Genomic DNA, 112,034 nt, shown 5'->3' with positions numbered 1-112,034 from the left:
ACGGTCGTGGCCGAGGGCGTGACCGAGACCTTGACCGGGTCCTTCAGCAGCTCGCCCGCCAGCTTGCCGATCTCCGACGGCATGGTGGCCGAGAAGAACAGGTTCTGGCGCATGGCCGGGATGCGGCTGACGATCTGGCGGATCGGCTTGACGAAGCCGAGGTCCAGCATCTGGTCGGCCTCGTCGAGGACGAAGATCTCGGTGCAGGACAGGTCCAGCGTCTTCTGCTGCATGTGATCCAGCAGGCGGCCGGGGGTGGCCACCAGGACGTCGAGGCCGGCCTGGATGGCGCGCTCCTGCGGGCCGTATTTGACGCCGCCGAAGACGACCGCGACCTTGAAGCCGAGGTGGCGGCCATAGGTCTTGAAGCTCTCGGCGATCTGGCTGGCCAGTTCGCGGGTCGGCGACAGGATGAGGACGCGCGTGGTGCGCGGCTTGGGCGCAACGCGGTTGGCGGCCAGCCGGTGCAGGATCGGCAGGGCGAAGGCCGCGGTCTTGCCGGTGCCGGTCTGGGCGATGCCCAGCAAGTCCTTGCCGGCCATGACGTCGGGAATGGCCTGGACCTGGATCGGCGTGGGGATGGTGTAGCCTTCGGAGGCCAACGCCTGCAGCAGGGCGGGGTTGAGGCCGAAGGTGTCGAACGTCTTGCTCATGGGAGCCATGTCTTTCGCTTTGTGAAGCGATGCGCGGGTCCCGCGTCGCGCGTCGGGTCGAAAGGCGGAGCCTTTTGACCGCGCGGCCACGAGGGATGCGCACCGCCAGTCCGGCCTGCAGGGTTGCGAGGCCGGGTGGATCGGGCGCCGCCCCGCGTGTCCGGGCAGCGTGATGAACTTGAGGGCCGGCCGCTGCTACAGTCAGGTCTTCGTGTTCCGAAGACCCACACGCGCTGGAGCGCACCGGGGCATCGCAATTGTGCGACGCAGCGCAAATGGGCGCGAACTGCGGCCAAGTCAAGGCGCGGAGGTTAACCGCCGCCCAGCAGGCTGACCGCCAGATTCACCGTCAGGGCCACGATCACCGTGTTGAACAGAAAGGCGGTGACGCTGTGCACGGTCGTGGTGCGGCGCAGGGACTTGTCCGAAATCTGGATGTCGGCGGTCTGCTGGGCGACGCCGATAATGGTCGAGAAATGCAGGAAGTCCCAGTAGTCCGGGGCCTCGCCGCCCGGAAACACCAGTCCGCCCCGGTCCTTGCCCTTGCCGGCCGGCGCGTAGAATTGGTGGGCATAGTGGAAGGCGAAGATGACGTGCACGAAGGTCCATGACAGGGCCACGGTGGCCAAGGCAAGAACGGCGGCCGCGCCCGCTTCTTGCCGGTCGCCGGCGACGCTCACGGCCTCGCCTACGACCACGACGATGCTGGCCAGCGCCGCCAACAGCGCCAGCGGCAGCACCGCGCCGCCGGCTTCGTCGAGGGCCGCGGCCCGCCGGCGAATGTCGCCGGTCGATGGGGTCCGCGCCAGCTTGACGCCGGACTCGACCAGGAACAGGCCCACGCCTACGTCCCACCCCAGCGCCAGCCTTGACAGCCAACCGCCGTTGGTCGGCCAGGCGGCGCTGGACGCCGCGATCAGCAGGATGGCGATCAGAGGCCAGTGCAGGCGCAAGAGGGCGGTGATGTTCATCCGGCGATGTTGCGCCCACCGTGGAGGACGGCAAGCCCCATCGTCTTGTGCACCTGCGAAAACGCTCGACTTCCGCCGGGCCATCACGGAATGTTTCAGCCCCCATCGCAGGAACCGCCCATGCCCGTGACACCGCGCGCCGGTCTTCAAGTCGCCGACGAGCTGGCGGATTTTATCGACGTCGAGGCGCTCCCGGGGCTGGAGATCGAGCCCGACGCCTTCTGGACCGGCGTCGCGAACATCTTCGGGCGGTTCGCGCCGGAGAACCGGCGGTTGCTGGCGGTGCGCGATGATCTGCAGGCGCGGATCGACGCCTGGCACCGCGGGCGGCGCGGTGCGGCGCATGACGGCGCGGCCTCGGAGGCCTTTCTGCGCGAGATCGGTTATCTGGCCGAAGAACCGGCGCCCTTCGCCATCGGAACCCGCAACGTCGACGCCGAGGTTGCGACCCTGGCGGGGCCGCAGCTGGTGGTGCCGAGCCTGAACGCCCGTTTCGTGCTCAACGCCGCCAACGCCCGCTGGGGCAGTCTGTATGACGCGCTGTACGGCACGGACGCACTGGGCGACCTGCCGCCGCCGGGCCCCTTCAACCCCGCGCGCGGCGCGCGGGTGGTGGCGCGGGCCAAGGCCTTCCTCGACGAGGCGGTCCCTCTGGCCGAGGGGCGCTGGGCTGATCTCGGCGACCCGCACGGCGGCATCGCCATCCGCGACACCAGCCAGTACGTCGGCCGCACCGGGCGGTCGCGGCTGTTCCGCCATAACGGCCTGCACATCGAGGTGGTGTTCGACCGGGAGCATCCCATCGGCCGGGACGATCCCTCGGGGATCGCCGACGTGGTGCTGGATTCGGCGCTGTCAACCATTGTCGATCTGGAGGACTCCGTCGCTGCGGTGGACGCCGCCGACAAGGTCGCGGCCTACCGCAACTGGCTGGGCCTGATGCGCGGCCATCTGGTCGAGACCTTCGCCAAGGGTGGGCGGTCCGTGACTCGTGAACTGGCCCCCGACCGGGACTTCATCGCGCCGGACGGTTCGATCGTGACCCTGCCGGGCCGGTCGCTGCTGTTCGTGCGCAACGTGGGTCACCTGATGACCACGCCGGCGGTCCGGCTGGCGGATGGGTCCGGCGCGCCGGAAGGCATTCTGGACGCCATCGTCACCAGCCTCATCGGGATGCACGACCTCAAAGGTCTCGGGACTTTCCGTAACAGCCGCGCCGGCTCGATCTACATCGTGAAACCCAAGATGCACGGGCCGGAGGAGTGCGCCTTCACCGACGCCCTGTTCGACGCGGTCGAGGACCTGCTGGGGCTGGCGCGACACACGATCAAGGTCGGGGTGATGGATGAGGAGCGCCGCACCTCGGTCAATCTGGCCGCCTGCATCCATGCAGTGAAGGAGCGGATCGTCTTCATCAACACCGGCTTCCTCGACCGTACCGGCGACGAGATCCACAGCGCCATGCAGGCCGGTCCGGTGGTCCGGAAGGGCGACATCAAGTCGGCCGCCTGGATTGCAGCCTATGAGGCGCGCAATGTCGCCATCGGTTTGGCCTGCGGCCTGTCGGGCAAGGCCCAGATCGGCAAGGGCATGTGGGCCGCGCCAGACCGGATGGCCGACATGCTGGACCAGAAGGCGGCGCATCCGAAGACCGGCGCCAACACCGCCTGGACGCCCAGTCCAACGGCGGCGACCCTGCACGCGCTGCACTATCACCAGACCGACGTCTTCGCGCTGCGCGACGAAATCGCGGCGCGGCCGATCCCAGGCCTCGACGGTCTCTTGACCCCGCCGCTGGCGAACGGCGCGAACTGGTCGGGGGCCGAGGTCGCCGAGGAGCTCGACAACAACGCCCAAGGCCTGCTCGGCTATGTCGTGCGCTGGATCGATCAGGGCGTCGGCTGTTCCAAGGTGCCGGACATCCATGACGTCGGCCTGATGGAGGACCGCGCCACCCTGCGCATCTCGTCCCAGCACATGGCCAACTGGCTGCTGCACGGCGTCTGCACCGCCGAACAGGTGGATGCGGCGCTGCTGCGCATGGCGGCGAAGGTGGATGCCCAGAACGCCGCCGATCCGCTTTATCGGCCCATGGCTGTCGACCCCGCCGCCAGCCTCGCCCTTCAAGCCGCCCGAGCTCTGGTGTTCGACGGCGTCGCCCAGCCGAACGGCTATACCGAGCCGCTGCTGCATGCGTTCAGGCTAAGGGCGAAGGCATCAGGCAACAGTCGACACCGCGAAGTTCGCCCCTCTGTCGCCTGATGCCTCGACCTACTGTCCGCTGCCCGAGCGCCACAGGTTGTTGGTCAGGGGCTCCAGCAGATAGCCGAGGGCCGTCCGCTTGCGCAGCAGAACCACGACCTCGACCGGTGCGCCAGGGCGCAGGGTTTCGGCGCCGGGCCCCATCTTGGCCAGTTCGCTGGCGGGGACCACGATCTCGGCCCGGAAATAGCGGGCTCCGGTTTCCTGGACGGTGAAGCTGTCGGCGGAAATGCGGGTCACACGGCCATGGATGATGGGCGGATTGCGTTCGCGCAGGCCGGGGAACCGGACCTCCGTACTCTGCCCGATCCGGAGGTTATCGACGTCGTTGGGGGCGATCTGGGCGATGATGACCTGCGAGGCGTCGCGGGGGACGATCTCCATCAAGGTCTGACCGGGCTGGATCACGCCGCCCTGGGTGAAGATGGTCAGGCCGACGACCTCGCCCGAGACCGGCGCCCGCACCTCGTTGCGCGCGATCTGGGCCCGCAGCTCGACCATCCGGGGACGCAGCTCGTTCAGCTGGACGTCGATCAGGCGCAGCTGGTCGGCCACGTCCTCATTCATCTTGGTGGAGACCCCAGAGACCTGCAGTCTGGTCTCGCCGACCGCTTCCCGTGACCGGGCAATCTGCGCCCGCAAGGATCCCAGTTCCCCATCCAGCTGCGCCGCCGTCCGTTCGAGGGCCCGTACCCGCGTCAGGGGGGCATAACCCTTTTCGGCCAGGCTGCGCATGCCGGCCAGTTCTTCCTGGATCAGCCGCTGCTGCTCGATGTTGGCGACGATCTGACCCTCATAGCCGGCGATCTGCTCATTCAACTGGGCGACGCGTTGTCCCAGCACTCCGGTCTCGGTTGATCGACCGGTGCGACGTGCGCCGAACTGCTGCTGCTGAATGCGCAGTGACTCACGCGCCAGCACCTGATCCTCCGCCGGCAGATTGGCGAACTCGGCCGGTGTTGGAATACTGCGCAGTCTGTCGCGTTCGGCGATCAGCCGGGCCCGCTGGGCGAGGAGGGCATAGACCTGGCTGGCCACACCGCGTTCGGTGGCCTTGAGCTCGCCGCTGGACAGTTGAAGCAGGACCTGTCCGCGACGCACCGTGTCGCCCTCAGCCACCAGAAGGGCGCTGACGACGCCGCCTTCACGGTGCTGGACGGCCTGGCGGTTGCCGGAAATGGCGACCTGGCCCTGGGCATAGGCGCCGGCGTCCAGGGGAGCCAGCGCGGCCCATCCGAGGAAGATGACGAAGAACAGCACGATGATTGCGCCGCCGATCACCAATTCGCGGCGGGGATTGTCGAGCGTGACGGGCGGACCGGCCGCCGGCGGCACGGGGGCCTCGGGCGGGGGGTTCTGCGGGGCGACGACATCGGTCATTGGGTGCGCCGCGGATGGTTCTGGGCCGGCTGCGTCGACGGCTGGGGCTGGACCTGCCGCTGCTGCGGCTGGCCCGGCGGTTGCGGCGCCGGCTGGCCGGCCGGGGACGCCGGACGGCCGGCGGTGGCGCGCATCTTCTCCAGCACGTCCTCGCGCGGTCCCTCCAGCTGGATGACGCCGTCACGCATCATCAGCAACCGGTCCACCCGCGCCAGGACGCCGGCCCGGTGGGCGATGATGACCACGGCCGCGCCACGGGCGGCGGCGCCCACAATGGCCTGCATCAGGGCCGCCTCGCCCTCCTGGTCGAGGTTGGAATTGGGCTCGTCCAGCACCAGCAGGACCGGGTCGTTGTAAAGCGCGCGCGCCAGGGCCACGCGCTGCGCCTGCCCTGCCGAAAGGCCCTGACCATAGGGTCCCAGAACGGTGTCATAGCCGTTCGGCAAGCGCAGGATCAGTTCATGGGCGCCCGCGGCCACGGCCGCCTTCACCGCGTTCCGGTCGGCCGTTTCCTGATCCACGCCGATAGAGGTCGAGAACCGGGAGATATTGTCCTTGATCGAGCCGGCGAACAGGCTGGGAACCTGGGGCAGGTAGCCGATCCAGCGCGCCAGCTCATCGCCCTCGCGTGCCTCATACTCCGCGCCGTCCAGCCGCACGGCTCCGGCCTGGGGCTTCAGGGCTCCGGCGATGACGCGGGCGAGGGTGGTCTTGCCCGAGCCGCTTGAGCCGACGATGCCGAGGGTCTCGCCGGGCTTCAGCGAGAAGGCGACGCCGCGCAGCTGCGGGTTTTCGGTGTCGGGGAATTTCACCGATACGCCTTCGACCTGCAGCCGACCCTTGGGGTCGGGCAGGGTGGTGCGCTCGCGCTCCACCGAGGCGGTGCCGGCGAACAGCTCGGTCAGAGTCTTCCAGCTGGCCACGGCCTGGACCAGGCTGGGCCAGACACCGACCAGCAGTTCGATCGGGGCCACGGCGCGGCTGAGCAGCACCGAGGCGGCGATGATGGAGCCCGGGGTGATCTCGCTCTTCACCGCCAGCCAGGCGGCCAGCCCTAACGCCGCCGACTGCATCACCAGACGCAGGAATTTGATGGCCCCGGAATAGTGACCGCCGGTCAGCTGGGCGTCGGCCTGGGCGGCGGTGGCCAGCTGGCGCTGCTCGATCTGACGCGCGATCGAGGACTGGCGCATGCCGAGGGCGCGGACGACCTCGGCCTGGCTGGCGACGCCTTCCTGGGCGGCATAGGCGTGGTTCTGGGACTGGATGGCCTTGTTCAGACGCGGGCGGGTATCGCGTTCGTTCAACCAGGCGAGGGAGAACAGGATGATCCCTCCCACCAGGGTCAGCGCCCCGATGGCCGGGTGGAGCAGAAAGCAGCACAGCAGATAGATCGGGGTCCAGGGCGCGTCGAACAGGGCCAACATGCCCTGACCGCCGATGGCGCCCCGCACATTGTCGAACTCCCGCAGTGCCTGGGTGTTGGGCGATTTGGCCTGCAGGTCGACGACCCGGGCCAACACCTTGCCGGACAACAACCGGTCCAGCCGCAGCCCGGCCCGCAGCATCAGTCGCCCGCGCAGCCAGTCGAGTCCCGCCAGAGCCGCCAGGGCGAAGACCGCTACGGCGGTAATCAGCACAAGGGTGGTCAGCCCCCCCGTCGGCACGACACGGTCATAGACCTGCATCATGTAGAGGGTGGGGGTCAGGTACAGCAGGTTGACCAGGGCCGAGAACACGAAGGCCCAGACGAAATGGGTCTTGCACGCCTTCAGCGCCTCGGCGAGGGGCTCGGTGCCCGGCTTGCTGGGGAGCAGGTTCTTTAACACGGGTTCGGTGGGTTCCAGCGGGCTCGGGGCGTCAGTCTAACGGTTTGACGCGGTTACAGATAGGCGGAGCCGTTTCGACGGCCAATACAACGATTTGGGGATGGCGGTTCATCCCGCTTGCCAGCCTGCAATCTCCGCGCCACGGCTGCTGGACGCTCAACCTGTCAGAACCGTAACTTGCGAGGCGGCCTTCGAGGTGACAAGTCTCCTTGACTTCACGGAGGGGCCCCATGCTTACGATCGAAAACCTGACCCACGTCTACGGCAACGGAACACGGGCGCTGGACGATGTCAGTCTGAGCATTCCCAAGGGCATGTTCGGCTTGCTGGGGCCAAACGGGGCGGGAAAGTCGACGCTGATGCGCTCGATCGCCACCCTCCAGACGCCGACGTCGGGTTCCATCCGCTTCGGCGACATCGACGTGATCAAGGACCCCGAACAGCTGCGCCGCGTGCTCGGCTATCTGCCCCAGGATTTCGGCGTCTATCCGCGCGTCTCGGCCTACGACATGCTGGACCACATGGCGGTGCTGAAGGGCATCTCCAACGGCCGCGACCGCAAGGCGACGGTCGAGGCCCTGCTGCACCAGGTCAATCTGTGGCCCGTGCGCGGCAAGGCGCTGGCGGGCTTCTCCGGCGGCATGCGCCAGCGTTTCGGCATCGCCCAGGCCCTGATCGGCAATCCCGAACTGATCATCGTCGACGAGCCGACCGCCGGCCTCGACCCGGAGGAGCGCAACCGCTTCCTCAACCTGCTGGCCGAGGTCGGCGAGAACGTCGTCGTCATCCTGTCGACCCATATCGTTGAGGACGTGACCGACCTGTGCCCGCAAATGGCAGTGCTGGCGGGCGGCAAGATCCAGCTGGAGGGCTCGCCGATCGAACTGACCCACGCCCTCGAGGGCCGGGTGTGGCGCAAGACCATCGACAAGGCCGATCTGGCCGCCCAGCAGGCCAGCCGCAACATCATCTCGACCCGGTTGTTCGCAGGCCGAACGGTGATCCACGTCCTGTCCGACGCCAACCCCGGGGATGGCTTCGAGCGCGCGCCGGGCGGGCTGGAAGACGTCTATCTGGCGACCGTCAACGCCTCGCGCCGCGCGACCTGAGGGACGGATCATGTTCGCCAAGATCGCCAGTTTCGAATTCCGCTACCAGCTGCGCCAGCCGGCCTTCTGGGTCATCGCCATCGTCTTCGGCCTGCTGGCCTTCGGCAGCGTGGCCAGCCCTAATATCCAGATCGGCTCGGGCGGCAACGTTCTCAAGAACGCGCCGTTTTCGCTGACCGGCGCGCACATCATCTTCAACGTGTTCTTCATGCTGGCGACGACCGCGATCGTGGCCAATGTCGTGGCGCGGGATACCCAGACCGGCTTCGGGCCTATGATCCTGTCGACGCGGATCACCAAGGGGGCCTATCTTTACGGTCGCTTCTTCGGGGCCTTCGCGGCGGTGGCGCTCTGCTACCTCAGCATCGCCATCGGCACGTTGGTGGGCACCTTCATGCCTTGGGTCGATCCCGAGACCATCGGGCCGCTGCGGCTCGGCGACTACGCCTATGCCTATGGCGTGTTCGGTCTGACGGGACTCTTCCTGACGTCCGCCCTGTTCTTCATGCTGGCCACCGTCACCCGGTCGATGATGGCGACCTATATTGGTGTCGTTGGCGTGCTGATCGCCTATCTGGCCGCGGACGGGGTGTTGGGCTCGCGGCCCGAATTCGAGACCATGATGGCCTGGGCCGACCCGTTCGGCTCGCGCGCCTTCAGCCTGGTCACCAAATACTGGACGGCGACCGAGCGGAACACGCTGAACGCGCCGCTGGAAGGCGTTCTGCTGTGGAACCGGGTGATCTGGGTGGCTGCCGGCGCCCTGTTCCTGGCCGCGTCCTATGTGCTGTTCCAGCCGTCGCCGCGCGGGGCCAAGCTGAAGAAGCAGGAGCGGCTGAAGGCGCTGGTCGAGAAGGAGCCGGCCCCCATCGCGCCCCTCGGGACCCTGCCGCGCCCGACCTATGGCTTCGCGACCGGCCTGACCCAGCTGTGGTCGCGCGCTGTGTTCGAGACGGTGCTGGTGTTCAAGAGCCCGGCCTATGTGGTGCTGGTGCTGCTGGCCATGGCCTTCGCCGTGACCTTCCTGTTCTTCACCGGCGAAATTTACGGCGCGCCGATCCTGCTAGTGACCCGCGTGGTCATCACGGCCCTGTCGGGCACCTTCGGCTTCATCGCCATGGTGATGGCGATCTACTACGCTGGCGAACTGGTGTGGCGGGATCGGGACCGCAAGGTGCACGAGCTCATTGACGCCTCGTCCACACCGGACTGGACCTTCCTCGTTCCCAAGACTCTGGCCTTGGCGCTGGTGCTGATCTCGACGCTGCTGATCGGGGTCCTGGCCGGCGTGGTGACCCAGACGATCAAGGGTCATACCGACTACGAACTGGGCAAATACCTGCTGTGGTATGTGATTCCGCAGTCGCTGAGCTTCCTGCAGCTGGCCGTGCTGGCGATCTTCGTCCAGGCCCTGTCGCCGAACAAGTTTGTCGGCTGGGCGATCATGGTCGTCTATTTGATCTCGACGCTCGTCCTGTCGAACATCGGCTTCGACCACGTGCTGTATCAGTACGGCGGCGGCATTCCTGTGCCCCTGTCCGACATGAACGGCCGGGGGGATTTCGCCGGTTTCGCGGCTTGGCTGGAGGCCTACTGGACCGCCTTCGCCGTGGTCCTGCTGGTGCTGGCCTATGGCCTGTGGCGGCGGGGCACGGAGCAGCGGCTGTGGCCGCGGCTGAAGCGGCTGCCGCACCGGCTGATGGGGCCCGCCGGTCTGATCGGCGGCGCGGCCCTTGCGGCCTTCATCGGGCTGGGCGTCTTCATCTACATGAACACCAATGTCTGGAACGAGTACCGGACGCAGGAGGCGCGGGAAGCCGAACAGGCCGCCTATGAGAAGGCCCTGCTGCGCTACGAGACCACGCCCCAGCCTGCGGTGGCGCATGTGCGGCTGCTCATGGACCTGCGTCCGCATCAGCCGAAGCTGACCACGCGGGGATCCTATGTCCTCGTCAACAACACCCAGGCTCCACTGCCCGAGGTCCACCTGCGCTGGACCGACGATCTGGAGATGGTCGGCCTGACCGTCGAGGGCGCGGCCGTCGCCCGCGACTGGGAGAATTTCGAGTATCGCATCTATCGCTTCGCCACCCCGATGCAGCCGGGCGAGCGGCGCACCGTCACTTTCGAAACGGTGCTGGAGCAGCGCGGCTTCAAGGCCAACGGCAACACCACCCGGCTGGTCGACAACGGCAGCTTCGTGAACAACATGGAGTTCGCGCCCATGATCGGCATGGACCGTCAGGGCCTGCTCACCGACCGCGCCAAACGCCGCAAGGCGGGCCTGCCCGCCGAACTGCGCCCCGCCAAGCTGGAGGACGAATCCGCCCGCAGCCGCAACTATATCGGCGCTGACTGGGTCACGGCCGACATCACCGTCAGCACCGACGCCGACCAGACCGTGGTCGCGCCCGGACAGATGGTGTCCGATGTCGTCAACGGCGATCGCCGCACCAGCCGGTTCGTGACCGAGTCGCCGGTGCTGAACTTCTTCTCGGTGCAGTCGGCCCGCTATGAGCGGACGGCGCGGATGCACAATGGCGTCGAGATGGTTGTCTTCCACGACCCGGCCCACGACCGCAACGTGCCGCGCATGCTCGACGCACTCGCATCGTCGCTGGACTATTTCCAGGCCAATTTCAGCCCCTATCAGTTCGGGCAGGCGCGGATCGTGGAGTTCCCGTACGGCAGCTTCGCCCAGTCCTATCCAAACACCTTCGCCTGGGCCGAGGGCCTCGGCTTCATCGCCGACCTCAGCGACCCCAACAAGATCGACTACGTCACCTATGTCGGCGCCCACGAGTTCGGGCACCAGTGGTGGGCGCACCAGATCGTCGGTTCGAACCAGCAGGGGGCTACCGTCCTGTCCGAGACCCTGGCCCAGTACTCGGCGCTGATGGTCATGGAGAAGTTGTATGGCAAGGACCAGATTCGCCGCTTCCTGAAGCAGGAGCTGGACCGTTACCTGCGATCGCGCGGGACCGAGCGGCTGGAGGAGATGCCGCTGATGCGGGTCGAGAACCAGCAGTATATCCACTACCAGAAGGGCGGGCTGGTCATGTATCTGCTGCGCGACCAGATCGGCGAGGATGCGGTCAACCGCGCCCTGCGCCGGGTGCTGGCGCAATACGCCTTCCAGTCCGCGCCCTATCCGCGCTCGCTGGACCTGATCGCCGCCATCCGGGCCGAGGCCCCGGCCGACAAACAGGCCCTGATCACCGACTTGTTCGAGAAGATCACCCTGTACGACGTCAAGACGACCGGGGTGACGGCTACGCGCCGCGCCGACGGCCGCTGGGACGTCGCGGTCACGGTCGATGCCCGCAAGCTCTATGCGGACGGCGAGGGGGTTGAGACGGCGTCGCCGCTGAACGAGACCTTCGACGTCGGCCTCTTCACCGCCGAACCGGGGAAGGGCGCCTTTGACGAGGATGACGTGGTCCTGCTGGAACGCCGCCGGATCCGCTCGGGAGTGCAGACCCTGCGGTTCATCACTTCGCGCAGGCCGGCCTTCGCCGGGGTCGATCCCTACAACAAATGGATCGACCGCAACTCGGACGACAATGTGCGGGCGGTGGGGTAGCGAGGGCGGTCAGTTCGGCCTGGGCCGGATGACCTGGGCCGAGAAACGCTCCATCTCTTCGAACTGCGGGCTCATCTGCAGCAGGAGAAGGTCGAGCCCGGCGTCCTCATAGGCCTCAACCCGGTCGGCGATCCGTTCGGGGGTGCCGACCAGTTGCGGTCGCAGACCGCGATTGGAGACGGAGTATTCCTGGATCTTCAATTCCCGCTCCAGCTGGGTGCCGGAAAGCCATTGGTCAAAATTGGCAAAGCCGGGCGGCGGAGCGCCGGCCTCGAGGCCTGGGATGGTGGTGATCCGGGCCTGTTCGGCCAGAGCCTCGGCCTCGCTGTCGCGGACGATCGAATAGGCGGCCATGCCGTACTGCATCGGCGGCAGCCCCTCGCGTCCGCGCCGCTCGCGCATGTCGGCGATCTTGAGCTTGATGTGTTCGGGCGTGTCGCCGTGCATGACATAGGCGTCGCACTGGCGCGCGATCATGGTCTTGGCAGCGTCGCTCTCTCCACCGGCGTAGATCACCGGTCGGGGCCGTTTGATCGGCTTGGGCTCCACGATAGCCTCGTCGAGGGTGTAGTAGCGCCCCGAGAAGCTGAACTGCGGCTCGCGCCACAGGCCGTCCACGACCTGAAGCCACTCCGAGGTGCGGGCGTAGCGGTCGTCGTGCTCGTCAAACTGAAGGCCGTAGCTGGTCGCCTCCTTCGCCCACCACGAGGACACCACGTTCAACGCCAGCCGTCCGCCAGCGATGTTGTCGATGTTGGCGGCGGCCTTGGCGAACAGGGCCGGCTGATGGAAGTTCGGGCGCACCGCCACCATGAGTTCGATCGAACGGGTCACCGCCGCCAGCGCCGCCGCGGTCGACCAGGCGTCCAGCGCCGGGGCCTGCACGCCCTTGATGTCGTTCAGATTCAATTCAGCGATGAGGGTTAGGTCGTAGCCGATCTCTTCCGAGCGTCGGACAAGCCGCGACATCGATTCCCAGCCAGCCGCGCCGTCTTCTTCGGGCAGGTTTCGCAGCCAGCCGCCAAAGACCGGCGCCCAGTATCCATATCTCATGCGGCGGCCTTTGCGGGAGCGAACTGCCCGACCAGATAGTCGATCAGGTTTTCGTGGGGGTCAAAGCCGATCACTGTCACCGGATCGGCGACAAAGTTCGACAGAGCGTTGATGTCGTAGAATTTCACCGAACCGTCGCGGTCGTCGATCAGATACTCAACGCCGCCCACGTCGATCTGCGACGCCTGGGCGATTTGTTCGGCAGCGGCGATGACTTCAGCCGGCGGGGTGATCGCCTCGATCTGGATCGAGGCCTTGCCGGGCGCGATCATGCAGACATCGGCGAGGCAGAGGTCGAAGCCGCCGGTCTCGACGCTGCAGGCGTAGAGGAAGCGACCGTTCAGCGTCTCGACCCGGACGATCCGGCCGTCGCGCGGCGGAGCGTGCTCCTGCACGAGGGCGCAGCTGTTGATCCCCATCGACACCGAACCGGCGGCGACGGCGTCGGCCAGTTCCTCCGCCGTGTCGAAGCGCTGGATGCCGGCGCCGGAACCGCCGATGTCCGGCTTGACGAGAACGGGAAAGCGCAGGCCCTGCGCGGCCTTGGGCAGGTCAGCCGCACGATGCACCATCCGTGTTTCGGGCGCGCCGTAGCCGAGGCGGCGGATCAGGGAAATCTGCCGACCCTTTGAGGTGTCGACCTCCAGCGCGGCGCCGTTGACGACCCGGGCGCCCTGGCCTTCCCAGTGGTCGAACAGGGTGCGGGCGTAGAAGATCGGGTGCTCGGTCTCGCGCAGGAAGGCGGACATGCCGATGCGGTTGAAGATCAGCGGCGCCGGTGGGGTGCCGGGTCCGGCGTCGAAGACGTGGTCGCCGGCGTGGATTCGGGTCCAGTCAAGACCGCGGCGGTCGAGCGCGGCGAACAGCGGCTCGAACCAGGCGGGGTGCTCATAGAAGATCGCCAGGTCCGTCATACGCGCGCCTTCACCTTTGTGATCGAGGCTCCAGAGGGCGATCTCGACGTCGGTTCGATCTGGTGTCGCCGCAGCGGTCCGTCAAGGCCGCGGGCGCGGGCGGCCCGGACTTCACCGCGTCCCGAACAGCCGGTCCCCGGCATCTCCCAGCCCCGGCACGATGTAGCCGTGGTCGTTGAGGCCGTCGTCCACCGCCGCGACCCAGAGGGGCACGTCGGGGTGCCAGCCGCGCAGCCGCTCCAGACCCTCGGGCGAGGCGACGAGGCAGACGAAGCGGATATTGGTGACGCCGCGCTCCTTCAGCCGTTCGATGGCGGCGACGGCGGTGTTGCCGGTGGCCAGCATGGGGTCGATGACCACGCACAGCCGCTCGGCGACGTCGTCGGGCGCACGGAAATAGTATTCGACGGCGTCGTGCGTCACGGGCTCGCGATACAGGCCGATGTGGCCGACGCGGGCCGAGGGGACCAGTTCCAGCATCCCGTCCACAAGACCGAGGCCCGCGCGGAGAATGGGGACGAAGACCAGCTTCTTGCCGGCGATGCGCTGGCCGGTCGTGGGGCCGACGGGGGTCTCCACCGGATAGTCCTCCAGCGGCAGATCGCGGGTGACCTCGTAGCAGAGCAGGGTCGAAATCTCGCGCAGCAGCTGGCGGAAACGGGCGGTCGAGGTGTCCTTCGCCCGCATGATCGACAGCTTGTGGCGGACCAGCGGGTGGGCGACGACGGTGACGCCGTCCATCGAGAAGGCAGTCTTGGTTGGCATCAGAAAACGGTCCCGTCGGAGAGGATGGTCAGGGGCGGTCCGCCGCCGCCCTTACCAGTATCAGGTCGGCGCTCGGCGGCGGCGCGGCGGCCGGCGGCCCAGGTGCCGCCCTCCAGCACGCTGGCGAGGGGCATGGCCTCGGCGGTGACACCGAGTTCGGCCCGGACCAGCGGGGCGATCTGGTCGAGCAGGGCCACGGTCATGGCGCGCCAGCCGACGACGAGCGGATCGGACACCGGCCAAGGCTTGGCGAGGTCCGCCGGGTCCTTCAACGTCAGCACGCCCAGATCCATGAACAGGCCGCCGTTGCGGTATTCGGCCAGGCCGGTCAGGCCGTCCAGATCGGTCACCTCGACGCCCGCTGTCTGCAGCGGCTCGACCAGCGAATAGCTGAGCCACTGCGACAGTTTGTGGATCGGCATCAGGCCGTCGGTGGCGTCGCCGCGCTTGATCGCGGGATGCCTCCAGCAGTCGCCGAGGTCGACGCCGCCCAGCGTCAGCCGGTCGCGCCAGACCGGGCCGAGGGCTTCGAGCAGCACCTCAAGGATGACCGGGGCGGGCAGGCGGTCATGCTCGTCGGCACGATCGACCATGGCGTCGAACAGGCCGCCGGGACGGGGCTCGTCCTCGAGCGCGAACAGGTCGGGCTCGGCGAGGCAGGCCTGTCCCAGACGGCGCAGCAGGGCGGCGCGGCCCTCGAGCCCGACCAGCGGGTTCTTCGGCGTGACTTGGAAGCCGCCGGCCAGATCGGCGGCGGTCAGGAAGGTCAGGGCCACGGCGTCGACGCGCCACGGATCGTCCTCGGTGATGGAGAAGGCCCCGGCCTCGAACATCCTCAGCGAGGCGATGGCCAGCCCTTCCGAGCGGGTCAGGGTGCGGCCGGTGCGGGCGTCCTGATAGGACCAGTCAGGTCCCGCGCCGGCGTCGAGCAGGACGGAGACGATGGCGAGATCGAACTCGGTGCGGGCGCGCGAGGCGGGGTCGAGCCAGTCGCGGGCCTCCGCGACCGGCCCCCACAGATCGACGCCGTCGACGGCGAAATGCCGCCAGCGGGCGTGGAAGGGCACCGCCAGGGTCGGATACTGGTCGCGGATCACGGCGGCGACGTAGCGGGCCGTTTCCGGCAGCCGGTCGAGATCGACCGTCCAATGGTCGAGGCCTCCGGCGACGCCGATCGCCAACATCTCATGGGCCCGCTCGCGGACGGCGGCGGCGGATAGCAGGCTCTGGGCCTGCGCCGTTTCAGAACTGCTCAAGGTCGCGGCCCACCACGCGGGTCAGGTCCTCGGCCGAGGGCGGGGCGTCGGGGGTGAAATAGCCGGCCGCCTTCTTGGCCTCCATCTCCACCGAGGCATCGGGCGGGACGAGGTAGTCGGGGATCGGCACGCGCTCGCCGATCTCGATGCCGGATTCGGTCAGGGCGTCATGCTTCATGTTGGACATCGAAACGAAGCGGTCGATCTTCGTGATACCGAGCCAGTGCAGGATGTCGGGCATCAGCTGCTGGAAGCGGGCGTCCTGGACCCCGGCGACGCATTCGGTGCGCTCGAAATAGGTGGCCGCCTGGTCTCCGCCGGGCTGGCGCTTGCGGGCGTTGTAGACGAGGAATTTTGTGACCTCGCCGAGGGCCCGGCCTTCCTTGCGGTTATAGGCGATCAGGCCGGCGCCGCCGTCCTGGGCCTCGCGGATGCACTCCTCGATGCCGTGGGTCAGATAGGGGCGGCAAGTGCAGATGTCGGATCCGAACACGTCCGAGCCGTTGCACTCGTCATGGACGCGGCAGGTCAGGCGGCGGTTCGGGTCGGCGATCGCGGCCGGGTCGCCGAAGATGTAGAGGGTGATGCCCCCGATCGGCGGCAGGAAGACCTTGATGTCGGGCCGGGTGACGAGGTCGGCGTACATGCCGCCGGTCTGTTCGAACAGGGTCCGGCGCAGGGCGGTCTCAGTGACGCCGAAGCGTTCGGCGATCCCGGGCAGGTACCAGACCGGATCGATGGCGGCCTTGGTCACGGCGACGTCGCCGCTTTCATGGACGATCTGGCCGTCGGCCTTCAGCCGGCCCGCGGCGATGGCCTCGCCGATCTCGCCGAGTTGAAGGCGGGCGCGGGTGACCGCGATGGTGGGGCGGATGTCGACGCCGTCGCCAAGCTCGTTGGCGAAGTCTTCCGCGACACGGGCGCCCCAAGGGTCGAGCGAGACGATCTTCGAGGCGTCTGTCCACTGCGGGAACGGGCCCATGGGCGTGGTCGGCGAAGTGTTAGTCAGGTCGGGCCGGTTGTTGGCGGCCATGGCGCCCGAGGACACGGCCAGGGCGCGATAGACCGAATAGGCCCCGCCGTGGGCGCCGATGGCGTTGCGGTCGCCGCCGGAGTTGACCGTGCCGATGACGGGTCCGCGTGCCTTCGCGGTCGCCGCGCCCCATTCGATGGGGAAACGGCTGACGGTCCCGGCGCCGGGGTGGGAGTTGAGCCGGATGTGGCTCGGTCGGTTGGTCATGGATCCTCACTCGAACCGGCTTGTTGTTTTTCTTGCGCCGGACTCATCAGGACACACCTGTTGTGACTCGCTGTCCAGCCCTGTCGCACCTGCGTGTGTCATCGCGGCTTAAAGCGTGACCCCCTCCCGCCATCGTCATTCCGGGCGGAGCGCAGCGGAGACCCGGAACCCAGCGGCGCGCGAGAGCGCGAAGCTGTGGGGAGCGCGATATGTGGGAGTAGCGGCCCGTCGCGACTGCCGGTGTTTCGCCGCCGTCGCGGCGCCGCCCGGAATGACGATAGCAGAGGGGACAAAGAGTCGCTTGACTCCCTCACACAGTATGTCGCATACACTGTGCGTCACACACTATGTGAGATGCAGGGAAGCGGCATGAGCCTCGATCCGGACCTTTTTGAAAGCATGCGGCTGGAGCTGCGGCGTGGGTCGCTGGTGCTGGCGGTTCTCGCCTGTCTCAGGACCGAGCGGTATGGCTACACCCTGCGTCAGGCCCTGGCCGCCGACGGGCTCGAGATGGAGGAATCGACCCTCTATCCGCTGCTGCGCCGGCTGGAGAGCCAGGGGCTTCTGAACAGCGAATGGCGCGAGGAGGAGAAGCGAAAGAAGCGCTTCTACGTCCTGTCGCCCGGGGGCGTGTCGATGCTGGCCGCCCTGACCGGCGAATGGCGGGGCATCAACGCCTCGCTCGACAAGATTCTCTGAAATCTGGGCTGAAGGGGAAAAGCCATGGACCTGATTGATCGCTATCTGAACGCCGTCGCCGCGCAGCTGCCGCAGGACGAACGGGCCGACATCATCGCCGAACTGCGCGACCTGATCCTGAGCCGGTTCGAGGCCAAGGAAGAGGAACTGGGCCGCGCCCTGACCGAGGACGAGCAGGAAACCATACTGCGCGAGATCGGCCATCCGCTGGTCGTCGCCGCCCGCTATCGCAAGGGGCCGGACTCGCTGGTCGGGCCGGAGCTGTTTCCCTATTGGCTGTTCGGGGTGAAGGCCGGGCTGATGGTGCTGGGGGTGGTCTATGCCCTCACCCTGTTCATCCGGCTGATCGGCGGCGCGGACGATGCGGGGCAGGCCATCGCCCAGGCATTCCACGGCTTCTTCGGCGCGGGGCTGGTGTTGATCGGCGCAGCGACCCTGGCGGCGGCCATCTTCGAACATCAGGGCATTCGGCCGTCGTGGATGACCCAATGGCGGGTGAAGGATCTCGGCGCCTTCGGCATGGCCGATCCGGCGGCCTGGAAGGCCTCGATGACGGGCATGGAGCCGGCGAAGGCCGTCTGGACTCCCCGCGTCAAACCCTGGCCGGGGGGCGAGTATCTGTTCTCCTTCCTCGCGGTCGGCATGTTCGTGCTGTGGTGGATCGGGGTGCTGCACTTCCCCGGCCTGATGTCGATCGAACTGCGGGGTGAGGATGCGGTGGTCAGCGGGGCGCCGGTCTGGTCGATCCTGTTCGGGCCCATCCTGCTGTACGCTTTCGCCCAGATGGCTATCGACCTGGCCAGCCTGGTCCGCCCCTATGCGGTCCGGGCCCGCGCCGCGGCCCAGATCGTCGTCGCCGGCGCCGGCCTGTGGCTGACCTGGGCGATCTTCGAGGCCGGGCACTGGTTCACCCTGACGCGCGGCGAGGAGACGGCGCCGATCGCCGGCGACTGGATGATGCTGGACTTTGACACACTCCGGAACCTCGGCGACGGCGCGCGCGATCTGGTCGGGATCGCAAGCACCCTGTCAGTGATGCTGGTCTGGATGCTGGCTGTCTCGGCGCTCAGCCTGGCGTTCAAGATCATCGCCAACCTCGGGCGGCTGGCGCGGGCGTAGCATTCCTCCCCCAGCGAAGCGTCCGGGGGAGGAACTCCCATGTCCGAAAACCGCGAGACTTCCATGGCCGCAGCGATCATTCTGCGGTCATGGAAAATCCCGGTGAACTCGATCAGGAGGCCTGCTATCGCGCCGTGCTGACGCGCGATGCGCGCTTTGACGGGCGGTTCTTCGGCTGTGTGAAAACCACGGGCATCTACTGCCGTCCGGTCTGTCCGGCGCGGACGCCGAAGCGGGAGAATATGGTCTTCGTGGTCTCGGCCGCGGCGGCGGAGGAGGGGGGCTTCCGGGCCTGCCTGCGCTGCCGGCCCGAGACCGCGCCCGACATGGGCGCCTGGCGCGGCACTTCCAATACGGTCAGCCGGGCTCTGGCCCTGATCGAGGCGGGCGCGCTCGATGAAGGGGACGTCGACGCATTGGCAGGGCGTCTGGGCGTCGGCGAGCGGCATCTGCGCCGGCTGTTCCGCCAGCATCTGGGCGCGGCTCCGGTGAGCGTGGCGCAGACACGAAGGGTGCTGCTGGCCAAGGCCCTGATCCACCAGACCGACCTGTCCATGGCCCAGGTGTCGCTGGCCTCCGGCTTTGGCAGTGTGCGGCGCTTCAACGAGACCTTTCAGGCCCTGTACGGCCGGCCGCCCTCGGCGCTGCGACGGCGCGGCGAGCGGGTGCATGAGGGCGGGGTTCGCTTGAGCCTGTCCTACCGCACGCCCTATGACTGGGACGCCATGTTCGCGGCCTTGACGGCGCGTGGCGATGCGGTCGAGGGGCGGCGCTGGTCGCGGGGTCTGACCCGGGACGTAGACGGCGCCGAGGGCTCGGTCACCGTCGAACCCGCGCAGGTCGGGCGGGTCTCGGTCTGTGTCGAGGCCGATGACCTCAAGGCCCTTCCGGGCGTTCTGGCGCGGGTGCGGCGGGTGTTTGACCTGTCGGCCGACCCGGAAGCTATCGGGCGCGACCTGTCGGCCGATCGGGCGCTGAAGCCGCTGGTGGCGGCGCGGCCGGGGCTGCGGCTGCCGGGAAACTGGATCGACGACGGGGTCCCGGATCAAGTCCGGGACGCGCCGAACGACCGGTTGAACGATGAAACGCTCGCCGTCCGCGCCGAAGCCTGGCGTCCGTGGCGGGCCTATGGGGCGCTGCATCTCGCATTGGCGGGGATCAGCGGCGCGGACCTGAAGCAGAGGGAGAGCGACGATGCGAAGCGCGCAGCCTGAGACCCTGACCCTCGACCGGGTCGCCACGCCGGTGGGCGAGGTGCTGCTGGTCACCGATGGCCAGGGCGCCGTGCGGGCGCTGGACTTCGCCGACTATGAGCCCCGGATGACGCGGCTGCTGGCCCGTCATGCCCCGGGCGCGGTGGTCGTCGAAGGCCGGGCGCCAGAGGCGGTGCGGCGCGCGGTCGAGGCCTGGTTCGGCGGCGACCTGACCGCGCTGGACGGATTGACGGTCAAGACCGGCGGCACGGCCTTCCAGCGCACGGTCTGGGCGGCGCTGCGGGCCATTCCGGCGGGCGAAACCCGTAGCTACGGCCAGCTGGCGGCGGCGATCGGCTCGCCCCGGGCGGTGCGGGCCGCCGCTCTGGCCAACGGTCAGAATCCCGTCGCGGTCATCGTGCCGTGCCATCGCGTGATTGGGGCGAACGGGACGCTGACCGGCTATGCGGGCGGGCTGGAGCGCAAACGGTGGCTGTTGCGGCACGAGGGTGTTTCCCTCTTCTGACCCCTTGATTCTTCCGCCCATCCGCCTAGATTGTTCCCACATATGCTGAAAGTGAGCATAAGTCGGCGACGGTCAGATGGATCGGTCGCCGTTCTTCGGGTCCAGGAATTGCTCAAGTAGAGCAAAAGGGATGCCAAATGGCTGACGGCGCGTTCGGAATGTCAAAGGCACTGGCGCGGGAAACCGCCCCGGTGTGGGCCAAGGTCAAGGACCATGTCACCCCGATGGAATGGCCGGCGCAGGCCGCGCTGATCAGCGAAATCAATGCGCTGAAGAAGACGCGCGACGCGGTCATCCTGGCCCACAACTATATGACGCCCGAGATATTCCACGGGGTCGGCGACTATGTCGGCGACAGCCTGGGCCTGGCGAAAGAGGCCGCGCGGTCGAAGGCGAAGGTGATCGTCCAGGCCGGCGTGCATTTCATGGCGGAGACCTCGAAGATCCTGAGCCCTGACAAGACGGTGTTGATCCCCGACCTGCGCGCAGGATGCTCGCTGGCGGCCTCGATCACGGGCGCGGATGTGCGGCTGATCAAGCAGCGCTATCCGGGTCTGCCGGTGGTGACCTATGTAAACACCACCGCTGATGTGAAGGCCGAGACCGACATCTGCTGCACATCCGCGAACGCCGTGCAGGTGGTGGAATGGGCGGCGAAGGAATGGGGGGTCGACCGCGTCATCCTGATCCCCGACGAATTCCTGGCCCGCAACGTCGCAGCCCAGACCAGCGTCGGCATCATCGCCTGGAAGGGCCGTTGCGAGGTGCATGAGCGGTTCACGGCCGCCGACATCGCCGAGATGCGGCTGGCCTATCCGGGGGCGGAAATCCTCGCCCATCCGGAGTGCCCCGAGGATGTGCTGGCCGCCTCGGACTTCGCCGGCTCGACCGCCGCGATGATCGATCATGTGACCGCCCGCAAGCCGAAGCAGGTGGTGATGATCACCGAATGTTCGATGGCCTCGAACGTGGCCGGGGACCTGCCCGGGGTCCAGTTCATCGGGCCGTGCAACCTGTGCCCGTATATGCAACGGATCACGCTGGAGAACATCCGCGACTGTCTGCTTCACATGCGGTTCGAGGTGACCGTGCCCGAGGACATCGCCGAACGGGCGCGGCTGGCCGTGCAGCGGATGGTGGACCTGCCCCCGCCGGCGGTCCCGGCGCGCTACGACATGGTCAAGGCGCGGCATCATGTGGCGGTGGAGCTGATCTGATGCACTACGTCCCGCCCGTTCGCGCCGTGGCGACGATCGACAAGCGCAGCCTGCGGCTTCTCGCCCTGCTGGCCTTGTGGCTGCGGTGGGAAAAGGCCACCTCGTCGGGATGACAGACAGCAACACGCCTCGTCCCGGTCCCTGGGACGCCAAACCCCAACCGGCCGCCCCCGCGCGGGACGCGGCTGGGGCCGATCGGGGTCCGCCTCGCGCTGCCGAGCCCCCGCTGGACAAGGGTCAGCACCCGGTCTGGGCGGTGGTTTCGACCCTGCTGCTGGGCGGGCTGATCTGGTGGTGGAGCCAGAGCTGGATCATGGTCGTGGCCGTCCTGTTCGGCCTGCTGGTGCATGAGTATGGTCATGTGCTGGCGATGAACCGGCTCGGCATGGGCCCGGCCCGCATCTACATCATCCCCTTCCTCGGCGGGGTGGCGAAGAGCCAGAGACTGCCGAACAGCGAGTGGGACGGGGTGCTGGTGTCGCTGGCGGGGCCCGCATTCGGCATGCTGGCGGCCATCCCCTTCCTCGGCCTGTATATCGTCACGGGACAGGCCGAATGGCTGGTCGGCGTCCTGGCCATCGCCACCCTTAACCTGGTCAATCTGGCGCCCGCGCCGCCTCTGGACGGGTCCAAGGCCTTGGGGCCGGTGCTGGCGCGCGTTCACCCGATGCTGGAGCGGGTGGTGATCTTCCTCATTGGCGCGGTCGTGGTGCTCTGGGGCATCAGCAACGGCAGCTGGTTCTTCGCCGGCTTCCTGGCGTTGTCCCTGTACGCCCATCTGAAGCGCGGCGACTGGCGGCCGGACGGTCGCCCTCTGACGGCGCGTGAGTCGGGCTACAGCGTCGGTCTGTTTCTGGTGACCCTGGTGCTGTGCGGCGGCGTCGCGCTGGCGGCCCTGCTGCCCCTGACCGGCACGCTGGAGAACGCCCTGGCCATCGCTGGCCGCTATCTCGAGTTCGGGCGTTGAGCCGCATCGTCCATCATGATGGACCGTTGATCATCGGCGGGGGTCTGGCCGGTCTGTCGGCCGCGCTTGAGGCCGGGCCGCGCAAGGTGCTGGTGGTGACGCCCGCGCCACTGCTGGAGGCCTGTTCCTCGGCCTGGGCCCAGGGCGGCGTCGCCGCGGCCCTGTCTGCGGACGATGCGCCGGCCCTGCATGCGGCTGATACGGCGGCGGCCGGGGCCGGTCTGGTCGAGGCCGCGGCGACGGAGATTCTGACCGGAGACGGCCGCGCGACCGTCGAATGGCTGGCCTCGCTGGGCGCCCCGTTTGACCGCGACGCCGCGGGCGGTTTCGCCGTCAGTCTGGAAGCCGCCCATTCCCACGCCCGGGTGGCCCGGGTCGGCGGCGACGGAGCCGGGCGGGCGATCCTGTCGGCCCTGATCGCGGCAGTTCGCGCCGCCCCGCATATCGAGGCCTGGGAAGACGGGCGGCTGCGCGGCCTGATCCATGATGCGAGCGGTCGTGTGCGCGGCGCCCTGATCGAGCGCGGGGCCCCCGGTTCGCGGCGGATGGTCGAGGTGCTGGCCCCCGCCGTGGTGCTGGCCACAGGCGGCGCCGGCGGCCTGTTCGCCTGGACCACCACCCCCGCCGCCCTGCTGGGCGAGGGCATGGCGCTGGCCTACCGCGCCGGGGCGGAGATTCTCGACCCCGAATTCGTGCAATTCCACCCGACAGCCATCGACGTCGGCCTGGACCCCATGCCGCTGGCGACCGAGGCCTTGCGGGGCGAGGGCGCGAGGCTGATCGACCGCGACGGGCGGTTCCTGCTGGGCGAGGCGGAGAACGCCGACCTGCAGCCCCGCGATGTGGTGGCGCGGGCGGTGCATGCGGCGCGGGCTGAGGGACGCGGCGCGTTTCTGGATTGTCGCGGCGCGATCGGCGCGGCCTTCGCCGAGGAATTCCCGGCGGTGTTCGCCGCCTGCATGCGGGCCGGGTTGGACCCGCGCGAGACACCGATCCCGGTGGCCGCGGCGGCCCACTATCACATGGGCGGGATCGCCGCCGGACCGGACGGCCGCACGAGTTTGCCGGGCCTGTTCGCGGTCGGCGAATGCGCCGCCACCGGGGTGCACGGCGCCAACCGTCTGGCGTCCAACTCCCTGCTCGAGGCCGCGGCCTTCGGACGGCGTACGGGGCGGGCGGCTGCGCTTGAAACCCCGGGCGAGGGCGCAACCCTGCTGTCGCCTGTCGCCCCGGACCTGTCTCCGGACGCGCTGCAGACTCTGCGCGAGGCCATGAGCGAGGGCGCGGGCGTGGTGCGCGATGCGGCGGCCCTGACCCAGGCGCTGACCGTCATCGCGCGGCTGGAGGCCGGGACGCCGGGCGCCCTGCCGCTGGTCGCGGCGCGGTTGATCGCCGAGGCGGCGCTGGCGCGGCGCGAGAGCCGGGGCGGCCACTTCCGTAGCGACTACCCTGACGCGGCCTCCGTGGCGAGGCATACAAGGCTACAGATGCAATCTCAAGATGCAAAGTCTTTCGCAGAAGCGGAAAGGGCGGCATAGTGACGGTCGGAGCAACGCGATGACCTCGACCCCGCCCGGCATGGAGGAAGGCCCGGCCGCCTTCCGGTTCGATTTCGACCGGTTCGAACAGATGTTCGAACAAGGAATACTCAATCAGCTAGGCCCGCGTCTCGAACTGCTGGACGGAAGGATCGTCGAGATGGCTCCAGGGTCCGACGATCACAGCAAGACGAATGCCGACTTGGTCATCAGGCTCGGGATGAGGCTGATCGAGGCTGGACTCACAGCTGAGTTCGGTGTCCGGACCGACGGTACGCTGCGCATCGGCGACTACAACGCGCCGGAGCCGGACGTTTTCGTGGTTCGCAACTTTTCCGGCCGCAAATACGCCCAAGCGTCGGACGCCGTGCTGGTCGTCGAGGTCTCGATCTCGACGCGGGCGAAGGACCTGCGGATCAAGTCTCCGCTCTACGCCCGCGCCGGCATCCCCGAGTTCTGGATCGTCGAACCCGAGGCCCATATGATCCGGGTCTTCCGCGATCCACGTCCGGACGGCAGCTGGGGGGATACAAGGGTCGTGAGCGAAGGCGCCGTCTCCCCCCTGTTCTCGGATCAGGTGCGCGTCGATCTGGCGGAACTGTTCTGACTCCCATGCTCCCTGACATTCTGATTGAACCCGTGGTGCGCGCGGCGCTGGCCGAGGATCTGGGCCGGGCGGGCGACGTCACCAGCCGGGCCTGCATCCCCGAAGGCGCGCGGATGCGGGCGGTGTTCGCGGCGCGCAAGGCGGGGGTGCTGGCGGGCATCGACTGCGTGCGGCTGGCCGTGCTGGCGATGGACCCGAAGGCGTCGATCGATCTGAAGCTGCGCGACGGCGACGCCTTCGCGGCGGGAGCGGTTCTGGCCGAGGTCGAAGCGGACGCCCGCGCCTTCCTTGCGGCCGAGCGGACGGCGCTGAACCTGCTGGGGCGGCTGTGCGGGATCGCTACCCTGACGCGGGCCTATGTCGAGGCGGTCGCCGGCACGAAGGCGCGGATCGCCGACACGCGCAAGACCACCCCCGGCCTGCGCGCGCTGGAGAAGCATGCGGTGCTGTGCGGCGGCGGGGTCAATCACCGCTTCGGACTGGATGACGCCATCCTGATCAAGGACAACCATGTCGCCGTCTGCGGCGGCGTGGGCGAGGCCGTCCGACGGGCGCGTGCAGCCGTCGGCCACCTGATGAAGGTCGAGGTCGAAGTCGACGGGCTGGATCAGCTGGACGAGGCGCTGGCCGCCGCGCCGGACGTGATCATGCTGGACAATTTCACCCTGCCGATGCTGCGCGAGGCCGTGGCCCGCACGGCCGGGCGGATCACGCTGGAGGCCTCGGGCGGGGTCAATCTGGAGACGGTGCGCGGCATAGCGGAGACGGGCGTAGACGTGATCTCGGTCGGCGCCCTGACCCATTCGGCGCCGGCGCTGGACGTGGGACTGGACGCCACGCCTGGCTGACCAGCGAACGCCGTTTCGGAACAGGACGGCGATGCGGCGGGTTCAGGGAGTCACGGAAGGAGACTTCGATGACCCGCGCCCCCCGGATTCCCAAGGAGCAACGCAGCTACGCCGACAAGGGCGGGCAGGCGGTCGAGGACGCCGCCGACAGCGACCGGCGTGATCTCGAGACCGAAATTCAGACCGGGCAGCCGGGCGACTCGGACGTCAACCTCGACACCCAGGGCCGGTTCGGCAATCTGAAGCAGAATCTCACGAACCAGTGGAAGGTTCAGGACCGCTGATCCGGCACGCGGCCGCGCCGTCGGACTGAATCAGGCGATCGGAGCGGTCTGGACCGGCGCGTCGGCCGTGGAGACCGGCGTGGTCGTCACGGCGGCGGGAGCCGGCGCCGCGATCGCCGGGGCAGGCGCGCCGGCGTCAGTGTCAGCTTCCTGGGGGACCAGCATATTATAGGCGACCGCGCCCGCTTCGAGCATCGGACCCGTCGGGTCCAGGCTGGCCTGAATCAGTCGCGGGCTGTCCATCTCGCCCGACGGACGGGCGGCGTAGGAGAAGGCCCCGCGCGAGCCGGACCGGCCGCCGAAGCGATAGAACAGGTGGTCGCCGACCTGGCCGACGCGCACGAGCGAGTTGCGCCAGCCGGGCGAGACGCCGGTGGTGTGGAAATGGGTGGCGTTGCCCACCGCGCCGTAGACGGCGCCGGACAGGGCGCTGGAGGCGACCTCGCGGGCCCGGTCCCAGGCGGCGCGGTTGACCCGGCCGCGCATCGAACCGTCGCAGGTGAAGCTGAACTGGCAGCCGGTGCGGCGCCCCGCGCCCTGGAAGACCACGCCGCAGACACTCTTGGGGAAGGCCGGATGGCGCACGCGGTTCAGCACCACCTGCGTCACGGCGCGCATGCCGTCGCGGCCCTCGCCGCGGGCTTCGTAATAGGCGGCCTGGGTCAGGCAATCGAGATCGCGTGAGGCGTCAAGCGCGCTGCCGAGCCGGAAGGGCAGGGCCGCAACCGGGCCGGTCAGATTGACACGGCGCAGGTTGGCGTCCGCGGGTTGGCCGCGCAGCTGTTCCAGACGGGCGGTCAGGAGCTCGGCCTGACGGTCGCGCTGGGCGCCGCCGGCCACGGTATAGGGATCATGCCGACGGGCGATGGTCAGGGCGCTTTCGTCCAGACCGCCGGCGGCCGCCGCAAGCGCTTCCTCGGTGAAACCCGCCGCGGTCGCGCCTTCAATGCGTTCAGCCTGGGCCCGCACGGTCGTAGCCCTGGCCGCCGTACCGCCCAGCCAGGCGCAGCCGACCGCCAGACCCACCAATGCGCCGAACGCCGCCGCCGCCGATCCGGGCCGAATCCGGGCCGCACGATCAACAGGAGCGTTCACACGCGTTTGCGGGGCTTTCAGCAAGGGCTCAGTCCTGTACGGCAGGGCGCAATGCCGCCCCCGGGTAGTCTCGCAACCGGGCGACCCTCTCCAATCCCTGGAGATCGGCGTCGCGATCCGCTTGCGGTAGATCGATGGTCAGCGAATGGGCCAGCTATCGAGGACGCGCCTTAAGCCAGCCGTTTGTGGCGCCAATGTGGTTGATTCGCAAGATTGCTGTGCGGCGCAACATCGCGGGCATCGCCACAGGCATCGTGAAGTTAACAGGTCCGACCAATCGTATAGTCATGCCGAGTGAATGGCGTTGTTACTGTATTTCGCACCACAGGGACAACACGGACCGAGTGTCACAATCCATCTGGCGGATTGAAGGAGGACTGCACTATTGTCTTCCATACGGCCCTTAAATGGCCATTGACTTGCCACGGCGAGCCGGAACCGGCGGAAGCGGCCAGCGTTGAAGCTCCGCCATTTGAAGGATCACCACCATGAACCGCACCGCCATCACCCTCGCAGTCGCCTTGTCGGCGCTCACCGCCGCGGCCTGCGGCCAGACCGTCCAACAGAGGGCGGCGACCGGCGCCATCGCCGGCGCCGTCGTGGCCGGCCCGGTCGGCGCGGCGGTGGGCGGAGCCGCGGGCGCCGTGGTCGGCAAGGCCAATAACGAGCCTGACTGAGGCTTTTTTCGCATCATGGGTGCGGGGCGGCGCTCGAAGCCGCCTCGCGATCTTGATTTTCGCGCCCATATCGGGTTAGCGACGCGCCGGGCTGCGCTGCGAAAGCGCCCGCCGCGTTCCAGCGCATCCATAAACGATCAAGGACATCGACGCCCTCCGCATGAGAGATCTGAAACAGACCGGCTTCTCGGACCGCATTTCCACCCAGCAGGAAGCCAAGAAGGCCCTGCTCGCCCGGTTCAAGCCCAAGGCCGCCGCCCCCGACCCCGAATTCGACAAGCTGGCCGCCAAGCGCGCCGCCGAGAAGGAGGCGCTGCGCCAGCAGCACGAACTGGCCAAGGCCGAGCTGCGCCGTCAGAAAGCGGACCAGGAGGCTATCCGCGCCGAAGCCGCCCGGGTGGCCGAGGAAGAGTCGGAAGCCGAACGCCGCGGGGCCCGCAAGGAACGCAAGGCCCTGACCAAGGCCGAGCAGAAGGTGGCGCGCGACGCCCGTTACGCCGCCCGCAAGGCGCGCACACGCTGATTCCCCCAGACAGCGGCCGGATCGCCGGCCCTGGACTATTCGGCCGCTGAGACGATCCAGGCTGGCGGGGTGCCGCTCCGGGCGATGTCGGCGGCCGGATGGTTCATCACAAAGGGCACAACGGGGTCACAAAGGACACGACGGGACCGGGGATGCGTCCTGGCCCGTGCGTTCCTCCGCATGTCATCTGATCGCGGCGTTCGCCGCATTCATTGATCAAGGCTTTGGCGCGGCTCTGTCATCCTCTCAGAACCCGTCGTGTCCTTTGTGACCCCGTTGTGCCCTTTGTGATGAACCAGCTTGCTCTGGGGCGAGGGAGCAGAAGTCGCCTCAACTCAAATGAGGTTTGTCCTTAGTTGAGTTCGCCCAGGACCCGCGCCAGTTGCTCGCCCGAGTATGGCTTGCGCAGGAACGGCCAGGGCGCGTCGGCCAGGGCCGCGTCCACATCCTCGCCAGCATAGCCCGAAGTCAGCACCACCCGCATGTCGGGGTAGTCGCGTCCGCATTTACGCGCCAGTTCGATGCCGGTCATGCCGCCGGGCATGACCACGTCGCTCAGCATCATGTCGAATTTTTCGCGTTTCAACAGGTCCAGCGCCTGCGGCGCGGTCTCGACAGCGCGCACCTCGAGCCCCAGGCCTTCCAACAGCTCCAGCGCTACAACGGTGACGCTAACGTCGTCTTCGACCAGCAACAGGCGACGGCCTGCGGCCATCGGCGGGGCCGCTTCGGATCCGGCGTCGGCGGCGACACCGGCGGCCTCGTCCTGGGGCGGCAGAAACAGTTTGATCTCGGTTCCGAGGCCGACCGTGGATGAGATCTGGGCGGCCCCGCCGCTCTGGCGGGCGAAGCCATAGACCTGACTCAAGCCCAGTCCGGTCCCCTTTCCCACGGCCTTCGTGGTGAAGAAGGGCTCGAACACCCGGGCGACCACTTCGGGCGCCATGCCCACGCCGTTGTCGGAGACGGTGACGCAGACGTACTCCCCCGCCGCGAGGTCAGTGACCTGGCCCGCATCGACGGTGCAGGCCAGCGTCTGGACCGTGATCCGGCCCTTGTCGCCGACCGCGTCGCGGGCGTTGACGACCAGGTTCAGCAGGGCGGCCTCGAATTGCGAGGGATCGACGCTGACCCGCGCCCCGCCGCGCCGGAGCTTGAGTTTGAACTCCACCGCCTCGCCGACGGCCCGGCGCAGCAGGGGCTCGCTCTCGCGGATCTGGACGTTGAGATCGAGGGCTTCGGGCCGCAGGGCCTGACGGCGCGAGAAGGCCAGCAATTGATGGGTGAGACCTTCGCCGCGCCGCGCCGCCGCCAGCGCTGCTTCGCCCAGCTTCTGACGTTTGGCCGCGTCGTTGGGCGAGCGCAGCATGATGTCCAGAGCGCCGATCACCACCGTCAGCAGATTGTTGAAGTCGTGCGCCACGCCGCCGGTCAGACGGCCGACGGCCTCCATCCGCTGCGCGTGCATCAAGTCCGCCTCGGCCTTGGCCTTTTCCGCCAGCGCCTCACCGACCCGCTCCTCGAGCAGCTCGTTGATCCGCTTCAGATCCTCTTCGGCCCGCTTGGCCTCGGTGACGTCGCTGTTGGCGCCGACGTAGCCCTGGAAGACGCCGGCCGCGTCAAAGCGTGGAATGCCCTCGCAGCGAAGCCAGCGGGTGCCCAGCCGCGGATGCTGCACCAGCATCGTGTGCTGGTAGCGATCCCGTGCCTCCACGGTCTGCACGAACGTCTGGTGGTCACCCCCCCGGTCGAGGGTGGCCACAGTGTTGCGCCAGCTCGAGGCCAGATCATCGTCGCCGACATCGAAGAAGGTCTTGTAGCTGCGGTTGGCGAAGGCGAGATCGCCCTCCGGGTCGGTCATCCATATCTGCACGGGCGCACTGTTGGCGATGGTGCGGAACCGGGTCTCTGACTCGGCCAGCCGGTTCTCGGCCTCGACCCGGGCAGTGTCGTCGCGCAGAGTCAGCACCGCGCCGATCCGACTGCCGTCGGGATTGAAAACAGGCCGGGCGTTGCCGACGGCGAGGACTTCGGAGCCGTCGGGTCGGCAAATGCGCCAGCGCGCGTTCAGAACCGTCTCGCCGTTCATCACCGCGCGCGCCAGCGGCAGTTCGTGCGGCGGGTAGGGGCGGCCGTCTTCGGTGAACAGATGATAGGTCCCGGAATAGTCGTCGGGGCCGACGTCCAGACGCTCGACGCCGTGCAGCCGGACCGCCGCGTCATTGACGAAGGTGATCCGCCCGTCCGGGTCGGTCACGATGACGCCCTCCGCCAACTGGCCGAGGATGGCGTCGCGCTCGGCCGCGGCCGCGACCAGGTCGGCGGCGGTTTCGCGAATGTCGGTGACGTCGAAGGCCACGCCGACAAAGCCGATCACCTCGTTGTCGCCTCCCATCCGGGGCCGCGAGAACGACTTCAACCAGCGGTACTCGCCATCGTGGCGCAGATACCGGGCTTCCATGGAAAAGGGTCGGGCCGAGGCCTCTCCGGCCAGGGACTCCTGGAGGACGCGCTCGTGATCGTCGGGATGGATGACGGTCCGCCAGTCCGCCAGGCGCGCCTCTTCATAGGCGCCGCCGTTGTAGGCGACATAGGCCTGATTGACGAAGGCGCGGGTGCGATCCTGCTGGGTCACCCAGATCAGCACCGGGGCAGTATCGGCGATGGCGCGGAAGCGTTGCTCGCTCTCGCGTACCTCGGCCTCGGCGCGCGTGCGTTCGATCTCGGTCCAGGTCCGGTCGGCGACCTCTTGCAGCAGGGCGGTCTCCGTCGCGGTCCATTCGCGGACCCCGGAACTGTGGGCGTAGAGGAAGGCGCGCAAGCTGCCGCTGCGGATCACCGGCGCACGCATCAGGGCGCGGGTTTCCAGACGTTCGAAAACCTCCAACGCGTCGCGGGTGCGCGGATCCTGTTGCACATCGGCGATCTGGATCAACCGGCCTTCGGCCAGATCCGTGATAAGGTCGGCGCCGAGTTCCTCGAGACTGAATTCGCCTTGGGCGCTGACCACGCCGGCCGTCCAGTCGCGGGTCATGGAGACCAGGCCGCGTTCCTGATCGACTTCGCCATAGCCGACCCGGTCAGCGCCGAGTTCGAGGCCAAGGGCGCGTTCCACCTCCAGGATTACCGCGTCAGACGACGTCAGCTCGCGCAGGCGATCCGTCAGGGCCAGCAGGAAGGACTGCCGCCGCTCCTGCTTCTCGAGGGCGTCCAGGGCCTCGCGCGTCTCGGAGATGTCGAAGGCCATGCCGACATAGCCGAGGAACACGCCGTCGCTGTTGAAGCGGGGATTGACCGAAATCCGCATCCACCGCCAGCTGCCGCCGGCATGCTGGAATCGCGCGTCGAAACCGTAGGGCAGGCGCTGCGGCCGAGCCGCCGCCATGGCCGACTCGACCCCGGACTGATCCTCGGGATGGATGGCCTGCTTCCAGAGGTGACCAAGCATCTGGTCCGCGGGCCGCCCATAGTATTCGACCAGGGCGGCGTTCACGAACTCCACCTCGGCCTCCGCATTGGTCATCCAGACCGGGGAGGGGGCCGTGTCCGCCATCAGCTGGAAGCGGGCGTTGCTTTCGGCCAGGGCCGCCTGGGCCGCGCGCTGTTCGGTGATGTCGGTGTTGGTGCCGAACCAGCGCACGATCCGTCCGGCCTCGTCGCGCACGGGCATGGCGCGGGACAGGAACCAGCGCCATTCCCCGGCGCCGCTGCGCAGGGGAAAGATGTCCTCCCACGGTTCGCCGCTCTCGATCGCCTTTTTGAATCGCGCGGTGACCCCATCCACCATCGCTGGATCGTGCACGGCCTGCCACCCCCAGCCCGCCATCTGCTCTGGGGTGGTGCCGGTGTAGGCGTGCCAACGTTGATTGTACCAGTAGATCGCGCCGTCCGGCTCGGCCATCCAGGCGAGGTTGGGGATGTTGTCGGCGACCAGGCGAAACCGGGCTTCGTCCTCATCGTTCCGGTCGCCTTTCGGCGACGCCTCCGGCGGACGCGACAGCATACGGCCCCGCTGAGACACGGCGGCGCCTATGTTGAAAATCCGAAAAAAATCCCCGAACGCGCTCATAGACCCCCACTCGCGCGCACGCGACCTGAACGAACGTATTGGATCGGCTTGAGTTCCGACAAGCTTAACGATTGCAGTCAGCCCCGGCGGGCGGATTCGGCCTGGCGCATAAAAAGTCTCGAAAAGGACAGGGTCTTTCACACCGGGAAAGCGTTGAGACTTGACCGACCCGGGCTTTTCCGCCTGAAAAGCGCCCGGCTTGGCGCTTACTACTGCACAGTCGTCGGACAACGATGTCCCGGCTTGGGAGCTGATATTTGGCCAGGATCGACTGGACCACGAAGCTGAAGGAGATGCGCCGGCTGCTGGCCGCCGCACCCGTGGTTCTGGCCGCCTTCGGCGTGGCCATGGCCGCCAGCTCGACGCCGCGTCCCGAGATCGACCGTCGCGCCGAGGCCGTCCGCGCCCTGACCGGCGGCGACCTCAGCGCCCGCGGGTTCGCCGCCATCACCGGCCGAATGGACCCGTCACAGCTGGCCATCGCCCTGCGTCATGACCCCGGCGAACGCCGCGCGGCCCTGTACGGGCTGACTCCCGGCTGGGAGAGTCTGACCCTGGCAGGCCGACCGACGCTGGACTTCGGCGCCACGGGCCTCGACGCGATGAAGCTGAACGCCGCGACGCCGGACGCCTCCCAGTTTCTGCGCGTCGCCGCGCCCTTCGTCTTCAAGCCCGCCACGGCCGAGGACCGCCGCCGGGCGCTGCGCTGCCTGACCCAAGGCATCTATTACGAGGCCGCGCTTGAGCCCACCGAGGGCCAGGAAGCCGTGGCCCAGGTCATTTTGAACCGCGTGCGCGATCCCAACTACGCCAACAGCATCTGCGGCGTGGTGTTCGAGGGCGCCGAGCGCACCACCGGCTGTCAGTTCAGCTTTACCTGCGACGGCGCGCTGGCGCAGGCGCCGGTCGGCTGGGCCTGGAACCGCGCGAAGCTGGTCGCCGAACGCGCGCTGGCCGGGCACGTCTCGGCCCGCGTCGGCACCGCGACCCACTATCACGCCGACTATGTCCGCCCGTGGTGGGCGCCGACGCTGAACAAGCTGACCCAGATCGGGGCGCACATCTTCTATCGCTGGAAGGGCGTCTATGGAGAGCCGGCTGCCTTCCGCCGGCCCTACACCGGCCGCGAGCCGTTGATCGACGAGGCGCGCTTCTCACGTCCACGAATCCAGATCGCCCTGGCCGCGGACGCCGCCTTGCTCGCCCAGGCCGAGGCCGCGCTCGCCGGCGACCTCACCCTGCGCACCGTCGAGATCGACGGTCAGACGCGCGTCGTCGGCGTCGCCTCCCTGGGCGGCCGACGTCAGGCCTCCGCCGCCGAAATCGCCGCCATCAACCAGCGGATGGCGGCGTTCGAGGCTCCAACTACGCCCGCACCGGACGAGCCCATGCGCACGGCTCCGCCGGGGGTGACGCCGATGGCCGTCGAGGAAGTGGGCCGCCCGACCTCCTGACTGTGTTGTGTCGCAACGAATGCGCGGGCAAGACGTTCGTGCGGGGGGTTTTCGGGACGAAGCTGTTTCGGCCGACGCCAGTCCCGACCTTGACCAACAACCCGCCGCATCCACGCTTGTGTAGAAGGGCCGTTTGACCAATCCCGCTGAAAGCGATCCCGAGGCGATTGAAGCAGAGCGGCTCCGTGTGCTGCGGTCCTTCGACATTCTCGACACCGATCCCGAACAGGCGTTCGACGACGTCATGCTGCTGGCGGCGCGCATCTGCGACGCGCCGATCGGCATGGTCAGCCTGGCGGTCGGAGACCGGCAATGGTTCAAGGCCCGGGACGGCGTCGGCGTCCCGGAGATCGGTCCGGCCAGTTCCTTTTCCCGGTATGCGATGCGGCAGCCGGGCGTGACCTTGGTGCGCGACGCCAGCCTGGACCCGTTGTTCGCCGACCATCCTCTTGTGACCGGCCAGTCCGGCTTCCGCTTTTACGCCGGGGCGCCGCTGATCGACGACCAGGGGCTGGCGCTGGGAGTCCTGTGCGTCATCGACACCCGCCCACGCCCACAGGGGCTGGACGAAACCCAGCTGATGACGATGAATGTGCTGGCCCGGCAGGTCATGGCCCTGCTGGAGCGCCGCCGCGCCCTGCGCGAGCGCCGGCGGAGCGACGAGGCGGCCACCGCCGCCGTCGAGGCCGCGCGCCTGGTCACCGAGAAACTGGCCGAGAGCGACGCCCGCTTTCAGGCCATCGCCGACAGCATGCCGCAGATGGTCTGGTCATCGCGCCCGGACGGTCATCACGACTACTATAACGCCCGCTGGTACGCCTTCACCGGGGCGGCGGAAGGGTCGACCCTGGGCGACGCCTGGGGCGAGATGATCCACCCGGAGGATCAGGAGCGGGCGAGGACGGCCTGGCGAGCCTCACTGTCCACGGGCGAGCCTTATGAGGTGGAGTATCGCCTGCTGCACCACACGGGATCCTACGCCTGGACCCTGAGCCGGGCCATGCCGATCCGCAATGCGGATGGGGCGGTCACGCGCTGGTTCGGGACAGGGACCGACATCGCCGAGATGAAGCGGCTGGAGCAGGCCAAGGCCTTGCTGAGCCAGGAACTGAGCCACCGGATCAAGAACATCTTTGCAGTGATCTCGGCCCTGCTGGCCCTTTCGGCGCGGCAGTACCCCGAGGCCACGGCCTTTGCGCGGGCCGCCCGGACCCGGATCGCCGCGCTGGCGCGGGCCCATGAATTCGTGCGGCCGCATTCGGAATCCAGCCGCCCCAGCCTGGACGGCACGACCTTGCACGCCTTCCTGCGCGACCTGTTCCTGGCCTATGACGACGAGGCGGGGAACCCCCGCGTCGTCATCAGCGGCGATAACGCGGACTTTGACGATCAGGCCGCTACCCCGGTCGCCCTGCTGTTCCACGAACTGGCCACCAACGCGGCCAAATACGGTGCGTTGTCGGCGCCCGAGGGCCGGGTCGATCTGACCACCACGCAGCACGGCGACCGCTATGTGATGACCTGGCGGGAGCGGGGCGGCCCGCCGGTGACGGGGACGCCGGACCGATCCGGCTTCGGCTCATCCCTTCTCGCCCTGTCGGTCGAGGGGCAGCTGGGCGGCGTCCTTGAACAGACCTGGGCTTCCGAAGGATTGAAGGTCGTCGCCGACATTCCCGCCACGGCCCTGGCGCCGCGCCGCGCCGCGCGAGAATTGGCGTGAACCCCCATGCGCGCCTTGCGTTGAGCAGGCACAAGTCCGTAGTGAATCGAAACCAATGACCGCCCGTATCCTGATTATCGAAGACGAAGCCCTGGTGGCGATGGAGCTTCGCTTCGTGCTCGAAGACCTCGGTTACACCGTGGTCGGCACAGCGCCGGATGCGCGGACGGCCCTGACCCTGGCGTCGCGGGGCGGCATCGACCTGGCGCTGGTCGATATCCACCTGTCCGACGGCGCCACGGGCGTCGAACTCGGCCAGGAGCTGGGCGAGGCGCACCGGGTCACCGTCCTGTACATGACGGCCAACCCCGGCATGGTCAGCCATGGCGTTCCCGGCACCATGGGGGTGCTGACCAAGCCGACGGATGAGGGCTGCGTCCGCGAGGCCGTCGAATACGCCCTCCACCTGCGACGCGGCGAACCCGCGCCGGTGGTTCCGGATGGGCTGCAGATGTTCGGCTGAAGCCCGGCCTTACCAGACCCCGATCCTCTCCGCCGGCTTGTGCGAGATGGGGTTCTGGGCGCGGGCGTGATCTTCCTCGGCCAGAAAGCGAACGGCCTCAAGCGCAGCCATACAGCCCATGCCGGCGGCGGTGACGGCCTGGCGGTAGATATCGTCGGTGACGTCGCCGGCGGCCCAGACGCCCTCGATGGCCGTGGCCGTCGTGCCCGGCTTGACCACCAGATAGCCGCCTTGTTTGGTCTCCAGCTGGCCGGCGAACAGTTCCGATGACGGGGCGTGGCCGATGGCGATAAAGACGCCGTCGGCGGCCAGGTCGCGCGTCTCGCCCGTCCGCACGTTCCTCAGCCGCGCGCCGGTGACGTTGACACCGCCCAAGCTGTTGGTCTCGCCCAGGATCTCGTCGATCGCGTTGTTCCAGATCACCTCGACCTTGGGGTTGGAGAACAGCCGGTCCTGAAGGATGCGTTCGGCGCGGAACTCGTCGCGGCGGTGGACGACGGTGACCTTAGAAGCGAAATTCGTGAGGAACAGAGCCTCCTCGACCGCAGTGTTGCCGCCGCCGACGACGATGACGTCCTTGCCGCGATAGAAGAAGCCGTCGCAGGTGGCGCAGGCCGAGACGCCGAAGCCCTGGTATTTCGCCTCGCTCTCGATGCCCAGCCATTTGGCCTGGGCGCCGGTGGAGATGATCACCGTCTCGGCGAACATTTCGGTCCCTGAGTCCAGCGTCAGCTTGAAGGGGCGCTGGCCCAGATCAGCCTTGACCACGATGTCCTCGATGATCTCGGTGCCGACGTGGGCGGCCTGGGCGCGCATCTGCTCCATCAGCCAGGGGCCCTGGATGACGTCCGCGAAGCCGGGATAGTTCTCGACATCGGTGGTGATGGTCAGCTGGCCGCCCGGCTGGAGGCCGGCGATGACGACAGGGCTCAGCATGGCGCGCGCCGCATAGATGGCGGCGGTCCAGCCGGCGGGGCCGGAGCCGATGATGGCGACCCTCACCTGGCGAGGGGGGGCGGTTCGGGGAGTGCTCATGGGTTCTATTTAGGCGTTGATTCCTTCCGGCGCGATGCCACGTTCAACGGGATTCACAGGTCTGTCGGGAGGGGGACATGGCGGAACGCAGCTATCTGGGCGTCGGCATAGCGCTGGGGGTTGGGATCGGAACGGCCCTTGGCATCGCCATGGACAATCTGGCGCTGGGCATCGGCGTCGGCATCGCCATTGGCCTGGCGCTGGGCGTGGCCATTGATGCGGGCCAGCGGCGCAAGGGCGGCGACGGCTCAGGCTCCGACAGCGGCGCCAATGCCTCGAGCGACGGCGGGCGCGACAGGGAAGCGAATGACGAGTCGGACGGGGGGTCAGACGGCGGCGGCGGGGACTAGATGGGCGGCACGGTGATCACGCCGACCTGCTGGCCGTCCCGATAGACGGCGCCGGCGTCGTCGAAGGTCAATTCGTTCTCCAGGATGACGACCACATGGTCTCTGGGCGTGACGCGCCGGCTGAGCGGATGGCCGTCCGAATGAGTTCCGCCGCAAATGAAACGAGACCGGTCGATGTCCGGCGGGCAGGCGTGGAACTCGATCCCCCGGGGCGAGAAGCCGACGCCGTCCGAGGCCCAGATGCCGCTCTCGGGATTGTAGCGACCTTCGAAGACGACCCAGTAGTCCCAGCCTTCCGGATAGGACCAACCCTCCTGGGGAAGGGGAATCGCGCCCTTTCTGGCGGCGACGAGGAAGGGACGGCCGGCGGCCATCTGCTCCACCAGCGTCATAGGCCCGGTCCCTTGCGAATCCTGGGCCGGGGCGGGGGAGGCCGAAAGCGCCAGCAGGGCGGCTGCCGCGGTCAGGCGGGCGAAGTGGGTGGGCGAGGACATGCAATACTCCGGACAGACGCGGTATCGCTCAGTTGAGCCCGAATTTCTCGCGTCGGCCAGTGACTAAAGCCAACACCGCGCGAGCCGCCCGCTCGGTCTCCGCCAGCGGTTCGTAGGTCCAGCCCTCCAGCCTCCCGTCGAACGGCCGCGCCGCCCCCCGCTCGCGCAGATCGGCGTGCAGGCGCGCGAACTTGTCGCCCGCCTTCAGCGCGACCATCGGCAGGACATGGACTGGCTTGCCGGTCGAGGCGGCCTCGGCGGCCATGTTGGCGCTGTCTTCGGTGACCAGGATGTGGTCGGCGAATTTCAGGAAGGCGAAATAGGGATTTGGACCCTCGCCGTCCCAGATCAGGCCGGGAAGATGCTTCAGCCGGGCAGTGATGGCCGCTTGGGCCGCCTCGGGCGTGCGGCGGGAGAATGTGAGCATGAGCGAGCCGCCGACGGCCTCTACGGCATCCGCAATCCCGTCAGCCAACTCGTCGGCGTGCGCCTCCGGCAGGTCGAACGCGCGCGACCGTCCCCCGATCAGCACGGCGACGCGCGGACGGGGCAGGGGCTCCAGCCGCTCGGCGAAGGCTGCGGCTTCCTCGGCCAGTCGCTCGGCCGTCACCCGGTGCGGCGAGCCGGTGACCGACAGGACGTTGGGGGCGGCGACGCCGTCATGGGCCGGTGCGACGACCAGATCATAGGCGCCCATGTTCCAGCGCGGATCCTGGGTCTGGACCACGAAGGTCTTGCCGCCGGACCGTTCCCGCGCCCGGGCCGAGAGAGGCAGGGTGGCGCGGCCGGTGGCGATCCACAGGTCGGGCCAGGGCTCTCCGGCCGCCGGTTCGGTGGGATCGGACGACAGGTCCAGCATCCACGACGCTTTCAGCGCAGACGGCAGTTTGTCGAAGGCCGCGCGCCAGCGAACGTGTTTGAGGGTGACGCGGGACGAAAAAAGGCGCTGGACGGCTTCCGCCAGACCCAGCGCCTGATTTTCCATGCCGGTCCGGCCGTCAGAGACGACCCAGATCGAAAGCGGGGTCTGACCGGACCCTATTTCCACTCGACCTTGAGGATTTCGTAGGCCTTGACGCCGCCGGGGGTGTTGACCTCGACCGCGTCGCCGACCGCCTTGGAGATCATGGCGCGGGCGATGGGGGACGAAACGGAGATCTTGCCCGCCTTCACATCGGCCTCGTGCTCGCCGACGATCTGGTAGCGCGCCTCTTCCTCGGTGTCCTCGTCGACCACGGTGACGGTGGCGCCGAACATGACCTGGTCGCCGTTCAGCTTGGTCACGTCGATGACCTGGGCGCGGCTGATCTTGTCCTCGATGTCGGCGATCTGGCCTTCGATCCAGCCCTGACGCTCTTTCGCGGCATGATATTCCGCGTTTTCAGATAAATCGCCATGCTCGCGCGCTTCCGAGATGGCCGAGATCACGCTCGGCCGCTCCACGGACTTCAATTGCTTCAGCTGGTCGTCGAGGACACGGTAGCCCCCGGCCGTCATCGGCACTTTTTCCATATGTCGTGAGTTTCTTGCTTCGCCCTACTGAAGGTTTGGTGACGCCAGAGATCGCTGGGCGCTTGCGACCGGCCAAAGAGGTTAGGGCGCCAAGCCCCAAGGTTCAAGGGCAAAGGCGGTTTGCGAAGAATGCCGTTATGCGGCCCGGTTGCGCCTTCGCTCGCGAATCTCCTGGATGCTGCCCCACAATTTGACACGGCCGACGAGGCTCCAGGCCAACCAGGCGACGGCGGCGAGCCCCAAGGCCATGAACAGGCTGGACACCAGAAAGACACCCGCGGCCATGAAGGCGAGGATGAAGGCGACGGCGGCCACCAAGGCGGCGATGACTTGAACGGTTCTGGGGCGCATGGGTCGATTAACGTCCAATTCATCGGCGGGTTGCGGCCTGGACGGCGTCGGCGTTGGGATCCCCCCGACTGTGGCGCCGGCGCCAGCCTGCCCCCGGCCTTCAAGCGTAGCTGTAGGGCCCGCCCCGCTCAAGCGCCCGCTGATAGGCCGGTCGGGCGTGAATCCGTTGCAGGAAGGCCTTTAGCCGTGGCTTGTCGGCGCCGTAGCCCACCCGGCTGCCCGCCGCCTCGACCGGGAAGCTCATCATGATGTCGGCGGCCGAAAAGGCGTCCCCGGCGAACCATTCGGACTTGCCGAGTTCGGCTTCCCAGTAGCCGGTGTGGCTTGCGATCGAGGGGTCGATCATGGCCGCGTTCATACCCTTGCTGATGCCCTTGGCGACGCCACGCGCCAGGAACGGCACACGGCCCGGGATGGCGGTGAAGATCAGCTTCAGCAGCAGGGGCGTCATGGCCGAGCCCTCGGCATAGTGCAGCCAGTAGGTGACCCGCCGCGCCGCCGCCGTCCCCGCCGCAGGCCGAAGGCCGGACGCGGGATGGGTCTCCAGCAGATATTCGATGATGGCCCCGGTCTCGGCCATTCGCGCCTCGCCGTCGTCCAGCACCGGCGACTTGCCCAGCGGGTGAATGGCGCGCAGTTCGGGTGGGGCCAGCATGGTCTTGGCATCGCGCTGATAACGTTTCACCTCATAGGCGACGCCCAGCTCCTCCAGCAGCCAAAGCACGCGCTGGGAGCGGGAATCGTTGAGGTGATGGACAGTGATCATGGCGACGCCTGTGCTGGAGCGGCGTACCTAGGACGGATGACGCAACGTCGGTCCAGTGGATTCAGACGCGCCGGCCACTCCAGCGACGACGGGGGTGGGTGGCCCCTGCCGGCGGACCCGGTGGCGGCTTCGCGCCATGCCGCTGTTCCCAAAGCTGGAACGCCAGCGTGGCCAGCGCCAGCTTGCCGGCGTGGCGACCGGCCATGCGCCGTCCGCCCTTGCTGAGCAGCAGGCCGCCGATCAGGGTCGCGAGTTTGGGAATGGGCATCACGGCCTCCGGTTCACAGGGTGAAACGGACGGCGCCGGGAACGGTTCAGCCGCGCCGCACCCCTTCGGCATCAGCGCCTGCGCAGCCACGACCATGGCCTCAACACCGGTGACGACCGAGGGCTGGGGGTCGATGCGGTCGGAAATGATGTTGTGTTTGATGCCGCCGTGGAAGGCGCCGACGGTCACGACCGCCCCCTCCGGTCGCATCGTTCCGCCCCCGTTTTGAGGCGCGAACATCGGGCCGGCGGCGGCGGGCTGGCAACGGCGAATGCGGAGAGCCCGGCTGTTGAGTTCGGCGGCGGTTTGGCCGTAAGCCCATGCCATGACCATGCCCGAACCGCGCCTGACCTCCCTCGCCCACGGCGGCGGCTGCGGCTGCAAGCTGGCCCCGGCGGTGTTGCGCGACATCCTGAAGGGGATGCCCGCCGCCGCGCCCTTCGCGAACTTGATGGTCGGGATCGAGACCAGCGACGACGCGGCGGTCTGGCGGTTGAACGACCAGCAGGCCTTGGTGGCGACCACCGACTTCTTCATGCCGGTGGTCGACGACCCGTTCCATTTCGGACAAATCGCGGCCACCAACGCCCTGTCGGACGTCTACGCCATGGGCGGGACCCCGATCTTCGCCCTCGCCATCGTCGGCATGCCGGTGAATGTGCTGTCGACGAAGACGATCGGCCGGATTCTGGAGGGAGGGGCCTCGGTCTGCGCAGCGGCCGGGATTCCGGTCGCGGGCGGCCATTCGATCGACAGTGTCGAGCCGATCTATGGCCTCGTCGCCCTCGGACTCGTCCACCCCGACCACGTCCTGACCAATCGCGGCGCGCGGGCGGGCGACGTGTTGATCCTGACCAAGGCGCTGGGCGTCGGCGTATTGAGCGCGGCCTTCAAACAGGCGCGGCTGGACGCGGCGGGCTATGCCGCCTTGATCGCCTCGACGACGCAGCTGAATGCGGTGGGTGCGAAGCTGGCAGGCATGGCGGGTGTCCAGGCCGTCACCGATGTGACCGGCTTCGGCCTGCTGGGTCATGCGTTGGAGATGGCGCGCGGAGCGGGCCTGACGGTCGAGCTGACGGCGGCGCCGCCGCTGCTGGCCGAGGTCGAGGCCCTCGCTGTGGACGGCGTGCGCACCGGGGCCTCGGGCCGCAACTGGGCCAGCTATGGCGCGGGGATCGATCTGCCCGCCGGGATCGAGGACTGGCGGCGCGACCTGCTGACCGACCCCCAGACCTCGGGCGGCCTGCTGATCGCGGTCGCCGCCGATAAGGCGGAGGCGGTGCTGGCGCTGGTACGGGAGGCCGGGTTCAGCCGGGCCGCCGCCGTCGGGCGCGTGGTCGAGGGGCCGCCGCGGGTGCGCGTCGTCGCATGATCCGCTCCTCCGTCGATTTGTCGCCCGCCGCCCGCGACGGCTTCGACGCGATCATCGACGTACGCAGTCCGGCCGAGTTCGCGCTGGATCATTTGCCGGGCGCCATCAACCTGCCGGTGCTGGACAATGCCCAGCGCGCCGCAGTCGGGACCGAATATGTCCAGGGCTCCAAATTCCTCGCCCGGCGTACCGGCGCTGCGATGGTGGCGCGCAATATCGCGGCGCATCTGGACGGGGCGCTGGCGGACCGGACCGGCGGGTTCAGGCCGCTGGTCTATTGCTGGCGCGGCGGCCAGCGGTCGGGGGCCATGGTCGCGGTGATGGACCAGATCGGTTGGCCGGCGACGGTGCTGGACGGCGGCTATCAGACCTGGCGGAGGCAGGTGACGGCGGCCTTGTACGACACGCCGCTGCCGCACCGGCTGACCCTGCTGGACGGACCGACGGGGTCGGGCAAGACGGCGCTGCTGACGGCCCTGGCCGAACAGGGGGCGCAGGCGCTGGATCTCGAGGCGTTGGCGGCGCATCGCGGCTCGCTGTTCGGCGCCATGCCGGGCGGCCAGCCGTCGCAGAAGGCCTTCGAGTCCCGGCTGCACGACGCCCTGTCGCGGCTCGACCCCGCGCGCCCGGTCATCGCCGAGGCCGAGAGCAGCAAGATCGGCGGGCGCGTCCTGCCGCCCTCGCTGTGGGCCGCCATGTCGGCCGCGCCGGTGATCGAACTGGCCGTGCCGCTGGACCTTCGCATAGCCCATATCGTCGAACACTATACCGACATCGCCGCCGACCCGACCGCTCTGGACGAGGCGCTGATCCGCCTGCCGCGTCATCATGCCAGGGCCGCGATCACGGAATGGCGGGCGATGGGCGCGCGCGGAGACATCGCCGAACTGGCCGCGGAACTCATCAAGGCCCACTACGACCCGGCCTATCTTCGCACTGGCGAGACGCGCAACCGCGCCGTCCTGAAACGTCTGGCGGTGACCGATCTGACGCCCGCCGGACTGGCGGACACGGCGCGCGAGGTCATCGCCGCCCTCGACGCCCGCCCCCGCCCGGCCTAGCTTCGCCGCATGACCCAATCCCGCACCGCCGCCCTGTTCTCCTCGCTCAGCCTGCGCGTCCTGCTGGCCCTGGCCGCCGGCCTGATCGCCGGCGCGGCGGCGCAGATGTACGGTATTCCGGGCGGGACCGGCACGATCGCCCTGATCGAGGCGCTGGGTCAGCTGTGGCTCAACGCCCTGCGCATGACCATCATCCCGCTGGTCTTCGCCCTGCTGGTGACCGGCATCGCCTCCATCGCGGATGCAGCGGCCACAGGGCGGCTGGCGCTGAGGGCGGTGGTGGTCTTCGCCCTGTTGCTGGTCGGGGCGACGGTCTATGGCATCGCGGCGTCGCAGGGGCTGCACGCCCTGTGGCCGATCGATCCCGAGGGCGCGCGCCTGCTGCTGGCCGGAACCTCCGGCGATACGGCGGTGCGCGAGAGTGTCGGCGGCGGCGGGCTGGCGGCCTTCCTGACCAGCCTGGCCCCGTCCAATCCGATCCGTGCGGCGGCGGATGACGCGATCCTCGGCGTGGTCGTCTTCGCCATCGTCTTCGGCTTCGCCACGACCCGGCTGAGCGCCCGCCTGCGCCAGCCGTTGACCATCTTCTTCGAGGCCGTCGCCGAGACCATGATCGTCATCGTCCACTGGGTGCTGCGCGCCGCCCCGATCGGCGTCTTCGCCCTGTCGCTCGGCGTCGGCCTGCGCGCCGGCCTCGGCGCGGCGGGGGTGCTTGGCCACTATATCGCGCTGGTGGTGCTGGCCCTCGTCGGCCTGATCCTGCTCACCTACGTTGTCGCCGTCGTCTTCGGGCGGATCAGCCTCGGCCGCTTCGCCCGCGCCGTGGCTCCGGCCCAGGTCGTGGCCTTCTCGACCCAGTCGTCGCTGGCCTGTCTGCCGGTGATGGTCGAGCGTGCGCGCGACCGGCTGGGCGTTTCCGCCGCGACGGCGGGTCTGGTCCTGCCGCTGGCGGTCGCGGTGTTCCGCATCACCTCGACGGTCGCCAATCTGGCCGTCTGCATCTATGTCGCCCACCTGTACGGCATCCCCCTGACCCCCGGCGTGCTGTTCGCCGGCGGGGTGACGGCGTTGGCGATCAGCGTCGGCACTGTCGGCCTGCCGGGCCAGGTCAGCTTCTTCGCCTCCATCGCCCCCATCGCCCTCGTTATGGGCCTCCCGCTCGAGGTCCTGCCCCTGCTGCTGGCGGTCGAGGTCGTGCCTGACATCTTCCGCACCATCGGCAACGTCACCGCCGACCTCGCGGCGGCGCGGATCGTCGAGGGGCGGGAGGAGGCGGCGGAGACGGGAGCGGCTTAGAATGAAACCCTATAGTCATCCCGGCCGAAGCGAAGCGGAGAGCCGGGACGGCAGGCGCACATCTCTCGCGGTTCCGGGAAGCCTTGGCTTACCCGGAGCGAGGGTCGGGCACGGCAGGGGCAATCGGGGCCGTCGCCCGGCTCGGCCTACGGCCGCCCGCCCTCAGCTTGCCGCATCGGGCCGCGCCAATACACGGGATGACAACATGGCGCGTGCCTGACCCCCACTCATCGCACCGCCCGCAGGTGCACGACTTCGGCGCGGTCCGAGTCTGACAGGTCCAGGCGGGCCGCCTCGCGGTATTTTTCCCGCGCGGCGTCTGCCCGCCCTTGAGCCGCCAGCGCCTTGCCCCACGCCAGATGAAGGGCTCCCCAGCGCGGCGCGAAAGCAGCGGCGGCGCGGTATTTGCGGACGGCCCCTCTATGGTCGCCCTGAGCGGCCAGGGCGTCGCCCCAGAACTTCAGGGGGTCGGCCCAGCGTGGGCCCTTCTCATGGGCCTGCCGGAACAGGGCGATAGCTCCGGCCCCGTCGCCTCGCGCCAGCAGGGCCTGGCCGCGTTCGGCGTAGGCGAAGGGCAGGGACGGAGCCTGACGGATGGCCTCGGCGAACCAGCGGTCGGCGGAGCGGCGGTCGCCGGCGATCTCCGCGATCCGGGCGCGCTCGCGGACGCAGAGGTAGCAGTCCAGCGGCGTGGCGGCGATCAACGCCCGGGCCCCGACCAGGTCGCCCGAACGGGCGCGGGCATGGGCCAGCATCGGCCAGATCAGGGTCGACCGCCAGCCGGCGTCGCGCGGTGCGAACAGTTCAGGCGCGGCGGCGTCGAGCGCCTGGAGACGGGTCACGGCCTCGGGCCAGCGTTCCAGGTCGGAGGCCAAGGTCGCGAAGGACAGGGCGACGAGGTTTCTGTTGACGGTTCCCACGTCCAAAAGGACGCCGACGTCGTCCGAAAGTCCGAGGCGGCGCAGGAGGCGCAATCCCGTTGCGCCGTCGTGAGCCAGGATCAATCGACTGGCTCGGCTGATCCCATCGGCGCGGTGTTCCGATCTCGTGGGCGCGAGGGCTTGAGCCCTTTCGCTGGCCTTGGCCGAGTCGAGATAGGCCCCAGAAGCGGCGAGCGCATTGGCCTTGACGTTGAATGGGGTTCGTCGGCGAACGGCGGGGTTCAGGTCGCCCAGGTTGCGATCGATGTTTTCGGCCCATCGCTGCCGGATGGTCCAACCGATCTCGGCGTGGCCCAAGCTCTCCCGGCGGCTCGCCAGATTACCCTGCATGTAGGGATGCTCGGGATCGAGTTCGAGCCCGGCTTCGATGAAAGGGATGTTCTCCTGCGCCGTCGTCCACGGCTGTAGACCCAGGCCGTTGTAGGCCCAGGCGCGGTCCTCATTCGACATGCCGGTCGACAAGTCCATCAGAAGCGCCGTCTGTTGCGCGCGCCGGACTACGCGTTCCGGCCCGTCCGGCAGTCGAGCGATCAAGCCGCCCAGATAGACGGCGTAGCGATAGGGCTGGGTCTGCTCATAGACGCTCTCGGCGGCCCGACTCAGCAATCCGGTCAAGTCCTCGGCCGGGCCGGTCACAGGGGGGATGGGGTCGGCCCCCGTCCGCACCACCAGGGTCAGGCCGTCCGGCCCCTCGCTGACGCCGCCGGTCATGTAGGTCTCGCGACCCAGACGGCGCACCAGAAAGCGCCAGGCGTCGTCCAGCGAGACGCCGCCGGCCTCGACGCCGACGGCGATGTTGTCGCTCCAGTCGTTGCGGAAACTGGCCGGGGCCCGGCCCGACTCGGTAGCGGCGTCCAGCCGGGTCAGCTCGTCCTGCAACAGCGAGGCGACGGCCGTTCCGTCAAGGCCGCGTTCGGTCAGGGCGGGGGGCACCGTAAACGGCTGGATCACCAGGCCGTTGGCCCGGCTGGCGTTCCAGACGACCAGACCGGCGGAAAGCACGATCATGCCGACGAACGCCATGATCGCCAGTTCGCGCACCGCCTGGCGACGCGCCTGGGCGATCTGGGCGCGGATCAGATGGCGATGCTCGACCAGCACCTGTCGCGCGGGGCTGTCCGGCGACAGGTCGCGCGCCTCGGCCTCCATCGCGATCTCGATGGGGTCGGGCGTGGTGGGCGCAGGCGCGGCCTGGCGGCGACGGCGCGGTCGCGCGGCGGTTTCGTCACTCATGGTCCACACGGCTCCCCGAGATCGAACGACGGTCGCTCAATCCCGGCGGGAGGTCAAACCTTGACGGCGTAGTCCTGGATCGGCCGCACATCCAGTTCACCGGCCTTGATCGCGCCGATCGCCTGCGCGGCCGCCAAGGCGCCTGCGGTCGTCGTGTAATAGGGGATTTTCATCATCAGGGCCGTGCGGCGCAGGGAGAAGCTGTCGAGCAGCGCCTGTTTGCCCTCGGTGGTGTTGAAGACCAGCTGAACCTCGCCGTTCTTCATCGCGTCGACGATGTTGGGACGGCCCTCCAGCACCTTCTTGACGTGGCCGACGGCCAGACCCTGTTCGGTCAGATAGGTGTGCGTCCCCCCTGTGGCGAGGATGGAGAAGCCTTCGGCGATCAGGGTCTTCACCGCCTCGACGATGAAGGGCTTGTCGCCGTCCTTGACGCTGACGAAGGCGCAGCCCGTGATGGGCAGGGTGGTGCCGCCGCCGATCTGGGACTTGGCGAAGGCGCGGGCGAAGGCGGGAGCCATGTCGGCCTCGCCCTCGCGCTTCCAGTCCAGCCCCATGACCTCGCCGGTCGAGCGCATCTCGGGGCCCAGGATGGTGTCGACCCCGGCGAAGCGGGCGAACGGGAACACCGCCTCCTTGACCGCGATATGGTCGTACGGCTTGTCCTTGAGGCCGAAGGATTTCAGCGGCGCCCCGGCCATGACCTTGGCGGCGATCGCGGCGACGGGCTGGCCGATGGTCTTGGCCACGAAGGGCACGGTGCGGCTGGCGCGCGGGTTCACTTCCAGCACGAAGATGCGCGGCTCGGCGCTGTGCGGCTCCTCGATGGCGAACTGGACGTTCATCAGGCCGCGCACCTTCAGCGCCCGCGCCATGGCCTCGGTCTGGCGCTTCAGCTCGGCAACAATTTCCGCAGACAGGGAGAAGGGCGGCATGGAACAGGCGCTGTCGCCCGAGTGGACCCCGGCTTCCTCGATATGCTCCAGCACGCCCGCCACGAAGACCGTCTCGTCGTCGCACAGGGCGTCGACGTCGACCTCGGTGGCGCGGTTCAGATAGTGGTCGATCAGCACCGGATCGTCGCCCGACACCCGCATGGCCTCGCCGACATAGCGGTCCAGCTGTTCGCGGTCGTGGACGATGACCATGCCACGCCCGCCCAGCACGTATGAGGGGCGCAGCACGACCGGATAGCCGACCTCGTCCGCCTTCTGCGCGGCCTCCTCGGCCGAGCGGGCGAGGCCGTTGGGCGGCTGCATCAGGCCGATGTCGTGCAGCATGACCTGGAACCGCTCGCGGTCCTCGGCCAGGTCGATGGAGTCCAGCGACGTGCCCAGGATCGGCACCCCGTCCTCGTGCAGCGCATGGGCCAGCTTCAGCGGCGTCTGGCCGCCGAACTGGACGACGACGCCGATCAGGTTTCCGTTCGAACGCTCGACGTCGATCAGCTCCAGCACGTCCTCGGCCGTCAGCGGCTCGAAATACAGGCGGTCGGAGGTGTCGTAGTCGGTCGAGACGGTCTCGGGGTTGCAGTTGACCATGATGCTTTCGACACCGATGTCGGCGAAGGCGAAGGCCGCGTGACAGCAGCAGTAATCGAACTCGATGCCTTGCCCGATCCGGTTCGGTCCGCCGCCCAGGATGATGGCCTTCTTGCGGTCCGTCGGATTGGACTCGCACTGCGGGACCTGGCCGAGGGCGCCGGTCTCATAGGTCGAATACATATAGGCCGTGGCCGAGGCGAACTCGGCGGCGCAGGTGTCGATGCGCTTGAAGACGGGACGAACGTTGAGGGACCGGCGGGCCTTGCGGACATGGGCTTCGGTCGTGCCGGTGAGCTCGGCGAGGCGCGCGTCGGAGAAGCCCTTGGACTTCAACCGCCTGAACTCCGTGGCTGCCTCAGCGACTCCCTTCCCCTCGACGGGGAAGGGTTGGGGATGGGGTGCAGGCACGATGCCAGAAGCAGACGGCGCGGGCGGCGCTGTGGACGACGCCTTACGCTCCACATTGCCATGCGACGCGGCGCCACCCCCACCCAACCCTCCCCCGTCGAGGGGGAGGGCTTTGATGAGTTCGGCGCCGGGCAGTCCCTTCACGCGCAGGTGCCCTTCTTCCCGCACAATGTCGGCGATCTGGCGCAGGAACCAGGGCTCATAGGAACAGGCTGCATTCACCTCCTCCACCGACAACCCGTGCCGGAACGCCTGTGCGATCACCAGAATCCGGTCCGGCGTCGGCATCCCCAACGCCCGCACCACAGCGGCGCGCGCCGAGGCCTCGTCATCGACGTCGACGACGCCGTCGATCTCGATCTCGTTGAAGCCGGTCAGGCCGGTTTCGAGGCCGCGCAGGGCCTTCTGCATCGACTCCTGGAACGTCCGGCCGATGGCCATGACCTCGCCGACCGACTTCATCGAGGTCGACAGGGTCGCCTCGGCCCCGGGATATTTCTCGAAGGCGAAGCGCGGGATCTTGGTGACGACATAGTCGATGCTCGGCTCGAACGAGGCGGGCGTGACCATGGTGATGTCGTTGGTCAGTTCGTCCAGCGTGTACCCGACGGCCAGACGCGCCGCGACCTTGGCGATCGGGAAGCCCGTGGCCTTGGAGGCCAGCGCCGAGGACCGCGACACGCGCGGGTTCATCTCGATCACGACCATGCGGCCGTCCGCCGGGTTGATCGCCCACTGCACGTTCGATCCGCCGGTCTCGACGCCGATCTCGCGCAGGACGTTGATCGAGCCCGTGCGCATGCGCTGGTACTCCTTGTCGGTCAGCGTCAGGGCGGGGGCGACGGTGATGGAGTCGCCGGTATGCACCCCCATCGGGTCGATGTTCTCGATGGAGCAGATGATGATGCAGTTGTCCGCCTTGTCGCGGACCACCTCCATCTCATACTCCTTCCAGCCCAGGACACTCTCCTCGACCAGCACCTCGGTGGTCGGCGACAGGTCGAGGCCACGCTCGACGATCTCGTAGTATTCCTCGACATTATAGGCGATGCCGCCGCCGGTGCCGGCGAGGGTGAAGCTGGGCCGCACGATGGCTGGCAGGCCGACGAAGGCCAGCGCGTCGTCGGCTTCGTCGATGCGATGAACGGCCTTGGAGCGGGGCGATTCCAGACCCAGCTTGTCCATGGCGTCGCGGAATTTCTGGCGGTCCTCGGCCTTGTCGATAACCTCGGCCCTGGCCCCGATCATCTCGACGCCGTACTTCTTCAGCGCACCCGACGCGTCCAGCGCCAGGGCTGTGTTCAGCGCGGTCTGGCCACCCATGGTCGGCAGCAGGGCGTCGGGCCGCTCCCTGGCGATGATCCGCTCGACGAACTCCGGCGTGATCGGCTCGATATAGGTGGCGTCAGCCACCTCCGGGTCGGTCATGATCGTGGCCGGATTGGAATTGACCAGGATGACCCTGTATCCTTCGGCCTTCAGCGCCTTGCATGCCTGAACGCCGGAATAGTCGAACTCGCACGCCTGTCCGATCACGATCGGCCCGGCGCCGATGATCAGAATGGACTGGATGTCTGTGCGTTTGGGCATGGGTCTTTACTCAGTTCACCACGACCGCGCATTCCCAGCCGTCGTAGTCCAGCTGGAAGGCCGCGGCCCAGGATTGCATCATGGCCGAGACCGGTGAGAAGGAGGCCTCGTCCACGGCCATGGTCGTCTCAAGGATGGTGCAGTCGTCCTGCCCGCGGGTCAGGAACCCGGCCCGCCGCGACACCTCATTGAGGTCCTCGTGGTCCCCTCCGCCGTAGAAGTAGAACAGGGTGTGCCGCGGCGTGATTCCGCTGTCCCCATGCTCCGCCAGGGTCGCCCGGATCATGGCGTCGCGCTCGTCGTGCGGGACCTCATCGTCGGACACAGGGGCGGGCTCCTTGCGCGCGCGGCGCCGCGAACGGCTGTAACGCCGCGCGGGCCGGTCGGGTTGTCAGTTAAGCGGCCCGTCTAAAGACGCCGGCCCCGGCGGACAAGGTGATAATGCGCCGCCGCCCGGATTCGCCGTCCCGGACACGCGACGACCCCGTTGCGCGTCCAGGCTACCGAACACTCTCACATAAAAAGCGAACGCTGATATGTAACAAGAAGCCGCAGGGCTCGAACAACTGCTTGCCGCAATGCGTGCCGGAGACGGCACGGCAGTGGCAAAATTGCGTCCATAAGGTTGCAGTTCCGCCCCCACATAGACTAGGGATCGTCTCCTGCTAGCTAAACCGTTGGGGTAACCTTGATGTCCATCCGCACTCGTCTGCGTGACTCGTCCGCTCTTGCCGGTGGTCTGTTCGCCGTCCTTCTCATGGCTGCGCCAGCCTTCGCCCAAGAGGCCGAGCCGACCCCGCAGGACGAGGATGAGGAAGCCGTCGAACTCGGCGACGTCATCGTCACGGGTTCGCGGATTCCGCAAAACGAGTTCACCAGCCCCTCGCCGCTGCAGGTGCTGACGACCGAACGCGCCGAACAGCGCGGCCTCAGCGACACCGCCCAACTGCTGCAAAGCTCGACCCTGGCGGCGGGCTCGCCCCAGGTGAACTCCACCATCTCCAGCGCCTTCGTCACCGACGGCGGTCCCGGCGCGGCGACGATCTCGCTGCGTGGCCTCGGCGCCAACCGCACCCTGGTGCTGCTGAACGGCCGTCGCGCCGGTCCGGCCGGCACCCGCGGCGGCGTCTCGGCCTTTGACCTGAACGTCATTCCCCAATCGGCCATCAACCGCGTCGATGTGCTCAAGGACGGCGCTTCGTCCATTTATGGTTCGGACGCCGTGGCTGGCGTGGTGAACCTGATCAGCGAGCGCGGCCGCGACGGCGGTGAGATGTCGGCTTTCGCGAGCCTGCCGTTCGAGCAAGGCGGCGAGCAGTACAACGTCTCCGGGACCTTCGGCAGAACCTTCGATCGCGGCTATCTCAATTTCTCGGGCGACTACTACCGTCAGGACAAGCTCGCCGCCGGCGACCGCGATTATCTGGTCTGCCGCAATCAGTATGTGTTCGAACCCGGCACCCGCAATCGCGCCGACCGCATCGATCCCCGCACGGGCCAGCCTCAGTGCACGGACCTCGCCTTTGGTCAGGTCTATGTCTATGGGCCGGATTTCTCGGGCCGCCCCGGCCGATTCCAGTTCGACTATGACGGCAATCTGGGCGCCTACATTCCGACGCGCCCCACCAATCCGGTGATCAGCGCCCGATATCCGACCGCGCCCGCGGGCTTCTATCTCGTCAACTATGACATCCCCTCGCGGGCCGTGACCAATAACCGGTCCGACTTCGCGCTCGAGGAATCGATCATCCCCGAGACGACGCGCTATACCGTGTTCGGCGAGGGCGCCTATGAACTGGGCGGCGGGGTCGAGGTCTATGCCGAACTTCTGCTGAACCGCCGCGAGAGCCGCACCGACAGCTATCGTCAGTTCTGGAACTACACCTACACCAACGATTTCCTGGACTTCTACTATGGTCCGGGCGCGGGCGGCGATCCGCTCACCGGCTTCAGCGGTCTGAACATCCTCAGCGCCACGCCGGTCACCGACCACTTCGACCAGGAACAGACTGTCGACTACGCCCGTCTGGTGCTGGGCCTGCGCGGCGACATCGGCGGCGGCGGCTTGCTGGATGGTTGGAAATGGGACGTCTTCGGCCAGTACAGCCGCTCGGACGGTGAATACACCTCCGACGTCATCCTGCAAGACGCGGTCGATTCGACCAGCTTCAAGACGAGCTCCTGTGTCGGCACCAACCTGCCGGTCAGCGGCCGTCCTTGCATCGATGTGGACTTCACCCGTCCTGAGTTCCTGCGTGGAAACCTGACCCAGGCGGAACGCGATTTCCTGTTCGACACCGAGACGGGCAACACCATCTATGAGCAGACCTATCTGGAAGGCTCTCTTGCCGGGCAACTGTTCGAACTGCCCGCCGGTCCGCTGGGCGTGGCGGTCGGCTTCCATGTGCGGCGCGACGAAATCATCGACACCCCCGGCGCGGTCACCCTGGCCAACAACAGCTGGGGCCTGTCGGGCGCTGGCATCACCCAAGGTGAGGAAGAGACGAACGAGGTATACGCCGAACTGGCCGTGCCGTTGCTGGCCGACCTGCCCTACATCCAGCGCCTCGATCTGTCCCTGTCGGGCCGTTACACCAATACCAAGACCTCGGGCGACGCCTCGACCTACAAGGTCGGCCTCAACTGGGCCATCAGCGACGCGATCCGGGTTCGCGCCACGCACGGCACCTCGTTCCGCGCTCCCGCCTTGTTCGAACTGTATCTGGCCGACCAGACCAGTTTCGTCGGACAGCGTAACATCGATCCCTGCTTGAACCTGGATCAACGGGTCGCGGACGGCAGCCTTAGCACCACCGATCCGCTCTATGTCAACTGCCGCAATCCGGCGGGGCCGGGCGGCGGCGTTTCGGGCAATTTCACGGGTGGCTTGGTCAGCGCCACTGTCACTACCGGCGGCGGCCTGGGCGTTCTGGTGCCCGAAACGTCGAAGGCGACTGTCATCGGTGTGGTCCTGACGCCGCCGGACAGCAACATCAGCCTCGCGATCGACTATTTCGACATCGAGATCAACGACCAGGTCGACGTTCTGGGCTCCGCCGGTATCCTGCAGGCCTGTTATCTGTCAGAAAACTTCCCCTCGGATCCGATTTGCGCCCAGTTCGACCGCAATAGTACGACCAAGTCGATTGATCAGGTGCGCGATAGCTATCTGAACATCGCCCAGCAGAATAACCGTGGTTTGGACTTCACGGCGAGATGGTTCCACGACTTCGACTGGGGCATCCTGACGCTCGACTCGCAGACGACCTGGACGCTGGAAACGAACGAGGCGACGTTCGCAAACTTCGGCACTGACTTCCTGGGCGACGTCGGTCGTCCGGAACTGGTCGGCAACATCAACGCCAGCATCGACCGCGGTCCCTGGACGGCGTTCTGGGGCTTCGACTGGATCGGCAACCAGGACAACCGGCCCGATCGCATTCGCAACGGTCAATCGCTGTTCCAGGTCATCGACGGCCGGACAACCCAGATCAAGGCGGACGCCGAGTTCACCGGTTTCCACAGCGTGTCGCTCTCCTACAAATCGGAGGGCGGCGGCTGGGGCGGTGGCTGGACGCTCTCAGGCGGTGTCGCCAACCTGTTCGACGAACTGCCTCCGGCAGCATCTTCGACTGCCATCGGCACCCAGGGCAACTCGATCCTGTCGTCGCAGTATCAGGAGGCCTACTACGGCCGCCGCGGCTTCGTCCGCGTGAGCAGGTCGTTCTAGGATCTGACTTCCCGATCGGCGGGGGCGGTGGAGCGATCCGCCGCCCCTTCGTCGTTTTCAGCTACAGTATCGGGTGAGACGGCCGGGGTCGTTCGCACAGGGGAGGCCGCATGGCGACCATCAAGGGCCTGAAGGACACGCTGAACGACCAGGTGGCGCGTTTCGACCAGGCGCCGCTGACCCAGCCGGTCCTGGTCAACAGCGTGCCCAAGGGCGGAACCCATCTGTTGCGCAACATCCTGCGGATGTTCGTGCCGGTGGCGCAGCATCACGACCGGGACTTCGTACAGATTCCCAACATGCATCTGCATCTGGATGCCTTCAATCCGCGCGCGCCGATGCTGTCGTGCGGCCATCTGCTGTTCAGTGACCAGTCGCTGGCCAATGTGCGCCATGCGCGCCACATCCTGCTTGTCCGGGACCCCCATGACTGGGTCCTGGCCCGGGCGCGCTTTTTCGTGTCCGAGGAGTTCGAACAGGAGAACATCGCCCACCTGAAGACGGTCGGTCTGTATTCGGCCGAAGCAATCCTGAACATGATGATTTTCGGCATCCACCAGAAGTCGCCGGCCCTGATCGACATCTTCACCCACAACGCCGCTGCCTGGGTGGGGACGGGCGTCCATCTGGTCCGCTACGAGGACGCCGTGCGCGCGGTAAACGACATCGACGCGCTGGAGAGTGAGGCCTTCTTCGCCGCCCTGCTGGCCGCCGCCGGCATCGAACGGCCCGCGGACTGGCGCGAACGCGTCACAGTCGGAGCTGACCGCCGACAGAGCCGAACCGCGCGGGAGAATCTGAAGCTGCCCGAAGGACTGGAATTCCCGGCTTCCCTGCCGGAGGCGCAGCGCCGCCTGGTGGAGTTCCATGCGCCCGGCCTGCGCGCCTTGCTCGGCTACGCCTGACCGGCCCGCGCCGCAATCCATCCCGGTAATGCAGCGATGCTGTCCAGCGCGCCGAAGCGGGCGTGGTCTTCGGGGGCGTCGGCCAGTTCGTGAGCCCAGGTGATGGCGTAGGGGATGTGGACGGCGAAGGCTCCGGCCTCGAGGGCGGGCAGGACGTCTGACTTCATGGAGTTGCCGGCCATAACAGCCTCGTCCGCGCCCGTGCCGTGGCGGGCGAAGATGCGGTCATAGGTTCCGCGATCCTTTTCCGAGACGATCTCGATCGCCGAGAACAGGTCGCCGAGGCCGGAGGCGGCCAGCTTGCGTTCCTGATCCAGCAGATCGCCCTTGGTGATCAGGACGAGGCGATACCGCTCCGACAGGGCGGTCAGGGCCTCGTCGACGCCGGGCAGGGTCTCGACGGGATGGGCCAGCATCTCGCGGCCGGCGGCGAGGATCTCGCGCACCACCGAGGCCGGGGCCTCGCCGCCGGTGAGTTCCATCGCGGTCTCGATCATCGACAGGGTGAATCCCTTCACCCCGTAGCCGTAGAGCCGCAGGTTCCGCTTTTCGGTCTCGGCCAGCAGGCGCTCCAGGGTGGCGCGGTCGGCATGGTCGGCCAGCAGGGCCACGAACCGGTCGTGGGTCAGCCGGAAGATGGTCTCATTGTGCCAGAGGGTGTCGTCGGCATCGAGGCCGACCGTGGTGATGCTCATGCCGCGTCTTGGCCCATCCGGACCGGATGACGCAAGCCGTCAGTCAGCGGGCAGGTGCGCCGGATCGGGCAGGCCATGGTCAACGGCTTTTGACCATGTTCGTCAGCGAAGTGTTCGCCCCTTGGAGCGCGAACCTGATCGGGGGCTTGTTCGGACCGGCTCGAGGTAACGGTCATGAGTCGTATCGGGGGCGAAGCCCATCTGGCCCAGGGCTCCATGGACGCCGATGACGCGCAGGGTTCGCCGCGCGCGCCGCTTGGCGAGCGCCGGTCCTACGCCGCGCCCTATGAGAGCCTGACCTTCACCCTCGTCACCCGCGCCCGCCGCGAGCTGATCGTCACGCTGGCCGCCCAGCCGGTTTTCGATCTGAGCCGCTCGGTTCCGGTCAGCCGCCGTATCCGCCGCACGGTGCGCCACCGGGGCGGCGAGACGGCGCTGGCCGCGCTGGGACGTCGCACGCTGGAACCGATGGACCTGAAGCGGATCGATTTGCAGACGCTGACCCACGGCCTTGATCTCCTGCACCTTGGATCCGACGACAGCGCCGTCCTGCCGGCCTTCTGGCGCACCGTCGCGTCCAGTGGCGGGCGGTTCGCCTTGCTGTGCACCGAGCTTCAGCACCGGGCGGCCGCGCCCGGCGCCTTGTTGGTCGAGGTCATGGGCGGGCTGGAGCAGGCGCCGTCCGAGGCTGTCGGCGAAGCCCTCGCTCATTTTGAAACTGCGGCTTTGGGCGTCATCCTGCATATCGCGCCTGATGCGAGCGTGGTCCGGCGGCTGGCCGAAGTCCGGGCGCAATGCCTGGCCCTCGACTTTGCGGGCGTCTCCCACACGAGCTCGCTGGACTGGCAGGACGCCGTTGCGTTGATCGGCGCGGCGCGAGAGGCCTGCCCGCAGGTCATGCTGCTCAACCTGCGCCCCGATCGCGGTCTGGCTGCCCAGGCCGCCGGCGCAACCCATGCGGTGTTCGCCGGCATGGATGTGATCACGGTTTGAGACGGTTGACGACGCGCGCGAGGCGGGGCCTTGATCTACGCCATGCAGGCCACGCTTCCCGCTCATCTTTACGGCTGTCCCGACGCTTGGGCGCGCGAGCGATCGGCCGTATTCGGTCGCGCCTGGCTGTTCCTCGGCCATGAGGCGGAGGCCCCGGCGCCCGGCGACTGGATTGCCACTGATGTGGCTGGTCACCGGCTCCTGGCCGTGCGCGGCAAGGATGGGGCCTTGCGCGCCTTTCACAACGTCTGCCGCCATCGGGCCGGACCACTGGTCATGGGCGCGAGCGGGCATTGCGAGGGCGAACTGGTCTGCGCCTATCACGGCTGGCGTTATGCGCTGGACGGGCGGCTGAGGGCGGCGACCGGCTTCGGTGCGGCCGAGGGCTTCGATCCGCGGGAGTTTGGACTGCTGGCCCTGCGGTTGGAGACCTGGCGCGGGCTGGTTTTCGCCACGATGGATGCGGACGCCAAGCCCCTGGCCGATCATGTCGCGCCGCTGGAGGCCTTGCTGGCCGGACGAGGGCTGACCATCCCCGCGCCTGCGCTGCGCCGCTCCCACGATCTGGCCTGTGACTGGAAGACCTATGCCGAGAACTATCTCGAGGGCTACCATATAGGCTCGGTCCACCCCGTGCTGGCTGACGAGCTTGGCGCGGCCGAATACCGGGTGCGGGTCGAGGGCGATCTGGTCCTGCAGGAGGCGGTCGGGGTCAATGATGGGCCGCAGGCGGGGGTCTGGGGCTGGCTGTGGCCCAACCTGGGGATCAACGTCTATCGCGACGGGGCCATGATCGAGCGGATGACGCCGGTCGGACCCGGGCGGACGCGGCTGGACTATCTGTTCCTGAACGACGGCGGCGAGGCGGCGCTGGGCGAGACACTGTCCGCCTCGGATCGGCTGACCGCCGAGGACGCCGCCATCTGCGAGGCGGTGCAGCGCAACCTGTCGGCGGGCGCCTATGATCGCGGCGTGCTCAGTCCCAACCATGAGATCGCCCTGGCCTGGTTCCAGTCGCGGATCGCGGAGGTTCACCCATGACCGAGGTCATCGAAGACCGGCACAAGCTGGGCTGGGGTCTCGCGGCCCTCGTCGTGGCGGGCAACATGATCGGTTCGGGCGTCTATCTGCTGCCCGCCACCCTGGCGCCAGTCGGATCCTCCAGCGTGGTCGGCTGGGGCGTCGCCGGTCTGGGAGCCGTGACCCTGGCCCTGGTGTTTGCGGCCCTGGGCCGGTTGCAGCCGGACGCGGATGGCCTGTCAGGCTTCGCAGAGCGTGGGCTGGGGCGGTTCTTCGGCTTTCAGACAGCACTGGCCTTCTGGACCGCCTGCCTCGTCGGCAATGTCGCCATTGCGGTCGCGGCCACGGGCTACCTCGGCTTCTTCTTCCCCGTACTGAAGGAGCCGGTCGCCGCCACCTTCTGCAATCTGGGCCTGATCTGGCTGACGACCGGGGCCTATATCCTCGGGGCGCGGACGGCGTCGCGGTTTGCGGCCCTGGCCCTGGCCATCGGCCTGGTCCCCATAGTCATCGCCGTGGCCGCCGGCGTCTCGGCCTTCAGCGGCGAGACCTTCGCCGCCTCCTGGAGTCCGTCCGGAAACAGCCTTGCCGCCAGTGTGCCGGCCTCGTTGGCGGTGATTTTCTGGGCCTTTCTGGGAGTCGAAAGCGCGGCGGTGCTGTCGGCCCGCGTTCGGAACCCCGCTCGCGACGTCGGTCGCGCCTCCATCGCCGGCGTCCTGCTGGCCTCCGTCGTCTATGTCGCCGCCAGCATGGCGGTGTTCGGGGTGATTCCGGCCGGGGTTCTGGCCGAATCATCCAGCCCCTATGCCGATCTGACGGCGCGGGTGTTCGGGGCCTCGATCGGCGCGGCGGTCGCGGCCTGCGCCGTGATCAAGGCGGTCGGCACCCTGGGCGGCTGGGTCATGCTGGGCGGCGAGACGGCGCGCGCTGCGGCCCGCCACGGCTATCTGCCGTCCGGCTTCGGAGCCGGGGAGCACACGCCCATCGCCAATCCCCTGCTGGGCGGCGCGATCATGAGCGTGGTCGCGGTGATCTCCGGCCAGCCGACCCTGGGTGGTCAGTTCGGCATGCTGGTCGGCGTCACCTCGGTGCTGAGCCTGGTGGTCTATGGCCTGTGTTCGGCCTCGCTGTTCCGACTGGCGCGCTGGACGCGGGCGCGGTTCGTCGCGGCGCTGGGCCTGCTGTTCACCACCGCCGCCGTGGCGGCCGCGGCGCCGGGTTACATCCTGCCGACGGCGATCTTCTTTGTAGTGACTACGGGGGTCTGGTTCGCCTTCATGCGCCGGTCGCGGGGACCGGTTGACGCGGAGCCGACGCCTCTTTAGCAACGCCGCCGCCCATTCTTGTTTGGTGCGGGGTGCCGGGAATCGGTGATAGAGAGCGCGCCATGACTCAACTCCTCCCCGGCGTCACCGGCGTGCTCGCGCTCGCGGACGGAACCATCCTGCAGGGCATCGGCTGCGGCGCGACCGGCTCGGCCCTCGGCGAGGTGGTCTTCAACACCGCCATGACAGGGTATCAGGAAATCCTGACCGACCCGTCCTACATGAGCCAGATCCTGGCCTTCACCTTTCCCCATGTCGGCAACACGGGGACCAATGGCGAGGACGTCGAACAGATCGGCGGCGGCTCCGACACCTCGGCGCGGGGCGCCATCTTCCGCGACGCCCCGACCGACCCGGCCAACTGGCGCAGCGACAGCGATCTCGAGGGCTGGATGAAGCGGCGCGGCGTGGTCGGTCTGGCCGGGGTGGACACGCGGTCGCTGACGGCCCGAATCCGCGATATGGGCGCGCCTCATGCCGTGATCGCGCACGATCCCGACGGCGGGTTCGACCTCGAGGCCCTGATCGCCGAAGCCCGGGCCTGGACCGGTCTGGTCGGGCTGGATCTGGCGAAGGACGCCTCGACCCTGCAGTCGTTCGACTGGGACGAGGGACTGTGGGACTGGCCGGAGGGCCATCCCCGCGTGGATGCGGCCGACAAGTCCGTGGTCGTCATCGACTATGGGGTGAAGCGCAACATCCTGCGGGCGCTGGCCTCGACCGGCGCCAGGATCACCGTGGTCCCGGCCGATACGACGGCCGAGGCCGTTCTGGCGCGCAAGCCGGACGGCGTCGTGCTATCGAACGGACCGGGCGACCCGGCGGCGACCGGGGTCTATGCGGTGCCGGAAATCCGCAAACTGGTCGACAGCGGCACGCCCCTGTTCGGCATCTGCCTGGGCCACCAGATGCTGGCTCTCGCTCTCGGCGCGAAGACCGTCAAGATGGACCAGGGCCACCACGGGGCCAACCATCCGGTCAAGGACCTGACCACCGGCAAGGTCGAGATCGTGTCGATGAACCACGGCTTCACCGTCGATCGCGACAGCCTGCCCGACGCGGTCAGCGAAACCCATGTCAGCCTGTTCGACGGCACCAACTGCGGCATCGCGCTGAAGGACCGTCCGGTGTTCAGCGTTCAGCACCACCCCGAGGCCTCGCCGGGGCCGACGGACAGTCTGTATCTGTTCCAGCGGTTCGCGGATTCGATGAAGAGTTGAATGTGTTCGGGGACGTCCGCCGGGCGGGCGGATCTGACCTCGCCTGAATGGACCAAGCGCCCGGACTTGACTGAGCTTGCAGCTTTCGGCTTTTCCGTCGGCAGAACTGGAGTGAACGTGAAAAAGCGTGGCGTGCCCTCGGCCTATCTTGGCTGGCTGTCATCCATGATCGCCCCCGCCGCGGCGCCCGAAGACCAGACGTCGTCCGCCGTTGCCGTGGCCGGAGATCTCGTGCTGGGGGCGGCGACGGGTTATGGCGTCGCCGATATCGCGCCTTTCGTGCGCTCGTTGCGCGCCGTCTATCAGGGGGGCGCGGCTCTTGTGGTCGATGAAGCGTCTGCCTTGACCAGCTTTCTCGAGGCCCATGACATCAAAGCCGTTCCGGCGACCTCGTCGCCCGCCTGGTCGCCACATCCGGTGATGACGCGGTTCGCGGCTTTTGATCGAATACTGGCTCAACGCCCCGGTCCGGGGTCGGTGCTGATCACCGATGTTCGCGATGTCGTGTTCCAGTCCAGTCCGTTTGACCCGGCCCCGGGCGTCCTGGAATTGTTCGTCGAGTTCGAAGGCGGGCGGCTGGGTGACCACGCCTTCAACCGCAAACACCTGCGGGCCCTGGTCGGCGACGATCTGGCGGCGACAATGGCGCATCGGCCCTGCCTGTGCGTCGGCACGGTCATGGGGTCGCGCGCAGGAGTTTCGCGATTTTGCCGCACCATCCTGATGCTGGCGGCCATCCCTCGCTCTCACATTGGCGGCGCGTTTGGAGCGGACCAAGCAGCCTGCAATCTGGCTGCGCACCTTGGCCTGGTCGAGCACGAGGTGCGGGCGAACTACGGTCGCGTGGCTACGGTCGGCCTGACTCCTTCCGACACATTGACTGTCAGCGAGGGCGTGATCCTGAACCCCGACGGCAGCGCCAGCGCCATCGTCCACCAATACGATCGGCATCCCCATCTGATGGATGCGGTTCATGGGCTTTGGGGCGCCGGGCTGGAACGACGGGAACGTGTGCGTCCCACCACCTTCGACGACCGCGCCAAAAAACTGCGCAATTCCATGCTTCGACGTCTGCCCGAACTGCGCTAGAGCCTGATTCAGGAGCGAACCCACCGGGTCAAGGCAGCGGTGCGAAGCTCTTGGTCTCACGCAGGGCGCAGGCCTTTTTCACAGCCACCGGCGCGGCGTGCAGCCAGTAGTCGGCGTCTTCCAGCCGGTTGTTCCGCAGGCGCTCGGCGCCGCGCATCCGCCGCAGGGCCGCATTCTCGAGCAGGCGCGCGTGCAGGGCGCGGGGCGAGAGTTCAGGGATCGGAGGGGAACCGGGGACGGCGACGGTGTCGGGGCCTTGAGGCTCCACCGCCTGGCGGGCGATGGTCATGAACATCAATCTGTCTTTCACTCTCGAACAAGACGCGGTCTTCGCCACGGCTTCGTCTGACCACGCCCTTTTCCCCGGGCGGACCTGGTTAATCCACAGGTTTGTGGATAGTTCCCGATAGGCAAGAAAACTGTGTGCATATTCAGGCGGTTATGGCCGCGCTTTGGCCTTTCTGGTTAACGAAAGGTAAATGCGCCCAATCCGGTGTGTGGCGCGCTATAAGGTGCAGGTGCGCTTCGACGATCGTTTCCTTGAAGAACTGAAGGCCCGCCTTCGGCCGTCCGACATCATCGGACGGACGGTGAAGCTCAAGCGTCAGGGCCGCGAATTCGTCGGCCTGTCGCCCTTCACCAAGGAAAAGTCGCCATCCTTCTTCGTCAATGATGACAAGGGCTTCTTCCACGACTTCTCGTCGGGCAAGCACGGCGACGTCATCTCCTTCCTTCAGGAGACCGAGCGGCTGTCCTTCGTCGAGGCCGTCCAGCGGCTGGCGGGGGAGGCGGGCATGGCCTTGCCAGCCGAAGATCCGCAGGCGGCCGAGCGTGAGGCGAAGAAGCAGGGGCTGACGGACTGGTTGGACCTGGCCCAGAAATGGTTCGCCGCCAATCTTCGTCGTTCGCCCGGAAAGGCGGCGCGGGAGTATCTGGAAAAGCGGGGACTGCCGGAGGACCAGTGGGAACGGTTCGGCCTCGGCTATGCGCCCAACGACCGCGAGGGACTGAAGAACGCCCTGGTCCAGCGCGGAGCCCGGCCCGGCGATCTGGTCGAGGCGGGCATGCTGATCGCGCCAAATCCCGAGAATCCGGGGGGCGGCGGGCAACCCTATGACCGGTTCCGCGACCGGCTGATGTTCCCCATCCTCGACGCGCGCGGGCGGATCGTCAGCTTCGGCGGCCGGGCCATGAATCCGGACGACCGCGCCAAATATCTGAACGGCCCGGAGAGCCCGCTCTTCCACAAGGGCGCGACCCTGTACGGCCTGCCCGAGGCGCGGCGCATCCTGGGAGCCGAGTCGAAGAGCGATCAGGCCATCGTGGTGGTCGAGGGATACATGGACGTGATCGCATGCCACCGCGCCGGCATCCCCGCCGTCGCGCCCATGGGCACCGCCCTGACCGAGGAGCAGATGGAGCGGCTGTGGCGCGTCTCGCACGAGCCCGTGCTGTGCTTCGACGGCGACGCTGCGGGCCGTCGGGCCGCGTATCGCGCCATCGACCGGGCCCTGCCGCAGCTGAAGTCGGGCCGGTCCTTCCGCTTCGCCCTGCTGGAAGGCGGGCGGGACCCTGACGACATTCTGCGCGACAAGGGGGCGCCGGCGCTGCGCCAGGCCATGGCCGCGACCCGCCCTTTCGCCGAGGTCCTGTTCGGCAAGGAGGCGGAGGTCGAACCGCTGGACTCGCCCGAACGCCGCGCCGGCCTGAAGGGCCGCCTGCGGCAGGCCGCCTCGGCCATTCAGGACAAGGATCTGGCGGAGCAGTATCGTCGCGAACTGTTCGACCGCTTTGACGCCCTGTTCCCGGCCCGCCCTCGGGGGATGATCGGCAATCCACAAGCCAGCGCAGGCGGGCGCTGGCGTCCGGGCCCCCCGCCCAAGCTGGGTCAGACCGCGGAGGGCGCCCAGGCGATGCATTCGCTGAGCCGTTCCATCGAGCCAGTGGCCGCTGCACTGGCTCATGGCGCCATCGACGATCCGGAACGGATGGATGACCACCTTGAGGCGATTTCGGCCCACGGATTCGGGGACCCGTCCCTCGACGGTCTCGCCCAGGAGATGGTCCGCCTGCGGTTCTCTGGACAAGACCTTGACTCGGCGGCGTTGCGTCGCCATCTGGCGCAATCGGGTCATGATGCTTTAGTGCGCGAGGTCGAGAAGGCGGCGGCAAAGTCCGGCGCGCCTTTCCTGGCCGCAAATGCGCCCCTCGCCGAGGCAAGGGCCCGATGGTCGCAGGCGTTCGACGCGCTCACCCGCGTGGCGGCGCTGGAGGATGCACTGAGCTCGGCGGCAGGCATGCCGGGCCAGGATGAGGCGTTCCGCAGGCTGAAAGCCGAGCGGGATGCTTTGCGTCGCGCGATCAAAACCGGAGAAATCTGGGAAGGCAGCGCGGGTTCGTAACCAACGAACCTGCCACACGTTGTATTTCTGTGGACGGCCTGATCAGCCGCCCACCCGGAGAAGAGACTGTATGAGCGCCCAGACCGAGACGCAGGAAACCGAAGCCCAGAGCGACGGTCCGCTGCTCGACCTCACCGACGCCGGGGTAAAGAAATTTATCAAGCAGGCGAAAGCGCGGGGCTATGTGACGATGGAGGATCTGAACAAGGTCCTGCCGTCCGAAGAGGTGACCCCCGACGCGATCGAGGACACGCTGGCGATGCTGTCCGAGATGGGCGTCAACGTCGTCGAGGCTGAGGAAGACGCCGCCGAGACCACCGAGAAGGAGGGCGGCGAGGTCGTCGAACGCGCGGAGACCAGCGTCTCCGAGACCCCCGCCAAGGCCGCCTATGACCGCACCGATGACCCCGTGCGGATGTACCTGCGCGAGATGGGTTCGGTCGAGCTGCTGAGCCGCGAAGGCGAGATCGCCATCGCCAAGCGCATCGAGGCCGGCCGCGACGCCATGATCTCGGGCCTGTGCGAGAGCGCCCTGACCTTCGAGGCCATCATGGTCTGGCGCGACGAACTGGCCAACAATCGCATCCTGCTGCGCGAGGTCATCGATCTGGACGCCACCTATGGGGTGCTGAACCCGTCGTCCCTGCCGCACAACCAGCCGCCCGCGGGCGCGATCCCGGCCCCGGCCGAGGAGCCGGAAGAGGGCGCGGAGCCCAAGCCGGAAACGGACGATGAAGAGGACGAGGATTTCGACGACGGCGGCGGGATGTCGATCTCGGCGCTGGAAGCGGAGCTGCGCGACGGCGTCATGGAAGTGCTGGACGGGGTCGCCGGCGACTTCGGCTCGTTCCGCAAGCTGCAGGACAAGCTGGTCGAGAGCCGGCTGAAGGGCGAACAGCTCTCGACCAAGGACCAGAAAGCCTATGACACGCTGACGGCGGGCATCTCGGGCCGGCTGAAGACGATGAAGCTGAACAACCACCGCATCGAGGCGCTGGTCGAGCAGCTGTACGCCATCAACAAACGTCTTATGGGTCTGGAAGGCCGGCTGCTGCGCCTCGCCGACAGCTACGGCATCTCGCGCCCGGAATTCCTCAAGTCATACTTCGGCGCCGAGCTGGACCCGACCTGGGCCGACCGGGTCAAGGAAATGGGCGTCCGCTGGACCAAATTCAGCGACAATGAACAGGCCCAGATCGCCCAGATCCGCGGCGACGTCGCCGCCGTGGCCACCGAGGCCGGCCTGCCGATCGACGACTATCGCCGCATCGTCCAGACGGTGCAGAAGGGTGAGCGCGAGGCCCGTCAGGCCAAGAAGGAGATGGTCGAGGCCAATCTGCGCCTGGTCATCTCCATCGCCAAGAAATACACCAACCGCGGCCTGCAGTTCCTTGATCTCATTCAGGAAGGCAACATCGGCCTGATGAAGGCGGTCGACAAGTTCGAGTACCGCCGCGGCTACAAATTCAGCACCTATGCGACCTGGTGGATCCGTCAGGCGATCACCCGCTCGATCGCCGACCAGGCCCGCACGATCCGCATCCCGGTGCATATGATCGAGACGATCAACAAGATCGTCCGCACCAGCCGCCAGATGCTGCACGAGATCGGCCGCGAGCCGACCCCGGAAGAACTGGCCGAAAAACTGGCCATGCCGCTGGAGAAGGTCCGCAAGGTCCTGAAGATCGCCAAGGAGCCGATCAGCCTCGAAACGCCCATCGGCGACGAGGAGGACAGCCATCTGGGCGACTTCATCGAGGACAAGAACGCCATCCTGCCCATCGACGCGGCCATCCAGTCCAATCTGCGCGAGACCACCACCCGCGTGCTGGCGTCCCTGACCCCGCGCGAGGAGCGGGTCCTGCGCATGCGTTTCGGCATCGGCATGAACACGGATCACACGCTGGAAGAGGTCGGCCAGCAGTTCTCGGTCACCCGCGAACGCATCCGCCAGATCGAGGCCAAGGCTTTGAGGAAGCTGAAACACCCGAGCCGGAGCCGGAAGCTGCGGTCTTTCCTGGACAGCTGAGGCGAGGGATCAGGGACCACGGATCAGAAAGCCCTCCCCCTCGACGGGGGAGGGTTGGGTGGGGGTGCTCGCTCCGGTCCGGCCGAGGGAATCGCCGAGGGGCGGCGTCCGCGCCTCTCGCGCCCGCCCTTCGACACCCTGCCTCCACCCCCATCCCCGACCCTTCCCCGTCGAGGGGGAAGGGAGGCCCCCTGACGCCTCGCCGCCTGTTCCCGGCCGTCAAATTGACCAATCGGAACGACCGGACTGATCAGGTTCGCCAACCCTTACGACCGATTCTGACGCAGGAACCCGCCATGATGCGGGGCATGACAGAACGACGAGAGATCAAACAGAGGTCGCCGGCTGTCTGTCGCCGTCCACTGGCACGACGACGGCCGGCCCCTGCCGCTCGATGAGGTGCGGGCGATGTACTACCGGGTGTTCCGGCAGCAGATCCGGGCGAAGGCGGGACTGCCGGCGGTGGGGCCGGGGGTTGGGGGTGAGCGGTGAGGAAGGCCGCTGTGAGCGCGGTGAGCCATGAGTAGAACAATCTTTAATGCTAAGCGCTTATCCAAAGCCTAGATCGGCTTGGCGCTCCGGCCGGTCGCGCGACTTGGAAGATGGCATGCTTGACGAGTCCAGGAAAATGCTTGCGCAGGCTGTTTCCTCCGGAGTGCTCGACCTCGGGCCTGTGCCGACGCGCGGTCGCCGTAATACGGGGTGTTTGAGCGAGCTCAAATCGGCGCGGGTCGTCGCAGCCAAGCGAGCATTCACAACTCGCAGGGTGGATTTGGGCCTCGCGACTCAAATCGTAACCAGATGCGTTCCCCAAGCGGGCGATCTACTCCTTGCGAAGGTCGAAGCGGTTGGTCTTCACGCGCGACTTGAGTCTATCGAGGGCAGGCGTTGCCGGCTCTACCCTGACGACGAAATCATCGTTGCATACGGCGCGAGGTATGCCCCGGATCAGTTTGAAGCAGTGGTGCCGGACGACCTTGGTCCATGCGATCTGGCCGCCGGAGGCGGTATAGCCGGGCGTGTTGTCAGCTGGCACGATCGTACCTCCAAACCGACCCGTATCGTCCCCGTGGGCCTGTTCGCCGACGCCGAGGGCCGCATCATAAACCTGCGGCGCTTCGCGATCCCCGTTGAACAACGGCCGAGGCATACGCCGGTGGTGATTGCGATAGCAGGCACGTCGATGAATTCCGGAAAGACAACGACGGCGTCGTCGCTTGTTCACGGCCTGTCACGAGCAGGCCTTCGCGTCAGCGCCGCCAAGGTTACCGGCACCGGTTCGGGGGGAGATTTATGGTCCCTCGTGGACGCGGGGGCCGAAAAAGTCCTGGACTTTACAGATATGGGCTATGCGACAACAGCTAATCTGGAGCCTCTTGAAGTAGAGCATGTTGCACTCTCGATTATCAACACGCTTTCAAGCGACCTTGTTGATGTTATCATCATCGAAATCGCAGACGGGGTGCTGCAAAAAGAAACGGCGCAGCTGCTGTCATCCCCCCGGTTCAAGTCGCGACTGAATGGGATCGTGTTTGCCGCTGGGGACGCGATGGGCGCAGGCGCTGGTGTCCGCTGGCTTCGAGAGCGCGATCTTCCCATCATGGCTGTATCGGGCGTCGTAACCACGTCTCCGTTGGGGATTCGAGAAACAGAGGATGCCACCGGTTTGCCGGTGTTGGGAATCGCGAGTCTGATGGACCCTGTGCTGGCAGCCAAACTGTGCTTTAGCCTTCCCGAGGCCGCCGCATTGACAGCCGGATGATTTCTCTGTGGAACGGCGAGCGCAGCAGGCTCTTCGCCGCGCTGTTTGCGGCAGCTCTCGCGCAAGTGATTTCCGCTTCTGCTGCGGCGTGGTGTGTTCAGCACCTGTTCAACCGATTGATCGTGGCGACCACGGCTGTCACCAGCGGTACATATCAATGGGCGGCCGGGTTCGCGATAGCCGCTGTTCTGGGCTTTCTGCTGGAAGTTCTCCAGCGACGATTGGGAGAAGGTCTGGGCCTGAATTATACGGCGGAGGTCCGACTGGCTCTGTTCGATCACCATATGAAAGTGCCGGCCACGCGTCTGGCGGCGAGCGGGCACGGCGCTCTGCTTCTGCCCTTCGTCGGTGACCTTACCGCGATCAAGCAGTGGGTGAGCGATGGCCTCGCCCGCATCAGCGTCGCGGCGATCACGGTGACGGCGTTGATCGCGATAATCGGCAGCAAAAGTCCAGTCCTCGCGCTAGTCATTGCCGGGACGATGAGTGCAGGCGTCGCGGCGCTCATGTTTCTCGGACGGCCCCTGGACCATGCCGTGCGTGATCTGCGACGACGGCGCGGGGCTTTGGCCAGCTTTATCTCAGGTCGCTTGACCGGTGTGGCAACCATCCAGGCCATGGGGCGGTCAAACGCCGAGCGGAACAAGGTTCTCGCTCGCACTCAGGCATTGAACCGCGCGGCCATTGGGCGGGCGTGGGTAACCGGCGTGACGCGAGGCATTGCCCAGCTGACGGGGTCGTTGCTGATTCTGAGCACCCTCCTCGTCGGCATGATCGAAATTCAATCCGGAAGGGCGACCCCCGGCGCGGTCGTCGCGGCAATCGGACTGGTCGGATTGTTGGCGGGCTCGATGCGCGACGCAGGCCGCGCCATGGAGATTTGGTACCCGGCGCGCGCCTCGCGCGACCGCATCACGAGGGCACTGCGTCAACCGGTTCGACGGCGCGCCCGGAGCCAGTCGCGACCGTCGCCTGACGCGCATCTATCGATTGACGGCCTGAGCATCGCGGCCACGTTAAGAGACGTTTCTGCCCAGGCCTATCCCGGCGACGTGATACTGATTGAAGGCGCCATGGGGGCCGGCAAATCGACTCTATTGGGTTGCTTGGGTCAGTTATTCCCGCCGTCCGCAGGCCGGATCAGTTTTCTCGGAAACGATCTTGCGAGCCTGAGCCCCGGCAGGCTGCGCCGGACGATCGGGTTCGCAGGTATGGCGCTGCCTCTGCTAAGGGGCGGGCTCGTCATGAACTTGCGCTATCGGGACCCCAAGGCGAGCCTGGACAAAATTGCTCGACTGCTTTCACGCTGTGGGCTCGAGCCGTTCGTGGCGCGCCTTCCGAAGGGATTGGATACCCCCATCGGTGACGATGGCTCGAACCTGTCGCAGGGCGAGCGACAGGCGGTGCTTTTGGCACGAGCGCTTTTGGGATCGCCACCGATCCTCATCGTCGACTCTATCGACAGTCATCTCGACCCGTTGGTCGTGGAAAAGCTGGCGGGTACGTTTCGGCAATACAGCGGAATAGTCCTGATGGCCGTGTCTCGACCTGAGCTCGTCGCAGTCGCAACGCGGGTGTGGCGACTGGATGATGGGGCGCTCACCGAGACAGCCACCCGACCCTCCGCCGGGGTCGTTGATCTTTCGCAAGTCCGGGCGCCTGGCGACCAAAAAAGGACGAATTTTTGAACTATACGACTGTGCCGGAGCCAGGCGGACACGAGAAGTCTTTCCCGCTTTTACCGATCGGGCGATCGATATTCCGATCCCTTCAGGGAACGCCCGTGCGTGAATACTTCACCTACATTCCTCACAACGCGGAGGCGACTTCGCCCGTTGTCGTCCTCGTCCATGGCATCGCCCGCAATGCAGCCGAGCATATTCTTCGGTTTCAAACCCAAGCGGACCGCGCCGGTGCGATCCTCGTCGCGCCGCTATTCGTTAAAGAGGCTTTTGGGCAGTACCAGCAGGTCATCGACCAACGAACCGGCACAAGAGCCGACGAAGCACTGCTTGATATTCTCGACGCTGTAGCCGCCGCTACAGGCGCTTCGGTTGAGCGATTTTACCTGTTCGGCTTTTCGGGCGGCGCGCAGTTCGCCCACCGCTTCATGATGCTGCATCCGGAGCGTACCGCCGCCATCGCGATCGCAGCAGCCGGCTGGTACACCTTTCCCGATGCCGACCTGGCCTACCCCTATGGGATCGGAACCAGTCCGATTCCGTCGCGACCTTTTGATCCCGGTCGCTTTGGCTCCGTACCGCGCCACGTGCTGGTCGGTGAGCAAGATCTTTCGCGAGATGAATCGTTCCGCACAAACCGAAAGCTGGACCGCACGCAGGGAGCTACGCGTCTTGCGCGCGCGCGATCCTGGTTCGAAGCAATGGATCAGGCGACGCGGTCCAGCTGCGGCGAGGCTGGTCTGTCAAGGATGACTTTGCTGAAGGGTATTGGTCATTCCTTTACCGAAGCGGCACAACAAGAAGACCTCGCCAAGATTGTTTTTCGCGATTTTGGCCTCCTTTCGCCTGATGAGGACCACGACGAATGACCTCGATATTCCGCAGTAGTGCGCTCCGTCGGATTCTCCTCGGCGGACTCGGCGTGCTCATACCTTCAACTGCCTTGGCCGCTGATGAGGTCAAATGGGGCGTAGACGGCGTAACCTACAAGCCCAAAGGCGGGAATTTCGAGGTTACCCTCGGAGGGCGGCTACATCTGGACGCACTGTCGTACGAGGAAGATGGGGCCCAGTTCAACGACCTGGCCGTACGCCGCGCGCGACTGGAGGTTTCTGGACGGATCGGGGATGACGTTCGGTTCCGCGTGGACAGGGAGTTCGCTGGACAAGACGGCTGGCGCAACGTTTGGGTCTCCTACCGCCCCACCGATGATATCGAGATCAAGGGCGGCAACTTTATCGTGCCGTTCGCTATGGAAGACTTGCAGAGCTCGAACCGCACCTCCTTGATGGAGCGGTCGTTGGTGACAGCCCTGACGCCGGGCTTTGGCCTCGGCATCGGCGCACGGATTTCTCGTCGCCACTGGACTCTGGCGGGCGGCTATTTCGGCGATGCGCTAGGCCGCGATGAGGATGGGCGGGCGAACGAAAGAGGCAACGGCGTCGCGGCGCGAGTCACCGCCGCACCCATCGATCGAAGAGGAAATCTGGTTCATCTCGGCGCGGCGGTCGAGCGCAGATCATTCTCCGACGGCGATGAGACCAGCTTCCAATCAAACACCGGTTCTCCGCTGGCCCCCCGGCTGATCGGAACCGACAGGATTGCAGAACCTGACGAACTCACAAACGTCGGCGCCGAGTTTGCTGTGGCAAGAGGTCCGGTTCTTTTTCAAGGACAATACGTCTCCACGACGCTCTCCCGGAAAGTAGGCCCTACTCTCGGGTTTGATGGTTGGTATACGCAGGCCAGTTGGGTGGTGACCGGCGAGCGTTACGATTATTCACGCGGCGCAGGTATGGTATCGGGCGTGAACCTGCGGCGCGGGAGAGGTGCTGTTGAGGTGGTGGCGCGCTACAGTCGACTTGACCTGGATGATGCGGACGTCGCCCGTGGAGATGGCAGCGCCATCACGCTGGGAGCGAACTGGTACCTCAACGAGAACGTCCGGGTCATGATGAACTACACCGCGAGCAAGGCCACCGATGTAACAGGTCTTGCGGATCGCGAATCCGAGTTGATCGCCGGACGACTTCAGGTCAGTTTTTGACCAAAGTTGGTTCCGCGATGCGTTCCCCGGCGTCGAGGTAGTCGGCCGGGTCAAGGGGAAGGGTTTCCAGCGGGCTCATGGGCTCCCCCGCCGGCACTCGGCCCGGTCGTGGGAGAGGCGGTCAGGCCTCGTCGGTGCGGGCGGCCCGGCCCGCGCGGGTGGCCATGAGGTCGGCGAGGGCGGCGTAGTGGGCGGCGATCAGCTGGTTGGCCGCCTGCTCGCGCTGGCAGATCGCCTCGGCGGCGCGGCGGCGCCAGGCCTCGGCGCGTTCGCGCAGGGTTTTCTCGTCCATCGATCGTCTTCGCAAGCTGCACGGGCGGGGTCCCTCAGCTGTCAACGACGGAGCGTGGCCGTTTCATCCGGCGAGGCCGCGGATTATCGCCAGCCGGCGTCGCGGGCCTCGGTCTCGGCGGCGGCGTCGAGCGTGTCGCCGGCGAGGACGGCGTCGATCGCGGCCAGGACCGGGGCGGGGATGTCGGCGGCGGCGGTGCGGAGGTCTCCGGCGGGCGCGCTGAAGGGAGCCAGGGCCTGGAGGGTCCATTGGTCCGCCTCGCGGCAGGCCAGGCCGGCGACGTTCGCCTGACCTGACTGGAAGGTGCGGCACCAGCGGCCGTCGGCGTCGCGGAAGGTCAGGCCTACGGCCCGGCCTTCGGCATCCGCGCCGTCGGCGGTCAGGCGCGTATCAAGGACGCGGATCAGGCCGGCGTCGGCGAGGGCGCCGCTGCGGTCGACGGTGAAGCCGCTGTGGGCTTCGCCGCCGCCCAGCCAGCCGATCGACAGGCCGGCGACGAAACAGGCGGCGGCCAGACCCGCCCACAGGGGAGCGTGGCGCGGGGCGAAGGCGGCGCGCAGGCGCTTGATCAGGGGGCTGCCCGAGGCCGTCGCCGAGCTGCTCGCCGCGATCAGCCGGGCGAGGGCCTGATCGCGCGGATCGGGAGCGATCGGCACGGCCTCGCCGGCGAGGGTGCGCAGCTGGCGCAGGGCCTCGAGGCGGCCGGCCAGGGTGGGGTCGGAGGCGGCGGCGTCGTCGATGACGGCGCCGGCTTCGGGGGAGAGTTCGCCGTCGACGCGGCGCATCAGGGTCTCGTCGTCGTAGCGGATCATGCGCTCACTCCCTGCTCGGCCAGGGTCTGGATCAGGGTCTGACGGCCGCGCACGAGGCGGCTGGTCAGGGTGCCGGCGGGGACGCCCATGACCTCGGCGGCCTCGGCGTAGGACAGGCCGTCGATCAGCACCAGGGCCACGGCCAGACGCTGGTCGTCGGGCAGGGCCTGGATGGCGTCGCGCACGGCCAGGGCGTCGGCGCGCAAGTCTTCGCCGGCCATGGCGGCGTCGGCGATGTCGGGTGTGCGCTCGTCGGTCGGGGCGACCACGCGGGCCCAGCGCGCGTTTGATCGGGTCTGGTCGATGAAGATCCGCCTCATGATGGTGAAGGCCCAACTGTCCAGCCGGGTGCCCGGGCGAAAGCCGCCGCGTTTGGCCAGGGCGCGTTCGATGGTCTCCTGCACCAGATCGTGGGCGTCGGCGTCCGACCGCACGAGAACGCGCGCAAAACGGCGCAGCCTCGGCAGAAGCTCCACCAGCCCCGTCTGAAACTCATCCAAGCAGAAAACCTCGTCATGGGGATGGAACGTCCCGCCCCTATCGTTTCATCCCTTGTTGTGCATCGCCAAAGAGTTTGGAAAAAGAAGGACGTTGCCGGGAATGACGCCCATGTCGATACGGATGCTTTTATCGGCCCTTCTCGCGGCTGTGGCCATGGCTGTGTCCGCAGGACCCGCGGCCGCCCAGATCGGCCTGCCCGGCGGGATCGGCGGAGGTCTGCCGCAGACGCCGGGGTTGCCGGGCGGAACGCCGGGCCTGCCGGTCGATCCCGGGTCGCTGCAGGGCCTGGCGCGCGGGCGACTGGAGCGGGGGCTGGAAGTCCCGGCGCGGCTACAGGGGTTGATCCGACGGTCGGACGGGGCGCTGGAGGCCGATCCCGAGGGTTGGCCGGTGGTGCGCGGCGAGGTGGTGGCGGTCGACCTGTCGCCCGAGGGCCGGCGGCGCGCGCTGGACGCGGGGTTTGTGGTGGTGCGGGAAGAGCGTCTTACGGCGCTGGACATGACCACGGTGGTTCTGACGCCGCCGCGGGGGCTGTCGCTGGGCCGGGCGGTCGAGCGGCTGCGCGACCTCGATCCGGGCGGCAGCTACGCGTTCAACCATGTGCATGCGCCGGCGGGCGAGCTGGCGGAGGCCGGTGGCGCGCCGGCCCCGGCGGCCTTTCCTGCACCCCAGGGCGGCCGGGGGCGGATGGGGCTGATCGACACCGGCGTCGACGTGCGGCATCCGGCCGTGGCGGGCGCGCGGATCGTGCAGCGCGGCTTCGCGGGACCGGCGCGGGCGGCGCCGCACGGGACGGCGGTGGCTTCGCTGATGGTCGGACAGGCGGGGGCCTTTGCGGGCGCGGCGCCGGGCGGGGAGCTTTATGCCGCCGACGTCTATGGCGGTTCCGCCGCGGGCGGGTCGGCGACAGGTCTGGCGCAGGCGCTGGCCTGGATGGCCGAGAACGAGGTGCCGGTGGTCAATGTCAGTCTGGTGGGGCCGCGCAACGCCGTGGTCGAGGCGGCGGTGCGGCGCGCGGGAAGCCGGGGCATGCTGATCGTGGCGGCGGTCGGCAATGACGGGCCGTCGGCGCCACCGCTGTATCCGGCGGCCTATCCCGATGTGGTCGGGGTGACGGCGGTCAACGGACGCGGCCGGGTGCTGCCGGAGTCCGGGCGGGGACCGCAGGTCGACTTCGCCGCGCCGGGGGCCGATATGGCCGCCGCAGGTTCCGGGCAGGGCTATGTGAACGTACGCGGCTCGTCCTTCGCCGCGCCGCTGGTGGCGGGCCTGCTTTCCCAACGGTTGCAACGAACCGGCCGGAGTGGGGCGGAGGCCGCGCTTGGCGAGGTTTCCACCATGGCGGTCGACGCGGGCGCGCGCGGTCCGGACCCGATCTATGGCCGGGGCGTCGTGGCGATGGACCGCAGGGTCGCGCCCGATCAGGTCGGGGCCCGGGGACAGCTGAACCGATAAAATCGTCGCCGCCAGGGATGAATTCGCGGCGAGGGATCGTTGGATGGATCGAGGGCGCCGAACGCCCCGCGATATTCAAGGAGACATCCTCATGCGCAAGACCCTGATGCTGATCACCACCACGGCCTTCACCCTCGCCCTCGCGGGCGCCGCCAACGCCCAGGTGCTGGGCGGCGGTCTCGGTGGCGGATTGGGCGGCGGCTTGGGCGGACAGGTCGGCGGCCTGGGCGGCACGCTCGGCGGCTCCGCCAACGGTGGTCTGACCGGCTCGGTCGACGGCCGCTTCGCTACCGACGCCGTGGGTGAAACCGCCCGCCGGGCCGAACGTCTGGAAGAACGCGCCCAAGCTCGCGCCGCTCGTATTCAACAACGCGCTGACCGGGCGCGTGAGCGGGCTCTTGCGGCTGAACGGCGCGCCGAGGGCCGCGCCGCCGGAACCGCCCGCTCCGCCTATGGTAATGCCCGGGGCGCCGAGGCCTCGGCCTCAGGCGCCCTGAACGGAACCCTCAACGGCGCCGCCGGCGCCGGCCAAGGCGCCCTGTCGGGTGATCTGGGCGGCGGTTTCGCCGGCTCCGGCTCCGGCTCCGCCTCGGGTTCAGCCTCGCGCGACCGGGACGCCGCCCGTCCGCGTCGCTCGCGCCGGGTTGACGCTGACGCCAACGCCGACGCCAACGGTTCCGCTTCGGCCAACCGGAATGGCGCCTCGGTCCAGGCCGGCGCCGGCGCCGGCGCCCGGGCCGGAACCCGTCGCGACGACTGAGTCCGCTCCGGACCCTGAACAGCCTGCCCCGCCGGTTCGCGCCGGCGGGGCTTTTTCGCTCGCGACGGAGACCGATCAACGTTCCGCCAATGGACTTCCGACCCGGCGCGCGGCATCCTCGATCCGTCGCCCGCGAGGAAGACCGCCATGTTCAATCCCGGCTATCTGAAGCGCCGCCTGGGTCAGTACGCCGCTCTCTGGGTCGGCGGCTTTGTGCTGAGCGGCGCGGCCATTCTGGCCGGGTTGATGTTCGCCGACCTTATGGTCGCGATCGATTGGGTTCTACCGGTGCTGCTGGGCGGGGTAGCGCTGGGACTCGGCATCGGCGTGGTCCTGACCCTGTTGTCGGGCGAGACGGTCGGGACGAAACTGGCAGTGCTGCTGCTGGCCCTGTTGCTCGCCCTTCCGCTGCTGTGGGCGCCGGTTTCGGCGGCGGTGGCCATCGCCTTCTTCGCCGACCGCTCGATTGAATATTCGGAAAGCTACGCCGCCTTCCAGATCGGCATATCGCGGGTGCTGTTCCCGATCAGTCAGGCGCTGGGCGACGGCGACCTGTTCGGCTGGGTCTGGACCGCGTTCCAGTGGGTCTCGACCGTGGTCGGCTTCTTCTCGGCGGTGGCGAAGATCTGGCCGGCGATCCGGCGGCTGTTGGGTCCGGAGCCGGTGACCGAGGGCTAACCTCGCATCAGGCGAGGATGTCGAGCAGGCTTGCGTACATGTGGTCGGCGGTTTTCAGGACCGCGATATTGGCCTTGAACGCCGTCCCGGCGGTCATGCGTTCGACGGTCTCACCGGCCAGATCGGCGAGCGGATCACGAGCCGTGCGGGCGGCGCTGGCGGCGAAACGGTCGGTGGCTCCGGCGATACCGGCGGCGGCGATGGCGATGGCCTGCATGGGGCGTCTCCCGGCGATGCAACCGCACTATCGACCGCCGCCCTTACCGGTTGGCTGATGGAAAGGGTGAACGGCGGCGGCTTGACCGCGGGGCCAGGCGGGCAGAGGCTGGGGACATGACCAACCAGCCTGCCCCCGGCGAACGCTATCAGTCGTTCAGCGCCTTCTATCCCTACTATATCCACGAGCACTCCAACCGGACGTGCCGCCGTATTCACGTGATCGGCTCGGCGCTGGTCATCGGGGTGATGGGGCTGGCGCTGGCGACGCGGAACGGCTGGTGGCTGCTGGCCATGCCGCTGGTCGGCTATGGCTTCGCCTGGGTCGGCCATTTCTTCTTCGAGAAGAATCGCCCGGCCACCTTCCAGTATCCGCTGTGGAGCCTGATGGGCGACTGGCGCATGTTCTTCGAAACGGTCAGCGGCCAGCGGAAATTCTAGCGCGATCCGGCGCTGGCGGGGAGCGAGGCCATCTGAACCGACTGGCTGGGCAGGCGATCCCACGACGGCGGGCAGCCGTCAAAGCGGCCGGCGTCGACGAGGGTCAGGCGGCGCTGGTTGAAGGGCATGGCCGGGGACATCGAGCCGCGGCCGTGGCCGGTGTAGAGGTCGATCTTCTGACCCTTGATCGCGCCGCCGGTGTCGGAGGCGTACCAGTAGCCGTCATGCACCGAGCCGTCGGTCATCCGCATGCCGACCGTCTCGGGGATGAACAGGCGGGTGCGGCGCGGGATGTAGCGGGGATCGGTGGCGATGGTGCGCATGGCGATCGGCCGGCAACCCAGGCTGTCATTGCCCGTCGCCCCGCCGCCGCCCGCATGGTAGAGGTTGACGCGCGCGGTCCAGCGGGGGTCCGCCGCCATCAAGGTCTGCTGTTCGGGGCTGAGCGCGCTCGCGCCGCTGTCTGTGGAACCTTCCTCGACCGGGATGGTTGATTCGACGCCCCAGCCCGCGCTCGTCGCGGCCTGATAGGACACCGGATCGCCCGTTGCCTGAACCTGGGCGGGAAGGGCCATCGCCAACACAATGGCGAACGCAGCGGCTTTGCCGAGCATGTTGCGGACTCACGGAAACGCCGGCCCCATACGCGTCCGGTGACCGGCTTGTCTTTCCCAAATATGGCGAAAACCAGTCATTCATGCTGCGGTGCGACCTCATGTCCGCCTTTCCGGTGGATAAGCGAGCCTTGTGATGGTCAAGCCGAATCTCGTTTGGCCAACGCGACCAAACCTGTAAGCTGTATTCGCAGATCAGAAACACTTTGCTGAGGTCAGATGCTTACTGTCTATGGCGATATTCGTTCCGGTAACTGTTTGAAGGTCAAGTGGTTGCTGGACCGGCTCGGGCGTGATTATCGCTGGGTCGAAACAGATGTCATGTCCGGCGTGACGCGCAACGCGGACTTTCTGGCCCGGAATCCCGCCGGTCAGGTGCCCGCCGTCGTGCTGGAAGACGGCCGGGTGTTGGCCCAGTCCAATGCGATCATCGGGTATTTCGGCGAGGGGACGGCTTTCGTGCCGACCGATCCGTACGACCGCGCCCGGATGTACGAATGGCTGTTCTGGGAACAGTACAGTCACGAACCATACATCGCCGTGGTGCGGTTCCAGCGGCTGTTGGGCGGCAAGCGGGCGGACGAGATCGAGCCCCGGCTGATGGAGCGCGGCCACGCGGCGCTGGCGCGGATGGAGACGGCGCTGAGCGGGGCGGACTGGCTGGCCGGGGACGGGCCGACGCTCGCTGATCTGGCGCTGGTCGCCTACACAAGGGTGGCGCACGAGGGGGATTTTGACCTGTCCGCCTATCCGGCAATCCAGAGGTGGATCGCGCGAGTGGAGGCGGCGTTCGCGATATAGAACCCCTCTCCCACAGGGAGAGGGGCAGGGGTGAGGGGTTTCGGTGTCTGGGAGAGGGTTTCCGACGGGGTCGCTTGAGGGTAGGTCAGATCGGAAGTCCGTAGCCGGAGTCTCCGCCATGAAACGTATCGCCGTCGCCCTCGCCGCCCTGACGCTGGGAGCCGCCGTTCTGGCCACACCCGCGACCGTCTCCGCCTGGGGCAATACCGGCCACCGGTTGATCGGCATGGCCGCCGTTCGGGGACTGCCCGGGGAGATGCCCGCCTTCCTGCGCACGCCCGGCGCTGTGGCTGAGGTCGGGGAGCTGTCGCGCGAGCCGGACCGCACCAAGGGCGGCGGCCAACCCCACGACCGCGAACGCGACACAGCCCATTTCGTCGACATGATCGAGAACGGCCGGATCGTGAACGACCAGGGGCTGTCGATCGACGCCCTGCCGCAGTTGAAGTCGGAGTATGACGCGGCGCTGGCGACGGCGGGGATCAAGGTCGATGACGCCGGCTACCTGCCCTACGCGATCATGGACGGCTATCAGCAGCTGGTGCGCGACTTCGCTATTTGGCGGGTGCTGAACGCCGCCGAGGCGCGCGAGCGCGATCCCGGCAAGCGGGCCTGGTACCGTGAGGATCGCATCCGCCGCGAGGCCCTGATCCTGCGCGATATGGGCTATCTGGGCCACTATGTCGGCGACGGATCGCAGCCGCACCACACCACCATCCACTACAACGGCTGGAACCGCGACACGCCGAACCCGCAAGGGTTCACCACCTCGCGCCAGACCCACGGAGCCTTCGAGGGCGCATTCGCGGCGCGCGTGGCCCGGCTGGATGCCGTCGAGGCGGCGATGGCGGCGCCGGCGCTGGACGGCTTCGATCTGCGCCTGCGGGTGCCGGCCTATCTGAAGACGACGCTGGCCGAGGTGACGCCCTTCTATGTGCTGGAGAAGGCCGGCGGCTTCACGGACAGCGACGCACGCGGCGGAGCGTTCGTGACGGCGCGGCTGGCCGCGGGGGCGTCGGAACTGCGCGACCTGTTTGTGCTGGCGTGGCGGGATTCGGCGGACGACTCGATCGGCTGGCCGGCGGTCAAGGTCAACGAGGTCGAGGCCGGGACCGTCGATCCGTGGCTGGCCATGTACGGCGAGGACTGATTTCGGCGCGGGTGAATAGTGCTAGTGAGCGAAGATGTGAGCCGTTGGGACGGCCGCCAGCGCGAACCTGCTCACCCCTTGCTCACCAGCACCCCTCGTTCACCTGACTGCGCCCGATGTCCGACCTGACCCCGCCCATCGTCATCCTCGACAAGTCGCAGATGGCTGAGAACATCGGCGCGGTGGCGCGGGTGATGGCCAATTTCGGCCTGTCGGAACTGAGGCTCGTCGCGCCGCGCGACGGCTGGCCGCAGGAGCGGGCCTGGGCCACGGCCTCCGGCGCCGACTGGGTGCTGGAGGGGATCCGGGTGTTCGACAGCGTCGCCGGGGCCGTCGCCGATCTGAACACCGTCTTCGCCACCACGGCCCGGCCGCGTGAGACGCGCCAGCCGGTGCGAACGCCGCGCGAGGCGGCGCGGGTGCTGTATGACGACCGCGCCTCGGGTCTGGGTGTCGGCCTGCTGTTCGGCGGCGAGCGGGCGGGGCTGGAGACCTCGGATATCGCCCTGTGCCAGGGCATTGTCACCATACCCATCGATCCGCGCCACCAGTCGCTCAATCTGGCCCAGGCCGTGGCGATCAACGCCTATGAGTGGCGGACGCTGGTGCTGGACGCCCCGCCGCCCAATTTCCGCGAAGGCGAGCCGCCGGCGTCCGGAGCGCTGATGCTGGGCATGTACGAGCATCTGGAGACGGAGCTGGACGCCGCCGGCTTCTTCCATCCGCCGGAGAAATTCCGCTCCATGAGCCAGAACTTGCGGGTGATGCTGGGACGGGCGGCGTTCACGGCGCAGGAGGTGGCGACCTTCCGGGGGGTGATCACCGCGCTGTCGAAGGGGCGGGGCCGGGTGCTGGCGCGGTTGGCGGCGAAGAAGGCGAGCGGATGATTGACGACGGCGCGGCGATGTTCAGAGAGTTGTGCGTGGATCTGGGTTTCTGTTCGCTGGGCGTGGACGGTGAAGATCGGGTCCTGGCGCAACTTCCTTCGGGCGCCGAACAGGCCGCACGAGCGGTGTTCGCCGCAGAAGGGTTGGACTTCGACACCTACGAACGGGAAAGCGTGAAAACGGCCGTTCGCGAATGCATCGCGCGACATCTGGAGGACAGATCATGAAAACCCGCGCCGCCGTCGCCTTCGAGGCCAAACGTCCGCTGGAGATCGTCGAGGTCGATCTGGAGGGGCCGCGCGCCGGGGAGGTGCTGGTCGAGATCAAGGCGACCGGCATCTGCCACACCGACGCCTATACGCTGGACGGGCTCGACAGCGAGGGCGTCTTCCCCTCGATCCTGGGCCATGAAGGCGCGGGCGTGGTGGTCGAGGTCGGCCCGGGGGTGACGAGCGTCGCGGTCGGGGACCATGTGATCCCGCTGTACACGCCGGAATGCCGGCAATGTAAAAGCTGCCTCAGTCGCAAGACCAATCTGTGCACCGCGATCCGGACGACGCAGGGCAAGGGCGTCATGCCCGACGGAACCTCAAGGTTCAGCTACAAGGGGCTGGCGATCGCCCACTATATGGGCTGTTCGACCTTCTCGAATTTCACGGTGCTGCCCGAGATCGCGCTGGCGAAAATCCGCAAGGACGCGCCGTTCGCGAGCGCCTGCTACGTCGGCTGCGGCGTGACCACGGGGGTGGGGGCGGTGGTCAATACGGCCAAGGTGGAGCCGGGGGCCAACTGCGTGGTGTTCGGGCTCGGCGGGATCGGGCTGAATGTCATTCAGGGGCTGAAGATGGTCGGGGCCGACATGATCGTCGGGGTCGACATCAACCATACCAAGGAAGAGTGGGGCCGGCGGTTCGGCATGACCCATTTTGTCGATCCTTCGAAGCACACGGACGTAGTGGCCCATCTGGTCGAGCTGACCGGGGGCGGGGCCGACTACACCTTCGACTGCACCGGCAACACCACGGTCATGCGTCAGGCGCTGGAAGCCTGTCACCGGGGCTGGGGCGAGAGCATCGTCATCGGCGTGGCCGAGGCGGGCAAGGAGATCGCGACGCGGCCGTTCCAGTTGGTCACCGGCCGGGTCTGGCGCGGCTCGGCCTTCGGCGGCGCGCGGGGGCGGACGGACACGCCCAAGGTCGTCGACTGGTACATGGACGGCAAGATCGAGATCGACCCGATGATCACCCATACCCTGCCGCTGGAGCGAATCAACGAGGCGTTTGATCTGATGCACGCGGGGGAGAGCATCCGCAGCGTGGTGGTGTTCTGAGGCGCTGATGAACCAGACGGCGAAGGTTACGGGGCTCAACCATCTGACGTTCGCGGTCGGCGACCTCAAGCGTTCCGTCACCTTCTACCGTGACGTTCTGGGCTGCGAGTTGGGGGCGATCTGGGCGACCGGGGCCTATCTGGAAGCGGGGAGCCTGTGGATCTGTCTTTCGCTGGACGCCGAGGTCCGCCGCGCGCCGACTGCGGACTATACGCATGCGGCCTTCAGTGTGGAGGCGGACGCCTTCGAGGTGCTGTCGGCGCGGCTGCGGGCGACGGCGGTGATCTGGAAGGAGAACCGCAGCGAGGGCGCGTCGCTATATTTCCTCGACCCCGATGGGCACCGACTGGAACTCCACGTCGGCGATCTCGAGACACGGCTGCTGCACTATCGCGAGCGGCCCGGGTTGGGGGTGACTGTCAGTTAGTTGCCAAACGAAACGGTGTCGTTTAGCCTCGATGGACACAAAGAGGGAAGCCATGTTCACCCACATCACCGTCGGCGCGAACGACATCGAGGCGTCGCGCAAATTCTATGATGCGGCGCTGGGCGCGCTCGGACACGAGCCGGGCAGCGGTCCGGACGCCAAGGGCCGGTACTGGTGGCGCACACGCATGGGGGCCTTTGCGGTCGGCAAGCCGATCGACGGCGAGCCGGCCTGCCACGCCAACGGCGGCACCATCGGTTTCGCGGCGAAGGACGGCGACGCTGTGGAGGCCTTCTACAAGGCCGGGGTCGAGGCCGGCGGCGTGGCCATCGAGGATCCGCCCGGTATCCGCGACGGCGCCTTCGGCAAGCTGCACCTCGCCTATCTGCGCGACCCGTCCGGCAACAAGGTCTGCGCCCTGCATCGGGTGGGGTGATCCGGCCCGAAAGGACCACCCTCCCGCCGCTGCGCGGCGGGTCCCTCCCTCTCCCTCCGGGAGAGGGTTCAAGGAAGGCGGCGATGGAAACCACCAAACAGCATCAGGTCCACGGCGGAACCTTGCGCTACCTCCGCCACGACAGCACGACCACCGGCACGCCGATGACCCTGTCGGTCTTTGTCCCGGGGGGCGTAGGCCCGTTTCCGGTGTTGATCTGGCTGTCGGGCCTGACCTGCACAGAGGACAATTTCACCACCAAGGCCGGGGCCTATGCGGCGGCGGCCGAGCATGGGGTGATCATCGTCGCGCCCGACACCTCGCCGCGCGGGGAGGGCGTCGCCGATGATCCAGCCTATGATCTGGGACAGGGGGCGGGCTTCTATGTCGATGCGACGCAAGGCCCGTGGGTCCCGCACTTCCGCATGGAGACCTATGTGGTCGAGGAGCTGATCGCCCTGATAGACGGCGAATTTCCGACCACGAAGGCGCGGTCGATCAGCGGCCATTCGATGGGCGGGCATGGGGCGCTGACCCTCGCCCTGCGGCATCCTCACCTGTTCCGCAGCGTCTCGGCCTTTGCGCCGATCGCCTCGCCGACGCGGTGTCCGTGGGGGGAGAAGGCCTTCACCGCCTATCTCGGCCCGGACCGGACGGCGTGGGACGCCCATGACGCGGCCCGACTGATCGAGAGCGGCGTTGGGGCGGGCTGCTACGACGACATGCTGATCGACCAGGGCGACGCCGATCCCTTCTTAACGGAGCAGTTGAAGCCCGAACTGCTGGTCGCGGCCGGCACGGCGGCGGGGCAGAAGATCACCCTGCGGATGCAGCCCGGCTATGACCATTCGTATTTCTTCATGGCCAGTTTCATCGCCGATCATGTGGCCTTCCACGCCAAAAGGCTTAAGGCCTGATCGCATGACCGACGCCGACCATGCCGAGATATTCGCTGCCCTGTGCCGGGAGGTCGGCTTCTGCCTGCATCCCAAGGGCGAGAAGCGGGTTCTGGAGGCCCTGCCGAACGGGCTGGATGCGGCGGTTCGGGCGGTGTTCGACGCCGAGGGTGTGGATTTCGCTTCGGCCACGGGCGATCTGCGGCGGGCCGTGCGCGACTGTCTGAAGGCCAATCTGCCCATTCCTCCCCTGCAGGGGGAGGGGGACCGCCGGAAGGGTGGTGGAGGGGGCTGACCACATCCGCCGGTGTACCGGGCCCGCCCCCTCCACCGCTTCGCGGTCCCCCTCCCCCAACGGGGGAGGAATGGAACGAAATCGGCGCGCCCCGCTTGGGTTGGGCGAACGGGCGCCTAGATACAGGCGGACCGATACGATCGAAGGAGCCGTCCGATGGCCTTTACGCTTCCGCCCCTGCCCTATGCCCACGACGCGCTGGAGCCGGCCATCGACAAGGCGACGATGAGCTTCCACCACGGCAAGCACCATCAGGCCTATGTCGACAATCTGAACAAGGCGGTCGACGCCGACCCGGCCCTGCGCGGCAAATCCATGGAGGAGATGTTCGCGACGATATCGACCCTGCCGAAGGCGGTGCGAAACAACGCCGGCGGACACTGGAACCACAGCCTGTTCTGGAAGCTGATGGCGCCGGCGAGCAAGACTGGCCGGCCGTCGCCCGAACTGGCCGCCGCCATCGATCGCGATCTGGACGGGATGGAAAAGTTCAAAGAGGCGTTCAACACGGCCGGCGCCGGCCAGTTCGGCTCGGGCTGGGCCTGGCTGATCGTTCAGGACGGCAAACTGAAGGTTACGTCGACGCCGAACCAGGACAATCCGCTGATGGACGTGGCCGAGGACAAGGGCGCCGTGGTGCTGGCCGCCGACGTCTGGGAGCACGCCTATTATCTGAAATACCAGAACCGCCGGGCCGACTATCTGAAGGCCTTCTGGACGGTGGTGAACTGGAACAAGGTCAATGAGCTGTTCGCGGCCGCGAGCTGATCGCGGAATCTGCGTCCGCCGCTCTGGCGCGAGGGATGCGGCGTCCTATCTGAAGCGCGGCCGTATTGGACCGGAGAGCCGCTGATGAATGTCCACGCCCGTCTCGTCGCCGCCGCCCTGATCCTGGCTTCGATCGGGGCCTGTTCCCCGGAGGCCGAGAAGGCCGGGGTCCCCACCCCGCCCGCAGGTGCGAGGGCCGAGAATCCGGACATCCACGCCTTCCGCATCGGCGCGCTCGAGGCGGTGGCGCTCAAGGACGGCGATATCCTCCTCGCCAACAAGACCGGGGAGAGCCCCTGGGCGGACACGGCAGGCGCCCGCGCGGCGCTGACCGCCGCCGGCCAGTCCGGCGATTCCATCACCCTGTCCGTGCAGCCGCTGCTGGTCAGGGACGGCGAGCGGCTGGTTCTGATCGACACCGGGGCGGGCGGCCGAATGGGCACCCAGAACAGGCTTGTCGCCTCGCTGCGCGCGGCCGGAGTCGATCCGACCCGGATCACCGACGTGCTGATCTCGCACGCCCATGGCGACCATGTCGGAGGACTGGTCGGGTCCGATGGCTCGCTGACCTTCCCCCGGGCCGTGGTCCACATCAGCGCGCCGGAGTGGGACTATATGAAAGCCGGGGCCGCGCAGGCCGGGGAGACGGCCCTGCTGACCGCCGTGACCCCCCGGGTCCGGCCCTTCGCGCCCGGAGCCCAGGTGACGCCGTCGATCAAGGCCGTGGCGCTGGACGGCCACACGCCGGGCAACACGGGGTATGAGATCACATCGGGGACGGATCGCCTGCTCTATATCGGCGACGCCCTGCACAGCTCGGTGATTTCGGTGCAGCGGCCTGAATGGGTCAATGTCTGGGACAGCGACAGCGCCGCGGGGGTCGCTACCCGTGAGGGTCTACTGGAGCGCGGGGCCGCCGAAAGCCGGCGGGTCTATGCCGTCCACTTCCCCTTCCCGGGTCTCGGCCGGTTCCAACGCCGGGACGACGGTTTCGTCTGGGTGCCGGAAACCCCCGCCCAGCCTTGACGGATGGGTCCGGCCCCGTCATAAGCGCGCCCTTCACGTCGTCGGGCTTGCCCGTCTGCGCGAACCACTACGGACGATGCGTGGACCGCCGTTGAGATCGTTCCTTCATCTGGGAAGGAACCGGGCCGCATCATGAAGAGAGATACGAATGTCCAAGCGCCATAGCGCCAAGTACAAACTCGACCGGGTCATGGGTGAAAACCTGTGGGGTCGCGCCAAGTCCCCCGTCAACAAACGCTCGTACGGCCCCGGCCAGCACGGCCAGCGCCGCAAGCAGAAGGTTTCTGACTTCGGCCTGCAGCTGAAGGCCAAGCAGAAACTGAAGGGCTACTACGGCAACATCACCGAGAAGCAGTTCTCGGCGACGTACGAAGAAGCCTCGCGCCGCAAGGGCAACAGCTCGGAGAACCTGATCGGCCTGCTGGAGTCCCGCCTCGACGCCCTGGTCTATCGCGCCAAATTCACGCCGACCGTCTGGTCCGCCCGTCAGTTCGTCAGCCACGGCCACGTCACCGTCAACGGCAAGAAGGTCGACATCGCGTCGTACCGTCTGAAGGTCGGCGACGTCGTCGAGGTCAAGGAAAAGTCCCGCAACATGGCGCTGGTGCTCGAAGCCCAGCAGTCGTCGGAACGCGACATCCCGGACTATATCGAAATCGGCGACCGCGGCTTCTCGGTCCGCTTCGTCCGCGTGCCGGAACTGGCCGACGTGCCGTTCCCGGTGAAGATGGAGCCGAACCTGGTCGTGGAATACTATTCTTCGTAAGGGCGCTATCGTTCGCGACGCGGTCGCTCGCTGCTTGAGCGCGGAATGCGAGATTTCAGAGAGGCCCCGGAGAAATCCGGGGCCTTTTCGTTGTTCGGAACCCTCCGCCCTGCTTTCGTCATTCCGGGCGGACCCCGGCGAAAGCCGGGGGGAGACCCGGAACCCAGCGGCGCCGCGACGGCGGCGAAACACGGTCAGTGGCAAGCAAGGGCGGGCTGCTGGCCCCGAAATGCGCACGCGACAGGTTCGCGCTCTGGCGCGCCGCTGGGTTCCGGGTCTGCGGCTCGCTGCGCTCACCTCCGCCCGGAATGACGAACGAATAGATCAAGAACTGACCCGGCCTTCCCTTGCGGGGCGAACACGCGCATTTTGCCGGCTGTTCAGGGTTCGGCGCGGGAGGCCGGAGGGATGAAACGGATCGTCACGCTGGCCGCTACGGCGGCCCTGATCGCGGCTCTGCCGGGTTGCAGCGCCATGCAGCAGATGGCGGGCCGGTTCCGGACGCCGCCGGCCGACCTGCCCGGCCAGATCGAACCCGTCCATGCCGCGGCCATCGCCCACGACGAGGCCGTATTCTGGGTCACCTCGAACGGCTGCACGGCCAAGGAAGACATCACCCCGGTGGTTCGGTCGTCGAGCGACGGACCGATCATCACCCTGCGCCGGATCAAGGAAGACCGCTGTCGCGAGACCTTGCCCGAGGGGACCGAGGTGCGCTGGTCGTTCGAGGAACTGGGGCTGGCTCCCGGATCACGCCTCTCGGTCGATAGTCCGTACCAGCTGCCGCCGGCCTGAGGCTCAGCGCCGCTCGAACGCAGGCAGCATGTCCGCCGGGATGCGGTGCGGCCGCAGGGTCGTGGCATCGACCAGCACCCATTCGGACACGCCCTGGGCGCAGACGCGGCCTTCGCCGTCCTCGATGCGGACATGGCGGTTGAAGCGCGGTCCCTGGGGATCGCCGACCCAGGTGCGGGCCACCACGCCCGGGGCGTCGGGCGGCAGGGGGCGGAAATAGTCGACCTCGTGCCGGGTGGCGACCCAGGACCAGCGGGCCCGGGTCGCATCGTCGAACCGGGCGTTCCAGTGGGCCGTGCCGGCGTCCTGCAGCCAGCCGACATAGACGACGTTGTTGACGTGGCCGTTGTCGTCGATGTGCTCGGGGCGGACCTCGAGCGGGACAACGAAGATCTCGCGGTCGATGCGGGGTTCGAGGACCGCGCGCGCCATCAGGCCTCGGCTTGCTCGCCCAGGGACACGCCCTTTTCGGCCATCAGGGCCTGAAGCTCGCCGGCGTTGAACATCTCGCGCACGATGTCGGAGCCCCCGACGAATTCGCCCTTCACATAGAGCTGGGGAATGGTCGGCCAGTCGCTGAAGGTCTTGACGCCCTCGCGCAGGGCTTCGTCCTGCAGCACGTCCACACCGATGAAATCCGCGCCGATATGGTCGAGGATCTGCACCGCCAGCGAGGAGAAGCCGCAACGCGGCGCGTCGGGCGAGCCCTTCATGAACAGGACCACCGCGTGATCCTTCAACGTGTCGGCGATGAAGGCGTGGACGGGGTCGGCTTGAGCTTGATCGGTCACGGACGCTGGCCTTTCAGTGAAGGGCGTCAGGTATGGACCGCGGGGCGGGGGGTCAAGGGCGGACACCATTCCTCCCCCGATGGGGAGGAATGAGACCAGTCAGGCCGCCCTGGCGCCCGCGACCCGGGCCATCTCGATCTGGGCGGCCAGGCCGGGCGGCATGTCGCGGTCCGGCACCTGGGACAGGGTGTTGAGCCGTTCGATGTCGCTGGCCTCGATCATCACACTGGACACCGCCGGGTCGGTCAGGGCGTAGGCCAGACAGATGGCCTCGGCCGACCAGTTGTTGGTGCGGTGCAGGAAGGCGAAAGTGCCGGCATGGGCCAGCGGCCCTTCTGCCGGCTTGGGTCCGCCGCCGAAGCCGAACAGTCCCTTCTTCGGCATATGCACGGTCGCGGCCTTTTTAGCCGTGTTCAGGCTGTCGGGGAAATAGCCATAGACGAAGATGGCCATGTCGGCCTCGCGCGCGGCGCGCAGGCGCGAGCGGACCTGCCAGTGGATGTTGACGTGGAAGGGCGTGGCCAGGACGTCGAAGGCGCCCGTCGAGACATAGGTGTCCATCACCTCGCCGTCGCCCGAGATGCCCAGCAGCCGCACCCGCTCGGTGGCGCGCAGGGCCTTGAGGGCGTTGAGCGTGGACTGCGGCAGTTCGTGATCGCCGGGCTCGTCGAGGATGGCGAGGTCGAAATAGCCGAGGCCGGAGGCATGCAGGGCCTTGTCGATCGCCGAGGTGATGCCCTCGGCTGAGAAGTCGCGGTCCGAGCCGCGGCGGCCGTCCCCGGCGCCCAGGGTCAGGGATACCTGGACCAGCTTGCGGTCGACGTGTGTCAACGCCTGTCCCAACACCTCGGCCAGAACGGGGTCGGCGGTCTCCAGGCGGTAGGAGTTGATGCCGGCTTCCAGCGCCGAATAGATCAGTTCACGGCCGGCCTCCGGGCCGCCGCCGATGTCGCGGGCGCCGAGGCTGAGGGTCAGGCAGGAGACGGCTTGTCCGGTCAGGCCAAAAGGACGGTAGCGCATGGTTCAGTCTCCCGCCGGGCTTGAGGTTTCGAGCGCCAGCGCGTGCAGTTCGCCGCCCATCTTGCCCTTGAGGGCGGCATAGACGAGCTGGTGCTGGCGCACGCGCGGCAGGCCCGCGAAGGCCGCGGACACGATGCGCGCGCGATAGTGGTCGCCGTCGCCGGCCAGATCGTCGATGACGATCTCGGCGTCGGGAAAGGCTTCGGTCAGATGGCCGCGAAGCGTTTCGACGGGCATGGGCATGGAAGGCGCGGTCTCCGGACTCGCCGGAGATGATGGCGCGTAAACCTTAATGCGGGACTACGGCGCGGCGCTTTCCGGGCGGAGTGCGGCTGCTGGAAGGTTCATCACAAAGGGCACAACGGGGTCACAAAGGACACGACGGGACCGGGGATGCTTCCGGGCCCGTGTCTTCCTCCGCGTGTCTTGAGATCGCGGCGTACGCCGCATTGATTCAGGGCCCCGGCGTGGATCCCGAGTCTTCTCACAGCGTCGATGGCGGGTTCGGCTCTATCATCCTCTCAGGAGTCCGTTGTGTCCTTCGTGAATCCCTTTGTGTTCGTTGTGATGAACCCGCTTTGGCCGGGGCACGGGAGCAGAAGGCGCGTCAACTCAAGTGACGGTTGTTTTAGTGGGCTATCCGCTCCAGCAGCACCACCGGCGCGTCCTTGTAGGTGGTCTCGGCATAGGGGAGGTAGCCCCCGCGCGCGGCCAGGGCGTGCGACGGGGCGTTGTCGGGCGAGATCATGCAGACGGTGCGCGGGGCGTTCAGGGTCTCGTCGCACCAGGCCAGGGCCGCCGACAGGCCCTCGAAGGCCAGACCCTGGCCCTGAAAGCGCGGGGCCACGCCCCAGCCCAGTTCCGGTGCGTCGAAGGCCGGGGTCATCTCGCGCCTGTAGTGCAGCACGCCGAAGGTCCCGACCAGGTCGCCGCCGTCCTTCAGCCGCGCCGCCCAATTGCCATGGCCCATGGCCTCCCAGTGGCCGATGTCGCGCAGGGCGCGGAACCAGACCTCCTCCGGGCCGACGGTGCGGCCAAAGATGGGACGGGTGAAGTCGATGTCGCCGAACAGGGCGCACAGGTCTGGGTAGTCGGCGGCCTGGACCGGGGTCAGGGTCAGGCGGTCGGTGATCAGGACGGTCACAGCAGCCCCAGCTGCTTGAAACTGGCCACGCCGTCGCGGCCGACGATCAGGTGGTCGTGGACGCTGATGCCCAGCGCGCGGGCGGCCTCGATGACCTGGCGGGTCATCTCGATGTCGGGCCGCGACGGGGTCGGGTCGCCGGACGGGTGGTTGTGGACGATGATCATCGACTTGGCCGACAGCTCCAGCGCCCGGCGCACGACCTCGCGCGGATAGACCGGAGCGTGGTCGACCGTGCCGCGATTCTGGATTTCGTCGAGGATCAACTGGTTGCGGTTGTCGAGGTACAGCACCCGGAACTGCTCGCGCGCCTCATGCTGCAGGGACAGGCGGACATAGGCGACCAGGGCGGTCCAGGACGAGATGACGGTGCGCTGGTTGGCCTCTTCCTTGATCACCCGGCGGGCGACCTCGTGCAGGGCGGCGAGGTCGAGGGCGGTTTCCTTGCCCAGACCCTTGCCGCGCCCGCGCGTGTCCTCGGCCTTGACGGTCGTCAGTTCCTCGACCGAGGCCGCCAGCACCGCCGCCAGCGAGCCGAACCGGGCCAGCAGCGCCTTGGCGATCGGCTTGACGTCGCCCTGCGGCTGGCTACGGAACAGGAACAGCTCGAGCAGTTCGTAGTCGGGGAGGTGGGCAAGGCCGGCCCCGCGGGCGCGCTCTCGCAGACGCTCGCGGTGGCCCGTGTGGTGGGGTTTGGGCGCGGGTGGGGCGGCGGCGTCCATGCTCAGGCGGCGGCGCGACGGTTGGAGATGTTCAGGTGGAACCAGTCATACGGAAAGATGACCTTGCCGGACTCTCCCCGTTTGACGATGCCGTTCTTGATCAGGCCCGTGACGTCGCCGTGCACCGCCTTGACGTCACGATCGACCTTCCGCGCCACCTCCCGGATGCTCATTTCACCCCCGCCCGCCATGACGGTCAGGATGTCCCAGCGCTTGGCGGTGAGGATTCGCCACAGCAGATCGGACGTGATGAAGCTGATCTCCGCATAACCCTTCTCGACGCCTTCGAAGGCGCTTCGGAAGTCGGCGAAGACCTCATCCTCAGTCCTCACGCTGAAGACGACCGTTCTGAAGTCGCCATTCTCGTACCGTTCGTCGGAAATCGAGTTCGAGCCGAGCGAGGTCATGAAATTCATATGGCGTCTCCCCGTCATCAATGTGGACGTGGTCGCCTTTGCCCCGCTCGTTGTCGAAACGGACGACGCAGACCTCGTCGCAGACGAAGACCAGGCTGTATTTGTAGAAATGGGTCGAGCCGACGACGGGAACCGGCACCTCCCAAACCCGGGTGTACATGGCCTCATCTTCGCCGACGACGACCTCATCCTCACGGACCAGCCGGGCCTTCATGTTGGAGAATACTCCAACATGAATCGTGTTGTCAATTGGTCCAACAGAGACCCTCCGTTCGGAGGGACAATCTATCCTAGAATTTCGGCCGGAACAGCCCCGCCGGGCTGGCGCTGAACAGCTCCACGCCGGTCGCGGTCACGCCCACCGTGTGTTCACACTGGGCCGACAGGGATTTGTCGCGGGTCACGGCGGTCCAGCCGTCGGACAGGACCTTCACATGCGGCTTGCCCAGGTTCACCATCGGCTCGACGGTGAAGAACATGCCGGCCTTCAGCGTCGCGCCCTCGCCGCGGCGGCCGTAGTGCAGGACGTTGGGGCTGTCGTGGAACAGACGCCCGATGCCGTGGCCGCAGAAGTCGCGCACCACCGACATGCGGTTGGCCTCGACCACCTGCTGGATGGCGTAGCCGATGTCGCCGAAGGTATTGCCCGGCTTGATCATCGCCAGACCGGCCTCGAGCGAGTCATAGGTGACGTCGATCAGCTTGCGGGCGCGGGCGTTGACGTTTCCGACCGCATACATGCGGCTGGAGTCTCCGTGCCAGCCGTCGATGATGACGGTGTGGTCGATGTTGACGATGTCGCCGTCCTTCAGCACCCGGTCGCCGGGAATGCCGTGGCAGACGACGTGGTTGATCGAGGTGCAGACGGTCTTCTCATAGCCCTTGTAGCCGAGGCAGGCGGGCATGGCGCCGTGGTCGAGGGTGAAGTCGCGTATGCGGTCGTCGATCTCGCGCGTGGTTACGCCGGGGACGACGAAGGGGGTGATCATGTCCAGCGCCTGACCCACCAGACGGCCGGCAGCGCGCATCCCCTGCCACATCTCCTCGTCCTCGTGGACGCGAATCTCGTGGGTACGGACGAAGGCGTCGCTGTCCGGTTCGGGGGTCTCGTACATCGGGGGCTTTCGGGAGGCGGCAGGCTCGGTTCAGATGGCGATCATAACACAGATGCTCAAGGCTGCACGATGACCGGGCGGCGGCGGCAGTCTAGCGTGCAGACATGACCGAATCCTCTCCCACCGCCGCCGTCCTGATCATCGGCGACGAGGTGCTGTCCGGACGGACGCCGGACACCAATCTGAATGCGATCGCCCGGTTCCTGGCGGCGCTGGGTGGCGGCGGTTTTGGCGGGCTGAGCGCGGCGTGTTATGATGATCCCATGGATGACGCCGCCCCCATTCCGCAATCCGCGACCTCGACGGGCGACGATGACCTGGTGGCCTATGAGGCCGAAGGCTATGTGACCTCGCTCGCCGCCGCCGTGAAGGTCATGGATCATCGCCAGGGGTTCGCGGTCCTGCGACATGAGGGGCGCGAAATCATCCTGATGTCCGGCGAGAAGTTCGAGGAATGGGAAGACGCGGTCGATAGCGCCGCGATCGCCCAGGCGCTCGCCAATCCCGACCCTGAGGGCCGAAGCACTCTTCAGGAGGTTGCCGAGGAATTCGGCGTTGTCTTGCCGTCCCAGCGTCGGGCCTGAAGCTGGCCTGGACGATCATTCTTGAGCGAAGGGCCAAGAAGGTGCTTGGGCGTATTCCCGCCGCCGATCGGACGCGAATTCTGACCGCCCTTGATGATCTCGCCGCCGATCCTTTTGGGGCGCGGAACGTCAAGTCGTTGCAGGCGAGGCAGGATTATCGGCTGCGTGTTGGTGACTATCGGGTTGTCTACAATCTCGAGCGAAATATCCTGACCGTCTTCGTCATCGAGATTTCCCAACGCAGCGGGGCCTACCGTTAGCGGGCGAAAGCCTCCGCCACCGCCTGGTAGGCCGGATTGGCGCGGCCGTCGGCGTCCAGCAGCAGGGGGCTGTCGTCCTTCCAGCCCTTGCCGTCGTCGCGCAGCAGCCAGCTGTCGACATCGCGCAGGCCCCAGGTGGTGAAGGCGAACCGCTGGCGGGCGGGGAGGGCCATGAAGGCCTCGGCCAGTTCGCCGACGCGGGCGACTTGCCGGGCGCGCTTCTGGCTCAGGGAGCGGGTGTCGACGGGGCTGTCGCTCCGCATCGAGAAGTCCAGCTCCGACACATGGATCGGCAGGCCGAGCGACCCGGCGTCGCGGAAGAAGTCGCGGATCTGTCCGGCCGGGATGTCGATGTCGAGGTGCGACTGGGTCCCGATGCCGCCGATGGGCGCGCCCTGGGCCAGCAGGCGATCGACCAGCCGCAGGAAGGTCGCGCCCTTCCGCGGATTGTTCTCGAGATTGTAGTCGTTGAGGAACAGCACGGCGTCCGGGTCGGCCGCGCGGGCTTGCTGGAAGGCGCGGACGATATAGGCCTCGGGCCCCAGCTTGCGGGCGTAGACGCAGTCGCGCAGGCCGTCGCCGTCCTCAGCGACCGCCTCATTGACGACGTCCCAGCCGACCACCCGTCCGCGATAACGTCCGGCGACGGTGGAGACATAGCGGTCGAACTCGGCGGCGAACCGTACGGTCGGCAGGGCGTCGGTGAAGACATCCAACCCTTGCGAATACCAGACCAGGCAGTGGCCGAAGACGCGCAACCCCTGCTCATGGCCCCAGTCGACCATCCGGTCCGAGGCCGAGAAGTCGTAGGCAAAGCCCGGTTGCAGGATGCGCTCGGGCTTCAGCTGCCATTCGGGGGTGATCTGGCTGACGTGGCGGCGCATGGCGGCGACCCAGACGGGGTCGTCGAGCTGGCCGGTCATGCCGGTGGCGCCGATGGGGAAGTCCGCCAGGGATTTCAGCGGCGGGGCCAGCGGTCCCGCCGGGGTCTGGGCCGAGGCGAAACGTTCGCAGGCGGTCAGAGCCCAAGGCGCGATCAGGGGCGCGGCAAGGAGAGCGCGTCGGTTCAGTCCGGGCGGATCAGCCCGCACGCCGCCTCAGGCCCAGTTCGTCGAAGGCCGCCGTCTCGCGCTTGCCGGCGGCGATCATGGCGTTGAGGCGGGTCATTTCGGCGACGTGTTCGAACTTCTTCAGCTCTTCGAAGGCGCCGGACAGGGCGTCGCGGGCGCCTTCCTCTTCGGCGTCGATGATGACGACGTCGGCCTCGGCCGCGCCCTTGCGCAGCTTCCAGCCGTTCAGATAGGCCTGCAGCAACATGGCGGCGTCGGCGTCGTCCCGGGCGCGGTCCTGCTCGATTTCGGCCTCGGCCTCGAGCACGGCGATGCGCATTTCCGCGGAGACGCGGCGGGCGGTGATCTCGGCCAGACGCTTCTGCAGCGTCTCGACCTCATAGTTTGAGATGCGGATCAGTGATTGGGCCCAGGCGGTCATCGATACTCTCCGGTCACTGGATCATGCCTTGATTCAGAATTGCTTCCAGCCGGGTAAAGGAATCGGAAAGACCGGTGTGATCGTCCTTGTCCTGGCCGAGAAAGGCCTCCAGCGCCGGGTTCAGGGCGATGGCCCGGTCGACGATAGGATCGGCCCCGGCGCGATAAGCGCCGATGCGGATCAACTCTTCCATGTTTCCATAGGCCGACAGGCACTGGCGGGCGCGACGATTCAGCTCGCGCTCGGGCGGGGTCTGGCAGGCGGGCAGGGTGCGGCTGACGGACTTCAGCACGTCGATCGCCGGGAAGCGGCCGCGCTCGGCGATCTTGCGCTCCATGACGATGTGGCCGTCGAGAATGCCTCGCACAGCGTCGGCGATGGGCTCGTCGTGGTCGCCGCCGTCCACCAGTACGGTGAACATGGCGGTGATCGGTCCCGCTGTCGTGCCGTCGGGCCGCACCGGGCCGGGACCGGCGCGTTCGAGCAGCTTGGGCAGTTCGGTGAAGACGGTGGGCGTATAGCCCTTGGTCGTCGGCGGTTCGCCGGCCGCCAGACCAATCTCGCGCTGGGCCATGGCGAACCGGGTCACGGAGTCCATCAGGCACAGCACCTCCAGGTCCTGGTCGCGCAGATATTCGCAGATGGCCATGGTCATGTATGCGGCCTGGCGGCGCTTCAGGGCCGGTTCGTCACTGGTGGCGACCACGACGATGGCCCGGCGCAGGCCCTCTTCGCCGAGGGTCTCCTCGATGAATTCGCGCACCTCACGGCCCCGTTCGCCGATCAGGCCGACGACGACGACATCACAGGTGGCCTGCCGCGCCAGCATCGACAGCAGCACCGACTTGCCGACACCCGAGCCGGCGAAGATGCCGAGGCGCTGGCCGCGGCAGGTGGTGGTGAAGACGTCCATGGCCCGGACGCCGAGGTCCAGCCGCTCGCCCACCCGGCCCCGCGAATGGGCGGGTGGCGGGGGCGCGCGCAGGGGATAGGCGGCGGGACCGACCGGGAGCGGCCCCTTGCCGTCGATGGGCTGGCCGAAGGCGTCGATGATGCGGCCCAGCCAGGCGGTGGTCGGGCGGACGCTGGCGGCGGACGAGACGATGCGGATATCGGCCCCGGGCGCCACGCCCTCGACCGGGCCGAAGGGCATCAGCAGGGCCTTGGCGTCGCGGAAGCCGACGACCTCGGCGGGCAGGGGCGACAGGTGACGGCGCTCGATCTCGGCCCGGGCCCCGACCGACAGGCGCGACAGCCCGCCCTTGGACTCGATCAGCAGGCCGTTCACGCCGGCGACCTTTCCGGTCACGACCAACGGATCGATCGCTTCAACGGCGGCGGCGAGAGCGTGCATGGCCCACGAAGGCCAGATCGTGGTTAACGGGGGGTGAATTTCAACCGCTGAGTCCCCTCTCCCGTCGGGAGAGGGAGGCCGCGCACGGATGCGCCAGCATCCGTTCTGGCGCGGGCGGGTGAGGGGTTACGGTGTTTGGGGCGGCAGGCGCCGTAACCCCTCACCCCTGCCCCTCTCCCTGTGGGAGAGGGGTTCTGACTACGCCGCCCGTCGCGCCGCGAACGTTCCGTTCGGAAGCGCCACGACGCGGCCGTAGCGGACCAGGGTGGCGAGAGCCTGGGTGACGCGTTGCTCGATCTTCCGGCCTCCGCCCTTGAAGCCGCGTGACAGGCCGGCGGCGTCCATGGGGCGGTCGGCGGCGGCGAGGGCGGCGAGCAGGGCCAGCGGCTGTTCGGCCTTGTCCTTGGGGAAGACCGGCAGGCCCTTGTCGAGGGCCACAACTGTGTCGCCGAGGTCGAGTTCGCCGGACTTCGCCTTGGCCCCCTTGGCGAAGCGCGGGATCTGGTAGTCGGGGCGCAGCCAGCGGACGTGGCCGGCGGCCTCTTCCTTGGCGCGTTCGGCGTTGAGGGCGACCAGTTTCTCCAGAATCTGTTCGTCGGTCAGGTCATGGGGCCAGCCGTAGGCGTCGGCGGTCGCCCGGTCGATCTGGTCGTGCAGGTCCTTGAGGATCAGCACCCGGCCGCGTGTCTTGACGTCCTCGTCCTTCGCATCGAGCAGCGTGCCTGCGCGGACCTTCTCCAGCACATTGTAGAGGCCGGTCAGGGTCAGGTCCGGATGCTCGGCCTGAACCGTCTTGCGGGTGGCGTCGAGCTCCTCGCCGAGGGCGCGGAGGCGGGTCTTGATGGCATCGGCGGGGTCGGGGAAGGGGAAGGGGTCGAAGCAACGGGACTTGTTGTAGACGGGACGGCTTTCAAGGGTCCCACCAGCGGAAAGCGACCAATGCCGATGGAACCGTGATGAAAGCACGGCCAGCAAGGAGGCATCATCCACGGCAATGTTCACCAGCCTGTGCTCCGGGAGGAACTGTGCAGGAAGAAACTGAAATTCCCTGTGTTTTGCAGTCTCCGGGAGGGCGATGAAGCGACTGACAGTGGCGATTGCCGTGCGCAAATCGGGCCTATTCCGGCCAAACAGCCACCAATCTCTTCGGAACTGATCGTCTCGATTCAGATCACGCTCAGGCCTGACCGTTGAAAGGAGATGTTGGAAAAGGCGCGGATATTTGCGGCGAAGGTCGGCGTCCGATTTCCCATAAGTATCGATAATGTATCTAACTCTGAAGCCTTGCACCAAGTCTCGTCCGCTAGCGAACGGACGAAGCAGGTCGGACTCTAGGGTGCCTGCAGTTAACAGGTCTGCCGCCGCAGGCTCCAAGACAAAGCCTCTCCCGGCAAGCATCACGCCATTCCAGGACAACCCGGCATTCGCCACGAGTTCTCGAGTCTGTGTCAAGTCGGCACCTGCCGAGAGATCGGCGTTGATGCGTCCGCGTGCCGTAGAAAACGTGAGCTGGGGCTCGTCGGAGTCGAGGGCGACTTCGGCAAGCACAGCCAAACGTATTCCTTGGACGGAGCCACGTTCCGCCGCAGTCATGGCGATCCGAACGGCCGCCGCATCACGGGTTGCCTTGGTCCACGGGTGGTCGGGCACGGCAAAGATGATCGACAGTGGCGTCTTTCCGGCCAGATGGCGCTCGACTACACGCCGATCAAAAGTCTGCTTGATCGAGTTAGTGCTGACAAACCCGAACCTGCGCAGGATCGCTTTCCGCTGAAGCAGGACCTCAGCGGCTCGGTCCCACCAGTACATAACGAAATCGGCGCTTTCATTGATCTGCTTGTGGGCTGCGAAGAGTGCTTCAACATACGGATCGGAGAGTGCTTCTCGCATATCCTTCCCTTTGCCCAAAAAAGGTGGGTTCCCGACGATGAACTCCGCCGCCGGCCAGTCCGGCCGCCGGGCGTTCGGATAGACCTGAACCGCGCCCCTCGTTCCTCCCCCACCGGGGGAGGGGGACCGCGAAGCGGTGGAGGGGGCAGGGGCGGGCACCGGCGCGTGCGGCAAGCCCCCTCCACCATCCTTCGGATGGTCCCCCTCCCCCGAGGGGGGAGGAATGATCTCGAACTGCAGCTCGGGGTATCCGTCCCAGGTCAGGACCGCGTCCTTCTGCTGGATGTTGCCGAAGGCCTTCAGGATCGGCTCGGCCGGGTGTTCGGAGCGGTTGCGGTAGTGCTGCTGCAGATAGCCGATCCACAGCACCAGTTCGGCGATGGCGGCGGCGCGGACGTTGAGCTCGATGCCGAGAAACTGGTGCGGGTCGACGGTCTCAAGGCCGATGCTCTCGGTCTCGCCCAGCTGGGCGAGGGTTTCCAGCACCTCGCCCTCGAGCCGCTTCATCAGCTCCAGCGCGACATAAAGGAAATTGCCGGTGCCGCAGGCGGGGTCGAGCACTCGGGTCTGGCACAGGGCATGGTGGAAGGCGCGGACGAGGGCCACCGCCTCTTTCGCATCGCCCCGCTCGCGCGCGTCCTCGGCCCGGGTCTGGGCGGCCGACCAGTCGGCGCGCAGCGGCTCCATGACCGTGACCTCGACCAATCGCTCGACATAGGAACGCGGGGTGTAGTGGGCCCCCAGCTTGCGCCGTTCGGCCGGGTCGAGCGCCTGTTCGACGAGAGTGCCGAAAATGGCCGGTTCGACGAAGCGCCAGTCGTGCTGGGCGGCGGCGAGCAGTTCGCCGATCTCTTCGCGGCCCATCGGGAAGGCGCGGGCGTCGTGGAACAGGCCGCCGTTGAAATAGCGCAAATGGGTCTTGAAGCCCGAGAAGAAGCGGTCGGCGTGATCGGGCGCGTCCATCTTGCGCCACAGGTCCTGAAGCAGGGGGGCGAAGCTGTCGGGGCCGTCGAGGCATTCGCTGAGCAGAGCGGTGAACTGGCCACGCGGCAGCAGGTCCGCGTCCTCGGCGAACATGGTGAAGATGCAGCGCATCAGGAAATGGGCGACGTCCTCGGGCGGGTGCTTCTTCTCCAGCGCCTTGGAGACCTCGGCCAGGCGGTTGGCGATTTCGCGGGTGACGCGGGCGGCGTGGCGGGTGGGGTCCAGCGACTGGGGGTCGGTCCAGATGGCTTTCAGCCGGGCGACGATCGCCGGATCGCGCAGGTCCTCCAGCCGGATGCGGAAGCCCTTGCGATCGGGGAAATGACTGTAGGCGCGGCCGGTGCCGGAGAAGTCGGCATAGACCTCGAACACATGGGCCACGTCGCAGACGATCAGGAACGGCGGGGCGACGTGGTCGGACGGCAGACGGAAGACGTAGTCCTCGGCCTGACGCCGGGCGTTGCGCATCAGGACGTCCCACTTGCCGTCTGCGGACGCGTCAGCCCCCTCCACCGCCGTTCCGGCGGTCCCCCTCCCCCATGAGGGGGAGGAGACGGCGAGGCGGAGGCGTTCGGGTGACTGTTTGGCCTCGAGGATGAAACAGCCGCGCTTGTAGAGGTCGATGCGCAGGGTCGAGCCGAGGGCTTCGGCGTCGCGGCGTTTCACGCCCCGCTCGAATACGTAGTCGTTGGTGTGGGTGTCGTCGCTGGCGGGATCGGGCGAGGGAACGCCGATGACCTGACAGAACTCCGACAGGAACATCTGATAATTGGCGCGTTCGGCGCCGCCACGCGCCCGGCTCCATTTGTCGATGAAGGCGTCGATGTCCAAGAGCCGTCCCCCTAGAGTTCACTTGGCCCCGTTCGCGGGGGCGTTGCAAGCGGGCCGGCCCCATCCTATCTCCCTGAAGGCGCAGCGCCGCCCGCGCGATTGTGCACCCTCCGCACGCGTTTTTCCCCCTCGGGGGGGCGGCGATTGTGCACTATGTGCACTCGGTTTTTCGCCAAACCGCCGTTCGGCCCGATCCTGAAAAGTGCACTATGTGCACTCGAATTTCCCGGAGACCAGAATGTCCGACCCGGCCCCCTACGACGCCTCCCGCCATCTGAAAGCCGGACGCGGCAAGGTGTATGCCTCGATCCTCGACACCATCGGCGATACGCCGCTGGTCGGGCTGCCGCGGCTGTCGGCCGAGATGAAGCCCAGGGCGACCGTGCTGGCCAAGCTGGAATTCTTCAACCCGATGGCCTCGGTCAAGGACCGGATCGGCGTGGCGATGATCGAGGCGCTGGAGCAGGCGGGGCAGATAGGGCCTGACACCGTCCTGATCGAGCCGACCAGCGGCAACACCGGCATCGCCCTGGCCTTTGTGGCGGCGGCCAAGGGGTATCGGCTGATCCTGGTCATGCCGGAAAGCATGTCGATGGAGCGGCGCAAGATGCTGGCCCTGCTGGGCGCAGAGCTGGTGCTGACACCGGCCGAAAAGGGGATGAAGGGCGCCATCGCCATGGCTATCGAGATCAGGGACCGGACCCCCGGCGCCGTCATACCGGCTCAGTTCGACAACCCCGCCAACCCCGCCATCCACCGCGTCTCGACGGCCGAGGAAATCTGGAACGATACGGCGGGGGCGGTGGACATCATCATCTCCGGCGTCGGCACCGGCGGCACCATCACCGGCGTCGGTCAGGTGCTCAAGGCGCGCAAACCGTCGCTGCGCATGATCGCCGTGGAGCCTACGGCCTCGCCGGTGCTGTCGGGCGGCGAGCCGGGGCCGCACAAGATCCAGGGTATCGGGGCGGGCTTCATCCCCTCCATCATCGACCGCTCGGTCATCGACGGCGTCGAACAGGTGTCCAACGAGGACGCCTTCGACATGGCCCGCAAGGCCGCGCGGGTGGAGGGCATCCCCGTCGGCATCTCGTCGGGCGCGGCGCTGGTCGCCGCCTTCCGCCAGGCCGCGCTGGAGGAGAACACCGGCAAGACCATCGTGGCCATCATCCCCAGTTTCGCCGAACGCTATCTGTCGACGGCCCTGTTCGAGGGGTTGTGACCGTCACAGCCGGTTAACCGGCGCGGACCTAGGATTTGCGGGACATGTCCGAGCTCGCGCCCATCCCAGAGGAGGCTGCCCCGGAAGGGGGGTTCCGCGCGCGTCATGCGTTGCTGAAACGCCTCGCCGATGTAGTGTCGCTGCCCACCAGCCGGATCAACGCCTTCGAGCGGGCCGTGACCGGCGACCTGCTGGTCGAGATGCTGCGGCTGGCCCTGCCCGAGGACCGTCGGCGAGTGGCCGCCCGGTTGGCGCCTCTGGCTGAACTGCCCAACGCCCTGGCGCGGATGCTGCTGCGCGACGATCCGGAGATCGCCGGGCTGTTGATCGATCAATGCGCCTCGCTGTCGGACGCCGATCTGGTCGCCTGCGCGCGGGACACCACGCCCGCCCACCGCTTTCTGATGGCCAGCCGCCGGGCGCTGTCAGAGGTCGTCACCGAGACCCTGCTGAGCTTTGGCGAGACCCATGTCATCGAGGCGGTGCTGCGCAACAGCACGGCTCGCCTGAGCCAGACAGCGATCGAGGGCGTGGTCAGCCTGAGCCGGCAGGAGCCGCAGTTGTGCGGCGCCGTGCTGAAGCGGCCGGAACTGCGCCCCTCGGGGGCCTATGTGATGTTCTGGTGGTGCGGGGCAGAGGATCGCCGCACCATCCTGCAGCGGTTCGCGGTGTCGCGCGAAGTCATGCAGGAGGTGTCGGAAGACGTCTTCGCCATGGCCGCGGTCGAGAACTGGCAGGATCCGGTCTCACGCAAGGCGCTGCAGTTTATCGAGCGCCGTCAGCGGAACCGGGCGGCGATCGCCAAGAGCCCCTATGGCGGGCTGGAGCAAGCCGTGGCGGTGGCGGCCGAAGGGGGGTTGAACCGCGAGGTGGCGACCGAGATCGCCTATCTGTCGGGGGTCAAGCCGCTCACCGGCGCCAAGATCATGGGCGATCCCGGAGGCGAACCCCTGGCGATCCTGTGCAAGGCGACGGGGCTGGGCAAAAGCGACCTGACCAATCTGTGGCGCTCGATGCGCCGGCCCGAGACGTCTGACGACGGCTCGGTCCATCCCGCCTGGGACCGGGTGCAGATCACCTATGACATGCTGGCGGTCGATCGGGCCCAGACAGTGTTGCGCTACTGGAACTGGTCGCTGTCTTCGGCGCTGACGCCCGCCCTTCTCCGGGCCATTCGCGAGGGCGAGGAAGAGGGTCTGGACCACTACTCGGCGCCAGAACGCGCGGCCATGCTGGCGCTGGCGGACAATTTCGGTCGCTGAAGACCGCAAGCGCGTCCTCAACGGCGTTTATAGTGAACCCTGAAACACTTCGGACATCTCATTGCGAGCATGGCGGCCGATGTTGCTTTCACAAAAGAACAAATCTATTGAACTCGCCAACGGCTGATTCAGTCGAAGAACAAACGAACAAGGTGAGGCCGACCCATGGAAGATAACGCCCAAATCCTCGAAATGACTGCGGACATCGTGTCGGCCTATGTCGGCAACAACAATGTGCAGGCGGTCGAAGTGCCGGGCCTGATTTCCAGCATCCATGCCGCCCTGACCCAGGTCTCGACCGGCGCTGTCGAGCCGGAGCCCGAGGTCAAGGACCCGGCTGTGCCGGTGCGCAAGTCGATCACGCCCGATTTCCTGATCTGCCTGGAAGACGGTCGCAAGTTCAAATCGCTGAAGCGCCACCTGCGCACCAAATACAATATGAGCCCCGAGGAATACCGGGCGAAATGGGGTCTGGCGAAAGATTATCCGATGGTCGCCCCGAACTACGCCAAGGCGCGTTCGGACCTGGCCAAGCAGATGGGTCTGGGTCAGGGCGGCCGCAAACCGGCCCGCGCCGCCGCGGGCCGCGCCAAGAAGTAATCCGGACGCACTGTTCGGGAGCCGCGCCCGTCTCCAGCGATGGAGGCGGGCGGTTTGCTGTGGGGATCAGGCCGCGGCGGCCCCGCGACGCATCCGCCAGAAGCGCAACGTCCTGAGCGCGGCGTCCTTCGTCAGCTCGGCGTACATCCGGGCGTAGGAGTGGGCCTTGGCCATGGCGCCGCCGTCGTCGTTCAGCAGCACCACCGCATAGGTCAGGAACAGGGCGCGATCGAGATCGGCAGACTTGCAGACCACGGCAAGGGCATCCAGCTCGCGCCGCTCGACGATCTGGCGGGCGGTGTGGAAGTCGATATCCGACAACTGGGCCAGGGCGATCAGGAACGAGGTGGTTCCGCCCGAGCGCAGGAACCGCGCCAGCATCTGCGGCGTCAGCTGGCCCGCGGCCTTGAGTTCTTCGACATAGGCCGAGCATTCGGCGTAGTCGGCGGGCAAGGCGCCGTCGTCGGTGGCGATGCGGGCGCGGCCCGCGGCCAGGGCGCTTTCCAGCAGGGCCGGATCCATGCGGGCGTTTTGTTCGAGGATCCGGGTGCGAAGCCGCGCCTCGACAACGAAATACATTTCGTTGAGCAGGTCGGCCGGCAAGCTGGCGCGCGAAACGGCGGCCTCATGCAGCGCCGGATTGACCCGCGCCCGCTCGACGGCCGCCTCGGAGGATTTGCGCGACAGCTGGACGCCGTCGTTGCGCAGCAGGGTTCCGAGCGTCTCGTCGTCGCCACGCTCGACGATCACGTCCGACACGGCCTCAGACACCGTGGGGCGTGCCGAGACGGCGCGCAGATGATCCTGACCATGCTTGCGGACCACGCCCAGCAGGTCTTCGTCCGTCAGGACCGGAGAGGTAGTCAGGACGGCTTCGGCGACAGCGGCTTCGTCATTGGCCAGTCGGCGGATCAGGGCATGGGGCGCGTCTGGCGCATTCGCGAACCGGGCCGACAGTTCGGCCCGGACGGCGCTCTCCATCTCGTCGGCGAGACTGGCGAGAACGGATCCGTAGAGGGCGTCCTCGGTGGTGCTGCGGACCGAGGCGCCGAAGAAATGCTCGGTCAATTCCCGCAGCAGCGCACGACGCTTCTCGCTTGACCCTTCCTCAGCCAAGGCGATCAGCTCGGGCAGGCGGGACGGCGTCAACGCGACGGTCACTGATGATCCCCGTCGGAGGCGGCGGGCGCGGGACGCACCCGACCCTGGGCGTCGCGGATCAGGGTCGGCCCCTGTTCGGGCGCAGCGAGATCCTGCGAGGCGATGGTCTCGGGCATGGTCACGGCGAGGGCGTCGACATAGTTCGGCTCGGGCATCTCGAGGGCGTCCGGCTGCCGGCCATTCTGGCGGTGGACCGAATAGTAGCGGCCGCCTTGCAGCGGCGGGCGTTCGCCGCTGTTGCTCACTTCAGCGACACGGCGCGGCTGGGTTGCAGTTTGGGGCGACGCAGCGGCGGGGTGGACCACCGGCGGGGCGGCGGCTGAAGCGGGGGGCGCGTCCTGCTGCATGCGGAAGATCGGCGCGTCGCGTCGCGGGGCCATGGGATCGAACGGGTCGCTCTGAACCGGCGGGGCCTGGGTGGGGGCCGGCGCATAGATCATCTCGGCGGGCACGGCCTGACCACGTACGCCGGGATCGGGCAGATAGTCGGGCGTCGCGCGGGGCTGGGGCGCCGGAGGCGGGGCTGGAACAGGGCGCGGCGGGAGAGGGGCGGCGCGCGCCGGTTCGGGCATGGCCGGTTGGGGGGGCGGCGCGACGCGGTGCATCCAGGCGTTGGCCGGGGTCAGGGTGCGGGGGGCGTCGGGAGCGGGCGTCAGGCCGGGCCGCGCCGGGACGGGTGAGGCCGACGTGAGACCGCCGTGCGGAATGACGGTATTGGGGCGTCTCAGGTCGCGCCTGCCTGTAGCGGCAGCAGCAGTGGGGGCGGCGGCGGGGGCCGCGGGGCTGACCTCGCCGCGGCTGGGCCATGACAGATAGCGCAGGCCACGGGCCTCACCGGCCGGTGCGCCGGCGCTCTGGGCGGAAGCGCCGCCGGCGAGCAGCACCACGCCCGCGGCGGCGAACAGGGCGGTCGTCAGGATCGGGGGGCGGCGCAAGGGAGCGTCTCCGGACGCGGGAAGGGAGCCTCACGCTAGTCATGCGTCGCTTAACCCGCCGCTAACGTCGGGAAGTTCAGCGCCAAGGTCAGGTTCAGGAGAGTCTACGGAGCGCCGCCCGCTCCAGCCGGCCGACGGCGGCGTTGAGCAGCAGGCCCATGACCATCAGACAGACGAGGGCAGCCAGCATGTCGGCGGTGCGCAGCCGGTTGCCGGCTTCGAGCAACCGCCAGGCCAGCCCCTGGGTCGCGCCTGAGCCGGAGACGAACTCGGCCACCACCGCCCCGATCACGGCCAGTCCCGCGGCGACGCGCAGCCCCTCTAGCATGAAGGGCAGGGCGGCGGGCAGTTGCAGGCGGATCAGGCGCTGGACCGGCGAGGCCCCGTAGAGGTCAAAAAGCCGCTCAAGATCGGGATCGGCCGACTTCAGCCCGGTCAGGACGCCGGAGAACAGCGGGAAGAAGGCCACCGTCGCCGCCAGTGCGACCACCGCCCGGTCGGCGTGGTCCAGCCCGGCCCAGATCATCACCAAGGGGGCGATGGCCACCACCGGCGTGACCTGCAGGGCGACGGCGAGGGGGCGGACAGCCTGTTCCGCCGGGCGGCTGAGCGAGACGGCGAGGGCCAGGCCGCCGCCGATCATCCCGGCGGCGGCGAGCGCCTGGAGCGCCATCCAGAACGTGGTCGCGGCGGAGGCGGCGAGGAGGGGCGCACGCCGGATCAGGGCTGCGGCCACGGCGCTGGGCGGGGGCAGAAACCAGGGTGGGACGTGGAGCAGACGGCAGGCCAGTTCCCAGACGGCGAGGAGCATGACTGTGAGGAGCAGGGGCGGCAGGAAGCGGGTCATGCGCTGACTTTCACCGGGAGAGGCTGCATGGCCTTGGCCAGCGCGACGGCCAGCGCCTCCACCGCCGTCCGGTAGCCGGCGTCCCCGCGCCAACCCTCGGGCCTCGGCAAGGGACCGGGTGACCGAAGTTCAGCCGCCACCCGGCCTGTCGTCGCGTCGAGCACCACGGCCCGGTCGGCAAAATAGACGGCCTCCTCGACGTCATGGGTCACGAAGACGATGGCGGGACGTGGCGCCCGGCCGGCCCAGAGACGGTGCAGATCCTCGATCAGGCGGCGGCGGGTGACGCTGTCGAGGGCGGCGAAGGGTTCGTCGAGCAGAAGCAGGTCTGGCGCTGTGACCAAGCCCCGGGCGAGGGCGACGCGCATGGCCATGCCGCCGGACAGCTGGCGCGGTCGAGCGTCGAGCCTGTCGCCGAGACCGACGGCGGCCAGGGCTTCGGCGGCGCGGAAGCGGGCTTCGGAGCGGGCCAGGCCGGCCAGATCCAACGGCAGGGCGACATTGGCGAGAGCGTCGGCCCAGGGCATCAGGGTCGCGGACTGGAAGACAAAGCCGGTCCGCCCTTCGGCCCGGTGCACAACCCCCTGCGACGGCGGCTCCAGCCCCGCCAGCAGGCGAAGGACCGTGGACTTGCCGGCGCCCGAGGCGCCAACGACGGCGACGATCTCGCCGGGGGGGACGATCAGGCTGATCGGGCCGAGCGGCGCGCGGCCGGGATAGCGGACGACGACGTCGTCGAGCGACGCCGCAGCGTCAGCTCCGGCCACGGCCGGGCAGATACTGGGTGGTGAAGGCCTGGCGCCAGTCCAGATTGGGCGGATAGACGCCGGCCTGGGATGTGACCTCGAAGAAGGCCTGCCAGCGTTCGGCGGTCATGGCGCCGAGGCCGTAGAGGGCGGCGTCGCCGCCGTCGACCACGCCATTGGCCTTCAGCCGGGCGCGGGCCTGGTCGAGTATGGCCTGGGTCATCTCGGGGTTGGCCTTGCGAATCTCGGCATCCGCGGCCTTGGCGTCGCCATGGATATAGTCGCGCCAGCCCTCGGCGGAGGCGGCGATGAAGCTGCGCAGGGCGGCGGCGTTGTCGCGGGCGAAGGCGTTGGGGGCCAGGACCATCGCGGCGTAGGAGGGATAGCCCTCATCGGCCAGCAGGAAGACCCGCGGGGCGAAGCCCGCCGCCTGCTCGATCGTGTAGGGCTCCGAGGTCAGATAGCCCTGCTGCACCGCCCGCTCATCGGCGAGGAAGGGCGCGGGGTTGAAATTATAGGTCCTGACCTGATCGTCGGTGAAGCCGTATTTGGCCTTGAGCCAGACCCAGAAGGCGTCGCGCGAGGCGGTGGCGAGCAGGAAGGGGCGCCCGGCCAGGTCGGCGATGGTCTTCAGCGCCGGGTCGGGGTGGGCGATGAGGACCTGGGGGTCCTTCTGGAAGAAGGCGGCGACGGCCTTCACCGGCGCGCCCTCGGCGACCAGATTCATCGGGATGAAGCTGTTGGAGCCCATGCCCAGCTCGACTGCGCCCGAGGCCAGCAGCTGGGGCACGTTGACGCCCGGGCCGCCCTGCATGATCTGGACGTTCAGGCCGCGCTTGGCATAGGCCCCCGAGGCCAAGGCCTGGTAGAAACCGCCGTGCTCGGCCTGGGCGCGCCAGTCGGTGGCGAAGCGCAGGCGGACGCGGCCCTCCTCATCGACTGGAGCCTCGGCGCGCTGGCAGCCGACGAGCGCAGCCGTGGTCGCGAGTGCGCCTGCCCCGGCCAGCAGGGCGCGGCGGTCCGGCGAGAAACGGCGATTCCCACGCAAGGTCATGACCTTGGTTTACGGCTCAGGTGCGGGGAAGGGAAGGGCGTGGAGAAGGCCGATAGCGCGCCGGCGCTTGCGCTGCCCCTCCGTCACGGCGGGAAGCCGCGCCGCGCCACCTCCCCATGTATGGGGAGGAGACGATCGCGCCCTCAAGCCGCGAGCGACCGCGTCGCGATCCCCCGATCAAGTCGGGGGATGACGATGGACCGCGCTCAAGCAGCAAGCCGCCGCGCGGCGCGCGATAGCGCCCACCAGAATTGAGCGAGGGGACGAAGATCCCCGGCGAACCGGTTTTCCTCGTCCCCTCGCCAAGTCCGGGTTGGACTTGGCCATTGAGGTTCAGAACCCTGGCTTTGCATCAGCGAGGCGAACCCCGGCGATGGTCAGCTGTATCCTGTCGCGCTCCTGGTCTCCGGCGTTCCACGAGGTCGAGCCCCGCGCCGTCCATCGATCCCGATCCGGTTCCCTCTGGTCTTCTCCGGCCGAAGCCTTCGAAGGGTCCTTTGGGCCTTGATCCTGTCTCCCGTCCGTTAAGGTCGAAACCCCCCGGTGCGTTCGATCAGAGAGCCGGGCCGGTCCGCTTTGAGCCCCGGGTCTCCCCGGTTTTCCGCGCCGCCGTGTCCCTCGGCCTGATCAAGCTCGCTCCGATCCGCAGATGTAGCAAGCGGTCCGGAACGAGCGTCTGTGGACGGCCTTGGGGATAAATCGTGCAAGGCGCTTGCATGTTTGTGGCGATGTTCGAATTTTCTTCGAGATGTGAAGGTCTTGCGACTTCTGCACAGACTCTCGAAAACGGCCGGAAATTCGTTCCGAACAGGCTGTTTTCGGGCCTCGGAAGGGGTCAGGCGGCGTCGAGGGCAGCCAGACGACCGTCGAGCCAGACCCGGACCTCGCGCCGCGGCAGCTGGGCGCCGGTGACCCGCTGGGCGACTTGGCCGAAACCGCTGCTGAGCCATTGCCCGGCCGTCAGGCGCCAGCCGTCGGCCTTGAGGCGCGGGATCAGGGCCAGGGCGGCATTGGTGCGCTCGGCGGTCCGGCGTTCTGCGGGGGTCAGGTCCAGGCGGCGAACGCGGGCGATCATGGGGGCAGGCTAGATCTTGGGCTCGGGCTGCGCGATGCGGCGTTCGGACGCCGGTTCAGGATCGCGCGAAGGCGAGCAAAGGCCCGATGTCATGGGCATCCGCGGTGCGCAAGGCAGCAACATAGCGATCCCGCAGGGACGTGATTCCAACCAGACCGGCGCTACCCCAGGTGAAGGGGCGCTGTTGTAACGAGGCAGCGAGCAGATCGGCTGCGAGACGGGCATGGCGGCCGTTGCCGTTGGGAAAGGCATGGATCCAGGTCAGCTTATGGTGGAACCGCACGGCGATCTCATCGGGCGCGTAGGTCTGATGAGCGATCCAGTACTGAACGGTGTCGATCAGGTCGCCGAGTTCGACCTGGATGCGCCAGTTATCGACGCCGATGCGGCGGTTCGATTCCTGACTGAAGGTTCCGGCCCAGCGCCAGACTTTCCCGAACATCCGCTTGTGCAGGGCGCGCAGGAAGGTCTGGTTGAGGACATCGCGTTTGCGAGTGAATGCCCAGCGATCAGCGTCGCTGATATTGGCATGTTCGGCGTCGTTCAATTCGTTGCGGGTCGTGATGTAGGTCGGGATGAGGCCGTCGCGTTCTTCTGGCGACAATGGGGTGTGGGCTCCGTCGTCCGCGTCGAACAGCGCGTCGCTCATGCTTCGTCCCAAAGGCGGCGCGGGTCTCCTCGAAGAAGATCCTCGATCAGGCGAGCCCGTTCGAACGCGAGATCGTTTGATCCCAAGGCCTGGTTCTCCAGGCTCATGGTGTGATGCGCCCGCGACAGTTGGGCGTCGGCGAGCCGCGCCGCCCGGTCGAACACGCTTTCCTCAAGGGACCGTTCCGGGACGATGGCATAGACCAGGCGGCACCCCAAGGCTTCGGCGGCCCGTCTGAGGGTGCGGAGCGATACGCTGTCCTTGACCTCTCCCTGCTCGATGCCCGTTACGGTCGAAGGCGCGACACCCAGTCGGGCCCCGAACTGCCGCGTCGTCATGCCCAAGCCGTCCCGAATGGCGCGCACCCATCCGTGAGGAGGGCGCGTAAAACCATCGAGATCCTTCAAAGGGGCCAGCTTCCGGTCCAGATGGCGACGAGCGCGAGCGTTGGGGAGGAAATAGGCCATGCAACGTTGAAGCCTATAACCGATCAAACGTCAAGAATGTGATCGGTTATAGCCGAGAAACAGAGGCGTATTTGGTCGTCCAAAACCGATCAAGAGGCTGGCTACCCCGCCAGCGCCTCCCGCCTCGCCTCCAGCTCCAGCCATTCCTCCTCCGCCGCCGCCAGCAGGGCGCGGGCGCGGTCGGCGTTGGCGGTGGCGCGGTCGAAGGCTTTGCGATCGCGGGCGTAGAGGCCTTGGTCGGACAGGGTGACGTCGTGGCGGGCGATGTCTTCGGGCAGGCTGGCCAGCAGGCCTTCGAGTTCCTTCAGGCGGTGGGCGTCCTTGAAGGTCAGTTTGCCGGACCTTTTTGTGGAGGCGCGGTCAGAAGGCTCCGCCTTCTCGACCCGACGCGCCTCATCGGCGGCCTCGGCGCGCCGGGCGGCGTCCTTGTCCTGCGGGCGGGGGTTGGCCCCGGGTTTCAGGAAGCCCGGGTTCTGGCGGATGAAGTCGGTCCAGCCGCCGGGGGTCTCGACGATGTCGCCGCGGCCATTCATGGCGATGGTCGAGGTGGCCAGACGGTCGACGAAGTCGCGGTCGTGGCTGACGATGATCAGGGTGCCGTCGTAGGACTCGAGCAGCTCTTCGAGCTTGTCGAGCGTGTCCATGTCGAGGTCGTTGGTCGGTTCGTCGAGGACCAGCATGTTGGCGGGCTTGGCCAGGGCGCGGGCCAGAAGCAGGCGGTTGCGCTCGCCGCCCGACAGGGTCGAGATCGGCTGGCGCAGCTGGCCCTCCTGGAACAGGAAGTCCTTGGCGTAGGCGGCGACGTGTTTGGAGATTCCGCGCACCAGCACGCTGTCGCCGCCGCCGGGCGTCAGGGCGTCCCACAGGGTCATGTCGCTGCGCAGACCCTCGCGGGACTGGTCGAGATAGACCGGCTCGAGGTTAGCTCCCAGCTTGACCGTGCCTTCATCGGGCGCGAGTTCGCCGAGCAGGATCTTGACGAGGGTGGTCTTGCCCGCCCCGTTGGGGCCGACGATGGCCAGCCGGTCGCCGCGGATGACGCGGGTGGTGAAGGGCTTGATGACGGGCCGGTCGCCGAAGCTCTTGGAGACTCCCTTGAGGTCCGCCACCAGCTTGCCCGAGGTTGCGCCGGAATCCACGCCGAGGTTGAGCTCGCGCGGGACGTCCTTGAGCCGTTCGCTGCGGTCGGCCCGCAGGGCGTCCAGCGAGCGTGCGCGCCCCTCGTTGCGGGTGCGGCGGGCGGTGATAGAGCGGTAGAAGGTCTCGGTCTCGCGCTCGATGGTCTTTGTCAGGCGTTGAAGGGACTGTGCTTCCTCTTCCAGCACCTTGCCGGCCCATTCGTCGAAGGCGGCGAAGCCCTTGTTCAGGGTGCGGACGCGGCGGCCTTCGAGCCAGTGGCAGGACTGGGTGACGCGGTTGAGGAAGGCACGGTCGTGGCTGACGACCAGGACCGAGAAGCGGGCCTGGAGCAGTTCCTCCTCCAGAAGTTCGATGGCCAGGATGTCGAGGTGGTTGGTCGGCTCGTCGAGCAGCAGCAGGTCGGGCTCTTCGGCGAAGGCCTTGGCCAGGGCGGCGCGACGGATTTCTCCCCCGGACAGGTTCACGGCCGGCTTGGCCGGATCGAGGCCGAAGGTCGCCAGCCAGGCCTCGGCCGTCCAATGGTCGGCGCCGGCGGATTCAGCGTAGTCGAGCAGCGTCCCGCCGGTGATCACCGGCTCCTGCGGCACATAGGCGAAGCGGGTTCCGGCCTGGACGGAGCGGTCGCCGGCGTCCGGCTCGATCAACCCCATGACCATCTTCATCAGGGTCGATTTGCCCGCCCCGTTGCGGCCGACGAGGGCGGCGCGGGTGCGCGGTTCGACGGCGATGTCGACCCCGTCAAACAAGGGGCGCTGGCCATCCTGGAGACGGACGTTCTTTAGGGCGACGAGAGGAGGACGGGGAGCCATGCAAACCTTGGACGCGCGCGCTTGGAAATGGGGGCGGCGGGGAGTCCGCGCGGTCGAAGGCGGCCATATAGGGGGTCTGGCCCGTTGTGACCACCGGCAGTCGTCTTCGCCCGAAGTGGGATTCGCCCGGGTGCGACGCGGACCAGTGTTAGACTGAGGCCGAACGTCCGGGGGGATGAGAATGAGCCATCAGGATCAGGAGGCCGCGCCGCCCGCGCGCCGGAAGCGGGGCTTCGGCTGAAGCGACCGGCTGGCGGGGCGCTCGGCGCCGAGGCGCCGCCGGCCAACCGGCTGAACATCTGACAGAGGGTGGACGCCGTGGCGCCGGCGCCGGTCTCCGGCCCGGTTCCCGTCATGCCGCTGATGGGCCCCGTGGTCACTACACCTGAACCGCCCGCGACCTGATCCCGCCGAAGGGCGGAGACAGCCCGGGGCGATCCGCGTAAGAGGCCGCCGATGGATCGGCCCTTCTGGCAAACCAAGCGTCTGGAACAGATGTCCCGCGAGGAGTGGGAGAGCCTGTGTGACGGCTGCGGCCTGTGCTGCCTGATCCGGATCGAGGACGAGGACACCGGCCAGGTGATCCCGACGCGGGTGCACTGCAAGCTGTTCGACAGCGACAGATGCACCTGTGTCGACTACGCCAACCGGCGCGCACAGGTGCCGGACTGCATCAAGTTGACGCCGTGGAATATCGAACAGCTGGGGTGGATGCCGAAGTCGTGCGGCTATCGCCGGGTGCATGAGGGGCGGGGCCTGGCGGACTGGCATCCGCTGGTCTCGGGCGACCCCGAGAGCGTACACACGGCCGGGGTCTCGGTGCGCGGGCAGACGGTGTCGGAACTGGCCTTGGCGGAGGCCGAGGACGCGCTGGATTTCGAGGCCCCGGAGTGGAACCTCGAGCGGGGTCAACGCCGCTAACCAATATTTCGTGGTTCTCTCTGTAGGCTGAAGAGATGGGAGCGAAACGTCCGAAAACGCCGCG

Annotated in this window: 109 protein-coding genes and 1 pseudogene (2 of these 110 running past the window's edge); 59 read left to right on the top strand and 51 right to left on the bottom strand. The window is 67.7% G+C overall.

The annotated features are described in order from the left end of the window. Together Q8K49_RS12575 and Q8K49_RS12570 are read right to left on the bottom strand one after the other, a co-directional pair. A protein-coding gene (locus tag Q8K49_RS12575; RefSeq protein WP_305306419.1) for a DEAD/DEAH box helicase crosses the window boundary here: on the bottom strand, window positions 1-653 show its 5' portion. It extends 844 nt beyond the left edge of the window; only the first 653 of its 1,497 coding nucleotides appear in the window; the start codon lies at window positions 651-653; its stop codon lies off the left edge, out of view. Window positions 654-964: 311 nt separating this feature from the next. Beyond that, window positions 965-1,624: a DUF1345 domain-containing protein gene (locus Q8K49_RS12570; protein WP_305306418.1), complete on the bottom strand. Its 660-nt coding sequence runs from the start codon at window positions 1,622-1,624 to the stop codon at window positions 965-967. Window positions 1,625-1,744: 120 nt separating this feature from the next. Between Q8K49_RS12570 and Q8K49_RS12565 the strand changes: the two genes are divergently transcribed. After that, window positions 1,745-3,886: a malate synthase G gene (locus Q8K49_RS12565; RefSeq protein WP_305306417.1), complete on the top strand. Its 2,142-nt coding sequence runs from the start codon at window positions 1,745-1,747 to the stop codon at window positions 3,884-3,886. A 9-nt stretch (window positions 3,887-3,895) separates the two neighbouring features. Here the strand turns inward: Q8K49_RS12565 and Q8K49_RS12560 are convergent, their stop codons facing one another. Beyond that, on the bottom strand, window positions 3,896-5,266 hold the full coding sequence (locus tag Q8K49_RS12560) for an HlyD family type I secretion periplasmic adaptor subunit (RefSeq protein ID WP_305306416.1): 1,371 nt from the start codon (window positions 5,264-5,266) through the stop codon (window positions 3,896-3,898). Further along, window positions 5,263-7,095, bottom strand: coding sequence for a type I secretion system permease/ATPase (locus Q8K49_RS12555; protein WP_305306415.1), 1,833 nt, complete (start codon window positions 7,093-7,095; stop codon window positions 5,263-5,265). Before Q8K49_RS12555 ends, Q8K49_RS12560 begins: the two co-directional genes overlap by 4 nt. Before the next feature lie 230 nt (window positions 7,096-7,325). Here Q8K49_RS12555 and Q8K49_RS12550 point away from each other — a divergent pair, with 230 nt between their 5' ends. Further along, complete coding sequence (locus Q8K49_RS12550) at window positions 7,326-8,204, top strand: ABC transporter ATP-binding protein (RefSeq protein WP_305306414.1); 879 nt, start codon at window positions 7,326-7,328, stop codon at window positions 8,202-8,204. A gap of 10 nt (window positions 8,205-8,214) precedes the next feature. Further along, window positions 8,215-11,787, top strand: coding sequence for a M1 family aminopeptidase (locus Q8K49_RS12545; RefSeq protein WP_305306413.1), 3,573 nt, complete (start codon window positions 8,215-8,217; stop codon window positions 11,785-11,787). Between the two features lie 9 nt (window positions 11,788-11,796). On the opposite strand, the gene Q8K49_RS12540 is transcribed toward Q8K49_RS12545, so the two are convergent. The 5 genes from Q8K49_RS12540 to Q8K49_RS12520 form a co-directional block, all read right to left on the bottom strand. Next, entirely contained in the window at window positions 11,797-12,840 is a 1,044-nt protein-coding gene (locus Q8K49_RS12540; RefSeq protein ID WP_305306412.1) for an LLM class flavin-dependent oxidoreductase, read from the bottom strand. Next, complete coding sequence (locus Q8K49_RS12535; RefSeq protein WP_305306411.1) at window positions 12,837-13,754, bottom strand: RimK family alpha-L-glutamate ligase; 918 nt, start codon at window positions 13,752-13,754, stop codon at window positions 12,837-12,839. The genes Q8K49_RS12540 and Q8K49_RS12535 overlap by 4 nt, the downstream gene beginning before the upstream one ends. A gap of 111 nt (window positions 13,755-13,865) precedes the next feature. Beyond that, a complete protein-coding gene (upp, locus tag Q8K49_RS12530; protein WP_305306453.1) occupies window positions 13,866-14,495 on the bottom strand; it encodes a uracil phosphoribosyltransferase in 630 nt (209 codons plus the stop codon). Between the two features lie 23 nt (window positions 14,496-14,518). After that, window positions 14,519-15,775 carry a URC4/urg3 family protein gene (locus Q8K49_RS12525; RefSeq protein WP_305306410.1) on the bottom strand — a complete coding sequence of 419 codons (1,257 nt, stop codon included), beginning with the start codon at window positions 15,773-15,775 and terminating at the stop codon, window positions 14,519-14,521. Beyond that, the gene (locus Q8K49_RS12520) at window positions 15,762-17,015 is read right to left on the bottom strand and encodes a GTP cyclohydrolase II (RefSeq protein WP_305306409.1); all 1,254 of its coding nucleotides are present in this window, start codon (window positions 17,013-17,015) and stop codon (window positions 15,762-15,764) included. Before Q8K49_RS12520 ends, Q8K49_RS12525 begins: the two co-directional genes overlap by 14 nt. Before the next feature lie 369 nt (window positions 17,016-17,384). Between Q8K49_RS12520 and Q8K49_RS12515 the strand changes: the two genes are divergently transcribed. The 10 genes from Q8K49_RS12515 to Q8K49_RS12470 all read left to right on the top strand — a co-directional run bounded on the left by Q8K49_RS12515 (window position 17,385) and on the right by Q8K49_RS12470 (window position 26,013). Then, complete coding sequence (locus tag Q8K49_RS12515) at window positions 17,385-17,714, top strand: PadR family transcriptional regulator (RefSeq protein WP_305306408.1); 330 nt, start codon at window positions 17,385-17,387, stop codon at window positions 17,712-17,714. A 24-nt stretch (window positions 17,715-17,738) separates the two neighbouring features. Continuing rightward, window positions 17,739-18,833, top strand: a complete 1,095-nt coding sequence (locus tag Q8K49_RS12510; RefSeq protein ID WP_305306407.1) for a hypothetical protein — start codon at window positions 17,739-17,741, stop codon at window positions 18,831-18,833. 89 nt (window positions 18,834-18,922) lie between these two features. After that, a complete protein-coding gene (locus Q8K49_RS12505; protein WP_305306406.1) occupies window positions 18,923-20,047 on the top strand; it encodes a bifunctional transcriptional activator/DNA repair enzyme AdaA in 1,125 nt (374 codons plus the stop codon). Continuing rightward, window positions 20,028-20,552, top strand: a complete 525-nt coding sequence (locus tag Q8K49_RS12500) for a methylated-DNA--[protein]-cysteine S-methyltransferase (RefSeq protein ID WP_305306405.1) — start codon at window positions 20,028-20,030, stop codon at window positions 20,550-20,552. Before Q8K49_RS12505 ends, Q8K49_RS12500 begins: the two co-directional genes overlap by 20 nt. Window positions 20,553-20,689: 137 nt before the next feature. Then, a complete protein-coding gene (gene nadA, locus Q8K49_RS12495; RefSeq protein ID WP_305306404.1) occupies window positions 20,690-21,769 on the top strand; it encodes a quinolinate synthase NadA in 1,080 nt (359 codons plus the stop codon). Between the two features lie 109 nt (window positions 21,770-21,878). Next, a complete protein-coding gene (locus Q8K49_RS12490) occupies window positions 21,879-22,736 on the top strand; it encodes a metalloprotease (protein WP_305306403.1) in 858 nt (285 codons plus the stop codon). Continuing rightward, window positions 22,733-24,274 (top strand): L-aspartate oxidase, encoded by a 1,542-nt coding sequence (locus tag Q8K49_RS12485; protein WP_305306402.1) that lies wholly within the window; start codon window positions 22,733-22,735, stop codon window positions 24,272-24,274. Before Q8K49_RS12490 ends, Q8K49_RS12485 begins: the two co-directional genes overlap by 4 nt. A gap of 19 nt (window positions 24,275-24,293) precedes the next feature. Next, complete coding sequence (locus Q8K49_RS12480; protein WP_305306401.1) at window positions 24,294-24,881, top strand: Uma2 family endonuclease; 588 nt, start codon at window positions 24,294-24,296, stop codon at window positions 24,879-24,881. A gap of 5 nt (window positions 24,882-24,886) precedes the next feature. Further along, window positions 24,887-25,729, top strand: coding sequence for a carboxylating nicotinate-nucleotide diphosphorylase (gene nadC / locus Q8K49_RS12475; protein WP_305306400.1), 843 nt, complete (start codon window positions 24,887-24,889; stop codon window positions 25,727-25,729). Window positions 25,730-25,797: 68 nt separating this feature from the next. Then, complete coding sequence (locus Q8K49_RS12470) at window positions 25,798-26,013, top strand: hypothetical protein (RefSeq protein WP_305306399.1); 216 nt, start codon at window positions 25,798-25,800, stop codon at window positions 26,011-26,013. Between the two features lie 30 nt (window positions 26,014-26,043). Here the strand turns inward: Q8K49_RS12470 and Q8K49_RS12465 are convergent, their stop codons facing one another. After that, window positions 26,044-27,108, bottom strand: a complete 1,065-nt coding sequence (locus Q8K49_RS12465) for a cell wall hydrolase (RefSeq protein WP_305306398.1) — start codon at window positions 27,106-27,108, stop codon at window positions 26,044-26,046. Window positions 27,109-27,596: 488 nt separating this feature from the next. Between Q8K49_RS12465 and Q8K49_RS12460 the strand changes: the two genes are divergently transcribed. Both Q8K49_RS12460 and Q8K49_RS12455 read left to right on the top strand, forming a co-directional pair. Beyond that, the gene (locus Q8K49_RS12460; protein WP_305306397.1) at window positions 27,597-27,785 is read left to right on the top strand and encodes a hypothetical protein; all 189 of its coding nucleotides are present in this window, start codon (window positions 27,597-27,599) and stop codon (window positions 27,783-27,785) included. A 160-nt stretch (window positions 27,786-27,945) separates the two neighbouring features. Next, a complete protein-coding gene (locus Q8K49_RS12455) occupies window positions 27,946-28,308 on the top strand; it encodes a DUF6481 family protein (RefSeq protein ID WP_305306396.1) in 363 nt (120 codons plus the stop codon). 352 nt (window positions 28,309-28,660) lie between these two features. Here Q8K49_RS12455 and Q8K49_RS12450 read toward each other — a convergent pair whose 3' ends face one another. Beyond that, entirely contained in the window at window positions 28,661-32,311 is a 3,651-nt protein-coding gene (locus Q8K49_RS12450) for a PAS domain S-box protein (protein WP_305306395.1), read from the bottom strand. Between the two features lie 323 nt (window positions 32,312-32,634). Here Q8K49_RS12450 and Q8K49_RS12445 point away from each other — a divergent pair, with 323 nt between their 5' ends. The 3 genes from Q8K49_RS12445 (at window position 32,635) to Q8K49_RS12435 (ending at window position 36,014) form a co-directional block, all read left to right on the top strand. Further along, the gene (locus Q8K49_RS12445) at window positions 32,635-33,831 is read left to right on the top strand and encodes a cell wall hydrolase (protein WP_305306394.1); all 1,197 of its coding nucleotides are present in this window, start codon (window positions 32,635-32,637) and stop codon (window positions 33,829-33,831) included. Window positions 33,832-33,964: 133 nt separating this feature from the next. Beyond that, a complete protein-coding gene (locus tag Q8K49_RS12440) occupies window positions 33,965-35,551 on the top strand; it encodes a sensor histidine kinase (RefSeq protein WP_305306393.1) in 1,587 nt (528 codons plus the stop codon). Between the two features lie 55 nt (window positions 35,552-35,606). Beyond that, entirely contained in the window at window positions 35,607-36,014 is a 408-nt protein-coding gene (locus tag Q8K49_RS12435; RefSeq protein ID WP_305306392.1) for a response regulator, read from the top strand. A gap of 9 nt (window positions 36,015-36,023) precedes the next feature. Here Q8K49_RS12435 and trxB read toward each other — a convergent pair whose 3' ends face one another. Further along, entirely contained in the window at window positions 36,024-37,049 is a 1,026-nt protein-coding gene (trxB, locus tag Q8K49_RS12430) for a thioredoxin-disulfide reductase (protein ID WP_305306391.1), read from the bottom strand. A gap of 77 nt (window positions 37,050-37,126) precedes the next feature. On the opposite strand from trxB, the gene Q8K49_RS12425 reads away from it, so the two are divergent. Beyond that, entirely contained in the window at window positions 37,127-37,399 is a 273-nt protein-coding gene (locus Q8K49_RS12425) for a hypothetical protein (protein WP_305306390.1), read from the top strand. Here the strand turns inward: Q8K49_RS12425 and Q8K49_RS12420 are convergent. The 6 genes from Q8K49_RS12420 to Q8K49_RS12395 form a co-directional block, all read right to left on the bottom strand. Further along, window positions 37,396-37,893, bottom strand: a complete 498-nt coding sequence (locus tag Q8K49_RS12420) for a hypothetical protein (protein ID WP_305306389.1) — start codon at window positions 37,891-37,893, stop codon at window positions 37,396-37,398. The two genes, Q8K49_RS12425 and Q8K49_RS12420, sit on opposite strands and share 4 nt — an antisense overlap. A gap of 28 nt (window positions 37,894-37,921) precedes the next feature. After that, window positions 37,922-38,878, bottom strand: coding sequence for a mitochondrial fission ELM1 family protein (locus Q8K49_RS12415; RefSeq protein ID WP_305306388.1), 957 nt, complete (start codon window positions 38,876-38,878; stop codon window positions 37,922-37,924). Window positions 38,879-38,931: 53 nt separating this feature from the next. Next, entirely contained in the window at window positions 38,932-39,405 is a 474-nt protein-coding gene (greA, locus tag Q8K49_RS12410; protein ID WP_305306387.1) for a transcription elongation factor GreA, read from the bottom strand. Window positions 39,406-39,540: 135 nt separating this feature from the next. Continuing rightward, the gene (locus Q8K49_RS12405; protein WP_305306386.1) at window positions 39,541-39,756 is read right to left on the bottom strand and encodes a hypothetical protein; all 216 of its coding nucleotides are present in this window, start codon (window positions 39,754-39,756) and stop codon (window positions 39,541-39,543) included. Window positions 39,757-39,856: 100 nt separating this feature from the next. Then, window positions 39,857-40,522 (bottom strand): glutathione S-transferase family protein, encoded by a 666-nt coding sequence (locus Q8K49_RS12400; RefSeq protein ID WP_305306385.1) that lies wholly within the window; start codon window positions 40,520-40,522, stop codon window positions 39,857-39,859. 61 nt (window positions 40,523-40,583) lie between these two features. After that, window positions 40,584-40,979 carry a hypothetical protein gene (locus Q8K49_RS12395; protein ID WP_305306384.1) on the bottom strand — a complete coding sequence of 132 codons (396 nt, stop codon included), beginning with the start codon at window positions 40,977-40,979 and terminating at the stop codon, window positions 40,584-40,586. Window positions 40,980-41,115: 136 nt separating this feature from the next. Here Q8K49_RS12395 and selD point away from each other — a divergent pair, with 136 nt between their 5' ends. Genes selD through Q8K49_RS12380 form a run of 3 tightly spaced genes read left to right on the top strand, consistent with a single transcriptional unit; the run spans window position 41,116 to window position 44,519 of the window. Beyond that, window positions 41,116-42,162: a selenide, water dikinase SelD gene (gene selD / locus Q8K49_RS12390; protein WP_305306383.1), complete on the top strand. Its 1,047-nt coding sequence runs from the start codon at window positions 41,116-41,118 to the stop codon at window positions 42,160-42,162. Further along, window positions 42,159-43,223, top strand: coding sequence for a tRNA 2-selenouridine(34) synthase MnmH (gene mnmH / locus Q8K49_RS12385; protein ID WP_305306382.1), 1,065 nt, complete (start codon window positions 42,159-42,161; stop codon window positions 43,221-43,223). The genes selD and mnmH overlap by 4 nt, the downstream gene beginning before the upstream one ends. A gap of 9 nt (window positions 43,224-43,232) precedes the next feature. After that, window positions 43,233-44,519: a dicarboxylate/amino acid:cation symporter gene (locus Q8K49_RS12380; RefSeq protein WP_305306381.1), complete on the top strand. Its 1,287-nt coding sequence runs from the start codon at window positions 43,233-43,235 to the stop codon at window positions 44,517-44,519. A 227-nt stretch (window positions 44,520-44,746) separates the two neighbouring features. Here Q8K49_RS12380 and Q8K49_RS12375 read toward each other — a convergent pair whose 3' ends face one another. From Q8K49_RS12375 to Q8K49_RS12365, 3 genes are read right to left on the bottom strand one after another with little or no spacing between them, the layout of a single operon-like run. Further along, window positions 44,747-46,693 (bottom strand): hypothetical protein, encoded by a 1,947-nt coding sequence (locus Q8K49_RS12375; RefSeq protein WP_305306380.1) that lies wholly within the window; start codon window positions 46,691-46,693, stop codon window positions 44,747-44,749. Between the two features lie 53 nt (window positions 46,694-46,746). Then, a complete protein-coding gene (carB, locus tag Q8K49_RS12370) occupies window positions 46,747-50,235 on the bottom strand; it encodes a carbamoyl-phosphate synthase large subunit (protein ID WP_305306379.1) in 3,489 nt (1,162 codons plus the stop codon). Between the two features lie 10 nt (window positions 50,236-50,245). Continuing rightward, the gene (locus Q8K49_RS12365) at window positions 50,246-50,560 is read right to left on the bottom strand and encodes a hypothetical protein (RefSeq protein ID WP_305306378.1); all 315 of its coding nucleotides are present in this window, start codon (window positions 50,558-50,560) and stop codon (window positions 50,246-50,248) included. 366 nt (window positions 50,561-50,926) lie between these two features. Here Q8K49_RS12365 and Q8K49_RS12360 point away from each other — a divergent pair, with 366 nt between their 5' ends. Further along, window positions 50,927-53,965, top strand: coding sequence for a TonB-dependent receptor domain-containing protein (locus Q8K49_RS12360; RefSeq protein ID WP_305306377.1), 3,039 nt, complete (start codon window positions 50,927-50,929; stop codon window positions 53,963-53,965). A 110-nt stretch (window positions 53,966-54,075) separates the two neighbouring features. Further along, on the top strand, window positions 54,076-54,870 hold the full coding sequence (locus Q8K49_RS12355) for a hypothetical protein (protein WP_305306376.1): 795 nt from the start codon (window positions 54,076-54,078) through the stop codon (window positions 54,868-54,870). On the opposite strand, the gene Q8K49_RS12350 is transcribed toward Q8K49_RS12355, so the two are convergent. After that, window positions 54,861-55,565: an HAD family hydrolase gene (locus tag Q8K49_RS12350; protein WP_305306375.1), complete on the bottom strand. Its 705-nt coding sequence runs from the start codon at window positions 55,563-55,565 to the stop codon at window positions 54,861-54,863. The two genes, Q8K49_RS12355 and Q8K49_RS12350, sit on opposite strands and share 10 nt — an antisense overlap. A 174-nt stretch (window positions 55,566-55,739) precedes the next feature. Between Q8K49_RS12350 and Q8K49_RS12345 the strand changes: the two genes are divergently transcribed. The 5 genes from Q8K49_RS12345 (at window position 55,740) to Q8K49_RS12325 (ending at window position 61,212) form a co-directional block, all read left to right on the top strand. Next, the gene (locus Q8K49_RS12345; RefSeq protein ID WP_305306374.1) at window positions 55,740-56,558 is read left to right on the top strand and encodes a hypothetical protein; all 819 of its coding nucleotides are present in this window, start codon (window positions 55,740-55,742) and stop codon (window positions 56,556-56,558) included. 42 nt (window positions 56,559-56,600) lie between these two features. After that, a complete protein-coding gene (locus Q8K49_RS12340; protein WP_305306373.1) occupies window positions 56,601-57,599 on the top strand; it encodes an aromatic ring-hydroxylating dioxygenase subunit alpha in 999 nt (332 codons plus the stop codon). Beyond that, window positions 57,596-58,903, top strand: coding sequence for an amino acid permease (locus Q8K49_RS12335; protein ID WP_305306372.1), 1,308 nt, complete (start codon window positions 57,596-57,598; stop codon window positions 58,901-58,903). Before Q8K49_RS12340 ends, Q8K49_RS12335 begins: the two co-directional genes overlap by 4 nt. A gap of 62 nt (window positions 58,904-58,965) precedes the next feature. Further along, the gene (carA, locus tag Q8K49_RS12330; protein WP_305306371.1) at window positions 58,966-60,123 is read left to right on the top strand and encodes a glutamine-hydrolyzing carbamoyl-phosphate synthase small subunit; all 1,158 of its coding nucleotides are present in this window, start codon (window positions 58,966-58,968) and stop codon (window positions 60,121-60,123) included. 117 nt (window positions 60,124-60,240) lie between these two features. After that, window positions 60,241-61,212: a hypothetical protein gene (locus tag Q8K49_RS12325; protein WP_305306370.1), complete on the top strand. Its 972-nt coding sequence runs from the start codon at window positions 60,241-60,243 to the stop codon at window positions 61,210-61,212. A 28-nt stretch (window positions 61,213-61,240) separates the two neighbouring features. Here Q8K49_RS12325 and Q8K49_RS12320 read toward each other — a convergent pair whose 3' ends face one another. Continuing rightward, the gene (locus Q8K49_RS12320; protein WP_305306369.1) at window positions 61,241-61,501 is read right to left on the bottom strand and encodes a hypothetical protein; all 261 of its coding nucleotides are present in this window, start codon (window positions 61,499-61,501) and stop codon (window positions 61,241-61,243) included. A 190-nt stretch (window positions 61,502-61,691) separates the two neighbouring features. On the opposite strand from Q8K49_RS12320, the gene dnaG reads away from it, so the two are divergent. Together dnaG and rpoD are read left to right on the top strand one after the other, a co-directional pair. Further along, window positions 61,692-63,614, top strand: coding sequence for a DNA primase (gene dnaG / locus Q8K49_RS12315; protein WP_305306368.1), 1,923 nt, complete (start codon window positions 61,692-61,694; stop codon window positions 63,612-63,614). Between the two features lie 70 nt (window positions 63,615-63,684). After that, window positions 63,685-65,643, top strand: a complete 1,959-nt coding sequence (gene rpoD / locus Q8K49_RS12310) for an RNA polymerase sigma factor RpoD (RefSeq protein WP_305306367.1) — start codon at window positions 63,685-63,687, stop codon at window positions 65,641-65,643. Between the two features lie 823 nt (window positions 65,644-66,466). Here rpoD and Q8K49_RS12305 read toward each other — a convergent pair. Further along, window positions 66,467-66,679, bottom strand: a complete 213-nt coding sequence (locus tag Q8K49_RS12305; protein WP_305306366.1) for a hypothetical protein — start codon at window positions 66,677-66,679, stop codon at window positions 66,467-66,469. Window positions 66,680-66,712: 33 nt separating this feature from the next. Between Q8K49_RS12305 and Q8K49_RS12300 the strand changes: the two genes are divergently transcribed. From Q8K49_RS12300 to Q8K49_RS12285, 4 genes are all read left to right on the top strand, one after another. After that, window positions 66,713-67,405 carry a molybdopterin-guanine dinucleotide biosynthesis protein MobB gene (locus Q8K49_RS12300; RefSeq protein ID WP_305306365.1) on the top strand — a complete coding sequence of 231 codons (693 nt, stop codon included), beginning with the start codon at window positions 66,713-66,715 and terminating at the stop codon, window positions 67,403-67,405. Further along, window positions 67,402-69,093 carry an ABC transporter ATP-binding protein gene (locus Q8K49_RS12295; protein ID WP_305306364.1) on the top strand — a complete coding sequence of 564 codons (1,692 nt, stop codon included), beginning with the start codon at window positions 67,402-67,404 and terminating at the stop codon, window positions 69,091-69,093. The genes Q8K49_RS12300 and Q8K49_RS12295 overlap by 4 nt, the downstream gene beginning before the upstream one ends. Window positions 69,094-69,188: 95 nt before the next feature. Beyond that, window positions 69,189-69,956 carry a PHB depolymerase family esterase gene (locus Q8K49_RS12290; protein WP_305306363.1) on the top strand — a complete coding sequence of 256 codons (768 nt, stop codon included), beginning with the start codon at window positions 69,189-69,191 and terminating at the stop codon, window positions 69,954-69,956. Further along, window positions 69,953-71,134: an OprO/OprP family phosphate-selective porin gene (locus Q8K49_RS12285; protein WP_305306362.1), complete on the top strand. Its 1,182-nt coding sequence runs from the start codon at window positions 69,953-69,955 to the stop codon at window positions 71,132-71,134. The genes Q8K49_RS12290 and Q8K49_RS12285 overlap by 4 nt, the downstream gene beginning before the upstream one ends. Before the next feature lie 121 nt (window positions 71,135-71,255). On the opposite strand, the gene Q8K49_RS12280 is transcribed toward Q8K49_RS12285, so the two are convergent. The 3 genes from Q8K49_RS12280 to Q8K49_RS12270 form a co-directional block, all read right to left on the bottom strand. Next, window positions 71,256-71,426, bottom strand: coding sequence for a hypothetical protein (locus Q8K49_RS12280; RefSeq protein WP_305306361.1), 171 nt, complete (start codon window positions 71,424-71,426; stop codon window positions 71,256-71,258). An 83-nt stretch (window positions 71,427-71,509) separates the two neighbouring features. Further along, window positions 71,510-72,238 (bottom strand): hypothetical protein, encoded by a 729-nt coding sequence (locus Q8K49_RS12275; RefSeq protein WP_305306360.1) that lies wholly within the window; start codon window positions 72,236-72,238, stop codon window positions 71,510-71,512. Further along, complete coding sequence (locus Q8K49_RS12270; RefSeq protein WP_305306359.1) at window positions 72,235-72,738, bottom strand: RNA polymerase sigma factor; 504 nt, start codon at window positions 72,736-72,738, stop codon at window positions 72,235-72,237. The genes Q8K49_RS12275 and Q8K49_RS12270 overlap by 4 nt, the downstream gene beginning before the upstream one ends. A gap of 154 nt (window positions 72,739-72,892) precedes the next feature. Between Q8K49_RS12270 and Q8K49_RS12265 the strand changes: the two genes are divergently transcribed. The 3 genes from Q8K49_RS12265 (at window position 72,893) to Q8K49_RS12255 (ending at window position 75,632) form a co-directional block, all read left to right on the top strand. Next, the gene (locus Q8K49_RS12265; RefSeq protein ID WP_305306358.1) at window positions 72,893-74,194 is read left to right on the top strand and encodes a S8 family serine peptidase; all 1,302 of its coding nucleotides are present in this window, start codon (window positions 72,893-72,895) and stop codon (window positions 74,192-74,194) included. Between the two features lie 91 nt (window positions 74,195-74,285). Then, window positions 74,286-74,954, top strand: a complete 669-nt coding sequence (locus tag Q8K49_RS12260) for a hypothetical protein (protein ID WP_305306357.1) — start codon at window positions 74,286-74,288, stop codon at window positions 74,952-74,954. 147 nt (window positions 74,955-75,101) lie between these two features. Then, on the top strand, window positions 75,102-75,632 hold the full coding sequence (locus Q8K49_RS12255; protein ID WP_305306356.1) for a hypothetical protein: 531 nt from the start codon (window positions 75,102-75,104) through the stop codon (window positions 75,630-75,632). Between the two features lie 7 nt (window positions 75,633-75,639). On the opposite strand, the gene Q8K49_RS12250 is transcribed toward Q8K49_RS12255, so the two are convergent. After that, on the bottom strand, window positions 75,640-75,849 hold the full coding sequence (locus Q8K49_RS12250; protein ID WP_305306355.1) for a flagellar hook protein FlgE: 210 nt from the start codon (window positions 75,847-75,849) through the stop codon (window positions 75,640-75,642). Between the two features lie 116 nt (window positions 75,850-75,965). Here Q8K49_RS12250 and Q8K49_RS12245 point away from each other — a divergent pair, with 116 nt between their 5' ends. Next, a complete protein-coding gene (locus tag Q8K49_RS12245) occupies window positions 75,966-76,289 on the top strand; it encodes an Mpo1-like protein (protein ID WP_305306354.1) in 324 nt (107 codons plus the stop codon). Here Q8K49_RS12245 and Q8K49_RS12240 read toward each other — a convergent pair. Beyond that, window positions 76,286-76,903, bottom strand: a complete 618-nt coding sequence (locus Q8K49_RS12240) for a 3D domain-containing protein (RefSeq protein ID WP_305306353.1) — start codon at window positions 76,901-76,903, stop codon at window positions 76,286-76,288. The two genes, Q8K49_RS12245 and Q8K49_RS12240, sit on opposite strands and share 4 nt — an antisense overlap. Window positions 76,904-77,122: 219 nt before the next feature. On the opposite strand from Q8K49_RS12240, the gene Q8K49_RS12235 reads away from it, so the two are divergent. From Q8K49_RS12235 to Q8K49_RS12175, 13 genes are all read left to right on the top strand, one after another. Beyond that, complete coding sequence (locus Q8K49_RS12235; RefSeq protein ID WP_305306352.1) at window positions 77,123-77,704, top strand: glutathione S-transferase family protein; 582 nt, start codon at window positions 77,123-77,125, stop codon at window positions 77,702-77,704. Window positions 77,705-77,822: 118 nt separating this feature from the next. After that, window positions 77,823-78,854: a S1/P1 Nuclease gene (locus tag Q8K49_RS12230; RefSeq protein ID WP_305306351.1), complete on the top strand. Its 1,032-nt coding sequence runs from the start codon at window positions 77,823-77,825 to the stop codon at window positions 78,852-78,854. A 116-nt stretch (window positions 78,855-78,970) separates the two neighbouring features. Continuing rightward, window positions 78,971-79,741 carry an RNA methyltransferase gene (locus tag Q8K49_RS12225; protein WP_305306350.1) on the top strand — a complete coding sequence of 257 codons (771 nt, stop codon included), beginning with the start codon at window positions 78,971-78,973 and terminating at the stop codon, window positions 79,739-79,741. Then, window positions 79,738-79,968 (top strand): hypothetical protein, encoded by a 231-nt coding sequence (locus tag Q8K49_RS12220; RefSeq protein WP_305306349.1) that lies wholly within the window; start codon window positions 79,738-79,740, stop codon window positions 79,966-79,968. The genes Q8K49_RS12225 and Q8K49_RS12220 overlap by 4 nt, the downstream gene beginning before the upstream one ends. Then, the gene (locus Q8K49_RS12215; protein WP_305306348.1) at window positions 79,965-81,071 is read left to right on the top strand and encodes an S-(hydroxymethyl)glutathione dehydrogenase/class III alcohol dehydrogenase; all 1,107 of its coding nucleotides are present in this window, start codon (window positions 79,965-79,967) and stop codon (window positions 81,069-81,071) included. The genes Q8K49_RS12220 and Q8K49_RS12215 overlap by 4 nt, the downstream gene beginning before the upstream one ends. 7 nt (window positions 81,072-81,078) lie before the next feature. Next, entirely contained in the window at window positions 81,079-81,498 is a 420-nt protein-coding gene (locus tag Q8K49_RS12210; RefSeq protein WP_305306347.1) for a VOC family protein, read from the top strand. 52 nt (window positions 81,499-81,550) lie between these two features. Next, entirely contained in the window at window positions 81,551-81,934 is a 384-nt protein-coding gene (locus Q8K49_RS12205; protein WP_305306346.1) for a VOC family protein, read from the top strand. Between the two features lie 83 nt (window positions 81,935-82,017). Further along, window positions 82,018-82,851: an S-formylglutathione hydrolase gene (gene fghA / locus Q8K49_RS12200; protein WP_305306345.1), complete on the top strand. Its 834-nt coding sequence runs from the start codon at window positions 82,018-82,020 to the stop codon at window positions 82,849-82,851. A gap of 4 nt (window positions 82,852-82,855) precedes the next feature. After that, a complete protein-coding gene (locus Q8K49_RS12195) occupies window positions 82,856-83,125 on the top strand; it encodes a hypothetical protein (RefSeq protein WP_305306344.1) in 270 nt (89 codons plus the stop codon). Between the two features lie 156 nt (window positions 83,126-83,281). Next, window positions 83,282-83,893: a superoxide dismutase gene (locus tag Q8K49_RS12190; protein WP_305306343.1), complete on the top strand. Its 612-nt coding sequence runs from the start codon at window positions 83,282-83,284 to the stop codon at window positions 83,891-83,893. An 84-nt stretch (window positions 83,894-83,977) separates the two neighbouring features. Then, on the top strand, window positions 83,978-84,919 hold the full coding sequence (locus Q8K49_RS12185; protein ID WP_305306342.1) for an MBL fold metallo-hydrolase: 942 nt from the start codon (window positions 83,978-83,980) through the stop codon (window positions 84,917-84,919). A gap of 148 nt (window positions 84,920-85,067) precedes the next feature. Beyond that, window positions 85,068-85,685: a 30S ribosomal protein S4 gene (gene rpsD, locus Q8K49_RS12180; RefSeq protein WP_305306341.1), complete on the top strand. Its 618-nt coding sequence runs from the start codon at window positions 85,068-85,070 to the stop codon at window positions 85,683-85,685. Window positions 85,686-86,093: 408 nt separating this feature from the next. Beyond that, complete coding sequence (locus Q8K49_RS12175) at window positions 86,094-86,480, top strand: hypothetical protein (protein ID WP_305306340.1); 387 nt, start codon at window positions 86,094-86,096, stop codon at window positions 86,478-86,480. 3 nt (window positions 86,481-86,483) lie between these two features. Here the strand turns inward: Q8K49_RS12175 and Q8K49_RS12170 are convergent, their stop codons facing one another. The 9 genes from Q8K49_RS12170 to map all read right to left on the bottom strand — a co-directional run bounded on the left by Q8K49_RS12170 (window position 86,484) and on the right by map (window position 91,688). Next, a complete protein-coding gene (locus Q8K49_RS12170; protein WP_305306339.1) occupies window positions 86,484-86,912 on the bottom strand; it encodes a thioesterase family protein in 429 nt (142 codons plus the stop codon). Beyond that, on the bottom strand, window positions 86,912-87,271 hold the full coding sequence (gene grxD / locus Q8K49_RS12165) for a Grx4 family monothiol glutaredoxin (protein WP_305306338.1): 360 nt from the start codon (window positions 87,269-87,271) through the stop codon (window positions 86,912-86,914). Before grxD ends, Q8K49_RS12170 begins: the two co-directional genes overlap by 1 nt. 99 nt (window positions 87,272-87,370) lie before the next feature. Continuing rightward, a complete protein-coding gene (locus tag Q8K49_RS12160) occupies window positions 87,371-88,291 on the bottom strand; it encodes an aldo/keto reductase (protein ID WP_305306337.1) in 921 nt (306 codons plus the stop codon). A gap of 3 nt (window positions 88,292-88,294) precedes the next feature. Further along, window positions 88,295-88,534 (bottom strand): BolA family transcriptional regulator, encoded by a 240-nt coding sequence (locus tag Q8K49_RS12155; RefSeq protein WP_305306336.1) that lies wholly within the window; start codon window positions 88,532-88,534, stop codon window positions 88,295-88,297. A 385-nt stretch (window positions 88,535-88,919) separates the two neighbouring features. After that, window positions 88,920-89,435 carry a GNAT family N-acetyltransferase gene (locus Q8K49_RS12150; RefSeq protein WP_305306335.1) on the bottom strand — a complete coding sequence of 172 codons (516 nt, stop codon included), beginning with the start codon at window positions 89,433-89,435 and terminating at the stop codon, window positions 88,920-88,922. After that, complete coding sequence (radC, locus tag Q8K49_RS12145) at window positions 89,432-90,157, bottom strand: DNA repair protein RadC (protein ID WP_305306334.1); 726 nt, start codon at window positions 90,155-90,157, stop codon at window positions 89,432-89,434. Before radC ends, Q8K49_RS12150 begins: the two co-directional genes overlap by 4 nt. A gap of 2 nt (window positions 90,158-90,159) precedes the next feature. Beyond that, complete coding sequence (locus tag Q8K49_RS12140; RefSeq protein WP_305306333.1) at window positions 90,160-90,573, bottom strand: transcriptional regulator; 414 nt, start codon at window positions 90,571-90,573, stop codon at window positions 90,160-90,162. Then, window positions 90,479-90,787, bottom strand: a complete 309-nt coding sequence (locus tag Q8K49_RS12135; RefSeq protein ID WP_305306332.1) for a DUF6516 family protein — start codon at window positions 90,785-90,787, stop codon at window positions 90,479-90,481. The genes Q8K49_RS12140 and Q8K49_RS12135 overlap by 95 nt, the downstream gene beginning before the upstream one ends. 76 nt (window positions 90,788-90,863) lie before the next feature. Next, window positions 90,864-91,688: a type I methionyl aminopeptidase gene (gene map / locus Q8K49_RS12130; RefSeq protein WP_305306331.1), complete on the bottom strand. Its 825-nt coding sequence runs from the start codon at window positions 91,686-91,688 to the stop codon at window positions 90,864-90,866. Window positions 91,689-91,792: 104 nt separating this feature from the next. Between map and Q8K49_RS12125 the strand changes: the two are divergent. Next, a pseudogene (locus tag Q8K49_RS12125) lies at window positions 91,793-91,906 on the top strand (competence/damage-inducible protein A); the annotation flags it as partial. A gap of 329 nt (window positions 91,907-92,235) precedes the next feature. Next, window positions 92,236-92,532, top strand: a complete 297-nt coding sequence (locus Q8K49_RS12120; protein ID WP_370867779.1) for a type II toxin-antitoxin system RelE/ParE family toxin — start codon at window positions 92,236-92,238, stop codon at window positions 92,530-92,532. Here the strand turns inward: Q8K49_RS12120 and Q8K49_RS12115 are convergent. From Q8K49_RS12115 to Q8K49_RS12100, 4 genes are all read right to left on the bottom strand, one after another. Beyond that, window positions 92,529-93,623: an endo-1,4-beta-xylanase gene (locus Q8K49_RS12115; RefSeq protein WP_305306330.1), complete on the bottom strand. Its 1,095-nt coding sequence runs from the start codon at window positions 93,621-93,623 to the stop codon at window positions 92,529-92,531. The genes Q8K49_RS12120 and Q8K49_RS12115 overlap by 4 nt on opposite strands. Then, window positions 93,613-94,023, bottom strand: coding sequence for a flagellar export protein FliJ (locus Q8K49_RS12110; protein ID WP_305306329.1), 411 nt, complete (start codon window positions 94,021-94,023; stop codon window positions 93,613-93,615). The genes Q8K49_RS12115 and Q8K49_RS12110 overlap by 11 nt, the downstream gene beginning before the upstream one ends. A 13-nt stretch (window positions 94,024-94,036) precedes the next feature. Then, on the bottom strand, window positions 94,037-95,377 hold the full coding sequence (gene fliI, locus Q8K49_RS12105) for a flagellar protein export ATPase FliI (RefSeq protein ID WP_305306328.1): 1,341 nt from the start codon (window positions 95,375-95,377) through the stop codon (window positions 94,037-94,039). 198 nt (window positions 95,378-95,575) lie between these two features. After that, entirely contained in the window at window positions 95,576-99,082 is a 3,507-nt protein-coding gene (locus tag Q8K49_RS12100) for a DNA methyltransferase (protein ID WP_305306327.1), read from the bottom strand. A gap of 238 nt (window positions 99,083-99,320) precedes the next feature. Between Q8K49_RS12100 and cysK the strand changes: the two genes are divergently transcribed. The 3 genes from cysK to Q8K49_RS12085 all read left to right on the top strand — a co-directional run bounded on the left by cysK (window position 99,321) and on the right by Q8K49_RS12085 (window position 102,166). Continuing rightward, complete coding sequence (cysK, locus tag Q8K49_RS12095) at window positions 99,321-100,304, top strand: cysteine synthase A (protein WP_305306326.1); 984 nt, start codon at window positions 99,321-99,323, stop codon at window positions 100,302-100,304. Window positions 100,305-100,348: 44 nt separating this feature from the next. Beyond that, window positions 100,349-101,566 carry a DUF2336 domain-containing protein gene (locus Q8K49_RS12090; RefSeq protein ID WP_305306325.1) on the top strand — a complete coding sequence of 406 codons (1,218 nt, stop codon included), beginning with the start codon at window positions 100,349-100,351 and terminating at the stop codon, window positions 101,564-101,566. Window positions 101,567-101,731: 165 nt separating this feature from the next. Then, entirely contained in the window at window positions 101,732-102,166 is a 435-nt protein-coding gene (locus tag Q8K49_RS12085; protein WP_284222232.1) for a MucR family transcriptional regulator, read from the top strand. 66 nt (window positions 102,167-102,232) lie between these two features. Here Q8K49_RS12085 and Q8K49_RS12080 read toward each other — a convergent pair whose 3' ends face one another. The 9 genes from Q8K49_RS12080 to Q8K49_RS12040 all read right to left on the bottom strand — a co-directional run bounded on the left by Q8K49_RS12080 (window position 102,233) and on the right by Q8K49_RS12040 (window position 111,049). Continuing rightward, window positions 102,233-103,327, bottom strand: coding sequence for a DUF2336 domain-containing protein (locus Q8K49_RS12080; protein ID WP_305306324.1), 1,095 nt, complete (start codon window positions 103,325-103,327; stop codon window positions 102,233-102,235). Beyond that, a complete protein-coding gene (locus tag Q8K49_RS12075) occupies window positions 103,324-104,262 on the bottom strand; it encodes a hypothetical protein (protein ID WP_305306323.1) in 939 nt (312 codons plus the stop codon). The genes Q8K49_RS12080 and Q8K49_RS12075 overlap by 4 nt, the downstream gene beginning before the upstream one ends. Before the next feature lie 94 nt (window positions 104,263-104,356). Further along, window positions 104,357-105,109 (bottom strand): ABC transporter permease, encoded by a 753-nt coding sequence (locus Q8K49_RS12070; RefSeq protein ID WP_305306322.1) that lies wholly within the window; start codon window positions 105,107-105,109, stop codon window positions 104,357-104,359. Further along, window positions 105,106-105,876 (bottom strand): ABC transporter ATP-binding protein, encoded by a 771-nt coding sequence (locus Q8K49_RS12065; RefSeq protein ID WP_305306321.1) that lies wholly within the window; start codon window positions 105,874-105,876, stop codon window positions 105,106-105,108. Before Q8K49_RS12065 ends, Q8K49_RS12070 begins: the two co-directional genes overlap by 4 nt. Continuing rightward, window positions 105,863-106,909 (bottom strand): ABC transporter substrate-binding protein, encoded by a 1,047-nt coding sequence (locus Q8K49_RS12060; RefSeq protein WP_305306320.1) that lies wholly within the window; start codon window positions 106,907-106,909, stop codon window positions 105,863-105,865. The genes Q8K49_RS12065 and Q8K49_RS12060 overlap by 14 nt, the downstream gene beginning before the upstream one ends. An 835-nt stretch (window positions 106,910-107,744) precedes the next feature. Then, window positions 107,745-107,984, bottom strand: a complete 240-nt coding sequence (locus Q8K49_RS12055) for a hypothetical protein (RefSeq protein ID WP_305306319.1) — start codon at window positions 107,982-107,984, stop codon at window positions 107,745-107,747. Window positions 107,985-108,039: 55 nt separating this feature from the next. Further along, window positions 108,040-108,633: a mobile mystery protein B gene (locus Q8K49_RS12050; protein ID WP_305306318.1), complete on the bottom strand. Its 594-nt coding sequence runs from the start codon at window positions 108,631-108,633 to the stop codon at window positions 108,040-108,042. Then, window positions 108,630-109,100 (bottom strand): mobile mystery protein A, encoded by a 471-nt coding sequence (locus tag Q8K49_RS12045; RefSeq protein ID WP_305306317.1) that lies wholly within the window; start codon window positions 109,098-109,100, stop codon window positions 108,630-108,632. The genes Q8K49_RS12050 and Q8K49_RS12045 overlap by 4 nt, the downstream gene beginning before the upstream one ends. A 101-nt stretch (window positions 109,101-109,201) precedes the next feature. Next, a complete protein-coding gene (locus tag Q8K49_RS12040) occupies window positions 109,202-111,049 on the bottom strand; it encodes an ABC-F family ATP-binding cassette domain-containing protein (protein WP_305306316.1) in 1,848 nt (615 codons plus the stop codon). A gap of 456 nt (window positions 111,050-111,505) precedes the next feature. Here Q8K49_RS12040 and Q8K49_RS12035 point away from each other — a divergent pair, with 456 nt between their 5' ends. Together Q8K49_RS12035 and Q8K49_RS12030 are read left to right on the top strand one after the other, a co-directional pair. After that, window positions 111,506-111,970 (top strand): YcgN family cysteine cluster protein, encoded by a 465-nt coding sequence (locus Q8K49_RS12035; protein WP_305306315.1) that lies wholly within the window; start codon window positions 111,506-111,508, stop codon window positions 111,968-111,970. A 35-nt stretch (window positions 111,971-112,005) separates the two neighbouring features. Further along, window positions 112,006-112,034 carry the beginning of a PAS domain S-box protein gene (locus Q8K49_RS12030; protein ID WP_305306314.1) on the top strand. 2,392 nt of this gene lie beyond the right edge of the window, so only the first 29 of its 2,421 coding nucleotides appear in the window; it begins with the start codon at window positions 112,006-112,008; its stop codon lies off the right edge, out of view.

Source organism: Brevundimonas sp. (assembly GCF_030682035.1).
Classification (GTDB): domain Bacteria; phylum Pseudomonadota; class Alphaproteobacteria; order Caulobacterales; family Caulobacteraceae; genus Brevundimonas.
This window is presented reverse-complemented; position numbering and strand designations above follow the sequence as displayed.

Excerpts from the sequence above, each read along its gene's own strand:
- Q8K49_RS12570 (WP_305306418.1), bottom strand. The coding sequence starts at position 1,624 with ATGAACATCACCGCCCTCTTGCGCCTGCACTGGCCTCTGATCGCCATC.
- Q8K49_RS12565 (WP_305306417.1), top strand. The coding sequence starts at position 1,745 with ATGCCCGTGACACCGCGCGCCGGTCTTCAAGTCGCCGACGAGCTGGCG.
- Q8K49_RS12560 (WP_305306416.1), bottom strand. The coding sequence starts at position 5,266 with ATGACCGATGTCGTCGCCCCGCAGAACCCCCCGCCCGAGGCCCCCGTG.
- Q8K49_RS12550 (WP_305306414.1), top strand. The coding sequence starts at position 7,326 with ATGCTTACGATCGAAAACCTGACCCACGTCTACGGCAACGGAACACGG.
- Q8K49_RS12545 (WP_305306413.1), top strand. The coding sequence starts at position 8,215 with ATGTTCGCCAAGATCGCCAGTTTCGAATTCCGCTACCAGCTGCGCCAG.
- Q8K49_RS12540 (WP_305306412.1), bottom strand. The coding sequence starts at position 12,840 with ATGAGATATGGATACTGGGCGCCGGTCTTTGGCGGCTGGCTGCGAAAC.
- Q8K49_RS12535 (WP_305306411.1), bottom strand. The coding sequence starts at position 13,754 with ATGACGGACCTGGCGATCTTCTATGAGCACCCCGCCTGGTTCGAGCCG.
- upp (WP_305306453.1), bottom strand. The coding sequence starts at position 14,495 with ATGGACGGCGTCACCGTCGTCGCCCACCCGCTGGTCCGCCACAAGCTG.
- Q8K49_RS12520 (WP_305306409.1), bottom strand. The coding sequence starts at position 17,015 with ATGACCAACCGACCGAGCCACATCCGGCTCAACTCCCACCCCGGCGCC.
- Q8K49_RS12515 (WP_305306408.1), top strand. The coding sequence starts at position 17,385 with ATGAGCCTCGATCCGGACCTTTTTGAAAGCATGCGGCTGGAGCTGCGG.
- Q8K49_RS12510 (WP_305306407.1), top strand. The coding sequence starts at position 17,739 with ATGGACCTGATTGATCGCTATCTGAACGCCGTCGCCGCGCAGCTGCCG.
- Q8K49_RS12505 (WP_305306406.1), top strand. The coding sequence starts at position 18,923 with ATGGAAAATCCCGGTGAACTCGATCAGGAGGCCTGCTATCGCGCCGTG.
- Q8K49_RS12500 (WP_305306405.1), top strand. The coding sequence starts at position 20,028 with ATGCGAAGCGCGCAGCCTGAGACCCTGACCCTCGACCGGGTCGCCACG.
- nadA (WP_305306404.1), top strand. The coding sequence starts at position 20,690 with ATGGCTGACGGCGCGTTCGGAATGTCAAAGGCACTGGCGCGGGAAACC.
- Q8K49_RS12490 (WP_305306403.1), top strand. The coding sequence starts at position 21,879 with ATGACAGACAGCAACACGCCTCGTCCCGGTCCCTGGGACGCCAAACCC.
- Q8K49_RS12480 (WP_305306401.1), top strand. The coding sequence starts at position 24,294 with ATGACCTCGACCCCGCCCGGCATGGAGGAAGGCCCGGCCGCCTTCCGG.
- nadC (WP_305306400.1), top strand. The coding sequence starts at position 24,887 with ATGCTCCCTGACATTCTGATTGAACCCGTGGTGCGCGCGGCGCTGGCC.
- Q8K49_RS12470 (WP_305306399.1), top strand. The coding sequence starts at position 25,798 with ATGACCCGCGCCCCCCGGATTCCCAAGGAGCAACGCAGCTACGCCGAC.
- Q8K49_RS12460 (WP_305306397.1), top strand. The coding sequence starts at position 27,597 with ATGAACCGCACCGCCATCACCCTCGCAGTCGCCTTGTCGGCGCTCACC.
- Q8K49_RS12455 (WP_305306396.1), top strand. The coding sequence starts at position 27,946 with ATGAGAGATCTGAAACAGACCGGCTTCTCGGACCGCATTTCCACCCAG.
- Q8K49_RS12450 (WP_305306395.1), bottom strand. The coding sequence starts at position 32,311 with ATGCTGTCGCGTCCGCCGGAGGCGTCGCCGAAAGGCGACCGGAACGAT.
- Q8K49_RS12435 (WP_305306392.1), top strand. The coding sequence starts at position 35,607 with ATGACCGCCCGTATCCTGATTATCGAAGACGAAGCCCTGGTGGCGATG.
- trxB (WP_305306391.1), bottom strand. The coding sequence starts at position 37,049 with ATGAGCACTCCCCGAACCGCCCCCCCTCGCCAGGTGAGGGTCGCCATC.
- Q8K49_RS12425 (WP_305306390.1), top strand. The coding sequence starts at position 37,127 with ATGGCGGAACGCAGCTATCTGGGCGTCGGCATAGCGCTGGGGGTTGGG.
- Q8K49_RS12420 (WP_305306389.1), bottom strand. The coding sequence starts at position 37,893 with ATGTCCTCGCCCACCCACTTCGCCCGCCTGACCGCGGCAGCCGCCCTG.
- Q8K49_RS12415 (WP_305306388.1), bottom strand. The coding sequence starts at position 38,878 with ATGGAAAATCAGGCGCTGGGTCTGGCGGAAGCCGTCCAGCGCCTTTTT.
- greA (WP_305306387.1), bottom strand. The coding sequence starts at position 39,405 with ATGGAAAAAGTGCCGATGACGGCCGGGGGCTACCGTGTCCTCGACGAC.
- Q8K49_RS12405 (WP_305306386.1), bottom strand. The coding sequence starts at position 39,756 with ATGCGCCCCAGAACCGTTCAAGTCATCGCCGCCTTGGTGGCCGCCGTC.
- Q8K49_RS12400 (WP_305306385.1), bottom strand. The coding sequence starts at position 40,522 with ATGATCACTGTCCATCACCTCAACGATTCCCGCTCCCAGCGCGTGCTT.
- selD (WP_305306383.1), top strand. The coding sequence starts at position 41,116 with ATGACCATGCCCGAACCGCGCCTGACCTCCCTCGCCCACGGCGGCGGC.
- mnmH (WP_305306382.1), top strand. The coding sequence starts at position 42,159 with ATGATCCGCTCCTCCGTCGATTTGTCGCCCGCCGCCCGCGACGGCTTC.
- Q8K49_RS12380 (WP_305306381.1), top strand. The coding sequence starts at position 43,233 with ATGACCCAATCCCGCACCGCCGCCCTGTTCTCCTCGCTCAGCCTGCGC.
- Q8K49_RS12375 (WP_305306380.1), bottom strand. The coding sequence starts at position 46,693 with ATGAGTGACGAAACCGCCGCGCGACCGCGCCGTCGCCGCCAGGCCGCG.
- carB (WP_305306379.1), bottom strand. The coding sequence starts at position 50,235 with ATGCCCAAACGCACAGACATCCAGTCCATTCTGATCATCGGCGCCGGG.
- Q8K49_RS12360 (WP_305306377.1), top strand. The coding sequence starts at position 50,927 with ATGTCCATCCGCACTCGTCTGCGTGACTCGTCCGCTCTTGCCGGTGGT.
- Q8K49_RS12355 (WP_305306376.1), top strand. The coding sequence starts at position 54,076 with ATGGCGACCATCAAGGGCCTGAAGGACACGCTGAACGACCAGGTGGCG.
- Q8K49_RS12350 (WP_305306375.1), bottom strand. The coding sequence starts at position 55,565 with ATGAGCATCACCACGGTCGGCCTCGATGCCGACGACACCCTCTGGCAC.
- Q8K49_RS12345 (WP_305306374.1), top strand. The coding sequence starts at position 55,740 with ATGAGTCGTATCGGGGGCGAAGCCCATCTGGCCCAGGGCTCCATGGAC.
- Q8K49_RS12340 (WP_305306373.1), top strand. The coding sequence starts at position 56,601 with ATGCAGGCCACGCTTCCCGCTCATCTTTACGGCTGTCCCGACGCTTGG.
- Q8K49_RS12335 (WP_305306372.1), top strand. The coding sequence starts at position 57,596 with ATGACCGAGGTCATCGAAGACCGGCACAAGCTGGGCTGGGGTCTCGCG.
- carA (WP_305306371.1), top strand. The coding sequence starts at position 58,966 with ATGACTCAACTCCTCCCCGGCGTCACCGGCGTGCTCGCGCTCGCGGAC.
- Q8K49_RS12320 (WP_305306369.1), bottom strand. The coding sequence starts at position 61,501 with ATGACCATCGCCCGCCAGGCGGTGGAGCCTCAAGGCCCCGACACCGTC.
- dnaG (WP_305306368.1), top strand. The coding sequence starts at position 61,692 with ATGCGCCCAATCCGGTGTGTGGCGCGCTATAAGGTGCAGGTGCGCTTC.
- rpoD (WP_305306367.1), top strand. The coding sequence starts at position 63,685 with ATGAGCGCCCAGACCGAGACGCAGGAAACCGAAGCCCAGAGCGACGGT.
- Q8K49_RS12295 (WP_305306364.1), top strand. The coding sequence starts at position 67,402 with ATGATTTCTCTGTGGAACGGCGAGCGCAGCAGGCTCTTCGCCGCGCTG.
- Q8K49_RS12285 (WP_305306362.1), top strand. The coding sequence starts at position 69,953 with ATGACCTCGATATTCCGCAGTAGTGCGCTCCGTCGGATTCTCCTCGGC.
- Q8K49_RS12280 (WP_305306361.1), bottom strand. The coding sequence starts at position 71,426 with ATGGACGAGAAAACCCTGCGCGAACGCGCCGAGGCCTGGCGCCGCCGC.
- Q8K49_RS12275 (WP_305306360.1), bottom strand. The coding sequence starts at position 72,238 with ATGATCCGCTACGACGACGAGACCCTGATGCGCCGCGTCGACGGCGAA.
- Q8K49_RS12265 (WP_305306358.1), top strand. The coding sequence starts at position 72,893 with ATGGCTGTGTCCGCAGGACCCGCGGCCGCCCAGATCGGCCTGCCCGGC.
- Q8K49_RS12260 (WP_305306357.1), top strand. The coding sequence starts at position 74,286 with ATGCGCAAGACCCTGATGCTGATCACCACCACGGCCTTCACCCTCGCC.
- Q8K49_RS12255 (WP_305306356.1), top strand. The coding sequence starts at position 75,102 with ATGTTCAATCCCGGCTATCTGAAGCGCCGCCTGGGTCAGTACGCCGCT.
- Q8K49_RS12250 (WP_305306355.1), bottom strand. The coding sequence starts at position 75,849 with ATGCAGGCCATCGCCATCGCCGCCGCCGGTATCGCCGGAGCCACCGAC.
- Q8K49_RS12245 (WP_305306354.1), top strand. The coding sequence starts at position 75,966 with ATGACCAACCAGCCTGCCCCCGGCGAACGCTATCAGTCGTTCAGCGCC.
- Q8K49_RS12240 (WP_305306353.1), bottom strand. The coding sequence starts at position 76,903 with ATGCTCGGCAAAGCCGCTGCGTTCGCCATTGTGTTGGCGATGGCCCTT.
- Q8K49_RS12235 (WP_305306352.1), top strand. The coding sequence starts at position 77,123 with ATGCTTACTGTCTATGGCGATATTCGTTCCGGTAACTGTTTGAAGGTC.
- Q8K49_RS12230 (WP_305306351.1), top strand. The coding sequence starts at position 77,823 with ATGAAACGTATCGCCGTCGCCCTCGCCGCCCTGACGCTGGGAGCCGCC.
- Q8K49_RS12225 (WP_305306350.1), top strand. The coding sequence starts at position 78,971 with ATGTCCGACCTGACCCCGCCCATCGTCATCCTCGACAAGTCGCAGATG.
- Q8K49_RS12220 (WP_305306349.1), top strand. The coding sequence starts at position 79,738 with ATGATTGACGACGGCGCGGCGATGTTCAGAGAGTTGTGCGTGGATCTG.
- Q8K49_RS12215 (WP_305306348.1), top strand. The coding sequence starts at position 79,965 with ATGAAAACCCGCGCCGCCGTCGCCTTCGAGGCCAAACGTCCGCTGGAG.
- Q8K49_RS12210 (WP_305306347.1), top strand. The coding sequence starts at position 81,079 with ATGAACCAGACGGCGAAGGTTACGGGGCTCAACCATCTGACGTTCGCG.
- Q8K49_RS12205 (WP_305306346.1), top strand. The coding sequence starts at position 81,551 with ATGTTCACCCACATCACCGTCGGCGCGAACGACATCGAGGCGTCGCGC.
- fghA (WP_305306345.1), top strand. The coding sequence starts at position 82,018 with ATGGAAACCACCAAACAGCATCAGGTCCACGGCGGAACCTTGCGCTAC.
- Q8K49_RS12195 (WP_305306344.1), top strand. The coding sequence starts at position 82,856 with ATGACCGACGCCGACCATGCCGAGATATTCGCTGCCCTGTGCCGGGAG.
- Q8K49_RS12190 (WP_305306343.1), top strand. The coding sequence starts at position 83,282 with ATGGCCTTTACGCTTCCGCCCCTGCCCTATGCCCACGACGCGCTGGAG.
- Q8K49_RS12185 (WP_305306342.1), top strand. The coding sequence starts at position 83,978 with ATGAATGTCCACGCCCGTCTCGTCGCCGCCGCCCTGATCCTGGCTTCG.
- rpsD (WP_305306341.1), top strand. The coding sequence starts at position 85,068 with ATGTCCAAGCGCCATAGCGCCAAGTACAAACTCGACCGGGTCATGGGT.
- Q8K49_RS12175 (WP_305306340.1), top strand. The coding sequence starts at position 86,094 with ATGAAACGGATCGTCACGCTGGCCGCTACGGCGGCCCTGATCGCGGCT.
- Q8K49_RS12170 (WP_305306339.1), bottom strand. The coding sequence starts at position 86,912 with ATGGCGCGCGCGGTCCTCGAACCCCGCATCGACCGCGAGATCTTCGTT.
- Q8K49_RS12160 (WP_305306337.1), bottom strand. The coding sequence starts at position 88,291 with ATGCGCTACCGTCCTTTTGGCCTGACCGGACAAGCCGTCTCCTGCCTG.
- Q8K49_RS12155 (WP_305306336.1), bottom strand. The coding sequence starts at position 88,534 with ATGCCCATGCCCGTCGAAACGCTTCGCGGCCATCTGACCGAAGCCTTT.
- radC (WP_305306334.1), bottom strand. The coding sequence starts at position 90,157 with ATGGACGCCGCCGCCCCACCCGCGCCCAAACCCCACCACACGGGCCAC.
- Q8K49_RS12140 (WP_305306333.1), bottom strand. The coding sequence starts at position 90,573 with ATGAATTTCATGACCTCGCTCGGCTCGAACTCGATTTCCGACGAACGG.
- Q8K49_RS12135 (WP_305306332.1), bottom strand. The coding sequence starts at position 90,787 with ATGAAGGCCCGGCTGGTCCGTGAGGATGAGGTCGTCGTCGGCGAAGAT.
- map (WP_305306331.1), bottom strand. The coding sequence starts at position 91,688 with ATGTACGAGACCCCCGAACCGGACAGCGACGCCTTCGTCCGTACCCAC.
- Q8K49_RS12110 (WP_305306329.1), bottom strand. The coding sequence starts at position 94,023 with ATGACCGCCTGGGCCCAATCACTGATCCGCATCTCAAACTATGAGGTC.
- fliI (WP_305306328.1), bottom strand. The coding sequence starts at position 95,377 with ATGCACGCTCTCGCCGCCGCCGTTGAAGCGATCGATCCGTTGGTCGTG.
- cysK (WP_305306326.1), top strand. The coding sequence starts at position 99,321 with ATGTCCGACCCGGCCCCCTACGACGCCTCCCGCCATCTGAAAGCCGGA.
- Q8K49_RS12090 (WP_305306325.1), top strand. The coding sequence starts at position 100,349 with ATGTCCGAGCTCGCGCCCATCCCAGAGGAGGCTGCCCCGGAAGGGGGG.
- Q8K49_RS12085 (WP_284222232.1), top strand. The coding sequence starts at position 101,732 with ATGGAAGATAACGCCCAAATCCTCGAAATGACTGCGGACATCGTGTCG.
- Q8K49_RS12070 (WP_305306322.1), bottom strand. The coding sequence starts at position 105,109 with ATGACCCGCTTCCTGCCGCCCCTGCTCCTCACAGTCATGCTCCTCGCC.
- Q8K49_RS12060 (WP_305306320.1), bottom strand. The coding sequence starts at position 106,909 with ATGACCTTGCGTGGGAATCGCCGTTTCTCGCCGGACCGCCGCGCCCTG.
- Q8K49_RS12055 (WP_305306319.1), bottom strand. The coding sequence starts at position 107,984 with ATGATCGCCCGCGTTCGCCGCCTGGACCTGACCCCCGCAGAACGCCGG.
- Q8K49_RS12050 (WP_305306318.1), bottom strand. The coding sequence starts at position 108,633 with ATGAGCGACGCGCTGTTCGACGCGGACGACGGAGCCCACACCCCATTG.
- Q8K49_RS12045 (WP_305306317.1), bottom strand. The coding sequence starts at position 109,100 with ATGGCCTATTTCCTCCCCAACGCTCGCGCTCGTCGCCATCTGGACCGG.
- Q8K49_RS12040 (WP_305306316.1), bottom strand. The coding sequence starts at position 111,049 with ATGGCTCCCCGTCCTCCTCTCGTCGCCCTAAAGAACGTCCGTCTCCAG.
- Q8K49_RS12035 (WP_305306315.1), top strand. The coding sequence starts at position 111,506 with ATGGATCGGCCCTTCTGGCAAACCAAGCGTCTGGAACAGATGTCCCGC.